The 110156-nt window shown below is 61.3% G+C and carries 112 protein-coding genes, 4 tRNA genes, 3 other RNA genes and 1 pseudogene (1 of these 120 only partly in view); 41 read left to right on the forward strand and 79 right to left on the reverse strand.

What is annotated here, in order from left to right:
• The first annotated feature begins 4 nt into the window (after nt 1–4).
• From ACVDHI_RS00235 to ACVDHI_RS00255, 5 genes are all read left to right on the forward strand, one after another.
• A complete protein-coding gene (locus ACVDHI_RS00235; protein ID WP_039041207.1) occupies nt 5–943 on the forward strand; it encodes a DUF2157 domain-containing protein in 939 nt (312 codons plus the stop codon).
• Nucleotides 936–1943, forward strand: a complete 1008-nt coding sequence (locus ACVDHI_RS00240) for a DUF4401 domain-containing protein (RefSeq protein WP_042014995.1) — start codon at nt 936–938, stop codon at nt 1941–1943. Before ACVDHI_RS00235 ends, ACVDHI_RS00240 begins: the two co-directional genes overlap by 8 nt.
• Nucleotides 1940–2434, forward strand: a complete 495-nt coding sequence (locus ACVDHI_RS00245) for a GDYXXLXY domain-containing protein (protein WP_239053776.1) — start codon at nt 1940–1942, stop codon at nt 2432–2434. The genes ACVDHI_RS00240 and ACVDHI_RS00245 overlap by 4 nt, the downstream gene beginning before the upstream one ends.
• Nucleotides 2435–2625: 191 nt before the next feature.
• Entirely contained in the window at nt 2626–3348 is a 723-nt protein-coding gene (locus tag ACVDHI_RS00250; RefSeq protein WP_323918305.1) for a substrate-binding periplasmic protein, read from the forward strand.
• Between the two features lie 280 nt (nt 3349–3628).
• Complete coding sequence (locus ACVDHI_RS00255; RefSeq protein ID WP_029314742.1) at nt 3629–3907, forward strand: hypothetical protein; 279 nt, start codon at nt 3629–3631, stop codon at nt 3905–3907.
• 102 nt (nt 3908–4009) lie between these two features.
• Here the strand turns inward: ACVDHI_RS00255 and ACVDHI_RS00260 are convergent, their stop codons facing one another.
• Together ACVDHI_RS00260 and ACVDHI_RS00265 are read right to left on the reverse strand one after the other, a co-directional pair.
• Complete coding sequence (locus ACVDHI_RS00260) at nt 4010–4297, reverse strand: hypothetical protein (RefSeq protein WP_447211548.1); 288 nt, start codon at nt 4295–4297, stop codon at nt 4010–4012.
• Nucleotides 4298–4383: 86 nt separating this feature from the next.
• Nucleotides 4384–5442 (reverse strand): GGDEF domain-containing protein, encoded by a 1059-nt coding sequence (locus ACVDHI_RS00265; protein WP_447211549.1) that lies wholly within the window; start codon nt 5440–5442, stop codon nt 4384–4386.
• A 1779-nt stretch (nt 5443–7221) separates the two neighbouring features.
• Between ACVDHI_RS00265 and ACVDHI_RS00270 the strand changes: the two genes are divergently transcribed.
• Complete coding sequence (locus tag ACVDHI_RS00270) at nt 7222–10107, forward strand: SIR2 family protein (protein ID WP_182951667.1); 2886 nt, start codon at nt 7222–7224, stop codon at nt 10105–10107.
• Nucleotides 10108–10352: 245 nt separating this feature from the next.
• On the opposite strand, the gene cysS is transcribed toward ACVDHI_RS00270, so the two are convergent.
• Complete coding sequence (cysS, locus tag ACVDHI_RS00275; protein ID WP_447211550.1) at nt 10353–11729, reverse strand: cysteine--tRNA ligase; 1377 nt, start codon at nt 11727–11729, stop codon at nt 10353–10355.
• 191 nt (nt 11730–11920) lie between these two features.
• Here cysS and ACVDHI_RS00280 point away from each other — a divergent pair, with 191 nt between their 5' ends.
• From ACVDHI_RS00280 to ACVDHI_RS00310, 7 genes are all read left to right on the forward strand, one after another.
• Complete coding sequence (locus ACVDHI_RS00280) at nt 11921–12418, forward strand: peptidylprolyl isomerase (protein WP_010675220.1); 498 nt, start codon at nt 11921–11923, stop codon at nt 12416–12418.
• Complete coding sequence (locus tag ACVDHI_RS00285) at nt 12408–13094, forward strand: DUF4269 domain-containing protein (protein WP_447211551.1); 687 nt, start codon at nt 12408–12410, stop codon at nt 13092–13094. The genes ACVDHI_RS00280 and ACVDHI_RS00285 overlap by 11 nt, the downstream gene beginning before the upstream one ends.
• Nucleotides 13095–13107: 13 nt before the next feature.
• Nucleotides 13108–13833 (forward strand): UDP-2,3-diacylglucosamine diphosphatase, encoded by a 726-nt coding sequence (lpxH, locus tag ACVDHI_RS00290; RefSeq protein WP_039041197.1) that lies wholly within the window; start codon nt 13108–13110, stop codon nt 13831–13833.
• A gap of 128 nt (nt 13834–13961) precedes the next feature.
• A complete protein-coding gene (locus tag ACVDHI_RS00295) occupies nt 13962–14210 on the forward strand; it encodes a GlsB/YeaQ/YmgE family stress response membrane protein (RefSeq protein ID WP_010675223.1) in 249 nt (82 codons plus the stop codon).
• 157 nt (nt 14211–14367) lie between these two features.
• The gene (gene acuR / locus ACVDHI_RS00300) at nt 14368–15003 is read left to right on the forward strand and encodes an acrylate utilization transcriptional regulator AcuR (protein ID WP_331402771.1); all 636 of its coding nucleotides are present in this window, start codon (nt 14368–14370) and stop codon (nt 15001–15003) included.
• A 52-nt stretch (nt 15004–15055) separates the two neighbouring features.
• A complete protein-coding gene (gene acuI / locus ACVDHI_RS00305; RefSeq protein WP_323912178.1) occupies nt 15056–16039 on the forward strand; it encodes an acrylyl-CoA reductase (NADPH) in 984 nt (327 codons plus the stop codon).
• A 561-nt stretch (nt 16040–16600) separates the two neighbouring features.
• Nucleotides 16601–17890, forward strand: a complete 1290-nt coding sequence (locus tag ACVDHI_RS00310) for a methyl-accepting chemotaxis protein (RefSeq protein WP_447211552.1) — start codon at nt 16601–16603, stop codon at nt 17888–17890.
• Between the two features lie 190 nt (nt 17891–18080).
• On the opposite strand, the gene ACVDHI_RS00315 is transcribed toward ACVDHI_RS00310, so the two are convergent.
• The 20 genes from ACVDHI_RS00315 to ACVDHI_RS00410 form a co-directional block, all read right to left on the reverse strand.
• Nucleotides 18081–18167, reverse strand: a tRNA-Leu gene (locus ACVDHI_RS00315).
• A gap of 41 nt (nt 18168–18208) precedes the next feature.
• Nucleotides 18209–18282: transfer RNA gene (locus ACVDHI_RS00320), tRNA-Cys, on the reverse strand.
• 34 nt (nt 18283–18316) lie between these two features.
• Nucleotides 18317–18392: transfer RNA gene (locus tag ACVDHI_RS00325), tRNA-Gly, on the reverse strand.
• Between the two features lie 179 nt (nt 18393–18571).
• On the reverse strand, nt 18572–19126 hold the full coding sequence (gene pgsA / locus ACVDHI_RS00330; RefSeq protein ID WP_010675229.1) for a CDP-diacylglycerol--glycerol-3-phosphate 3-phosphatidyltransferase: 555 nt from the start codon (nt 19124–19126) through the stop codon (nt 18572–18574).
• A 213-nt stretch (nt 19127–19339) separates the two neighbouring features.
• Entirely contained in the window at nt 19340–21193 is a 1854-nt protein-coding gene (gene uvrC, locus ACVDHI_RS00335) for an excinuclease ABC subunit UvrC (protein WP_039040279.1), read from the reverse strand.
• Between the two features lie 110 nt (nt 21194–21303).
• Complete coding sequence (uvrY, locus tag ACVDHI_RS00340) at nt 21304–21948, reverse strand: UvrY/SirA/GacA family response regulator transcription factor (protein WP_010675231.1); 645 nt, start codon at nt 21946–21948, stop codon at nt 21304–21306.
• A gap of 210 nt (nt 21949–22158) precedes the next feature.
• Nucleotides 22159–22920 carry a 3-deoxy-manno-octulosonate cytidylyltransferase gene (gene kdsB / locus ACVDHI_RS00345; RefSeq protein WP_039040278.1) on the reverse strand — a complete coding sequence of 254 codons (762 nt, stop codon included), beginning with the start codon at nt 22918–22920 and terminating at the stop codon, nt 22159–22161.
• On the reverse strand, nt 22917–23114 hold the full coding sequence (locus tag ACVDHI_RS00350; protein ID WP_010675233.1) for a Trm112 family protein: 198 nt from the start codon (nt 23112–23114) through the stop codon (nt 22917–22919). The genes kdsB and ACVDHI_RS00350 overlap by 4 nt, the downstream gene beginning before the upstream one ends.
• Before the next feature lie 111 nt (nt 23115–23225).
• The gene (gene lpxK, locus ACVDHI_RS00355; protein WP_447211553.1) at nt 23226–24224 is read right to left on the reverse strand and encodes a tetraacyldisaccharide 4'-kinase; all 999 of its coding nucleotides are present in this window, start codon (nt 24222–24224) and stop codon (nt 23226–23228) included.
• Nucleotides 24224–25993, reverse strand: coding sequence for a lipid A ABC transporter ATP-binding protein/permease MsbA (gene msbA, locus ACVDHI_RS00360; RefSeq protein WP_039040276.1), 1770 nt, complete (start codon nt 25991–25993; stop codon nt 24224–24226). The genes lpxK and msbA overlap by 1 nt, the downstream gene beginning before the upstream one ends.
• Nucleotides 25994–26127: 134 nt before the next feature.
• Nucleotides 26128–28023 (reverse strand): DNA internalization-related competence protein ComEC/Rec2, encoded by a 1896-nt coding sequence (locus ACVDHI_RS00365; RefSeq protein WP_447211554.1) that lies wholly within the window; start codon nt 28021–28023, stop codon nt 26128–26130.
• Between the two features lie 151 nt (nt 28024–28174).
• Entirely contained in the window at nt 28175–28684 is a 510-nt protein-coding gene (locus ACVDHI_RS00370) for a GspH/FimT family pseudopilin (RefSeq protein WP_128297275.1), read from the reverse strand.
• Nucleotides 28685–28762: 78 nt separating this feature from the next.
• The gene (locus ACVDHI_RS00375) at nt 28763–28987 is read right to left on the reverse strand and encodes a hypothetical protein (RefSeq protein WP_202014209.1); all 225 of its coding nucleotides are present in this window, start codon (nt 28985–28987) and stop codon (nt 28763–28765) included.
• Nucleotides 28984–30933 carry a hypothetical protein gene (locus tag ACVDHI_RS00380; RefSeq protein ID WP_447211555.1) on the reverse strand — a complete coding sequence of 650 codons (1950 nt, stop codon included), beginning with the start codon at nt 30931–30933 and terminating at the stop codon, nt 28984–28986. Before ACVDHI_RS00380 ends, ACVDHI_RS00375 begins: the two co-directional genes overlap by 4 nt.
• Before the next feature lie 27 nt (nt 30934–30960).
• Nucleotides 30961–31365 (reverse strand): hypothetical protein, encoded by a 405-nt coding sequence (locus ACVDHI_RS00385; protein ID WP_447211556.1) that lies wholly within the window; start codon nt 31363–31365, stop codon nt 30961–30963.
• Nucleotides 31366–31393: 28 nt separating this feature from the next.
• Nucleotides 31394–31882, reverse strand: coding sequence for a hypothetical protein (locus ACVDHI_RS00390; protein WP_319892872.1), 489 nt, complete (start codon nt 31880–31882; stop codon nt 31394–31396).
• Nucleotides 31883–31884: 2 nt separating this feature from the next.
• A complete protein-coding gene (locus tag ACVDHI_RS00395) occupies nt 31885–33072 on the reverse strand; it encodes a hypothetical protein (protein WP_319892871.1) in 1188 nt (395 codons plus the stop codon).
• A gap of 45 nt (nt 33073–33117) precedes the next feature.
• On the reverse strand, nt 33118–36732 hold the full coding sequence (locus tag ACVDHI_RS00400) for a curculin (mannose-binding) lectin protein (protein WP_447211557.1): 3615 nt from the start codon (nt 36730–36732) through the stop codon (nt 33118–33120).
• Nucleotides 36729–37097, reverse strand: coding sequence for a hypothetical protein (locus tag ACVDHI_RS00405; protein ID WP_447211558.1), 369 nt, complete (start codon nt 37095–37097; stop codon nt 36729–36731). Before ACVDHI_RS00405 ends, ACVDHI_RS00400 begins: the two co-directional genes overlap by 4 nt.
• Nucleotides 37094–39931, reverse strand: a complete 2838-nt coding sequence (locus ACVDHI_RS00410) for a tape measure protein (RefSeq protein ID WP_447211559.1) — start codon at nt 39929–39931, stop codon at nt 37094–37096. Before ACVDHI_RS00410 ends, ACVDHI_RS00405 begins: the two co-directional genes overlap by 4 nt.
• 193 nt (nt 39932–40124) lie before the next feature.
• On the opposite strand from ACVDHI_RS00410, the gene ACVDHI_RS00415 reads away from it, so the two are divergent.
• The 3 genes from ACVDHI_RS00415 to ACVDHI_RS00425 all read left to right on the forward strand — a co-directional run bounded on the left by ACVDHI_RS00415 (nt 40125) and on the right by ACVDHI_RS00425 (nt 41586).
• Complete coding sequence (locus tag ACVDHI_RS00415; RefSeq protein WP_447211560.1) at nt 40125–40733, forward strand: hypothetical protein; 609 nt, start codon at nt 40125–40127, stop codon at nt 40731–40733.
• Between the two features lie 73 nt (nt 40734–40806).
• Entirely contained in the window at nt 40807–41112 is a 306-nt protein-coding gene (locus tag ACVDHI_RS00420; RefSeq protein ID WP_447211561.1) for a hypothetical protein, read from the forward strand.
• Between the two features lie 33 nt (nt 41113–41145).
• The gene (locus tag ACVDHI_RS00425) at nt 41146–41586 is read left to right on the forward strand and encodes a hypothetical protein (protein WP_447211562.1); all 441 of its coding nucleotides are present in this window, start codon (nt 41146–41148) and stop codon (nt 41584–41586) included.
• A gap of 47 nt (nt 41587–41633) precedes the next feature.
• Here the strand turns inward: ACVDHI_RS00425 and ACVDHI_RS00430 are convergent, their stop codons facing one another.
• The 19 genes from ACVDHI_RS00430 to ACVDHI_RS00520 form a co-directional block, all read right to left on the reverse strand.
• On the reverse strand, nt 41634–42383 hold the full coding sequence (locus ACVDHI_RS00430; RefSeq protein ID WP_447211563.1) for a phage tail tube protein: 750 nt from the start codon (nt 42381–42383) through the stop codon (nt 41634–41636).
• A complete protein-coding gene (locus ACVDHI_RS00435) occupies nt 42380–42817 on the reverse strand; it encodes a phage tail terminator protein (RefSeq protein ID WP_216987522.1) in 438 nt (145 codons plus the stop codon). Before ACVDHI_RS00435 ends, ACVDHI_RS00430 begins: the two co-directional genes overlap by 4 nt.
• Nucleotides 42814–43227 (reverse strand): gp436 family protein, encoded by a 414-nt coding sequence (locus tag ACVDHI_RS00440; RefSeq protein WP_447211564.1) that lies wholly within the window; start codon nt 43225–43227, stop codon nt 42814–42816. The genes ACVDHI_RS00435 and ACVDHI_RS00440 overlap by 4 nt, the downstream gene beginning before the upstream one ends.
• Nucleotide 43228: 1 nt before the next feature.
• Nucleotides 43229–43711 carry a Rho termination factor N-terminal domain-containing protein gene (locus tag ACVDHI_RS00445; protein WP_408765193.1) on the reverse strand — a complete coding sequence of 161 codons (483 nt, stop codon included), beginning with the start codon at nt 43709–43711 and terminating at the stop codon, nt 43229–43231.
• A 104-nt stretch (nt 43712–43815) separates the two neighbouring features.
• On the reverse strand, nt 43816–44724 hold the full coding sequence (locus ACVDHI_RS00450) for a Mu-like prophage major head subunit gpT family protein (protein WP_202014440.1): 909 nt from the start codon (nt 44722–44724) through the stop codon (nt 43816–43818).
• A 54-nt stretch (nt 44725–44778) separates the two neighbouring features.
• Entirely contained in the window at nt 44779–45924 is a 1146-nt protein-coding gene (locus ACVDHI_RS00455; protein ID WP_447211565.1) for a phage protease, read from the reverse strand.
• Nucleotides 45925–46126: 202 nt separating this feature from the next.
• The gene (locus tag ACVDHI_RS00460) at nt 46127–46573 is read right to left on the reverse strand and encodes a phage virion morphogenesis protein (RefSeq protein ID WP_447211566.1); all 447 of its coding nucleotides are present in this window, start codon (nt 46571–46573) and stop codon (nt 46127–46129) included.
• A complete protein-coding gene (locus ACVDHI_RS00465; RefSeq protein WP_128296922.1) occupies nt 46573–46773 on the reverse strand; it encodes a hypothetical protein in 201 nt (66 codons plus the stop codon). Before ACVDHI_RS00465 ends, ACVDHI_RS00460 begins: the two co-directional genes overlap by 1 nt.
• The gene (locus ACVDHI_RS00470; protein WP_447211567.1) at nt 46770–48245 is read right to left on the reverse strand and encodes a phage head morphogenesis protein; all 1476 of its coding nucleotides are present in this window, start codon (nt 48243–48245) and stop codon (nt 46770–46772) included. The genes ACVDHI_RS00465 and ACVDHI_RS00470 overlap by 4 nt, the downstream gene beginning before the upstream one ends.
• The gene (locus ACVDHI_RS00475; RefSeq protein WP_447211568.1) at nt 48245–49816 is read right to left on the reverse strand and encodes a DUF935 domain-containing protein; all 1572 of its coding nucleotides are present in this window, start codon (nt 49814–49816) and stop codon (nt 48245–48247) included. Before ACVDHI_RS00475 ends, ACVDHI_RS00470 begins: the two co-directional genes overlap by 1 nt.
• Nucleotides 49816–51360 (reverse strand): terminase large subunit domain-containing protein, encoded by a 1545-nt coding sequence (locus ACVDHI_RS00480; RefSeq protein WP_447211569.1) that lies wholly within the window; start codon nt 51358–51360, stop codon nt 49816–49818. The genes ACVDHI_RS00475 and ACVDHI_RS00480 overlap by 1 nt, the downstream gene beginning before the upstream one ends.
• Complete coding sequence (locus ACVDHI_RS00485) at nt 51360–51935, reverse strand: DUF3486 family protein (RefSeq protein ID WP_447211570.1); 576 nt, start codon at nt 51933–51935, stop codon at nt 51360–51362. The genes ACVDHI_RS00480 and ACVDHI_RS00485 overlap by 1 nt, the downstream gene beginning before the upstream one ends.
• The gene (locus ACVDHI_RS00490; protein ID WP_447211571.1) at nt 51928–52179 is read right to left on the reverse strand and encodes a hypothetical protein; all 252 of its coding nucleotides are present in this window, start codon (nt 52177–52179) and stop codon (nt 51928–51930) included. Before ACVDHI_RS00490 ends, ACVDHI_RS00485 begins: the two co-directional genes overlap by 8 nt.
• 2 nt (nt 52180–52181) lie before the next feature.
• The gene (locus ACVDHI_RS00495; RefSeq protein ID WP_104452627.1) at nt 52182–52478 is read right to left on the reverse strand and encodes a VpaChn25_0724 family phage protein; all 297 of its coding nucleotides are present in this window, start codon (nt 52476–52478) and stop codon (nt 52182–52184) included.
• Nucleotides 52475–52777, reverse strand: coding sequence for a DUF2730 family protein (locus ACVDHI_RS00500; RefSeq protein WP_081332095.1), 303 nt, complete (start codon nt 52775–52777; stop codon nt 52475–52477). Before ACVDHI_RS00500 ends, ACVDHI_RS00495 begins: the two co-directional genes overlap by 4 nt.
• Nucleotides 52758–52985, reverse strand: a complete 228-nt coding sequence (locus ACVDHI_RS00505) for a TraR/DksA C4-type zinc finger protein (RefSeq protein WP_042074576.1) — start codon at nt 52983–52985, stop codon at nt 52758–52760. Before ACVDHI_RS00505 ends, ACVDHI_RS00500 begins: the two co-directional genes overlap by 20 nt.
• A gap of 26 nt (nt 52986–53011) precedes the next feature.
• Nucleotides 53012–53233 (reverse strand): hypothetical protein, encoded by a 222-nt coding sequence (locus tag ACVDHI_RS00510; RefSeq protein WP_104452626.1) that lies wholly within the window; start codon nt 53231–53233, stop codon nt 53012–53014.
• Entirely contained in the window at nt 53226–53528 is a 303-nt protein-coding gene (locus tag ACVDHI_RS00515) for a hypothetical protein (protein WP_323883851.1), read from the reverse strand. Before ACVDHI_RS00515 ends, ACVDHI_RS00510 begins: the two co-directional genes overlap by 8 nt.
• Entirely contained in the window at nt 53525–54112 is a 588-nt protein-coding gene (locus tag ACVDHI_RS00520) for a glycoside hydrolase family 108 protein (protein WP_182953923.1), read from the reverse strand. Before ACVDHI_RS00520 ends, ACVDHI_RS00515 begins: the two co-directional genes overlap by 4 nt.
• Before the next feature lie 144 nt (nt 54113–54256).
• Here ACVDHI_RS00520 and ACVDHI_RS00525 point away from each other — a divergent pair, with 144 nt between their 5' ends.
• Entirely contained in the window at nt 54257–54916 is a 660-nt protein-coding gene (locus tag ACVDHI_RS00525) for a DUF4145 domain-containing protein (protein ID WP_447211572.1), read from the forward strand.
• Nucleotides 54917–54983: 67 nt separating this feature from the next.
• Here ACVDHI_RS00525 and ACVDHI_RS00530 read toward each other — a convergent pair whose 3' ends face one another.
• The 5 genes from ACVDHI_RS00530 to ACVDHI_RS00550 form a co-directional block, all read right to left on the reverse strand.
• On the reverse strand, nt 54984–55412 hold the full coding sequence (locus tag ACVDHI_RS00530; RefSeq protein WP_447211573.1) for a Mor transcription activator family protein: 429 nt from the start codon (nt 55410–55412) through the stop codon (nt 54984–54986).
• On the reverse strand, nt 55405–55986 hold the full coding sequence (locus tag ACVDHI_RS00535) for a gp16 family protein (RefSeq protein WP_447211574.1): 582 nt from the start codon (nt 55984–55986) through the stop codon (nt 55405–55407). The genes ACVDHI_RS00530 and ACVDHI_RS00535 overlap by 8 nt, the downstream gene beginning before the upstream one ends.
• Nucleotides 55970–56149, reverse strand: a complete 180-nt coding sequence (locus tag ACVDHI_RS00540) for a hypothetical protein (protein WP_447211575.1) — start codon at nt 56147–56149, stop codon at nt 55970–55972. The genes ACVDHI_RS00535 and ACVDHI_RS00540 overlap by 17 nt, the downstream gene beginning before the upstream one ends.
• Nucleotides 56136–56366: a hypothetical protein gene (locus ACVDHI_RS00545; protein ID WP_042074588.1), complete on the reverse strand. Its 231-nt coding sequence runs from the start codon at nt 56364–56366 to the stop codon at nt 56136–56138. The genes ACVDHI_RS00540 and ACVDHI_RS00545 overlap by 14 nt, the downstream gene beginning before the upstream one ends.
• Nucleotides 56367–56406: 40 nt before the next feature.
• Nucleotides 56407–56475: hammerhead ribozyme type II (locus ACVDHI_RS00550), an RNA gene on the reverse strand.
• Nucleotides 56476–56518: 43 nt separating this feature from the next.
• Here ACVDHI_RS00550 and ACVDHI_RS00555 point away from each other — a divergent pair.
• A complete protein-coding gene (locus ACVDHI_RS00555; protein WP_447211576.1) occupies nt 56519–56872 on the forward strand; it encodes a hypothetical protein in 354 nt (117 codons plus the stop codon).
• A gap of 98 nt (nt 56873–56970) precedes the next feature.
• Here the strand turns inward: ACVDHI_RS00555 and ACVDHI_RS00560 are convergent.
• The 10 genes from ACVDHI_RS00560 to ACVDHI_RS00605 all read right to left on the reverse strand — a co-directional run bounded on the left by ACVDHI_RS00560 (nt 56971) and on the right by ACVDHI_RS00605 (nt 62622).
• An RNA gene (locus ACVDHI_RS00560) (hammerhead ribozyme type II) lies at nt 56971–57036 on the reverse strand.
• A complete protein-coding gene (locus ACVDHI_RS00565) occupies nt 57035–57247 on the reverse strand; it encodes a hypothetical protein (protein ID WP_104452622.1) in 213 nt (70 codons plus the stop codon). The genes ACVDHI_RS00560 and ACVDHI_RS00565 overlap by 2 nt, the downstream gene beginning before the upstream one ends.
• Nucleotides 57248–57252: 5 nt before the next feature.
• Nucleotides 57253–57322: hammerhead ribozyme type II (locus ACVDHI_RS00570), an RNA gene on the reverse strand.
• Between the two features lie 2 nt (nt 57323–57324).
• A complete protein-coding gene (locus tag ACVDHI_RS00575; protein WP_042074589.1) occupies nt 57325–57522 on the reverse strand; it encodes a hypothetical protein in 198 nt (65 codons plus the stop codon).
• A 14-nt stretch (nt 57523–57536) separates the two neighbouring features.
• Complete coding sequence (locus tag ACVDHI_RS00580; RefSeq protein WP_201922494.1) at nt 57537–58157, reverse strand: DUF3164 family protein; 621 nt, start codon at nt 58155–58157, stop codon at nt 57537–57539.
• Between the two features lie 41 nt (nt 58158–58198).
• The gene (locus ACVDHI_RS00585; protein ID WP_124813042.1) at nt 58199–58429 is read right to left on the reverse strand and encodes a hypothetical protein; all 231 of its coding nucleotides are present in this window, start codon (nt 58427–58429) and stop codon (nt 58199–58201) included.
• A 55-nt stretch (nt 58430–58484) separates the two neighbouring features.
• The gene (locus ACVDHI_RS00590) at nt 58485–59048 is read right to left on the reverse strand and encodes a transcriptional regulator (RefSeq protein WP_323898023.1); all 564 of its coding nucleotides are present in this window, start codon (nt 59046–59048) and stop codon (nt 58485–58487) included.
• Nucleotides 59032–59619 carry a hypothetical protein gene (locus ACVDHI_RS00595; RefSeq protein ID WP_323898022.1) on the reverse strand — a complete coding sequence of 196 codons (588 nt, stop codon included), beginning with the start codon at nt 59617–59619 and terminating at the stop codon, nt 59032–59034. The genes ACVDHI_RS00590 and ACVDHI_RS00595 overlap by 17 nt, the downstream gene beginning before the upstream one ends.
• 35 nt (nt 59620–59654) lie before the next feature.
• Entirely contained in the window at nt 59655–60377 is a 723-nt protein-coding gene (locus ACVDHI_RS00600) for an ATP-binding protein (RefSeq protein ID WP_323898021.1), read from the reverse strand.
• A gap of 34 nt (nt 60378–60411) precedes the next feature.
• Nucleotides 60412–62622, reverse strand: a complete 2211-nt coding sequence (locus ACVDHI_RS00605) for a DNA-binding protein (protein WP_447211577.1) — start codon at nt 62620–62622, stop codon at nt 60412–60414.
• 435 nt (nt 62623–63057) lie between these two features.
• Between ACVDHI_RS00605 and ACVDHI_RS00610 the strand changes: the two genes are divergently transcribed.
• Nucleotides 63058–63831 carry a LexA family transcriptional regulator gene (locus ACVDHI_RS00610; protein ID WP_323898019.1) on the forward strand — a complete coding sequence of 258 codons (774 nt, stop codon included), beginning with the start codon at nt 63058–63060 and terminating at the stop codon, nt 63829–63831.
• A 245-nt stretch (nt 63832–64076) separates the two neighbouring features.
• Here the strand turns inward: ACVDHI_RS00610 and ACVDHI_RS00615 are convergent.
• Nucleotides 64077–64373 (reverse strand): annotated as a pseudogene (locus ACVDHI_RS00615) (DNA internalization-related competence protein ComEC/Rec2); the annotation flags it as partial.
• Nucleotides 64374–64401: 28 nt separating this feature from the next.
• Here ACVDHI_RS00615 and ACVDHI_RS00620 point away from each other — a divergent pair.
• The 3 genes from ACVDHI_RS00620 (at nt 64402) to ACVDHI_RS00630 (ending at nt 67029) form a co-directional block, all read left to right on the forward strand.
• Complete coding sequence (locus ACVDHI_RS00620; RefSeq protein ID WP_039040274.1) at nt 64402–64920, forward strand: DUF2062 domain-containing protein; 519 nt, start codon at nt 64402–64404, stop codon at nt 64918–64920.
• On the forward strand, nt 64914–65408 hold the full coding sequence (locus ACVDHI_RS00625; RefSeq protein ID WP_039040273.1) for a DUF2062 domain-containing protein: 495 nt from the start codon (nt 64914–64916) through the stop codon (nt 65406–65408). Before ACVDHI_RS00620 ends, ACVDHI_RS00625 begins: the two co-directional genes overlap by 7 nt.
• A 115-nt stretch (nt 65409–65523) precedes the next feature.
• Nucleotides 65524–67029: a helicase HerA-like domain-containing protein gene (locus tag ACVDHI_RS00630; RefSeq protein ID WP_048207959.1), complete on the forward strand. Its 1506-nt coding sequence runs from the start codon at nt 65524–65526 to the stop codon at nt 67027–67029.
• A gap of 79 nt (nt 67030–67108) precedes the next feature.
• Here ACVDHI_RS00630 and ACVDHI_RS00635 read toward each other — a convergent pair whose 3' ends face one another.
• The 3 genes from ACVDHI_RS00635 to ACVDHI_RS00645 all read right to left on the reverse strand — a co-directional run bounded on the left by ACVDHI_RS00635 (nt 67109) and on the right by ACVDHI_RS00645 (nt 70609).
• The gene (locus tag ACVDHI_RS00635) at nt 67109–68299 is read right to left on the reverse strand and encodes an amino acid aminotransferase (RefSeq protein ID WP_041213134.1); all 1191 of its coding nucleotides are present in this window, start codon (nt 68297–68299) and stop codon (nt 67109–67111) included.
• A gap of 135 nt (nt 68300–68434) precedes the next feature.
• Nucleotides 68435–69376, reverse strand: coding sequence for a hypothetical protein (locus ACVDHI_RS00640; RefSeq protein WP_447211578.1), 942 nt, complete (start codon nt 69374–69376; stop codon nt 68435–68437).
• Nucleotides 69377–69571: 195 nt separating this feature from the next.
• Nucleotides 69572–70609, reverse strand: coding sequence for a porin (locus ACVDHI_RS00645; RefSeq protein WP_041214891.1), 1038 nt, complete (start codon nt 70607–70609; stop codon nt 69572–69574).
• Nucleotides 70610–70991: 382 nt separating this feature from the next.
• Between ACVDHI_RS00645 and dinG the strand changes: the two genes are divergently transcribed.
• From dinG to ACVDHI_RS00660, 3 genes are all read left to right on the forward strand, one after another.
• Nucleotides 70992–73064, forward strand: a complete 2073-nt coding sequence (gene dinG, locus ACVDHI_RS00650) for an ATP-dependent DNA helicase DinG (protein ID WP_201925875.1) — start codon at nt 70992–70994, stop codon at nt 73062–73064.
• Nucleotides 73065–73277: 213 nt separating this feature from the next.
• On the forward strand, nt 73278–73937 hold the full coding sequence (locus tag ACVDHI_RS00655) for a YccT family protein (protein WP_039040268.1): 660 nt from the start codon (nt 73278–73280) through the stop codon (nt 73935–73937).
• 70 nt (nt 73938–74007) lie between these two features.
• The gene (locus ACVDHI_RS00660; RefSeq protein WP_447211579.1) at nt 74008–74904 is read left to right on the forward strand and encodes a histone deacetylase family protein; all 897 of its coding nucleotides are present in this window, start codon (nt 74008–74010) and stop codon (nt 74902–74904) included.
• Between the two features lie 89 nt (nt 74905–74993).
• Here the strand turns inward: ACVDHI_RS00660 and ACVDHI_RS00665 are convergent, their stop codons facing one another.
• Both ACVDHI_RS00665 and ylqF read right to left on the reverse strand, forming a co-directional pair.
• Nucleotides 74994–76142 (reverse strand): MFS transporter, encoded by a 1149-nt coding sequence (locus ACVDHI_RS00665; RefSeq protein WP_041214889.1) that lies wholly within the window; start codon nt 76140–76142, stop codon nt 74994–74996.
• Nucleotides 76143–76438: 296 nt separating this feature from the next.
• A complete protein-coding gene (gene ylqF / locus ACVDHI_RS00670; RefSeq protein WP_039040265.1) occupies nt 76439–77389 on the reverse strand; it encodes a ribosome biogenesis GTPase YlqF in 951 nt (316 codons plus the stop codon).
• A 341-nt stretch (nt 77390–77730) separates the two neighbouring features.
• Between ylqF and ACVDHI_RS00675 the strand changes: the two genes are divergently transcribed.
• From ACVDHI_RS00675 to rnk, 5 genes are all read left to right on the forward strand, one after another.
• Nucleotides 77731–79122 (forward strand): alkaline phosphatase, encoded by a 1392-nt coding sequence (locus ACVDHI_RS00675; RefSeq protein WP_447211580.1) that lies wholly within the window; start codon nt 77731–77733, stop codon nt 79120–79122.
• Nucleotides 79123–79146: 24 nt separating this feature from the next.
• The gene (locus ACVDHI_RS00680; protein WP_447211581.1) at nt 79147–80514 is read left to right on the forward strand and encodes an alkaline phosphatase; all 1368 of its coding nucleotides are present in this window, start codon (nt 79147–79149) and stop codon (nt 80512–80514) included.
• A 50-nt stretch (nt 80515–80564) separates the two neighbouring features.
• Nucleotides 80565–81248, forward strand: coding sequence for a hypothetical protein (locus tag ACVDHI_RS00685; RefSeq protein WP_041215862.1), 684 nt, complete (start codon nt 80565–80567; stop codon nt 81246–81248).
• Nucleotides 81249–81329: 81 nt separating this feature from the next.
• Entirely contained in the window at nt 81330–82064 is a 735-nt protein-coding gene (locus ACVDHI_RS00690; RefSeq protein WP_010675251.1) for a substrate-binding periplasmic protein, read from the forward strand.
• 233 nt (nt 82065–82297) lie between these two features.
• Nucleotides 82298–82693 (forward strand): nucleoside diphosphate kinase regulator, encoded by a 396-nt coding sequence (gene rnk, locus ACVDHI_RS00695; RefSeq protein WP_010675253.1) that lies wholly within the window; start codon nt 82298–82300, stop codon nt 82691–82693.
• Between the two features lie 108 nt (nt 82694–82801).
• Here the strand turns inward: rnk and ACVDHI_RS00700 are convergent, their stop codons facing one another.
• On the reverse strand, nt 82802–83929 hold the full coding sequence (locus ACVDHI_RS00700; protein ID WP_408770676.1) for a GGDEF domain-containing protein: 1128 nt from the start codon (nt 83927–83929) through the stop codon (nt 82802–82804).
• Between the two features lie 461 nt (nt 83930–84390).
• Here ACVDHI_RS00700 and ACVDHI_RS00705 point away from each other — a divergent pair, with 461 nt between their 5' ends.
• The 4 genes from ACVDHI_RS00705 to ACVDHI_RS00720 all read left to right on the forward strand — a co-directional run bounded on the left by ACVDHI_RS00705 (nt 84391) and on the right by ACVDHI_RS00720 (nt 87056).
• Nucleotides 84391–85179: a transporter substrate-binding domain-containing protein gene (locus ACVDHI_RS00705; RefSeq protein ID WP_010675255.1), complete on the forward strand. Its 789-nt coding sequence runs from the start codon at nt 84391–84393 to the stop codon at nt 85177–85179.
• A gap of 99 nt (nt 85180–85278) precedes the next feature.
• Nucleotides 85279–86223, forward strand: a complete 945-nt coding sequence (locus ACVDHI_RS00710) for an amino acid ABC transporter permease (protein WP_041201654.1) — start codon at nt 85279–85281, stop codon at nt 86221–86223.
• Nucleotides 86207–86329 carry a hypothetical protein gene (locus tag ACVDHI_RS00715; protein WP_268841653.1) on the forward strand — a complete coding sequence of 41 codons (123 nt, stop codon included), beginning with the start codon at nt 86207–86209 and terminating at the stop codon, nt 86327–86329. Before ACVDHI_RS00710 ends, ACVDHI_RS00715 begins: the two co-directional genes overlap by 17 nt.
• Nucleotides 86313–87056: an amino acid ABC transporter ATP-binding protein gene (locus tag ACVDHI_RS00720; RefSeq protein ID WP_010675257.1), complete on the forward strand. Its 744-nt coding sequence runs from the start codon at nt 86313–86315 to the stop codon at nt 87054–87056. Before ACVDHI_RS00715 ends, ACVDHI_RS00720 begins: the two co-directional genes overlap by 17 nt.
• 124 nt (nt 87057–87180) lie before the next feature.
• Here the strand turns inward: ACVDHI_RS00720 and ACVDHI_RS00725 are convergent, their stop codons facing one another.
• Nucleotides 87181–87552 (reverse strand): hypothetical protein, encoded by a 372-nt coding sequence (locus ACVDHI_RS00725; RefSeq protein WP_041214885.1) that lies wholly within the window; start codon nt 87550–87552, stop codon nt 87181–87183.
• Between the two features lie 178 nt (nt 87553–87730).
• Between ACVDHI_RS00725 and ACVDHI_RS00730 the strand changes: the two genes are divergently transcribed.
• On the forward strand, nt 87731–88570 hold the full coding sequence (locus tag ACVDHI_RS00730; RefSeq protein WP_447211692.1) for a sterol desaturase family protein: 840 nt from the start codon (nt 87731–87733) through the stop codon (nt 88568–88570).
• Between the two features lie 65 nt (nt 88571–88635).
• On the opposite strand, the gene ACVDHI_RS00735 is transcribed toward ACVDHI_RS00730, so the two are convergent.
• The 9 genes from ACVDHI_RS00735 to tadA form a co-directional block, all read right to left on the reverse strand.
• On the reverse strand, nt 88636–90045 hold the full coding sequence (locus ACVDHI_RS00735; RefSeq protein WP_039040258.1) for a basic amino acid/polyamine antiporter: 1410 nt from the start codon (nt 90043–90045) through the stop codon (nt 88636–88638).
• Between the two features lie 9 nt (nt 90046–90054).
• Nucleotides 90055–90957 carry a homocysteine S-methyltransferase family protein gene (locus tag ACVDHI_RS00740; RefSeq protein ID WP_039040257.1) on the reverse strand — a complete coding sequence of 301 codons (903 nt, stop codon included), beginning with the start codon at nt 90955–90957 and terminating at the stop codon, nt 90055–90057.
• A 294-nt stretch (nt 90958–91251) separates the two neighbouring features.
• Nucleotides 91252–91794 carry a hypothetical protein gene (locus tag ACVDHI_RS00745; protein ID WP_042017561.1) on the reverse strand — a complete coding sequence of 181 codons (543 nt, stop codon included), beginning with the start codon at nt 91792–91794 and terminating at the stop codon, nt 91252–91254.
• A gap of 18 nt (nt 91795–91812) precedes the next feature.
• Nucleotides 91813–93132 (reverse strand): hemolysin family protein, encoded by a 1320-nt coding sequence (locus ACVDHI_RS00750; RefSeq protein WP_041213150.1) that lies wholly within the window; start codon nt 93130–93132, stop codon nt 91813–91815.
• Between the two features lie 241 nt (nt 93133–93373).
• Entirely contained in the window at nt 93374–94084 is a 711-nt protein-coding gene (phoU, locus tag ACVDHI_RS00755) for a phosphate signaling complex protein PhoU (RefSeq protein WP_029314752.1), read from the reverse strand.
• A gap of 108 nt (nt 94085–94192) precedes the next feature.
• Entirely contained in the window at nt 94193–95011 is an 819-nt protein-coding gene (gene pstB, locus ACVDHI_RS00760; protein ID WP_010675264.1) for a phosphate ABC transporter ATP-binding protein PstB, read from the reverse strand.
• Nucleotides 95012–95115: 104 nt separating this feature from the next.
• Nucleotides 95116–96765 carry a phosphate ABC transporter permease PstA gene (gene pstA, locus ACVDHI_RS00765; protein ID WP_042017560.1) on the reverse strand — a complete coding sequence of 550 codons (1650 nt, stop codon included), beginning with the start codon at nt 96763–96765 and terminating at the stop codon, nt 95116–95118.
• A 17-nt stretch (nt 96766–96782) separates the two neighbouring features.
• Nucleotides 96783–99020, reverse strand: a complete 2238-nt coding sequence (locus ACVDHI_RS00770; RefSeq protein WP_282414356.1) for an ABC transporter permease subunit — start codon at nt 99018–99020, stop codon at nt 96783–96785.
• Between the two features lie 167 nt (nt 99021–99187).
• Nucleotides 99188–99736: a tRNA adenosine(34) deaminase TadA gene (gene tadA / locus ACVDHI_RS00775; protein ID WP_129146697.1), complete on the reverse strand. Its 549-nt coding sequence runs from the start codon at nt 99734–99736 to the stop codon at nt 99188–99190.
• Between the two features lie 378 nt (nt 99737–100114).
• On the opposite strand from tadA, the gene ACVDHI_RS00780 reads away from it, so the two are divergent.
• The 4 genes from ACVDHI_RS00780 (at nt 100115) to aceA (ending at nt 104272) form a co-directional block, all read left to right on the forward strand.
• A tRNA-Pro gene (locus ACVDHI_RS00780) sits at nt 100115–100191 on the forward strand.
• A gap of 257 nt (nt 100192–100448) precedes the next feature.
• Nucleotides 100449–100589, forward strand: a complete 141-nt coding sequence (locus ACVDHI_RS00785) for a hypothetical protein (RefSeq protein WP_010675269.1) — start codon at nt 100449–100451, stop codon at nt 100587–100589.
• Nucleotides 100590–101281: 692 nt separating this feature from the next.
• Nucleotides 101282–102889 carry a malate synthase A gene (gene aceB, locus ACVDHI_RS00790; RefSeq protein ID WP_324062175.1) on the forward strand — a complete coding sequence of 536 codons (1608 nt, stop codon included), beginning with the start codon at nt 101282–101284 and terminating at the stop codon, nt 102887–102889.
• A 69-nt stretch (nt 102890–102958) separates the two neighbouring features.
• Entirely contained in the window at nt 102959–104272 is a 1314-nt protein-coding gene (aceA, locus tag ACVDHI_RS00795) for an isocitrate lyase (protein ID WP_041213155.1), read from the forward strand.
• 206 nt (nt 104273–104478) lie between these two features.
• Here aceA and hda read toward each other — a convergent pair whose 3' ends face one another.
• From hda to upp, 3 genes are all read right to left on the reverse strand, one after another.
• Nucleotides 104479–105180 carry a DnaA inactivator Hda gene (gene hda, locus ACVDHI_RS00800; RefSeq protein WP_010675272.1) on the reverse strand — a complete coding sequence of 234 codons (702 nt, stop codon included), beginning with the start codon at nt 105178–105180 and terminating at the stop codon, nt 104479–104481.
• Between the two features lie 102 nt (nt 105181–105282).
• Entirely contained in the window at nt 105283–106311 is a 1029-nt protein-coding gene (locus tag ACVDHI_RS00805; protein WP_042017558.1) for a DUF2066 domain-containing protein, read from the reverse strand.
• Nucleotides 106312–106451: 140 nt separating this feature from the next.
• Nucleotides 106452–107078 (reverse strand): uracil phosphoribosyltransferase, encoded by a 627-nt coding sequence (gene upp, locus ACVDHI_RS00810; RefSeq protein WP_005302745.1) that lies wholly within the window; start codon nt 107076–107078, stop codon nt 106452–106454.
• Between the two features lie 176 nt (nt 107079–107254).
• Between upp and purM the strand changes: the two genes are divergently transcribed.
• Entirely contained in the window at nt 107255–108292 is a 1038-nt protein-coding gene (gene purM, locus ACVDHI_RS00815) for a phosphoribosylformylglycinamidine cyclo-ligase (protein ID WP_139736376.1), read from the forward strand.
• A 32-nt stretch (nt 108293–108324) separates the two neighbouring features.
• The gene (purN, locus tag ACVDHI_RS00820) at nt 108325–108963 is read left to right on the forward strand and encodes a phosphoribosylglycinamide formyltransferase (RefSeq protein WP_042017578.1); all 639 of its coding nucleotides are present in this window, start codon (nt 108325–108327) and stop codon (nt 108961–108963) included.
• Nucleotides 108964–109077: 114 nt separating this feature from the next.
• Here the strand turns inward: purN and ACVDHI_RS00825 are convergent, their stop codons facing one another.
• Together ACVDHI_RS00825 and ACVDHI_RS00830 are read right to left on the reverse strand one after the other, a co-directional pair.
• Nucleotides 109078–109839, reverse strand: a complete 762-nt coding sequence (locus ACVDHI_RS00825) for a Nif3-like dinuclear metal center hexameric protein (protein ID WP_042864115.1) — start codon at nt 109837–109839, stop codon at nt 109078–109080.
• A 107-nt stretch (nt 109840–109946) separates the two neighbouring features.
• Nucleotides 109947–110156, reverse strand: the end of a protein-coding gene (locus ACVDHI_RS00830; protein WP_010675277.1) for a sigma-54-dependent transcriptional regulator. Its footprint extends 1125 nt past the window's final position; the window shows 210 of its 1335 coding nt (coding positions 1126–1335); its start codon lies beyond the right edge, outside the window — the gene reads right to left on this strand; it ends in the stop codon at nt 109947–109949.

A 110156-nucleotide genomic window follows, 5' to 3' on the forward strand; every position in this document is an offset into this window, starting at 1 on the left:
CCCCATGCACCTCACCTCAAGACAGACCCTGCTCGACTGGGTCAGGCGCGGCCGCCTGCCACGGGCCTCGCTGCCTGCCGCCCTGGCCCTGTGCGATCTGCCCCCCGGCCCTGCCCGCTGGCAGTGGCTGTTCGACAGGCTGCTGCTCTGGCTCGGCTGCCTCTGCCTTGGCGCCGGCCTCGTCTTCTTCGTCGCCTTCAACTGGCAGGCCCTGGGGCGCCTCTCACGTCTCGCCCTGCTGGAGCTGCCGTTGCTCACCATGCTCCTGGTGCTCTGGCGCAAACCCATGAGTGACACCCCGCGCCAGGCCCTGCTGCTGGCCCTGGCCCTCAACCTCGGCGCCCTGCTCGCCCTGGTGGGCCAGACCTACCAGACCGGCGCCGACCCCTGGCAGCTCTTCGCCACCTGGGCCCTGATGCTGCTGCCGCTGGCGGCCCTTGGCAGAAGCCCGCTGCTCTGGACCCTGGCCTGGCTGCTCGGTCAGCTCGCCCTGGTGCTCTACTGGCGGCTCGGCCTTCTCGATCTCTTCTTCTCCTTCAACGAGGAGGCCCTCGGCTGGTGCCTGACCCTGCTCAATGCCGCCCTCTGGGGTCTGCTCATCCTGGTGCCCGCCCGCTACGCCCTGATGCCCTCCTGGCTCGCGGGGCTGGCCGCGGGGCTCGGCATCACCCTGCTTACCCTGCTGGCCCTGTTCGATGCCGCCTCTCCCTGGGTCTGGCCTGCCTGGCTCGCCTGGCTCGGCGCCGCCTACCTGCGCTGGCACCACAGGTTCATCGCCGGGCTCGCCATGGGGTGCCTGAGCCTCATCGCCGTGATCCTCGCGGCCCTTGGCAAGTGGATGGAGCCGGACATGAACGGCTTTTTGCTGCTGGCCCTCATCGCCATCGGCCTGTCGGTGATGGCCAGCCGCTGGCTGCAACAACAACGGAGGCAGCATGTCTGATCTCACCCCCTGGGAGCGCCTGCGTGCAGCCCAACTTGTGGAAGGGGATGCCCCCCGGGATGAACAGCCCCACTGGTCGGGCCGTTTTCTGCTCGGCATGGTGGGCTGGATAGCCGCCCTCTTCCTGCTCTTCTTCCTCTTCATGGCCTTCGAGCAGCTGACCCGCGACCCCAACAACGCCCTCACCATGGGGATGGTGCTGATGGCCGCCGCCCTCGGTCTCAACCGCATGGCGACCCGCAGCGACCTCTGGGATCAGTTCGTGCTGGCGCTGGCGCTGGCGGCAGATGCCTGGCTGCTCTACGGCCTGCTGGACAGGCTGGATCTGAACGTCGCGTGGCTCTGGTTCGGTCTGACCGCCTTCTCCCTCGGGGTGGCCGCCCTGTTCGAGCACTGGCTGATCAGGCTGTTCCACAGCTTCGCCGCCGCCATCCTGCTCACCCTCGCCCTCGCCTGCCTCGGCCTGCACCTGCTGGCCCTGCCGCTGGTGATGGGCGCCGTCGCCCTGTGCTGGCTGCAGGCGGAGCGCGATCCCGCCCGCCATCTGCTCTATGAATCCCTCACCCTGGGGCTGGCACTCTCCCTGCTGGTGCTGGGACGGCTGCACCACCCCCTGTGGGAGGGAGGCACCAGCGTGCTCAATGAGCTCGGCAGCTCCCGCCTGCCCCTCTGGCTCAATCCCCTGCTCTGCGCCGCCCTGCTGCTCGCGGTCATGGTTCGCCTCAGGCTGCCGCTGCGCTACGGGCTGCCGCTGGTGGTGATCAGCGCCATCATTCCCGGCATGGGGGCTGGCGCCCTGGTGCTGGTGCTCGGCTTCTACGCCGGCAGCCTGGCCCTGATGACCCTGGCAGGCCTGCTGCTGCTCGGCTTTGGCTCCCTCTATTACTACGATCTGGGGCTGACCCTGATGACCAAGTCCTGGCTGCTGCTCGCCTCGGGGGCCCTGCTGCTCGGTACCCGTCAGTGGCTCAAGCACCTTCACAACGGGAGCCCCTCATGAGACGCCTCGCCTTTTTGCTGACCGGTCTTGCCCTGCTCGCCGGCATCAACGCCGCCGTCTGGCGCTTCGAGCACGCCATGAGCCAGGGGGAGGTGGTGCTGATCGAGCTGGCACCGGTCGACCCCCGCTCCCTGATGCAGGGGGACTACATGCGCCTGAACTACGCCCTCGCCCGCCAGCTGGCGGTGCGCCAGGCCGCCGCCGGCCCCCACACCCTGGTCGTTCGCCTGGATGAACATCAGGTGGTGCACTGGGTGGAAGGGGGCAAGCCCGAGGCCCCGGGCCCGGGGGAGCGCCTGCTCAAGGTGCGCCAGCGCGACGGCCAGTGGTTTATCGGGCCTGATGCCTTCTTCTTCGAAGAGGGCACGGGAGATCAGTATGAGTCGGCCCGCTACGGCGAGTTTCGTCTGCAAGAGGATGGCAGCACCCTGCTGGTGGGGCTGAGGGACGAAGCGTTCACCCCCCTGGGTCACACCCGCCCGGCCTGGTAAAAAGAGGGCGCCGATCCGGTTGTGAGTGGCGAGAGAATGACGGCCCCCGGCGGATAACGTCTGCGCCGGGTGGCGAAACGCCGTGACTTGGCAACACTTGAAACTGGGCACTCGGCAGCAGGACGGTCAGGATGAACATAGACATTGCAGTCCCCCTTCGCAGACTGGTCGCCTGCGCCGCCCTCGCGGCCATGGTCTGGGGCACTCCCGCGACCCAGGCCAGCCCGGCGCTCGCCAGCCTGCACTACCTCACCGAAGAGTACAAACCCTACAACTTCACCGGGGAGGATGGCGCCCCGACCGGCTTTGCCATCGACCTGCTGCACCTGGTGTGGCAAAAGACCGGCACCCCTGTCCAGCCCGTCAGCATCCTACCCTGGGCCAGGGGTTACTACCTGCTGACCCAGAAACCCAATGTGGTGCTCTTCTCCACCGCCCGCACCGAGGCGCGCAATCCCCTGTTCAAGTGGGCCTGCCCCATCGGCTATGCCGAGATAGTGCTGATGGGGCTCGCCAGTCGCCCCCTGACCTTGACCAGCCTGGAAGAGGCCCAGCGCTACACCATAGGCGCCGTGCGATCCGATGTGGGGGAGCAACTGCTGCTCAACGCCGGCTTCGATGAGCAGAAGATCATGACCGCCAACCGCCTCTCCCAGGCCCTGCGCATGCTCACCTCGGGCCGGGTCGAGCTGATCTCCAGCAACAAGTCCACCCTGCTGGATCTCATCAAGACCCAGCAGCTGGATCCCGCCCAGTTCGAGGTGCGCTGGATGTTGAGCTCCGAGCAGTACTGCTTCGCCTTCAGCCACCCGGTTGACGATGCCCTGGTCAGGGAGTTCCAGATCGGCCTGACCCAGGTGCTGGCCAGCAGCGACTTCCAGCAGCTCCAGCACAAATACTTCCCCTCCCCCTGACCCCTTCCCCCGCCGGGGCCGCCAAGGCCCCGGCCCGCCTTTGAGCCAGCGCACGAAACCCGTTTAATGTTCGCCACTTGCAACGACAAAGGGTGACGCAGACCGTCCTGGGTCCGTAATATAGGGTGCAGGAGCCTGTTGGCCCCTTTTTCACGGCAAGGGGCAGGGCGCACGCTGGCAGCGACAGTCAGGGGCGGCAGCGTGCCCGCCGACCGCCTTCATCAGGCAGCGCCGCGCTCACGCCCTTCCCCGCCATCTCTCCGATCTCTTGGGAATACACATGCACAACACAGCGAAATGGTTGATGAGTCTCTCGGTCTGCGCCCTTCTGATGGCCTGCGGCGGTGACAAGACCACCGGCAAGGCCTGTCTCGGGTCAAACAACGACACCCTGGTGGAGGGGATGCAGGACAAGTGCAAGGCGGGGGACATTGTCGCCACCAAGCACCCGGCCTATTTCTGCGATTTCAACTACGCGGTCACCTTCAACAGCTACAACTCCGCGATTTGCGTCTACTCCGGCGGCCTGAAACCGGAGAGAACCACAGAAAAGTCATGACTGGCGACCCATTTTCCCCGTCTGACACGAAGAGGGCGGCAGGATATGTGGTCAATGCCCGGGCGGCGGTGCCGCTCAGGCCATCCGGGGGCGGCTTCGCCCCTATTTCACCCGCATCAGACGGTGATGCTGCCCGGCGCACTCGAGCTGGAGCACCTGGGATCGGGCCATGGCCTCCACCCTGGCCAGCATCTCGGCGCTGTAGCCCTTGCGGCGCATCCATTGCAAGGGCTCCTCGAAGCCCCCTTCGTTGACCACGAAGGTATCTGTGTAGGACTCCTTGACGATGCTGACCACCCAGATGCGCTGCTGAAACTCGCCGAGTCCGGCCACCAGGGTGGCCGCCCGCCCGGCCAGGGCGCGCACACGGCGGGCAAGAAGATGAACCATGGTATGGGCTCCGAACTGATAAAAGGGAAAACAGACTGGCACCCGGGTGGACGCGCCACCCTGTGCCCTCTCAACCCGCCCCGCTGCTATCGCGGGGCAGACACCCGACTGGAAGGGGGCGGGTTACCGCCCTCCCCTGCGGCCCGGCGCTGACGCTTGACCGCATACATGCTCGCATCGGCCCGGTTCAGCGCCTCCTCGACGCTGACTTCGGCCGGCATCACGGCCACCGCCCCCACGCTGGCACCGGGATAATGGATCACCTTGTCCCCCACCGGCAGTGACAGCACGCTGTGCTCGAACAGGCGCTGGCGAAACGCCGCCACCGCCCCGTCCAGCGTGTCGGCGTCCGGGAAAGGCCCCATGCCCACGGCCACGAACTCGTCCCCCCCAAAGCGGGCCAGCAGATCGCCGCCGCGCAGGGTCTCGCTCAGTTGCCGCGCCATGGCGGTGAGCAGCCTGTCCCCCGCCTCGTGGCCATGCTCGTCGTTGATGGCCTTGAAGCCATCGAGATCCACAAAGGCGATGAGCACCGGATGCCCCGCCCGCTCCGACAACGAGAAGAGGCGGGTGAGCTCCAGCATCAGGGCGCGGCGATTGGGGAGCCCGGTGAGGGGATCGGAGAGGGCCAGGCGCGAGAGCTCGTCGTTGGCCTGCTGCAATTGCCGCAGCAGTTGCTCCCGCTCCACCTGTTCGGCAATCAGGTGCGCGAAGAAGGCGATGAGCTGCTGCGCCCCCGCCACCGCGGGCTTTTGTTCGGTACTGGCGCCGCACAGGGTGCCATAGAGGGAGCCGGTAGAGGTGCGCACCGGGCTGCTCAGATAGGAGCGAATGCCGAGCTCGCTGGCCGCCTGGGAGTCCCCCCACAGAGCGGCGACGTCATCGGTGTAGCCAATCTCATCGTCGATGGCACGGCGACACAGGGTATCGCTCCACTCCACCGTCATCCCCTCGGGGATCTGCAGCCCGGCCGCATTGCGGGCAAACAGAACATGCTGGCTGCTTTGCCCGAGGTCAATCTCGGTGAGATAGGTCGACTCCAGCCCGGTCACCGACTCCAGCATCTCCAGCAAAGGGCGGGTCAGGCTCTCCAGATCCCGCGCCTTGATCACCTGCTCCGAGAGCGCCAGCAATAACTTGTCCATGCCTACCTCCACAACTGCGTGCATGTAATGGGCGACCACCTTAGCCAACTCGGGGCGGGCCCGACAAGCGGGAGACCGCGATTGACCGGGGGAAAGATCGATTTGTTCACATTTTGGCATAACCGGCCCCCAAGCGGCGTCGCCATGCGGAACACAGGGACACAACCCTGTCCTCGCCCCTGGGTGCCGGCTCGATTCCCGCCGCGTATTCGCCCACGGTCACCATCCCCTCTCCCCTTGGGGGAGAAGGTCAGGGTGTGGGGTCACTCGCCGTCATTGGGCATGGCTACGTCGGTAGGGTCGGTAGGGTCGATTAGCGCAGCGTAATCGTCCGCGGTAACCATTCCCTCTCCCCTTGGGGGAGAGGGTTAGGGTGAGGGGTTCGGTAACCTCATTGCCTGGTGCAATGTCGTCCCACCTGTGAATGGCATGGCTTCGCCGTGCAGGACACGAGGACTCCGTCCTCGACGGGGTTTCGCCCGCCAGCCTCGGCGACTTCGGTTTGATCCCCTCCCCCCTTGCGGGAGAGGGTTAGGGTGAGGGGTCGGTAACGTCATTGCCTGGCGAATGCCGCCCCACGCCTCAATGGCACGGCTTCGCCATGCAGGACGCGAGGACTCCGTCCTCGACGGGGTTTCGCCCGCCAGCCTCAGCGACTTCGGTTTGATCCCCTCTCCCCTTGGGGGAGAGGGTTAGGGTGAGGGTCGGTAACGTCATTGCCTGGCGAATGCCGCCCCACGCCTCAATGGCACGGCTTCGCCGTGCAGGACACGAGGGCGCGGCCCTCGACAGGGTTTCGCCCGCCCACCTCGGAGACTTCGGTTTGATCCCCTCCCCCCTTGCGGGAGAGGGCTAGGGTGAGGGGTGGGTAACGGCATTGCCGGGTGCAATGTCGTCCCACGCCTCCATGGCATGGCTTCGCCGTGCAGGACACGAGGGCGCTGCCCTCGATGGGGTTTCGCCCGCCAGCCTCGGAGACTTCGGTTTGATCCCCTCCCCCCTTGCGGGAGAGGGTTAGGGTGAGGGGGTCGGTAACGTCATTGCCTGGTGCAATGTCGTCCCACGTGTGAATGGCATGGCTTCGCCATGCAGGACGCGAGGACTCCGTCCTCGACGGGGTTTCGCCCACCAGCCTCAGCGACTTCGGTTGATCCCCTCCCCCCTTGCGGGAGAGGGCTAGGGTGAGGGTCGGTAACCTCATTACCTGGTGCAATGTCGTCCCACGTGTGAATGGCACGGCTTCGCCGCGCAGGACGCGAGGACTCCGTCCTCGATAGGGTTTCGGCTTTGTCCCCTCTCCCCTTGGGGGAGAGGGCTAGGGTGAGGGGTCGGTAACATCATTGCCTGGCGAATCCCGCCCCACGCCTCAATGGCATGGCTTCGCCATGCAGGACACGAGGGCGCGGCCCTCGACGGGGTTTCGCCGCCGCTGCGCGGCTGGGCGAGAGACTTTGGAAAGACCCGCTCTCTTTGGCAAATAACACCAAAGTTCTTCTCTCCCACTTGTTCGCCCTACTACGTCGGGTTCCCTCGGTTCACCCGTTTGTCCCACGGCACGCGCCGATGGGCTTTGACCTTCCCCTCGGCAGAGGTAAATAGTCTAACCCCGGGGAGTAAGAAGCACATCCTATTTCACTGAGCATAATGCCGTATAACGCATAACTTTTAAGGTAAATAAACACGCGCTCTAATTAACACGTTCTAGAATATGTGAGCAATGGATAACAAGCCAAGCCACTTTCGCCTCATACATCATAAATAAATATGGAATTAATAAACATGGATGCCAATATCCCATACGCACTGCAACTTGCAATTAAAAACAATAAAATACTACTATTCATTGGTGCAGGTGTATCCAAAATTTCTGGACTTCCACTTTGGAAAGAAATCATTATGGATGCACTAAGAAATCCGTCGATAGAGAAAGGGGAAAAATATCGCTTAGCTCTTGAGGAGAAACTATTCTCTGAACTGGAAGTATTAGATAAAGTCAAAAAGAAAAACATCAAAGACATTTATGAGGAGTTTGAAAAAGCAACAAAAAAGGTTATTGACAATCCACTTTATCAAAAACTTTCTATGATAAGCAGGAAAATAGTAACGACAAACTATGACTCCTTGATTGAGCACAACACCAACATTGAAGTCATTGACCCATCGAGTGATTTTAAATTATCAAAGCTAGATCACTTAGAAGAATTCATATTGAAAATACATGGCAGTTGTAATGCTATAGACCACGCAATAATATTCTCATCCGATTACAATGCGTTATATAAAGAAAGTAACGGACTAGCAAAATTCCAACTTCAAAAAATAATCTCATCACATTCATGTCTATTTATAGGTTTTAGTTTAAGTGACCCATACGTGACAGATTTATTTGACGATTTAGACAGCATGTATAATGGCATGGGATGTGAGCACTTTGTTATATCCACCGAACATATAAATCATAAATTTGTTGATACAATAAAAATTGATAACTTTGATGAGATACCTAGCCTAATAGAAAAATTAGTGGAAATAAAATCTCTAGAGTCATCAGATAGCATCTTAGATAGCGATGTTTCAAACTCTACTCAGGAAATAATAAGTTCAGATCGAGAAATAACATTGCATGGACAAGATACTCCGCCTAAAGTCGAATTTTGGGCAGGGAGATATGATGAGCTAAAAGCTCTCAACCTTCCATACAAAGTCGTTTTTATTACTGGTATCGGAGGTCAAGGGAAATCTGCTTTAGCTTCAAAGTTTTTATCTGAATCAGATAGAAGTTTGTATACTTACTGTGATTGGCGTGACTTCAAAGAGGAGGAGTTAAATCTCCAAACAAAATTATATTCACTTATAGAACTTGTCTCTAAAGGGAAGATTGAACACAACGATATAATTGGGTTAGATACCGAGTCTCTAGTAAACCATTTCTTCCAGCAACTTAATGAACAGCGTGGAATCTTTGTTTTTGATAACATAGATAAATATATAGACTTAGAAAAATTCACGCCAAGTGGAGACATGAAACTATTCTTTGAAAAAGCAATAAAAAATCAACACAATTCAAAGTTTATTTTCACTTGTCGTCCATTTATTCATTATGCAGGTGTAGGTTCACATCAAGTCAGATTAGAAGGCCTTAAAATTGATGACGTAAAAGATTTAATAAAAAAGTACCATAATCAAGTAACAAATGTAGAAATTGAAAACACAGCAATCCGCCTACATAATTGTACACAAGGTCATCCTCTATGGATGGGCTTAATACTCGCACAGTCCAGACTTAATTTCAGCAGCATTAATGATCTTCTAAGAAAAATAGAAGGGAAGGGAATATCTGAATCTGACGCTAACTTTTCAAGTATTCTGTCAGCAACAGTCCTCGAAAACTTGTGGGATTGTTTAAAGGAAAAAGAGCGCATAATATTAAGAACGCTATCAATATGTAACGTTTCAGAATCCGAAGAAGACCTGTCAAAGATAGTAGAAAGAAAAATAAATTACAATCAATATAAGAAAGCTATTCGGGCATTAAAATCTCTGAATTTAATTATATCAAAAGAGAGTGAGGGGTATATTGAACTGCACCCTCTAGTACGAGAGTTTATCAAGGGGAAATATGACAAAAAAGAACAAGAAAGCTATATGTCCTTATACGTTAATTATTTGAATGGCTTTATTTTGCTAATTAAGAAAAAATTTGGAAGAGTTCTTCCCTCTGAAGACATAGAACTTATATCAAAGAAAATTGAAGTTCTTATAAATGCAGATAGAATCAATGATTCCATAACAGAACTCCGATTGGTTTGTGAAAGCTTCTTTATCTCTGGGTATTGTGAGGAATATCTCAGACTATCTGACCTTGCCCTCGATAAAATCACATGGTCTCATCATAAAATAAATCAAATCCAAGGGTTTATGGATTTTATTGATTCATTCTTTACTCGTTCGATTGAATTCGGGAAAGATGAACTTTTTAACAAGCATATGGATAGGTTTACACAAACATTTATAACTCCTGACAAAACAATGATACTAGCAAAATCAGCACTTTGTCATAAAAATTGGATTAACGCCAACTACACAGAAGCCATTAGATATGGAAAAAGTGCATCTGATTTAATTGATGTTTTAGGCGAAAATGATGTGTGGTTTGGAAAGCATAGGTATCACTTAGCTTTACGCGACTCCAAACTAAGAGCAAATCTTGACATTGCGATTAAATTTTTTTGCGGCGATAAAAGCTTAGAGCAAATGTGTTCACGTGAGATTGATAACAACATATTACCTTCATCTTACGGTAATGTAGGAAGATGCTTGTTTTATTTAAACAAGATAGAGGAATCTGTTCATCTGTACTGCAAATCATTTAAAATGTTTTCCTCTGAAAGTCAAAGTTATTTTGGTAAACATAATTTAGGTTATGCATCAAAATGGCTTTCAGAGGTCTTACAATTCCAAAACAATGCTATAGGCTCTTTATACTTCTTATTAAATGCGAGGAATTCCTGGAAAGATGACCTCCCTGGAGAGGCAAATAAAATAGACCAAAAGATATCTGATATGTCTCTCAGTACTGCATCCCAGTCTGTTATTAGCCTGGAGACATGGCAAGTTGACAAGTATTGTTCAGATTGGGTTGACTTATATTTATCGCAACAGTGAACAAAAGATGATCACTATATATTAAAGTCTAAACATATATTTTTATGCTGAATTTATCTATATATAATCGATGAAGTATCCTTCCATTACGTCATAAGTATGACTATGTGTATGAGAATTATATTACTATTAACAACATTACAAAATAACAATAAAGATGTTTACACTACTAAATAAAAAAACCGCAGCCTCGGCTGCGGTTTTTTTATTGGCTCAACCGGTTGGCGCGAGCAGCGCCACCGGCCTTAGGCTCGGCGCCAACTGGTTTTGCCGGCGCTGTCTTCCAGCACGATACCCATCTCGGTGAGGCGGTTACGGGCGGCATCCGCCGCAGCCCAGTTCTTGTCGGCGCGGGCCTGATTGCGCTCGGCGATCAGGCGCTCGATTTCGGCGACCTCTTCATCCGCTTCGTCACCCTTGAGGAAAGCCTCGGGGTCTTGTTGCAGGATGCCGAGCACGGCGCCCAGCTCGCGCAGGCGGGCGCCCAGCGCGGCAGCAACGGCCATGTCTTCACCCTTCTGGCGGTTGATCTCGCGCACCAGATCGAACAGGGCGGAGTAGGCTTCCGGGGTGTTGAAGTCGTCGTCCATGGCATCTTTGAAGCGAGCCACCTGCTCGTCACCACCGGCAGCAGCGGCCACCGGCAGATCGCGCAGGGCGGTGTACATGCGCTCCAGGGCGGCGCGGGCTTGCTTCAGGTTGTCTTCCGAGTAGTTGAGCTGGCTGCGGTAGTGGCCAGACATCAGGAAGTAGCGCACGGTTTCGGCGTCGTAGTGGGCCAGCACATCGCGGATGGTGAAGAAGTTGCCAAGGGATTTGGACATCTTCTCTTTATCCACCATCACCATGCCGCTGTGCATCCAGGTGTTGACGTAGTCGCCGCCGTGGGCGCAGCAGGACTGGGCAATCTCGTTCTCGTGGTGCGGGAACTGCAGATCGGAGCCGCCACCGTGGATGTCGAAATGGTTGCCAAGGTGCTTGGAGTTCATGGCGGAGCACTCGATGTGCCAGCCAGGGCGACCCGGGCCCCAGGGGCTGTCCCAGGTCGGCTCGCCAGGCTTGGACATCTTCCACAGCACGAAGTCGAGCGGATTGCGCTTGGCATCCACCACGTCGACCCGGGCGCCGGCCTGTAGCTGCTCCAGATCCTGGCCCGAGAGCTTGCCGTAGTCGGCGTAGGACTCGACGATGAACATCACATCGCCGTTGTCCGCCACGTAGGCGTGCCCTTTTTCCAGCAGGGTTTCAACCAGGGCGATGATCTCGCCGATGTGCTGGGTGGCGCGGGGTTCGATGTCCGGGCGCACCATGCCGAGGGCGTCGAAATCCTGGTGCATGTCGCCGATGAGGCGCTCGGTGAGATCGTCACAGGTCACGTGCGTTTCGGCGGCGCGCTTGATGATCTTGTCGTCCACGTCGGTGACGTTGCGCACATAGGTGAGGTCGTACCCTGCATAACGCAGGTAGCGAGCGACGACGTCGAAGGCGACGAAGGTACGGCCATGGCCGATATGACAGTGATCATAGATAGTGACGCCACACACATACATGCCCACCTTGCCCGGGTGGATAGGTTTGAATTCTTCTTTTTGACGAGTGAGTGTGTTGTATATCTTCAGCATCTTATGACCACTGCCTGTGAGTAAAATGGCCTGCCATTCTAACCGCATCCGGTATAGAAAACGAGGCAGAAAAAGCCCCCTCTCCCCCCTGCCATCTATGCCGCAGGGCCTTGATGGGCTAGAATTGCCACCACTTTATGCCATACACCTGCGGGCACCTTGCTGCCCGCGTCAAAATGAAAGGACAACTCATGGTTACTCTGCACACCAACCACGGCGACATCACCCTGACCCTGAACGCGGAAAAAGCCCCGGAGACCGTGGCCAACTTCCTGCAATACTGCCGTGACGGTCACTACGACAACACCATCTTCCACCGCGTCATCGACGGCTTCATGATCCAGGGCGGCGGCTATGCCCCGGGCTTCGAAGAGAAAGAGACCCGCGCTCCCATCAAGAACGAGGCGGCCAACGGTCTGTCCAACAAGGTCGGCACCATCGCCATGGCCCGCACCATGGAGCCGCACTCCGCCAGCGCCCAGTTCTTCATCAACGTGAACAACAACGACTTCCTGGACTTCAAGTCCGCCACCACCCAGGGCTTCGGCTACTGCGTGTTCGGTGAAGTGACCGCCGGCATGGACGTGGTCAACAAGATCAAGGGCGTGAAGACCGGCAACTACGGCCGCATGCACCAGGACGTTCCGACCGAAGACGTCGTCATCACCAAGGTGACCCTTGCCGAGTAATCCCTGCCGGCCAGGCTCTGATACCACTGCGGCCCCGGCCGCAGTTTTTCCATCTGCCGCCCCCAACTGGCGCCGCCTCGACTATCTGGCCCAGGGCAACGAACGTCAGCGCTCGGCCCACGCCCTGCTGAGCGGCGGCCTGTGGGATGAGCTTGGCCCCCTGTGCAACGATCTGGCCCTGGTGAGCACGATCGCCATCGGGCTGGATAGGCCCGGCAGCGATCTCGACATCCTCTGCCAGCATCCGGATCCGGCCTTCCTTGCCGCGACACTGGCAGCACAAGGCTGGCAGGTGCGAAGCAAGGGCGAACAGGTCTGGATCGCCGAGCAGCGACGCCACGGGCCAGATGGCCAGTGCTGGCCAGTCGAGCTCTACCTCACCCCTGATCCCCTCGAGATGTGTCATGGCTGGCGCCACCTCAGCCTGATGGCCGCCCTGCTTGAGCGCTTTGGCGCCCCCTTCCACCGGGAAGTGCTGCGCCTGCGTTTTGATGAAGGGCTCAAGGGGGAAGCGGCCATGTGCCGCCTGCTGGGCCTGTCCGGCGACCCTTACGAGGCGTTGCTGACCCTGGAGGGCGTCAACCTTGCGGGGCTCTGCTGCCCTTCCCTCCCCCACCCGCTCGACGAGCAAGGTCACAGGCCTTGTCCGCACCCAGGCGGGACTCTCTTACCATGATGCCCAGGAACTCATGAGCACCCTCTTTATCAGTGACATTCACCTCAGCCAAGGCAGGCCCGACATGACGGCGGCCCTGGTGCGCTTTCTGGCCGAAGACGCGCCCGGGGCCGACGCCCTCTATGTGCTGGGGGATCTGTTCGAATTCTGGATTGGGGACGACGACCCCAACCCGCTCCACCGCAAGGTGGCCGATGCTTTTCTCGCCCTGAGCCAGCAAGGAGTGCCCCTCTACTTCATTCACGGCAACCGCGACTTCCTCTTGGGGCGTCAGTTTGCCAAACGGGCCGGCATGACCCTGCTCGGCGACCCCTGCGTCATCGAGCTGTACGGCGAGCGGGTGCTGCTGAGCCACGGGGATCTGCTCTGCACCCGGGACGAGGGCTACCAGAAGTTTCGCCGCATCACACAACTCAAATGGCTACGCTGGCTCTTCCTGCGCCTGCCGCTCTCGCGCCGCCAGGCCATCGCCCACAAGATGCGCGGCCAGAGCCAGATGGAGAATGCCCACAAGAGCCAGATCATCATGGACGTGACTCCGGAGGCGGTGGACGACATGCTGCGCCAGCACGGCTGCCGCCTGATGATCCACGGCCACACCCACAGGCCCGCCATCCACGACTTCACCCTGGATGGGCGTGCGGCGCGGCGCATCGTGCTGGGAGACTGGTTCGAGCAGGGGTCGGTGCTGGTGTGCTCCCCCGCCGGGCAGCGCCTCGACACCCGCGCGCTCGGCTGAACTCCTCTGCCTGCCATGGTCATGAGCGAGTCTCATATGACCGTTTCTGACTCACGCCGTGCTGCGGCGGGATACAAGCAGGATCCCTGCATATACTCTGGTTCTCTGCACACAACGAGGAGATGACCATGGGATTTCTTACTTGGGTGGTACTGGGGCTGATCGTCGGCATCCTGGCCAAATGGATCATGCCGGGCAAGGATGGCGGCGGTTTCTTCATGACGGTGATCCTGGGGGTGGTCGGCGCCATGGTGGGGGGCTATGTCAGCACCCTGCTTGGGATGGGAACGGTCACCGGCTTCAACCTGCCGAGCATCATCATCGCCACCGTTGGCGCCCTGATCGTGCTGTTTGTCTACAACAAGCTGCGCAGTTGAGGCGCAGCCACCCATCGATGCGAGGGCGCCACTGGCGCCCTCGCTGTTTTCTGCCCCGCTGGCTCCAGCTTGTCTCGACTACCCGATCTCATCCACTCGTTTCGTCCGTTCGATGCCGCGCTTGCATCATTTCTAGTTGAGGCGTCTAATAAGCCCCATGCAAGCCAATGACCCCCTGCCCCGCCGCCCTCGCGGCCGCCCTGCCCAGCACGGGCACACCTATGCCGACACCCGGGATCTGTTGATCCGCCGGGGCATGGAGCTGCTGACCGAACAGGGCATCGCCGCCACCTCCATCGAGCGGGTGTTGCAGTCGACCGGGATCCCCAAGGGCTCCTTCTATCACTACTTCGCCACCAAGCACGACTTCACTCTGGCGGTCATGGATGCCTATCACCACTACTTCTGCCGCAAGCTGACGCGCTATCTGGAGGATGAGAGCCTGCCCCCCCTGGCCCGTCTTGTTGCCTTCGTCGACAGCGCCTGCCGGGGCATGACCCGGTTTGCGTTCCAGCGGGGCTGCCTCGTGGGCAACCTGGGTCAGGAGGTGGTGCAGCTGTCCCCCGAGCTGCGCCTGCGCCTCGAGCAGATCCTCCTCGACTGGGAGGCGCTGCTTGCCCGCTGCCTGAGGGACGCGGTGACGGCGGGGGAGCTGCCCCCTGATTGTGACTGCCCTGCCCTCGCCCATCAGTTCTGGATCGGCTGGGAAGGGGCCGTACTGCGCGCACGCCTGGTGGGCGATACCGAGCCCATGCTCTCTTTTCTCAATTTTTTCATGACGTTAGCAAAGTGATTTTTTTACGAAGATTAATAGTCAGTCAGTCCAATTAATGGGAGTAGACAAGATGTTCAACGGTATTCTGATCGAGAAAGACGAGGCGGGTTATCGCGCCAGCTACCAGAGCCTCTCCGAGGAGATATTGCCTGCTGGGGATGTGACCGTGGCGGTAGAGTGGTCTTCCCTCAACTACAAGGATGGCCTGGCCCTCACCGGCGCCTCCCCCGTGGTACGCCGCTTCCCTCTGATCCCCGGTATCGACTTTGCCGGTACCGTGCTGGAGAGCCAGCATCCCGACTGGCACCCCGGCGACAAGGTGGTGCTCAACGGATGGGGCGTGGGCGAGACCCACAGCGGCGGGCTGGCAGAGCGGGCACGGGTCCGGGGCGACTGGCTGGTCGCCCTGCCTGAGCGCTTCCAGCCCCGGGACGCCATGGCCATCGGCACCGCAGGGTACACCGCCATGCTCTGCGTGATGGCGTTGGAGAAGCACGGCATCACCCCCGGTGACGGTGACATTCTGGTGACGGGCGCCAACGGCGGCGTGGGCAGCGTGGCGATCACCCTCCTGGCCAAGCTGGGTTATCGAGTGGTGGCCGCCACCGGGCGGCTGAACGAGGCCGACTATCTGACGTCCCTCGGCGCCGCCGAGGTGATCGATCGCGCCGAACTGGCCACGCCGGGACGCCCGCTGGGCAAGGAACGCTGGGCCGGCGTCATCGACACCGTCGGCAGCCACACCCTGGCCAATGCCTGCGCCACTACCCGCTACGGCGGCGCCGTGGCTGCCTGCGGTCTCGCGGGAGGGATGGACTTCCCCTCCACCGTCATGCCCTTCATCCTGCGCGGCGTCACCCTCTATGGCATCGACAGCGTGATGGCACCGCGCCCGCTGCGCCAGCAGGCCTGGGCCCGACTGGCCGAGGATCTCGACCTGACCCGCCTCCATCTCCTCACCCGGGAAGTGCCCCTCTCCCAGGTCGTGACCCTGGGGGATGCCTTCCTGGCAGGCCAGGTGCGCGGCCGGATCCTGGTTAATGTCCAGGGGTGATGACTGACGCGATATGAGCCGGCTCGCCTGACCACGTCAGGCGAGCCTCTCCAGGGCATTTCGCAGCTACACGGAATGTCACCCCTCCTTCCCATCGTCCATGACAATGGACAACAGATGCGTTCAAACACTCAAGTGCAGGTTTCCCGGACAGAGGGACCGAGACATCTCTATAGGCAGTACCTTCCCGCTGCACGCCCTCCCCCATCGATGCAGACAACCGTCACACCTCACCGACAAGCCCCTGCCCTGGATACCCGTATTCGCCGAAATGAGGCCCTGTTCGCCCACGACTGCGAACCATTGTCTTGCCCATTGACAGACCCCCGTTAAACAATCGATGCATCGAACAAATAATTCAGAATAGGAATACGTTTTATTTATCACCGCATATAAAAAGGGCGCATCATCTTGTATTAAACCTGTTTTTTGTATGGAAAAGCCCGAATCAAATGACAGGGGTGCATTACACTCAAAACGACGCTTCATACCCAGAAAGTGTGAAGGGTTCGTCAACGAAGAGATGTCGGATGATTCTATTTTCTTGGCTGGGGTGTGCTTATGTTCGACTCGAAACTTAAAAAAGAGCTGGCAGCAGAACGAGAGAGGGCCTTGAAAAGCGAGGCACTGGATCATGCCATGCACGATCATCTTCCCATGATTGAATTCACTATCGATGGTTATATTCTCGATGCCAGCCCGCTTTTTCTTCATTCCGTCGGCTACTCCCTCAATGAGATCGTGCAGCAGCATCACGCCATGTTCTGCATGAAAGAAGATACCGACTCTCCCTCCTATCGGGAATTCTGGCGAGATCTGGCAAATGGGCACAGCCAGCATGGCACCTTCCACCGGGTTGGCAAACAAGGCAAGGAAATATGGCTGGAGGCCACCTATTTCCCCGTCAGCCAGGGCGGAAAAATAATCAAGATCATCAAAATAGCGTCAGATGTGACGGTGCAACATGATCTGCTCATGACTCAAAAAGCAATATTTGAGGCGCTGGATCGCTCCCTCGCTGTCATCGAGTTTGAACCGACTGGTGTTGTTATTTCCGCCAACCGTAATTTCCTGGATACCATGGGCTATCGACTTGATGAAATTAAAGGCCATCAACATCGCATGTTTTGTGATGAGCTGTTTTATCGGGAACATCCCGATTTCTGGCAGGAGCTGGCTCAGGGGACGTTCAAATCGGGACGCTTTCAGCGATTTGATAAAAAAGGCCATGAAGTCTGGCTGGAGGCAACCTACAACGCTGTGCGGGGCAGCCATGGCAAGGTGATCAAGGTCATCAAGTTTGCCTCCAATATCACCCCGCAGATCAGCAAAGATCAGGCCGTACAACATGTGGCCAAGGTGGCAAATGAAACATCTGTCACAACCAAATCCTCCGCCATCAAAGGAGAGGAGATGTTGACCACCGTCGTCTCCACTTCGGACAATATTGTCAGACAGATGGAACATGCCAGCACCTTGATGAGCAAGCTCCACGCTCAATCCCAGAATATCACCGCCATCGTATCCACCATCAGCAGCATTGCAGACCAGACCAACCTGCTCGCGCTCAATGCCGCCATCGAAGCGGCGAGAGCCGGCGAACAAGGCAGAGGCTTTGCCGTCGTGGCCGATGAAGTTCGTCAACTGGCGGCAAGAACCTCCCTATCGACCAACGAAATAGCCAATGTCGTCAGCCAGAATCAGCAGCTCACCAGGCAGGTCAGCGAGCAGCTCCAGTCCGCGGCAGACGGCGCCATCCACGGGCAAAAGCAGATCGATGACGTTGCAAAAGTGATGGAGGAGATAAGACACGGAGCAGAAGAGGTATCGACCATCATCTCGGAACTCTAGAGAATTCTGGGAAGCACTCAGGAGCCTGCCATCGAGCAGGCTCTTTGATGTTCACACCAGGGGTCGTAGCTTGGCACGTGCAGATTCAAGAGATGAACCGACTCTTCAGGTCGCTGCCATTCTGGCAGTCAATTGACTAGAAACAAAAAGGCCACTATTGCTAGTGGCCTTAGTAACTTTTTGATTTTAATGGTGCCCGAGGCCGGAATCGAACCGGCACGACGCGAACGTCGAGGGATTTTAAATCCCTTGTGTCTACCGATTTCACCACTCGGGCACCGCAATCGGTATCAAGCTCGCGTGGCGGGCTTGTCAATATGGAGGCACGTTCCGGAGTCGAACCGGACTAAACGGATTTGCAATCCGCTGCATAACCGCTTTGCTAACGCGCCATGCAAAAGAGAGGAACTCTCTATTGTCTGAATTTGGAGCGGGAAACGAGACTCGAACTCGCGACCCCGACCTTGGCAAGGTCGTGCTCTACCAACTGAGCTATTCCCGCATCGGTCTGGCTGACTGCCTGACTGTGAGAACGCATTCTAGCGATGTTCCCCGCCCAGTCAACCAAAAACATTTAATACGCTGATCGTTCGGGTGTTTTTTACCCTTGTCCCACACTTTTGGCGCTCATGGCCGTTTCTCGGCGCCAGTGGCAGAGAAACGGCCATCTTCCCGTCGGGACTAGAACCGGGAGTGGTAGCTGAGATCGCCCCAGGCGGCCTTCATGTACTGGAACATGGACCAGAAGGTGAGCACGGTGGCCACGTAGAGCAGCACATAGGCGAGCCACACCATCCAGATGTCGTATTGCCAGATGAGGCCGGTGAGCGACACCATCTGGATCATGGTCTTCCATTTGCCAATCCAGCTGACGGCCACCGAGGAGCGCTTGCCAAGCTCGGCCATCCATTCACGCAGGGCGGAGATGATGATCTCCCGGCCAATCATGGTCATGGCGGGGATGGTGACCCAGACGGTGTTGTAGTGCTCGACGATGACCACCAGGGCCGCCGCCACCATGATCTTGTCGGCCACCGGATCGAGGAAGGCGCCAAAGGCGGTGGACTGGTTCAGCTTGCGGGCAAGATAGCCGTCAAACCAGTCGGTTGCGGCCGCCAGGATAAAGACGATGGCCGCCGCCATGTAGGACCACTGATAGGGAAGGTAGAACAGGATGACGAAGACGGGGATGAGCAAAATCCGAAAGAACGTCAGCAGGTTAGGAATATTTGTCATTATTTTCAGCCACTTCTTGTATGCCGCTACATGGTAGCCCCAAGCCGATCGCGGATGCAACCGAACTGGCGCCCGCCTTGGTCCATTAATCCATCAATAACCTCAGGATGCCGGTCATTATGGCATTTGGGAGCCCCCTGCGTCACGGCTCTTGTGCGCAGGCGGCACGCCCTGATGCCCCCTGGCGTGACCTCCTTCACACCAAAGGCAGCGCTAGAGCGAGTGCAATGCGTCGTGGATGGACTGGGCCAGCTCCTGGCTGATGCCGGGCACCTTGGCGAGCTCGTCCACCCCGGCTTTTTTCACCTCCTGCAAACCCCCCAGGTATTTGAGCAGCGCCTGCCGCCGTTTCGGCCCCACCCCGGGAATCTCTTCCAGGGTACTGGTGGTGCGGGCCTTTGCCCGCCTGGCCCGGTGGCCCGTGATGGCAAAGCGGTGGGATTCGTCGCGAATGTGCTGGATGAGGTGCAAGGCGGGCATGTCCGCCGGCAGGTGCAGCTCTTCGTGGCTGTCCCCCAGGATCAGGGTCTCCAACCCCGCCTTGCGGGTCACCCCCTTGGCGATGCCCACCAGCAGCGGATATTTGCCGCCGAGAAACTCCAGCTGGCGCGCCAGGATCTCCTCCGCGCGGCGCAACTGGCCGAGACCGCCGTCGATGAACAGCACATCCGGCACCTTGTCCGGCTCCTGCTGCTTGCCAAAGCGGCGCTCCAGCGCCTGCTCCATGGCGGCGTAGTCATCCCCGCCGGTGATACCGTCGATGTTGAAGCGGCGGTATTCCGAGGAGAGCGGCCCCTCCCGGTTGAACACCACGCAGGAGGCCACGGTGCGCTCCCCCATGGTGTGGGAGATATCGAAGCACTCCATGCGGGCGATGGGGCTCTCGAGCTCCAGCAGCTCCTCCAGCTGATCGTAACGGGCGGTGATGGTGCTCTTGTGGGCGAGGCGCGAGCGCAGCGCGGTCTGGGCGTTGATGGAGGCAAGCTTGATGAAGCGGGCCCGTTCGCTGCGCGTCCGGCTCACCACCCGCACCTTGTAGCCGGCGGTCTGGCTCAGGGTGTCGGCGATGACGCTCTCATCCTCCAGCGCCACGTCCAGCAGCACCTCGCTCGGGATCTGCCGTCCCCCCTGCCCCGACAGATAGAACTGCAGCAGGAAGGATTGCACCACCTCGTCAAGCGGGGTATCGGCCGGCACTTTCGGGAAGTAGCTGCGCGATCCCAGCACCTTGCCCTGGCGGATGAAGAGCACGTGGATGCAGGCGGTCCCCTGCTCGAAGGCCACCCCCACCACGTCGAGCTCGTCCAGCACGTTGCCGCTCACCGACTGCTGCTCGGTGACCCGGCGCAGGGCCTGGATCTGATCCCGGTAGCGGGCCGCCTCCTCGAAGCGCAGATCGCCGCTGGCGGACTCCATCTTGCCCACCAGTTCGCCGATCACCTGCTGGTTCTTGCCCGCGAGGAACAGCTTGGCCAGCGCCACCTGCTGGGCATACTCGGCCTCGCTCACCAGCCCCGCCACGCAGGGGCCGGCGCAGCGCTTGAGCTGGTAGAGCAGGCAGGGGCGGGTACGGTTGGCATAGACGGCATCCTCGCACTGACGCACCGGGAAGATCTTCTGCATCAGGTGCAGGCTCTCGCGTACCGCGCCACCGGAGGGGTAAGGGCCGAAATACTCCCCCTTCACCTTGCGGGCGCCGCGATGGACGCCGATGCGCGGGTGCCGATGGTCGGTAATGATGATCCAGGGGTAGGACTTGTCATCCCGCAGCAGCACGTTGTAGCGGGGTTGGTACTGCTTGATGAGGTTGTGCTCGAGGATCAGCGCCTCGGTCTCGGTGTGGGTGACCGTTACCTGCACATCGGCAATCTGGCGCACCAGGGTGCGGGTCTTGATGCTGTCGACGTTGGCCCGAAAGTAGGAGGCGAGCCGTTTCTTGAGATCCTTGGCCTTGCCCACGTAGATGACGGTGCCGCCGCTGTCGTACATGCGGTAGACACCGCTCTGGTGGGTGACGGCGCTCAGAAATGCCTTGCTGTCAAAATGGGGCTCGGGGGAGAGGGTCATCGGCAACTCGACTCAACGGATGAATGCAAAAAGACGGGGAGAGCATACTGCCCACAGCCAGCAAAAAGCAAAAGGCGGCCGGTGCCGCCTTTGGTGTCCACACGCCCCCGTTACAGGGTGTCGGCATCCAGCATGCCATAACGAATGGCCAGATGGGTCAGCTCCACGTCACCGTTGATCCCCAGCTTGCTGAACAGGCGGTAGCGGTAGCTGTTGACCGTCTTCGGGCTCAGGTTGAGCTGCTCGGAGATGTCGGTCACCTTCTGCCCCTTGGTGATCATCATCATGATCTGCAGCTCCCGCTCGGAGAGGGACTTGAAGGGGTTCTCGTCGGCGGAGGCGAACTGGCTCAGGGCCATCTGCTGGGCGATCTCCGGGGAGATGTAGCGCTGACCGGAGTGAACCAGGCGAATGGCGTGGATCATCTCGTCCGGCGCGGCCCCCTTGGTGAGGTACCCGGCGGCGCCCGCCTGCATCACCTTGGTGGGGAACGGATTTTCTGAATGAATGGTCAGCACTATGATGCGTACATCGGGGCGGATCCGCAGGATCTTGCGGGTCGCTTCCAGACCGCCGATGCCCGGCATGTTCATGTCCATCAGGATCACATCGGGGTGATGTTGCCGACAGAAGGCCACCGCGGTTTCCCCGCTCTGCGCCTCGCCCACCACCTTGATCCCGCGGACGTCTTCCAAAATGCGTCTTATCCCTGTACGCACCAACTCATGATCATCGACCAGGAATACATTAATCACCCAAACACCCCGTTTTTTATCTCGTTATATGCCAGTTAGGGTTAACACGGCGTCTTGCATCATAACCAAACTCGATGATTTGGCAAACCATGGGCGGGAAAAGTTTGAAATTGCTCGTAAAATCCGTTTTAAATCAAATTATTATACAAAGAATCAATTAAAAAACGGCGCCCTGGGGCGCCGTATTGCATCAAAGCCGTTCCGCCAGCCTCAACCGGCCAGCAGCGCTCGCACCTTGTCGAGATCGGCCTGGGTGTCCACCCCCACCGGCGGGGCTTGCAGCGCCTGGGCCACGTGGATCTTCTCCCCGTACCAGAGTACCCGCAGCTGCTCCAGGGCTTCGACCTGCTCGAGCACGCTCGGTGCCCAGTCCACGTAACGCTGGATGAAGCCGGCGCGATAGGCGTAGATGCCGATGTGGCGTTGGTAGTGATCGCCAATCTGCTCGCGGCTCTGGGCAAAGCGGTCCCGATCCCAGGGGATGCTGGCGCGACTGAAATAGAGGGCATACCCCTCCCGGTCGGTCACCACCTTGACGGCATTGGGATTGAACGCCTCTTCGGCATCCCTGATCGGCACCGACAGCGTCGCCATGGGCGCACTGGCCGCGGCCAGGTTGTCCGCCACCTGGCGGATGATGACGGGGGGAATGAGGGGCTCGTCCCCCTGCACGTTGACGATGATGGTGTCGGCGGCAAAGCCGTAGTGACGGCACACCTCGGCCAGACGCTCGGTGCCGGACTGGTGATCCGGTGAGGTCATGCACACCTCGAACCCGGCAGCGGCGGCAAAGGGAGCCAGAGCCTGCTGCACCCGCTCGTCATCGGTGGCGACGATCACCCGATCGGCGCCCGATTGCAGGGCCTTCTCCACCACGTGCTGCACCATGGGCTTGCCGTGAATGTCGGCCAGCGGCTTGCCCGGCAGCCGGGTGGAGGCGTAACGGGCAGGAATGACGACGACGAAACTCATGGCTTCAGCTCTTCCAGCGCCAGGTGACGGGCCCGGTTCTCCAGCAACACCGGGATCCCCTCCTCCAGTGGATAGGCCAGTCTGTCGAAGCGGCAGATGAGCTCCTGAGGGCCCTCGGCGTGCGCTTGATAGTGCAGTTTCCCCTTGCAGACCGGGCAGGCGATGATGTCGAGCAGTTTAATATCCAGTGCCACAACGAAACTCCTTTAACAATTTCCCACAGGCGATCTTGCCTGGCATGTCAATGTGCAGGGCCAGCCCCCGAGTCCGGGCGCTGGCCGTCTGTTCCAATCCGGTGGCGCCCGTCAGGGCGCCTGGTGCCCGTTCCCTCTTCCGGGCTGCGGGCCCAGGGTGCGCAGCAGCGCCTCCCCCAGGGCATCGGGCAGCTCGGCGCTGACCGGCAGATACCACCAGTTGTCCGGGGCAAAGGGGCGGCACTTGACCGCATCCTTCTCGGTCATCAGCAAGGGGCGCTGGCGGAAGCGGGCCAGCAGCTCGGCGGCGTCGAACGCCTGGTGATCCCCGTAGCCGACGCTCTGCACCAGCTCGTAACCAAGGGCGGTCAGGGTGGCGAAGAAACGGGGGGGATGGCCGATGCCTGCCAGGGCATCCACCGGCCCCGAGAGGGGGGCCGTGAGAGGCGCATCATCGCACACCCGGCGCAGGGTATCCGGCACCAGGCGCATGGCGTATTCGCCACGGGCGGGTTCGCCGCCGTTGCAGATGATGGCGTCCACCCGCTTGAGGCGGGTCGTGGGCTCGCGCAGCGGCCCCATGGGCAGCAGACAGCCATTGCCAAAGCGGCGCGCCCCGTCCACCACCACCAGTTCGATGTCACGGGCCAGGGCATAGTGCTGCAGGCCGTCGTCGGTGACGATGATGTCCACCTCACCGCTTTGCTCCAGCAACCGCACAGCATCGGCCCGTCTGGGGGCCACCGCCACGGGGCAGCCGCAGCGCCTTGCGATGAGCACGGGCTCATCCCCGGCCTCGGCCGGGGTGCTGCTCTCATCCAGTCGATAGGGGTAATGGGGCGCCTTGCCGCCATAGCCGCGGCTGACCACGCCTGGGCGCCAGCCCCGGGCCTGGAGTTGTTCCACCAGCCAGACCACCACCGGGGTCTTGCCGTTGCCCCCCACCGAGAGATTGCCCACCACCACCACCGGCAGGGTGGCCCGATAGGCGCGGAACCAGCCCCGGCGATACCCCAGACGGCGGACGCCGCTGACCAGGGCAAACAGCAGGGCGAAGGGGGCCAGCCCCCAACGCCAGAGGCTGTTCCCGTACCAGAGTCTGGCCAGCATCAGCCCTGGTTACCCGTGGCTGTATTACCAAACTGAATGGCCCGCAGCTGGGCATAAGTACCATGCATGTCCATCAGGGTTTGGTGGTTGCCGCGCTCGACGATGTGTCCCTCGTCGATCACCAGGATCTCGTCCGCCTTCTCGATGGTGGAGAGGCGGTGGGCGATCACGAGGGAAGTGCGCGCCTTGCACAGCTCGTCGATGGCCGCCTGGATGTGGCGCTCGGACTCGGTGTCCAGGGCCGAGGTGGCTTCGTCCAGCAACAGCACCGGGGAGTCCCGCAGCAGGGCGCGGGCGATGGCGATGCGCTGGCGCTGGCCGCCGGAGAGGGAGGCGCCGTTCTCGCCGATGACGGTGTCATAGCCTTCCGGCATCTTGCTGACGAAGTCGTCCGCATGGGCGATGCGGGCCGCCTGCTGGATCTCGTCGCGGCTGTACTTCTCTTCCGCCGCGTAGGCGATGTTGTTGGCCACGGAGTCGTTGAACAGATGCACGTGCTGGGAGACCAGGGCGTACTGCTTGCGCAGCTCGCTCAGGCGGTATTCGCGGATGTTGACGCCATCCAGCAGAATTTCCCCCTCTTCGATGTCATAGAAGCGGGTCAGGAGGCTCGCGATGGTGCTCTTGCCGGAACCGGAACGCCCCACCAGGGCCACCGATTTGCCTGCCTCCACCTTGAAGCTGATGTTGCGCAGCGCTGGTGTCTCCTTGGTCGGGTAGGTGAAGGTGACGTTGCGAAACTCGATTTCACCTCGGGCACGTTCCAGGGTACGGGTGCCGGTGTCCTGCTCCGGGGTGGAGTCCAGCAGACCGAACAGGCTCTGGCAGGCGGTGATGCCGCGCTGGAACTGGTTGTTCACGTCGGTCAGGCTTTTCAGCGGCTTGAGCAGCATCATCATGGAAGTGACCATGACGGTGAAGGTGCCCGCGGTCAGGGTCGCCTTGACGCTGTCGATGGTGGCGACATAGAGGAAGACTGCAAGGGCCACGGAGGCCACCATCTGGACGATGGGGCTGCCGATGGCGTCGGCGGCGACCATCTTCATGGTCTGCTGGCGCATCCGGTTGCTCACCTGGTAGAAGCGCTTGTCCTCCACCTCCTGGCCCCCGAACATCAGCACCTCTTTGTGCCCCTTGAGCATCTGCTCGGTGGAGGTGGTGATGTCACCCACCGCCTGCTGGATGTGGCGGCTTATCTTGCGAAAACGTCGGCTGATGATGCTGATGAGGATCCCGACCAGGGGCCCCACCACCAGGAAGATCACCGACAACTGCCAGGAGTGCCAGAACATCAGGCCCAGCAGGCCGATGACGGTGGCCCCTTCCCGCACCAGGGAGACCAGGGTCGAGCTCGCGGCGGACGACACTTGACCGGCGTCATAGGTCACCTTGGAGAGCAGGTTGCCGGTGTTCTGGCGGTCGAAGAAGCTCATGGGCATGGCCATCAGGTGGCTGAACACCTGCTGCTGCAGGCGCATCACCACGTGGTTGCCGACCCAGGCCATGCAGTAGTTGGAGAGGAAGGCGGCGCAGCCGCGCAGAGCCACGATGCCGAGGACGAAGAAGGGCATCCACTTGAGCACGCTGCTGTCGTTGCCGTTGAGCCCCTGGTCGATGAGCGGTTTGATGGAGTAGACGAAGGTGGTATCCACGGCCGCGTAACCCAGCATGCCAATGATGCCGCCCACCAGACCCAGCTTGCGATCCCGGACATAACCGAGCAGGCGCTTGAAGACGGTCCAGCTCTCTTGTGAGGTTTCTTGTTGCATGAATAGCCGTTAATAAGGGAAATGACGGGCTATTCTAGCCAAACCTTGGAGCTACACCAAGCGCCGCTGGCGCGATGGCTACAACCCGGGTCACAAATGAAGGTCGCCCCTTGCCGGGCAGGCTCACCGGATCCTCACTCCCTTCCCCATACCTGCGGCTGCCACCAGGGGCCGCCACGCCTGTACCAGGGCCCCTGCTCCCGCTCGGCCCGGATCCTGAGTCCAGCGTCCCCCGGCTCGATCAGGATGGCGCCCGCCTCCCCCGTGACCCACTGCCGCGCCCCCTGGTATCGCGCCACCACCTCGGGGCGGGGAAAGCCCCACTGGTTCATGAAGCCTGCGCTGTGCACCACGAAGGCAGGTTTCACCGCCGCCACGAAGGGGGCCGTGGAGGAGGTGCGACTGCCATGATGCGGGCTCACCAGCAGGGTGCTGGCCAGCCCAGCTCCCTCACCCTCCTCCAGCGCCAGTGCCAGCAGGCGGCGCTCCGCCTGCTGCTCGATGTCGCCGCTCAGCAGCAGCCGATGACGCCCGTCGTCCAGCTGCACCACGCAACTGTCGTTGTTGCGCCCCGCCCCGGCAGCCAGGGGCCAGAGCACCCGCACATCCAGCCCCTGCCAGTGCCACTGCTGACCTCGGCGGCAGGCCTGGGTAGCCGGTGTAAAGGGAAAGGAGGAGAGCTCCCGGCGCACCGCCATGCTCTGCAGCAGAGCCTGCCGGTTGCCCGCGTGATCCCTGTCTCTGTGGCTGATGATCAGGGTGTCGATCACCCGGATGCCGAGCCGGTTGAGCAGGGGCAGGATGGCCGCATCCGCCATGTTGTAGCCCCCGGGGTAGCGATCCCCGGTATCAAACAGGATGGCCCGCTCGCCCCGGGTGACGAGCACCGAGAGCCCCTGCCCCACGTCCAGCACCCGCACCTGCCAGGAAGCGGAAGCAGGCCAGAGGGCGAGCAGCAGGGCCGCCGCCACCGGCCCCCCCAGGGCGCGCCCTCCCGGCAGATGCCATCCCGTCCACAGCAGGATCAGCAGGGCGCTGGCGGGCATCAGCCAGCCGGGCACCGGCCACCAGAGCTGCAGGCGATCCCCCAGCTGCGTGAGCCCCCACAGCACCCACTCCAGGCCGAAGGCGGAGACCCAGAGCAGGCCGTAGGCCAGCAACGTGGAGAGGGGCGCCACCAGTACGCCGACGAGCGCCAGGGGAATGATGACAAGGCAGAACAGCGGCAGTGCCAGCAGATTGAGCAGAAACGCCAGGGGCGCCATCCCCTCGAACAGCAGCAGTTGCAGGGGCAGCAATCCGAGCAGCAGCAGAAGTTGCAGCCGCACCAGGCCGGGGCGATCGTGCAACAGGCTCGCCAGCAACAGCAGGGCCACCGCCAGAAAAGAGAGCCAGAACCCCGCCGAATAGAGGGCGAAAGGGTCCCACAATGTCAGCACCACAAAGGCCCACAGCCAGATCCGGTGGCTCGGCCAGTCCCGCTTTAGCCAGCGCAGCAGGCTCCACACCAGCACCATGATGAGGGCACGCTCGGTGGCCACCGCAAACCCCGCCAGGCAGCTGTAGGTGGCCGCGAACAGGAGTGACACGCAGATAGCCCCGCGCAGCCCGAACAGCCGCCCGAGCCACCAGCCGAGTACCGCCACCAGGGCGATATGCTGGCCCGAGATGGCGATGATGTGGGTCAGGCCGCTGCCGCGAAAGAGTTCCCACTGGGCATCCGTGATCCCCCCCTGTTCCCCGAAGGTGAGGGCCGCCAGCAGGGGGGCCTGCGCCATCCCCTCCCAGGCGCGACTCGCCGCCGCCAGCCAGCGATCGCGCACACCCGGGGGCACGGCATCCAGGGCGATGACCCGGCGCAGGTTGCCGGTGGCGGTGATCCCCTTGCCAAGGAGCAGGCGTCGCCCATCCATTCCCGCTTCGTTGGCCAGGCCATGGGCCGGCTTGAGAGAGGTCACCAGGGTGACGCGGCTGCCGGCAGGCAACGGCGGCAACACCTGATAGGCATTGACCCGCACCAGGGGTGGCACGATGAGGGGGCGATCGTCCAGGGTGTCGAGGCGCAGCAGCAGGTGTAGCCCGCCGCGAAAAATGAGAAATTCTTGCGGAGAAAATGACCATCGACTGGAGCATGGTATTTATCATTCTCGGCGATGCAGATTCCGCCGAGAATGAAAGATGCTATTGGCAGATGAATGCTTGAGTTTCTTGACGGGTTCGGCCACTTGGCGGCGTCACAAGATTGACCTGTGCATTACCTGAGATACAGAGGCTGATGACATGTTCATCTTCATCATCGATATCCCGAGTACCATCCGGGCTGAAAGTGCTAGAGGTGATGCTGTTAGTTGCTGTCAGTGAGCTGGGGAAATCTGCACTTCTTACCAAAACCTGCTCTCCATTGTTCAGGACGTCATTTGCATTGTCGTCAATGAACACCAAGAAATGCGAGGGGTCTGCCGTTACGCAATTGTCGTTGGCATCAGCCAAACACGCTGTCACTACCGTCTGATTGTCAATTGCTTGGCTACGAGCGAATCTCATGTTTTTCAGTATGTTACGGGACTCGAAATGCAGAGCGTTTCCGCTGAGCAAGCTGGATAAAGCCGGGGCCCCAATACCGAGTAAAATGACGCCCAAACTGACCGCTATCATCAGTTCAAGCAATGTGAATCCTTTCACATTCTTCATAGCGATATCCTCCTTGAACAAATAAAGCCTAACCACTGATTGCCATATCGCCAGAAAAAGCCAACGTTTAACAGGGGTTTAAACCTCGATTTCATAGGTTGGTAAATCAGGCGCGGGCCCAATGATGGCGCCTCCCTGGTAAAACGCCTTCTGGCCGATGGCCACCCCTCCCCCACGCACGATCACCACGCCCCCGCCCGGGGTCTCCAGCGTGGTGCCAGTGCCCGTCGTTGCGGTGACGGTACCGACCAGCAGCGGGTCGGCACCGGGTATCAGCTCCCGGAACTGCTTGAACAGGTTCATACAAATCGCTCCACCGTCAGTTGCTGGCGCACCGTCATGGCCTTGTTCTGCAGCTCAGCAGAGACCCTGACGCCCCGGTTGTATCCCTTCCAGCCATCCACCGCGAGCAACGCCCCGGGCAGAATAAGCCCCGTATCGGCAGACAATGGCAGCTGGATGGTCTGGGTGCGCTTCGGCATAGTCTTGGCTAGCCCCACCACACCTTGGGCGCGGGCCGCCACCACATCGCACACCAGCGGGTGGGTGATGGCCGAAGCCTGCCGCTCCCCTGCTGTGCCTTGGCGCAGCACCCGGGCATTGATGCCCTGATGACCACCGCTGACATAGATGCCGTTCGCCGGCAGTCCCGGCTGGAAGTCGCTGCCCAGCGTCGTGATGATGGCGCGGGGGATGGCCACGTCGGCCAGCGCTCCATCGATCTGCCAGGGCACGGTCGGATAGCGCGGCTTGATGACCAGGTGCCGATCGCGCTGGTGCGGCAACACGAACCCACCCGCCGCCTCGGCCAGGTACTTGATCGCCTCGATGGGAGTCTGGCTATCGAGGCTGAAGAAGCCGCCAGGTACCAGCCAATCCGGCGCCTGCCAGTCCAGGGTCCAGCCGAACGGCAGCAGCGCCTCTGCGAGCTGGGCTATGGTCGCTGCACCGATCTCGCTCACAGCCTGGGGTAAGACATGGGTCGGTGACAAATAGGCCGTGCGAGAGCGCCCGGTGAGGGTCGCCGACTCACGGGCAAAGCTCTGGCTTGATTGCCAGCCATCGCACACACAATCCCACTGCTGGCCGTTGACGAAGATGCTTACCTCCTCCTCGTCCGTCATCTCGGCTGCCGCGATGCGGGGGATCTGGGCCGTGAACTGCCAGGCCCAGGAATCGGTATCGAGCTCGATGCTCAGCGAGGTGGCGGGAATGTCTGTCCCATCCCTGACCCGCACAATGCTTGCTGCGTTGCTCACCAGGTAAACCCTCCGGGTTGGAATAACGATGTGGGCCTGCCCGAACCAAACAAACTCCAGGGAGGCATCCCCCCGTTGTCGGCCAAACACCAGCGCCTTAGTGCGTTTGTCTGGCCGCTCCGGCTTGATGGGCGGCTTGGGGGGCGGACTGGTCCCCCAGGGGGGCTGCATCGCCTCCTCCCACCGCTCCAGCCAGCCCTTGTGCAGGGGCAGGCCGAGCTGCCACTGCTGGCCGCTCAGGGTGAATCCTTGCGGGGCACCCTGCTGCCAGCGGTCTGCCTGCCAGACCTTGTCCTGGCGCGGCGGGTTGCGATACCCGCTCACCTGCCAGCGGCTGACCGGCGCACCCTCGACCCAGAGCGAGCGGGTGACGGCATGGCCTGGCGGCAGGCTGTCGAATCCCTGGCCATGGCTCGCGTTAAGCGGCAGGGCCTCGTCAAACAGCCCCCGCACCGGCTCATGGTGGCACGGCAGTTGTTCACTGAGATCCACCACCACCGCCATCAGGGCCCCGGCCTCCTGCCAGTCACCTGAACAGGTCGCGGGGGTCAAGGCGGGCCGTTGCCAGTCGCTGGCCACCGCCGTGGTCACCAGGGCGGCCCTGTCCCAATCCCCGGCGCTGGTGTGGCTGGGGCCCCTGAACACGTTGATGTCATAGCCCGCTTCAAAGTCGTGCAGCACCGCCCTGGTGGTGCTGGCCAGGGTCGCCTCGATGACCACGGTGGCGCTGACGACGGGCACCGGCGCCGCCAGTTCAGCGCTCAGGTGACCTGGGTGAACCAGACCGGCCGAGGTGGCCAGCACCGGCGCGGCGCTCTGCCCTTGCAGCAGGGCGGGCAACACCAGTCCAGGCGAACAGGCCAGGCTGGGCGGCAGGCTGGTGCCCTGCAACACTGCCTCATAGCGCACCACCAAGAGCGGGTTCAGCTCCAGGGCGGCGCTGGTCTTGCGGGCCTTGCGCAGTTCAAGCCGGGCGTCTGTTCTGGCCATGCTGACCTCGGGGCTCAGGAGGAGCGATTAGGGTTCTGTGATGGTGGCGCTGTTGATGCGCACCATGGCGCCGGTGAACAGCTCGGTGGCGGGGATCTCGATGTCGGCACCGAGGCCGGGCGGCCCCACCTCCAGATCCGCCACAAAGTCGCCGTCCCGGTTGGCGATGCGTCCCCAAGCATGGATCCCGCTGGCGGTCGCCATCTGCTCGGCCAGCGGCTTAAGGGTCAGCACCCCGCCCGTCACGCTCTGGGCGCAGGGGTGGGGGAACTGCAGCGCCACCAACAGCACCTGGGTGGTGATGGCCGCCCCGGGGGCAGGTCTCGGGCCGGTGTAGATCTTGAGGGTCGCGGCGCCCGCGCTCCCCTCGTCGATGGCAGCCGCCAGCAGCTGGGCGCGGCTGGTGCGCAGGGCATCAGAGAAAACGAGCATATCAACCTCCGCAGGTCATGCAGCCCGGTCATACCAGGCCAACCCCCTCACCGGGGGCGTAGGGGGCGGCGAGCTGGTAGTCGGCCGCCACCGCGTTGTAATCGGCGGGGCCGAAGGCGGGATCGTCCTGGGCAACCAGCATGTAACGGCGGTTGAGCCAGAGCAGATCGAACCGGTACTTGCCATCACTGGCCCGGCTGTAGGTCTCCCCGATAAGGTTGCCCGCCTGGTCGAGGCAGAGCACCCGGCGCCGGACCCCCTCGCCGTCGATGGTGACCGTGCTCTCGATGTAGCCCTGCAGCACATTCTGGGTGCCGTCCCTGACCCAGTTCAGATCCTGGCCCTGACAGAGCGGGTCGGTCGTCACGTCCACGGCCGGCATGGGCCCGGCATAGACATGGCCAGGGCTGCCACGCCAAGCCACATCCTGTGGTTGGAACTGGGCACGAGTCTCTTGGTTGGCAGGTATGGCCGTGATGCGAACCACTGTCGCCGTATAGGGCAGATCATCAGCCATGATTACCTCCAGGGGCCGGTCAGATCGAACCCCGCCATGGTAGGTGCAATTGTTCCGTTGGCGGTATAAGTGGCCAGCAGGAAACGCGCTAACTTGCCATTCAAGGCAGGTAGGGCGGCAAAGTTCTTACGATGCCAATCCGTCACCGTGGCAAACGGGCATATCAAGCCGGGTAGGTATCCGCGCAGATGGTTGCCAGTCTCCATCACCATGCAAGGATCCCCGCTCATGTAAAACCCATTATCCGGCCCATTAGGGGTGTTCATCCCAGTGCCGAAGCGGGGAAACAACCCTTTTAACCAGAACCCTGAAGTCCCGAACAACTGCGAGTAAGATCGAGCAATGACTCTGAAAGTGGTGGCGTCAAAAGCCAGGCCTTCGTTGTAATAGTTGCCGTTAGAGGAAATATTATATTCCCATGAACGCGTGTCGGCATTGGCAGAGGTAGAGGCATAATGGATTAAAATGGCATGGTAACGGTCGCCTGGGCGAATGCTATTGATATATCCAAAAGCGTACAGCGCTTGACGATTCAGAATGCCGTATGCCGGTAAGAAATAGAACAACTGGGGATCACCTATCAAATCCCAGTTGCCGGTGCTATACGCTTTGGTCGCCGGCCAACGATGCTCATAAATCAGGGTGTAAGTGTTAATATCCACCACATCCTCGACCATGGCTACTTTGGCCAAGTAGCCTTTGTAGGTTGTCCCTGCCCAGCCAGAAAACGCCGTATTATCTACCCGCAGGCTCACGTTCCCCGACTCGCTGACGTTGGTTGGCCGGTAGATGGCCACCATGCCGTCACCGCTCTCGTGGGTCTGGGTCCAGCCGAGGGGAGCCACCTTCATCGACATGGTGCCGCTGCCGGCACTGCCCGGGTTGCCCCCGTCCAGTTCAAACCAGACCTCTGTGCTGCTCACCTTCTTGACCCTGTGCTCGCCGTTGTAGGCGGCAGGGCTGGCGCCGCTCACCTCGACCACCGAGTCCTGCAGGTAGGCGTGACCGCCAGAAATGGTGGCCTTGGCGGCCCCCTCGGTGGCATCCCACACCAGGGCATTGATGGTGAGGGTGCCAAACCCGGTCACCAGTACCGCCTTGAGCAGGGCCGCCAGGGCCCCGGCGCTGGTGTCCCCCAGGCTGGGCGCCCCTTGCATCGCATTGCTATACCATTTCACCGGAAAAGCCATGGTGTTCTCCTGATTGGTTGGAGCGGGGCAGATTGCCCCACCCGGTTAACGGTTGACGTTGCCGCGCAGCTGTAGCTCGAACTTGTCGGTCTCTTGCGCCGCCACCGACTGCAGGATGGTGCGGATCACCCAGAGCGGGTACGCCGCCGCCTGGGTGGTGAAGCGCAGCACGTTGCCACTCGACCAGCCCGCCCCCCAGCCACGGTGATCCAGCCGGAAATAGGGCTGGCCGTTGTTGGGGTTGATGGGGGCCAAGTCCGTGTTCACGTCCCCCACCGCTATCTGGCCCACATGCTCCCCGACCAGCACGAAGTTGGTTGGGGAGTTGAAGATGATGGCCCAGCGCTCCTGCAGGGTGGCGCGGTTGGTGACCTGGATCGGGTAGTCGGTGTCGTTGTACTGCGCGGTGGACTGGTCGCCGATGAGGTAATCAGACCAGACATTGGTCCAACTCTTCTGATCGAACAGCCCGGTATAGCGCGCCCACAAGTCGCCGATGATGAGCGCACTGGACACTAGGGTGTCGGCGGCGTCATAGGCGTGAGACAGCGGTCTGGCCAGGGTGAGCCTACCCGAGATCTCCACGTCGCTGACCAGGCTCATGTCCTCGATGCGGTGCACCACGTAGAGGGGTTCGGTATAACCGGTCAGGTTCAGGGGGCTGGCCAGGGTCACCACGCCGCTGTCCAGGTTGACGCTGTAGAGCGCCGGGGCGAGTTGCTTGCCGTCCTTGTCCTCCACATGGGCATGAGCCAACCGTTCGCGGCCGGTGTTGAGCTGCTGCCCGGCACTGACCCCCATGGGGAATGCCGACTTGCGGGTGCTGTGCACCACCACGATGTTGCCGGTGCGGATGAAGGGCACCCGGCCATCGGACGGCAACCGCACCGGATCCAGACCTATGATGTCGGCATCGAGCGGCAGATAGCTGAACACCACGCAGTTAAAGCGGATGGTGTCGGCCACCACGCTGAGCGGGCGCCAGATCTTGCCATCCTCCCCCACCGCCTCGGCGTCATACCAGGGTTGGGCCTCGTTGCCGGCGGCCGTGACCTTGCGGCCAAAGCGCACCCACACCACCCCGGTCTGGTAGTTCACCCGCCCGTCCATGTCGGTGGTGGTGAAATAGCCGTCCCCGTCCGCCGTCGCCTCGATGCGGCGCCCGCTCGCGGTGTTGGCCGCGAGATAGAGGCTGCCCGGGGCCACCGGGGCGCCCGGGGTGCGGAAGGTGACCGCATCCACCGACTGGGCGCTGAACGAGGTGGCAAGGGACTGCAGCGCCGGCTGGGCCGCCTGCCCCGCCGCCCAGTCGGCCAGCACCGCCAGCCCGTTGCTGTAGTCGATGGTGCCCGCCTGAATGCCGGCGCCGGTCTCCGGGTCCGGGTTGCGATAGAGCAGCCCCTGGCGGTCAACGTAGGTGCTCCCCCCTAAGGTGAAGCGCATCGAGCCCTCCAGGATCGCCTCGGCAAAGCCGGGGGTCACGTCGATACGCAGCGCCTGGGCAGTCAGGGTCGCGTTTTGCGCCTGGGCGCTGTTGTTGTTGCGGTAGGTGACATCGACCCAGCCCCCCTCGCCATCGGGGAAGGTGTAGGCGGTGTTGTGGTACTGGATCCCGGTCATGGTCCAGCGCTGCACCGCGATCTGGTTGTTGCCCTCCCAACGGGTGCCCACGGTCACCCAGGCGTAGGTCGGCTTGGGCAAGGGCGCGCTGCCGTCCGGCATAAAGTGCAGGGTGCCGGCGCTGTAGTTGATGGCCCCCAAGACGTTGCCGCTGGCGTCGATGAGCTGGCCCTGGCCGTTATCGCGCAGGGTGATGATGGGGTCGCGGGTCTCGATCACCAGCTGCTGATCGTCCACATCAAACTTGTGGTAGAGCGCGTTGAACTTGACGTGCACCGAGCCTGGGGTCAGGTTGGTGGCCCCGCCCCCCGCCCCATCCAGGGTGATGGAGAGGTGCCCCACCTGACCAGGGGTAGAAAGGCGCCCCGGCTCAACGTGGCGCTCGGTCACCGGTTCGCCGTACTGGTACTGGGCCACGTACTCCTGGCCCAGCGCCGGCAGGGTGATGTGATCGAGGATGATCACCCCCTCGGCATAGTTGATGGTGCCGGTGATGTCGCCCCGGATCCGCCCATCCCCCACCGCATCGTTGGCGGTCTTGCCCGCGCCCCAGGTCAATATCAGGCTCTTGGGGGTGATGCCGGTGTGGGGCAGCTGCCAGGCGCTCTTGCTGATGCTGATGGGCTGGTTGCTGCGGTTGGTGTAGTTGACCGGGGTGGCCCAGCTGAACAGGATGGAGGTGTCCACGTCCGGCAGCGCCCCCAGGGTCAGCATGACCGAGCCGGTGGCCAGGTTGACCACACCGGACCCATAGGATCTGTCCGCCCCGAACAACTCGCCCTTGCCGTTGTCCTTCAAGTCGTACCATTTCCCTTGCGCCATGAACGACACCGTCAGGGTGCCCGGCGCCGGGGTCGGCATCAGGGTGATGGTGTAGGCATAGCCCCGGTTGTTGGCCTTGATCTCGATCTGGGCCGTGTCGGCGATGCGCGACGGCCTGGCTGCAGGCCAGAAACTGACGCTCTTGCTGGCGCCGCCGTAGTTCGGGCACTGGGCGTTGAACTCCAGCTGGCCACGGCCATAGTCGATGGAGCCGATGACCGAGCCCGCCACCACCAACTCGCCGCCCTTGTCGGTGATGGTGGCGGCGCCGATGGTGATGGTCAGGCTGCCCGGCTTGGCGCCGCTGCCGAGGAACAGGCCCCGGCTCGGGGCTATGCTGGCCACGGTCGAGAAGCTGACCAGACCCTGGCCGGAATCCACCAGGCTGGCCAGCTCGCCGGCCGCCGTCAGATCCACCGCCGGGGTTTCGCTCCTGGCCGCCGGCACCAGCTGGGTGAAGATGGTCTTGGCCTTCACCTGCATGGCCCCAAAGGCCGCATTTTCCGCCAGCTTGGTGGTGGCGAAGTAGTTGGACGCATCGGCCACCACGGTTTCGCGCAGGGCGGTCTTGGCGTTGGTCACCACGTCATAGGGGGTCGGTTGCTCCCCCTCGAAGGTGTAGCGCAGCGGATCCGCCAGCTTGCAGGTCACCACGTTGCGGGTGAACTCGGGCACCCCGGGGATCTGGAACTTGGCCAGTTGCTGGGTCACCTCCAGCACCCGCACATACTGCTCAAACTCGCCGGCCTTGCCCTCGTTGCCGACCAGCACCAGGGTCTCCCCCACCTCCGGCAGGCGCACTTCGACGCGCTGGAAGAAGCGGATCGCCCGCTGCCCTTCCAGCTGGGTGTCGTACAGGAAGCCGCGCCACTTGGGCCCACGGGCCAGGTAGCGCTCCAGCACGTCGCGGGCAGCGTCCCGGGTGTCGTGGTGGTCTTTGGTGCTCATCAGGCACAGGCCCACGTTGGGGTCGCTCGGCGGCAACAGCACGGTGGTGTTGGCACCGTAATAGGTGTCGGTGTCGTCGGTCTGTACTGCCAGAAACGCCTTGCGCAGGTTGACCACCCCATAGGCGCGGTCGAGATCGCTGACATCGGGAAACAGACTGTTGTGCTCGCCGCTGACGATTTCGTGGCCGGTTACCCGGCCGCCACCATCGGGGGTATCCGTCAGCCGCTGGCTGCCCAGCAGCTTGATGTCGCCGGAAAGAATGGTCATCGGATCACCTCGGTGAAGTTAAGAGTCAGGGCATAGGGCTCACCCGCCTCGGGGTCAGCCATCTCGATCAGGGGGGTGGCCACGATGCCGGGCCGACGCCAGACCACCTCACGCTGCTTCCCATCGAGCAAAGTGAGGGTCATCAGCTGGGCCACCTGGGCCTCCAGCGCTTTAAGCAAGAGCACCGTGGCGCGGGGGGCATGGCCCACTAGGGTGATGGGGCGTCCCTCCGGCGTGGCCGTTTCCTCGACCAGAAGAGCACCAGAGAGTGTCGGCGTGACAACCTGCTCGACGGGCGACCAATCGAACTCGTCGCGCCAAACGAGATCATCGGGCAGGAACAGCCCGTTTAAGGTGACGTTCATGAGCGCAATCCTTGCTGTTTAAGGAGGTTGATAAGGGCGGCAGCATTGGCCTCATCGGCCTGAATTTCGGCCCGGGCGGTGCCTGATCTCAGCTCGATGATGATCCGCTGGGGCTGCCCCTGGGTGAACGAGGTTTGGGAAGATGGCCCGGCTTGACTGGCAGCCGAGGTGGTGGTCTGCGCTTTCTCTGCTTCCTTGGCCTGGGCTTTGCTCAGTTCCTGCTGGAGCTTGGTGCGCATGGCCTCCATCTCCTTCTGGAACTTCTCTGCGTACCACTTGCTCCACTCGCTATAGGCAGGGATGTCCCTGACCTTCTGGCTGTAGCGGGCCAGCTCCTCTTCCACGCCTGCGAGGGTGTTGGCCAGGGCATCGGCATTGCCGCGCAGGTTGTTGATGTCCACGGTCTTGTAGAAGAACGAGCCGGCGCCCACGGTGCGGGTCACGTCCCCTCGGCCCCCACCGGCACCGCCCCCACCACCTGCAGAGGCCACAGCATTACCGGTCTGCTCCGCCTCTTTCTGTACGCCGCGAAGGCCGGAGCGCATGGCATCGGTGGCACTCTTGGCCTTGGCGGCCGCCGTGTCGAAACCATCGCCGATCGCCGCCACCGCCTGTTTGGCATCGCCGCTGCCCCCCTTCACCTTGCTCATGGCGTCGGCAGCGATGGCCATCGAGCGGGTGATGCCATCCCCGGTGAGCTGGCCCTGCTTGGCCATTGCCTGCATACGCTCGATCACCGCATCGATCTCGGCCTTGTTCTTCGCCTGGTTGAACGCCGCCGCCAGGGCTTCTTCACAGGCTGCCGAACTGGATCCGGTGTATTGCACCAGGGTATCCAGGGCGCCGAGCGTATTCTGGAAACTGGCGCCGATACGACCATTAGCCCGCTCGAAGTCCAGCCCCAGCTCATCAAATGCCCTGGCCAGCTTTGCCGGACCATCCGCCGCCGTCTGCTTGGCCACCGTGTTGATTTCGGCAAGATAGTCGCGGGTCTGCTTGGCTTCATCGCCCAACGCCTTAACGGCGGCTGCCCCTGCTCGCCAGCTGCCGGTGGCCTCGTCGTAATGCACCTTGCCTTCGGCGACCAGGCGATCGAGGTCTGCCACGCTGGTGATGGCCAACCCCAGCTCGGCAGAGAGGGCTGCCAGTTGGCCATTGAGCTGGGCCTGGGTTTGCGAGCGCTGGGCCTGCGCCTCTCGCAGCGCCAACTCCGCCAGCACCAGCTGGCGCAGTGCGTTGGCGAACTGGGTGATCTGGATGATGGATTCCACCGTCACGGCAGCCAGCACAGCCCTGATGGCCATGCCCAGCGCCCACACGCCGATCGCCGCCCCGGCCGCTGCCGTGCCTGCCGTGGTCATTCCCCCTGCTGCCGTGGCCGTCGCCGCAGGCAGGGCGATGAACTGGCCGTAGAGGCCGCGCAGATCGGCAATCCAGCCCGCGATTTTCAGGCCATACCAGGCCTGAGCCATCACCAGCAAAGCATCGCGCCAGGCATAGACGGTCTGGATGAAGGCCTTGATGGACTCCCCAAGCCCGACGATGCCGTCGGAGAGGCGCTGGGCCCACGCCTGCAGGCGGCCATCCTGGGCCATCTGGTCGAACTCACGGTTGAGGCTGGCCAGTTGGTTCTTGAGCCAGGTCAGCGCCCCGTTCTCCGCCACCATGCGGTAGAACTTGGCCAGGTTGTCCTGGGCGTTGGAGATAAGCCCCGAGAGCAGGCTCATGTTGTTGGCCGCTGCCCCGCTCGACTGGGCGGCGATCTCGTTCATCAGGGCCTGGATGGTGTCCCGGCCGAGTTTTCCCGCTTCCGAGAGCTTCTGCAGTTCGGCGGTATTCTTGCCGGTGACCTGCTCCAGCAGTTGCCACACCGGCACACCGCGCTCGATAAGCTGCAGGATCTCCTCCCCCTGCAGCTTCTGCTTGGCCCAGGCTTGGCCCAGCGCCAGGGAGATACCCTGCACCTCCTCAAAGCCGCCGCCGAGCTTGTAGGCCTGATCGACGATGCCCTGCATGGCGCCGTTCATGGGGTCGATGCCAAAGGCCTTGAGGCGCACGAAGACCTGGGTCACCTCGTCGAGCTGCAGCGGGGTGTTCTTGGCGAAGTCCTGTATCCAGGCAGAGGCCTCTTTGCCGCCGGCAATCGACCCCATCACCGCCTTGAGCTGTACATTGAGCCGCTCGGCCTGATCGCCGGTCTGGAACATGGCCATCAGTTGGGTGGTGAGGGTCTGGATACCGAACCAGGTACCGGCCATGGCCACCAGGCGGCCGGTCAGGCTACCGATGGCCCCCTGGAAGCCGCCAGCGCCTTGCGCTCCCTGCACCAGGGAGCGCCCCAGCCGCTCGGTCTGGGCCGCGCTGCCCCGCAGCTCCCGCTGCAGTCTGTTCTGTTCTTGGGCAAGGTTGCGGGTATCGATCCCAGCTTGGGAGAGACCTGCATGCAGGCGACTATGGCTGGCCGCCTGGGCGACCAGTTGGCGCTCCAGTTGCTTGACCTCGGAGGCCAGCAGTCGCTCCTGGTCGGTGAGTTGGCGGGCGCTACCTGCCGCCCCCTGCTGCTCGCGGCGCAATTCGGCCAACTTATCCCGGGAGAGTATGGTGGCCAGTTCGAGCTGGGTCAGGGCGCGGCCGCTGGCCTCGAACTGATTGATCAGCTCCTGCTGCTGAGTCAGGGTTTCAAGCGTCTGCGCCAACCGTTCGGTCTCGGCGGCCGTCTCATCTGAGATAGGGCCCAGCTCCTGCACCTGCCCCGCCAACGCGGCCAGGTCCTCGCGGCCGGTGACCTTGGCCGCCAGCTCCAGGGCGAGTTTGAGAGTGGAAGAGGTGGGCATGGGGCATTCCGATCAGATTCAGATATGCCCCATGGTAAAGAGATGGCAAGATGGGAGGGTTTATGGCGAATTACAGAGGCATGTCACAGGAAGACCATGAACGTTCGATTACGCTGCGCAAATTGAACTGAAGGCCCTGTGGCCCGACTACAAACACTGTATGAGAAATGGTTAGATTCGAGCGAGCGACTCCATGCCTAAAAAGGTTGAACCAATACGTTCAAGTAGTGGCACATTCTCTGCCCGTAATGCTGCAAAATACTTACGGGAGATGATCGTTGAGGGTCGTGACCCTTTACAAGTACTACCTCCTTACTACATAGCAGCCGTATGTGCGCATATGGAAGGACTGTTGAACAACTGCTTTGTTGAGTACTTACACCGAAGACTTGGAACAGACTACTCTCAACGCTTAAAACCATTTCTCTTTATGAGAGTAGAAGAAAGGATGGAACTAGCACCGCTGCTTCTTTCTGATTTTAAATACAAGCTGAATAGTAAGCATCAATTTGTGAAGGATGCTCTTCGGATTTTTGATATGAGAAATCACTTTCTTCATGTTAAGGACCTATGGCATTACGCAAATGTTGACTATGGTGACAATGGCAAAATAATTGGTTTTGAATATTTAGTAAAAAACCACCCAGATCCATATCGTGAAATCGATGGCGAAAACATTGATATTGATGAGATAGAAGTAATTTCTGGACGTTTTTTAAAACGCTTTCGGTCAATGCCAAACACTATCAACAGAAAGAACTTCAAGCCTGATCCTTGGCTTATCGAGGTCAAGCGTCCCTAACTATTATGGCATAAGAGCCGTAGGTTCAATTTGGACTCGATACTCTAATCTATGACCTCACAAGGAACTTTATATGAACGACCCCAAAATATTAGCAGTGCGCTTAAAGGAATTAGCTAAACTGGCCTCACAGGCAGATACCGGTTTTGAAAAAGCAGCTGTGTATGCTGCGACAAAATCAATCCAAGCAGAGTTTGATGCTGTCGAAGAGGAATTTGATGGCTACACCCTAGAAAAGGTTTCCCAAGCTTGCTGGCACATCTGTGCAGCTATTGATTATGACACGACAAACGGCCATGAAAGCGACCAACATATTGTCTGGGCATATGGGAGCATATCATCTCTAGAAACTCAACTTGAGTCACGCTCTGGGAAGTAATCACACTACCAACTAATAATTAAGGATGAAATAATGTTGACTGAAGACGAACTGCGTACTGCACTGATAACTACATCTAGACAACATATTACTCTGACTGCCAAGTATTCCGAGTTTGCTGAAAATCTTGAGCATGCTTTTGGATCACCAAACTCAGAAATGAAAGGACTTTCGGTAAGACGCATTCCTGACACCTCTACTATTGAAATAAATTTCGTTGGTATCTCACTACGGCTTATTTTTTCAACAGTAATTAGAAAGGAAGAACCGAACAGAAATATTGGTATAGTCCGCTGCTATTCATTAGAAACATACCCCGAGGAAAAATCTGTTGAGGTCGGTGGCTTCACGTTTAAACCAAATGGTGATTCTGACTTGATAGATCCTGCAGAGGATGAGCCTTTCAATATCACTCATCATCGCTCGGCGTGGCATATTGGTATGCATCTAATTCACCAAGCATTGATCAAATAAGCAATGCTCATGTAGGGCGGCGGGTCTCCCCGCCGTTCTCATATCTGTCACACCGTCTCCGGCCGATCCACATAGAAAGGCGCATCCTCGCCGTCCAGCGCCAGCAGCTCCCCTTCCAGCTCGATCTCGATGGGCTTGTCGCTCAGGAAGTCCACCGCCTTCTTGGGGGACAAGCTGGCGCGAGGTACCGTCAGCAGGATGGATTCCCCACTGATGACACTGCGCCCATCCAGGGTCAGCTTCGCCTTCACCTCCGGTTGCACGTTGCCGGCGATGCGGGTGCCGGTGATGGCGTTATAGCTGGCACTGACGGTCACGGGCCCACCGTCTGCCACCGCCCCCGCCTTGGTGGCCCGAAGCAGCCCCAGGGCATAGTTGATCTCAAAATCGGTACCGAGCACCAAAGAGGTGGTCCCCTCCTTCACCACCAGGCCGGTGGCCGAGAGGTTGGTCTTGCCCAGGCTCACCCATTTGGGGTGCGCCAACAGGGTCACCGGCACCTCGGTCAGCGTCCCCGCCCCCTGGTTGATGGGGCTCTCCAGCCCCATAAAGGCGGCGGCCAGCAGCACAGGCGGGATCTCGCTGGTCTTGATATTGACCGTAGCAGGCTTGGCCACGAAGTAGCTCTCCCGCGCCTGGCCCAGCTTGTGCTTGCGCTTGCTCGGGATACTGATCTTCTCGCTGTCCGGTTTGACTTCCAGGCTGTTGACGTCCACCGGGCCGATCACCCCGTTCGAGACGTTGTTGGTGAAGGTCTCGATATAGAGATCCCCTTCCAGGTGCAGTGTTTCGCTCATGACCGTTCTCCCTTGAATTTCACTGTCGTCTTGAAGGCAAGGGGCAGATAGACCACCCCACCCTTGTAACTCGGCTTGACCGGTGCGCTTTCACGCCGAAAGGTACTGTCACCGCAGGCCCGACCGGCCACGGCCTGCAACATGCGTCCCAGCCACACCCCGGCGCTGGCTTCCTTGGGGGTGGCTCTATGCACCAACACCAGCAGCCAAACCTGATCGAACGCGCTTTGCCGCCCGCTTTGGCTGGTCTCGCTCTCTCGCTCTCCCTGGTAAATCACATGGATGGCCGGGGTGTGCTGCCCCAGGTTGGCCACCGCCTCCAGGTCGGTGGCCACAAACACCTCCTTGAGCCCCCGGGTCTTCAAAGGCAGCAGCAGCTCGCGCAGCCGCTCCCCCGCAGCCAGGTAGTCGAGTTCAGGCGTGGGGGCACTCATAGGAAGCCCCCAGTTCCCCGGCCAAAGACCCGGCCATCGGACTGCAACTGAGCCAGGTTCAGGCTCTCCACCTGCTCGCCGTCGGCCGCCAGCCCCAGCGCCAGCTCCCCCTTGCCCACCGACTTGAGGAAGGCCAGGGCCGCCTCATTGCGTTTGGCAATCTGCTCCGGCGCCTGCTCGCCATAGAGGCGGTGGCGGGCAATGTCGGCGCAGATGGGGACCAGGGCGCTCGGGACATGGGCCAGCGGCAACGGGTAGCGTCCCGCCAGGTAGCCATCGATCAGGGCGCTGGCGTCCTGCAGGGCGACGGTGATCGCCGCTTCATCCAGCTCGCCGGCCGGGGTCATGGCGAGGCGCAATAGCTCCGCCTCGCCAAAGCGGGTCACCATGTCGCTGACGCTGGCGTACATCTCAGGCGCCCTCGGTTACGGGATCGGCAGGCGGCTCGGTGGTAGTGCCAGCCTCGTCCTTGACCGGGTATTGCACCTCGGTCGCCGCAATGGCAGCCGCCAGCTCGGCCTTCTTCATGCTGGCGGCGCCCGGGATCGCCATCTCCACGGCCAGTTCGCGCAGCTCATCGACCTTCATCTCGACCAACGGGATGACCTTGCCATCCAGCGTGGCGACGCCCGCCAGATAGCCCGAGCCAGTCAGGCCGCCCACTGCTGCGTCCAGATCCCGGCCCGTCTGCGGTGCATCAGCCGTCGCAGGGGCGACGTCTTGACCCAGGCGGGTGACCACCAGGCGCGGATCGGCCTCCAGGGTCTCGCACTGCACAGGCGACACAGCCAGCTCAGACTTGCCAGGTGCAATCGCCAGGCCCGCGCGAAAATAGACCTGACGAACCGTTGATGTGATGCCAACGCGAATAGCCTGTTCCATCTCGTGTTCCATCTCATGTTTCCCTCTGTCTCGTTCAATCCAGGATCCGGTTTAAACGGGGGTTAAACGCCCACACTGCGCTCGCTTCACCCCGCCGTTAAACAGCTCGGTGTCGCTTACAGGTAGTCAGCCACCACCAGTTCCAGCTTGCCCTTGAGCTCGTTGCTGGAGCTGCTTTCCAGCTCGCGCTCCAGCATCTTGGTCGCCAACTTCTCCAGGGCGGGCGGCACCACCAACAGGGTCGGCTTGATGCCGAGCTTGCGGCCGCCATCGGCCTGGAATTCCCGCATCCGGCTGTAGGCATCCCACAGGTTGTCGGGGGTCAGCGCCCGTTTGTTGGCGAACGCCAACTGCCAGAAGCCGAAACCGGCGGCATCACGGCAGTCCACCCCGTAGCGGAACTCCTTGCGGGTGAACACCGCCTCGTCGTCGATCTTGGTCATGGCGATGAGCTCGGGGGACTTGCGATCCTGGAAGATGATCGGCTTGAGGGCGCGGCTGGTATCGAGCAGGAACCAGGGCTCGCCGGTATAGGCGCCATCCACCACCAGGTTGGCCACCAGCGCCGGGGTGCCGGTGCCATCGACCTTGGGATAGACAGGGTGATCGGTATCGAAGAAATACTGGGCGTCGTAGCAGGGTGTGGTGAAACCGGCGCCTAGGAGGCCGAAGCAGAGCTCGTCGGGATGTACCCCGGCCGAGCGCCCCATCTCGGCGAACAGCGGGGCATAGATGCCCAGCTCGTCATCCGCGATATCGTTGCGATCGACGGCCACGGTGGCTTCGAAGTCTTCGTTGACGATCTGGTAACCGTGGGTCTTCATCGACTCGATCACCCGATCCCCGACCCACTTGCGCAAGCTCGGGAACTTGCCGAGCCAGCCATAGGTGTTGGACTTGGTGGTCGATTTGATCACGGTGGCGATCTTGGTGTACTGGGTCGGCGCCTCGCTCTTGGCGTCTTCAAAGTTCTTCTTGAAGCCGGTGAAGAGGGACTGCAGCAGCGCGGGGGTAATCATGGCCATGGTCTATTCCTTCTCTGGTTAAACGGAACTGCCTTCGCGTGAAGCGGGGCTTGCTCAGGCCTTGGCCTTGGCAAAGTCCTCGTGGCTGATGCCGAGCTGGTCGGCGGCGTACTTGTCTTCGGCCGAGAGCACGGCCTCCCCCTTTTTCTCCGGCAGGGTGACGGCGGCGGTCTGGCTCGCCGTGAGCGCGGCGATGGCCGGGCGCGGCTCCAGCAGGGCCTTGAGGGCGGCCACCCCCTTCTGGGCGGCGTAGGCGGTCAGGTACTCCTCTTCGGCCGCCACCACCTTGCCTGCGGTGCGGGCCTCCTTGATGAGGGTCGCGGCATCGGTGGTGTCCACCTGGGCGGTCAGGGCCGCCACCTGGGTGACTAGGGCGTTGTAGGTCGCCACCGGCACGAATTGCGCCAGGTCAACCTGGGCTCCTTGTTGTACTGACGTCATCTGTGCCTTGAGGGCGGCCAGAGCGGTTTTCTCGGCCGAGAGCGCGGCCTCCAGCTCCGGCGCCTTCTTGGCGCTGGCCTGCAGGCTATCGAGCTCGGTGAGCGCCTTCTGCAGTTGCTCGTCGGTCGGGTCACCGGTCAGCTCGATACCGAGCTTGGCCAGCAGCTTTTTCAGCAGTTCATTCATGGAGTTCTCCTTGGTGAAGGTGGCCGGCTGGCCGGGTTGAATCAGTTGGGCACTCAAGGCCGCCAGCGCCTGCATACCCACCACCCCGGGATCGTTGGTGATGGCGGTCATGCGCAGCTCCAGGGGGCGGCCCTGGGCGTCATAGGGGAAGACGGCAGAGAGGAAGCGATACTCTTTGGCAGCAACCAGGGCGGCGGCCCGCTCGGTCCAGCGGGGTTTGATAAAGAGTCCCTCCCCCTCGCGCCACTCGATTTCGTCGCCGTTGTACCAACCGGCCGCCGGGGCTTCCTTGCCCGTCTTTTCGACATTGAGGGTCTGGTGGTCGTAGTCGATGAGGATGTCTTGGCCGAGTGCCTTGGCCCGGTTGATCAGGGTAGTGGCGATGGTCTTGTCGAGCTGCCAGTGACCACCAGGCACATCGAAGGGGCGGCCATCCCTGGCCTTGAACGGGCCGACCGGCAGCAGTTGATACCAACCGTCATCCTGCTGGGTAAGCTGCGCATCGAGCACGGCCAGCCCCAGGGTGGTGGGTCTGGCATTCAAGATGGCCACGGCAATCGCAGATGGGGGCATCACTCTCACTCCGGCTGGTCACAGCAAAAATCACTGGTGCCAGTGTCAGGGAGGTGAGCGAGGGGTGGGGTTTATGGTGGGTTACTGCAACAGCAGGGGGTGCCGGTACTGTTTAAGGGTGTTTAAACACCGTTTTGCTGGGCGAAGAGCGGACGGGCCATGCCATCGCACTGGCCCTGTCCCCGCAAACGCGCCCAGAGGCTTAGAGCGCGTCCGCTGTCAGATAGCCTTCCAGCGTCTCCAGCACGCTCTGTTGGTCTACTTCCGACAACCCCAGATAGGGGCGCTCGGGCAGGTTGATCTCTGGGCGGCCGAACTGGTGGGCGGCACCGTATTCGAGCGGAGTGCCGAAGTAGAGGGTCTGGGGATCGGCCTGATAGTTGAGGGTGTCGCGCAGATCGTCATTGAGGCGCAGCACCTCGTCGGCATGGCGTGGCTTGCGGGCGCGGTACTTGTCCGAGAGGGGGGCCCAGGGCTCCCCTTCCGGGGTCTCCTGCACATCCCAGCGATCCCGGTGGGAGAGCGCCAGCCCCTCGCCGATATCCGCCAGAGGCTCGCTCAAGTCGCCGGTGCGCTCATAGAGCCGGGCCAGCAACTCATGGGCATCGGCCACCCCGTGGTGACTGATGGCGATAAAGCTGCCCGCCATCAGGCCTCATCCTCGAAGGTGGTCATAAAGTGCAGGGCCTCCTCATCGGCCGCAGCCATGGCGGCAGCCCAGAGATCCCCCAGCAGGTCGGCCTCTTCACCTTCGGCTTGTTCGCACAAAGCATCCAGCGCCTTGGCTTGTGCCAGGGTAAAGGGGCCATCTTCTGCCAGCAGGGCGCTGGCTTGCTCCAACAGGGTCATCCTTTCTCTCCTTTGCGGCTGGCGGTCGTGGCCTGGGCCAGCATGGCCTCCACCCGTTTGGCCAGTTCGGGGAAGTGCGCCACCATGGCATCCCTCGCCAAGACCCAGGCGGCAAACGCCTCGGCGGCGGCTTCCATCCTGGTCTTGCTGGCATATTCCGTCAGCAGCCCCACTCCCGTCAGGTCAGGCTCCCCGGCCCAGAAGTGAACCTGGTGGCCCAGCTCATGCAACCAAGTAGAGAGCCGCTGGGCTGATTCCCCCTGCTTGCCGCCGACGTTGGCGGAGATGCTCCAGTGACGACGCAGTGACTCGCCGCTGGTGCCCCTTGGCTGCCACTGACGGGGCCCGGTGTTGGCATGGGCATCAATCACCACCTCGGCCGCCGCCGCTTGCACCGCCTGCATATCCACTGCTTTGAGTGTATCACCCGCCTTGACCTTGATAACCAGATGGCCCCAGCTTTTGGCCGTAAAGCCGTTGGTCGCGCTGGCCCGGCGCGTGTAATAGAGGGAGCGTACCAGGTAAGGGTCTGTGCTCAGGTACTCGGCAATGGCCGACGCAACCTTGAGCCCTGCCGCTCCCTTGCCCATCTCGGTCTGCTTGATAAACAGGGTCTTGATTGGGTGCGCCTTGAGGAAGGCCGCCAAGGGCCCCTGCTGGGGGGCGGGTAGCTGGGCCAGCAAATCGCTGACCCCCTGCGCCGTCACCCCCTTGGCCGTCGAGAAGGCGCTCTCTACCAGGCGTTCCGGCAGACGCTCGGCCAGCGCGGGTTTCGCCGCCTCCCGCTTGGCCATCGCCTCGGTCAGGGCGGCGGGCGTCTTTGGCCGGTAATCAAAACCCGGATCGATGCCACGGGGGATCCTGTGTATCTCCCCGGTCGCCTTGTCCACCCACTCATAATCGTCGTCATCCGGTGCCTGGCCCACCGTCAACCCCCGGCGCTTGAGATCCGCCTCGGAGAGCAGGAACTTCTTGCACTTGCAGCCATAGCCGTTGCTGGGGCTGTGGGTCTCCCACCAGGGATGGTCCACCGGCAGCACCAGGTTGTTCCACTTGAGGTGCAGCTCCCTGGGGTGCTCGGAGTCGCCGTGGCGATAGAGCGCATAGGGGCGCTTGTGCTTGATGCGCTCTATCTGGTCATCACGCCCGGCGTTGTAGCTCTGGCGCAGGTTGGTCTCGAAGATGACACGAGAGCGCCAGGACGCCGGGCCGGTATGCTCCCAACCGTGGCGAGCCACAATCTCCTTGAACGCTTTCTGGAACGCACCGAGGGATTGCCCTTCGCTTATCGCCTTGTCCACCGCCCCGCGCAGGTCCGCCAGCAAGTCAGTCTTGGTGGCCCCCGCCACCATAAAGGCGCGGTTATGGGCGTCCCGCCACACATCGGCCCAGCGCTCGCTCGGCATATTCAGTTTCTGGCGAAAGAAGGCGATCGCCTCCTCGAACGGCAGACTGCCGTAACGAACGGGCATCAGTTGCCCTCCTCCATCTCCAGCATGCCGAGCAGTTCGCTGGCTGCAATGGCCTGGGCCAGCAGCGCCCCCAGCTCGTCATGACTGAGGTTGGGCTCCAGCGCCAGCAAGCCATCCCGGATCTCCTCCAGGGTGGTGGACTGCATCACCAGTGCCTGGACGGCGTCGGTCATGCTGGCAAGCAAGGGGGCGACCTCCGCTTGCAGGCGGGCCAGCTGGGCGTCGTTGTTATCACCCTGGACAGGGTGCTTGGCCGCCAGCGCCGCCAATCCCTGCGCCCTGAGAGCCGCCTCCCCGGCCCCTGCCTGCTTGTCGACGATGACCAGCACCTCTTCCCCTTCCTTGGGTGCCGGGATCTGCAGCTTGTCCCGCACCCACTGCGCCGGGATCTGCATCCCCATGCCCACCAGGGCCCGCAGCGGATAGGCCAGATCGCGCATGTCCTCCGGCTCGGTCACGTCGAATTCCAGGCGCGGGCAGCGGCGCGGCCCCTGGAAGCTCTTGCCGTTCAGGGCAAACAGCGGATAGACCAGATCCCGGGTCAGGGTGGCGGCGAGCTGGCGCAGGTCTGCATCCCGCACCTCCTGGCGCACCTCGTTGTGGACGTTGCCGAGCGCATTGGTCGAGCTCTTGCCGTCGGCCTGGCTGGTCAGGGTGCCCCCCAGGACTGCCTTGCTGATGGATCGCTCGCACCAGTCCATCATCACCACGAAGGGATCGGCCTGGCCGCTGGCCGCATTCTGGAACTCGATCTCCATTCCCCGGGGGATGATGCCGCCAGCGTTATGGCCGATGGAGAGCACCGCCTGCAGCAGGGTCGCCTTCTCCTTCTCGGTGGCCCCTTCCGGGTACTTGCCCAGACGCACCGGCAGGCCGTAGATCTCCAGAAACTCGGCGAGATCCCGCACGCTGTAGTTCTTGAACAGGAAGGGCCAGACCAGGGTGCGGATAAGGCCGGTGCGGGCGAGATACCCCGACTTCGACTTGGCCTTGTGGACCAGCCAGCCGAACGGGTTGAGGGCCGCCCCCTCCCGGCTGCCGTCCCGCAGCCGCAACTGGTTCCAGTCATCCGGGTGGGTCTGGAACCAGGCGGGATCACGCCAGACGATGCCGGTGGGGAGCTGCAGCCCCTCTACCATCTCCCAGCCGCTGAACTCCTGGGCACTGAACCCCTTGAGCACCGCATCAGTGGCGTCAAAGATGGCGTCATCCAACCAGGTGAAGTCCTCCAAGAGTTCCCGGATCATCTCGCAGTCGCGCTGCTCGGCGGGGGTCGCATTGCGGGGCGGCTCTATGGTCCAGCTCACCCCGAGCAGGGAGCGGCGCCGCTTGCCAAGCTCGCTCTGCAGATGGGCGTCCTTCTCTTCCATGTCTTCGGCCAGTTCGCACTGGGCGATGAGGCTCCCCTCCTCCGCCTCTTTGAGCGCAGCGGCCGCCTTGCCCGGGGTGAGCCCCACCGTGGGGTGTTCGCTGTAGTGGCGGCGCAGCTGTGCCAGCTTGGCATCGTTTTCGGTTTGCGGCTCTTTCTGCAGGCGCAGCGAGTTGCCATGAATGTCGATGAGTCCGGTCATTACCAACCCCCTCTCTCATATCGGTGATAGTCGTCGTTGCGCTCTGAATCGCGTTTACCTGGTAAGGGGGTGAACTCGATGGCGCCCCCCTCCATCCAACTCGCCCGCACGGCCATGGCCAACGCCACCGCAAAGTCGCCGTGGCGCTGCTGGCCGCCCTGGCCGGTGTTCTTGCCCTTGTCGATCTTGGGCACCCCGTTGATGACCTGGATTTTGCCCAGATCGTCCTGCACGTCCGCATGGCGCGGGATCACCAGGTTGTCGTCCTCGAACTCTGCCTTGAGCTTGGGCATCCACTCCCGATACCAAGGGTCATTGAGCATCACGCACTCGATCATGCTGGCGCCCCAGCGCAGCCGAGCAGCTTCTGCCAGATAGCCGCCGTTGCCGGTGGCATCGAAGGCGGCCGCCGTGAAGCGGTGCAGTCCCTGCAGCAGGTAGAACAGGATTTGGCGCTGGGTCTCATAGGGGGCGTTGACCAACTCCACAGCGAAGGGCACCCGTTTGCGCAGGTTGGGGGCGATGGCGAGCGGGACGAACACCGAGAGATCCCCCTTGCGGGCGAAGTCCTCCCCCAGTACATGACGGCAATTGCGATCGAGCGCCTCCAGGCAGGGCTTGAGGTTCTCCTCACACCAGATCTCCGCCACCGCCTTGCGGGTCTCCTCGCTTTGCAGCTCGAAGTCCGCAGGGGCGGTGAAGCGCAGGATGGGGATCTCTGGCTGCATGGCCCGCTCGATCAGGGTGCGCTTGATATAGACGCCGCTACTCTGCTTGGGCACGCAGAAATACTCTTCCAGCGCGTCTTCCTCGGTGGCGGTGGCCTTGAGGAGGCCCGCCTTCCAGCTATCCTCTGCCTCCGGCGTCCAGGGCGTGCCCTTGACCTGGCAGATGCGGCGATACAGCCCCTGGCGGCAGGCGTCGTCCAGGCTGATGGTATGGATGGAATAGTCTTTACGACCCGCCCGGCTGTCGTTTATCAGCTGGTTAAACAGGTTATCGACGCCGTTGTGGGTGCTGATAAGCCGCACCTTGGCCCCCCACATGGTCAGCGCCATCGCAGCCTTGAGTACCTCAGCCAGCCGGTCGTGGAACGCCGCCTCGTCGATGGTCACATTGCCCTGCATCCCCCGCAGGTTGGAGGGGTTGCTGGAGAGGGCCTGTACCTTGAAGCCCGAGGCGAAATAGACCACGAAGGTGAGGATCGCCTTGTCCTCGTCGTCGGTGAACACCTCCTCCTGGATCTCGCCGGCTGCCTTGTTGTACGCCTTGGCCCACATGGCCACGGCATCGATAAACTCTCGCGCCATCTCCTTGTTGCTGCCTACATAGAAGTGGTGGCAGCCCCCGGCCGTCTTGGTCTTGGAGGCCGTCAGGGCGGCGTCGGCCGCCTCCGCCCAGGTGATCCCGGTGCGGCGGCTCTTCTCGGCGATCTTGAGCGGGCTCTCGTCGGCAATCCAGATGCGCTGGTAGGGCAGCAGCACCTCGTCGGGGTTGTATTCGGTACCGAGGGTCAGGGCAAGTTGTTGGGCGATCGTGGTCATCAGGCAATCCCCAGGATTTCGCGGCGAATGGCGGCTGCCGCGTCTCCGCTCAGGCCCGCCTGGGTGACGATGGCCTCGGTCTTGGCAGCCACCTCCTCGGCAAAGGCCTGGCGGATCTCTTTCTCCCGCTTGTGGCTCTGCATGGCGGTGGATTCGAGTCGCTGGGCCGCTAACATGGCGTTTTTCAGCATGTCGATATCCACCGCCTCCTCCGGGTTCTGCACCTGGGCCAGCATCGCCTTGAACAACTGGGAGCGGCCGAGTTCCAGGATGAGCTTGGTGGTCTCCCCCATCGGCTTGTCACCGAGCTGGGATGTGAGCGCCGCCGTGGTCTCCCGCAAATCCCGCAGGTGCTGGCCCACCTGCTCCACCTGGCTCGCGTGGCGGCTGAGCCCTGAGCGGGAGAGCTTGAGATCGTCGGGTAGCCCAGCACCCTCGATAAGGCCATTGATCTCGTCCAGGATGGCAGCTTGGCTGTTCGCCTTGTCGCGCAACATCTCGTTGAGGGCGTTGCGGATAGCTTCGGGCAGCAGCCACACCTTGCTGGCCCGGCCCCGGGTCGGTTTATCATTCATGGCTGGCACCCTCACGTTTCTGGCGCTCAAGGGTCTGCAAAATATCGCTTTGGCCTTTTTTCAACTGGTGGGTGAATGCCTTCTCAACCTGCGCCGCTACCGGATTCCCCCGTCGCATCGCATCTGCGAAACCCGCCATATGCGGCACCGATTTCTCGATGGTGGTCGCGTTAACAATCAGTCCCAGTTGATAGAGCAACTCACGCTCGCGGGCGGTTAACGGTTTGGGTTTTGGCTTAGCCATGGTCAATCCTCCGCCCTGGGCTTCTTGACGCCAGGCACGCTGGATCGCCCCTCGGCCACGTCCTGACCCCGGCCGGTCAGGTGAGCCACCTGCACCTGCGCAAGGCGTTCGATGCGCACCAGCCCCTGCTCATCCAGCCAGGCCAGCAGGGTCTTGACCCGATCCCGAGACACCCGGCCGGTACCCAGCTGGTCGAGGCAGTCATTGAGGATCGACTCGTTGGCGGCCCCGCCGATATCGAGCAAGGATCGCAAGATCACCAGGCGTTGCTGGGCGTCCAATATTCCTTGAATGCTCATGGTCTCTCCTTGAGTTCATTTTCCAGCAGCAGGTCTGCCAGGCGGCGAGCCTGGCGCAGCTCCGGCGCCAGTGCCCGCAGCTCGCCACGCAATTCGCTTATCTCCAGTTGCAGGGTGTGCAACTCCTTCTCGGTCGGCAGATCCGAAAGTTGCTGCTCGACCCTGGCCACCCTGGCGGCCAGGCCGGTGACATCCTCTCGCTTGGCATAGGTCTTGGAGAGCAGGATGATGACAATCAACCCCACCAGACTGGCCAGGGCGTACAGGGGCCCCCAGTTCTTAACGATGAAATCCCACACGGATTGCCTCCTTGCGCTCGAATAGGGTCTGGCACTCGATGCAGCGCGGCGCATCGGGTTCGGCATGCAGCCGCGCAATTGGGATGGGCTCATCACAATCGCAACAGATGCCATCGCCACGGGGTTTGGGCCTTGCCCGGTGGGCGTCAATAAGTCGCCCAGTCCGCTCGGCGTCGAGCTGCTGGGCGCGGTCTATGGGGTCGCTCAAGGGTGTCTCCTGCCCTACTTGATGGCTTATTTGATGACGTGGGTCGCCTTGAGGCGCCCCCAGATGGCCAGCAGGCCGCCGATGGCACTGGCCAGATCCACGGCGGTGGAGACCAGGCTGGCTTGGGTTCCGGTATCGATCGGCACGCCGAACAGGCCGGCGATACCGGCCCCCACGGCGATGACGCCCCCGATGACGGCGCGGCTCCTGAGCGCAGGCTTTGCTTGGGGTAACAGGGAATCAGGCATGATGGGCTTCCTTAGGTTGGGTTGGGGTAAGACGGGCACGGGCCCGCAGGCGATCAAGCTCCCCTACCGACCGCCAGCCCTGCTCGTACAGGGATTGGCGAGTGGCGTGATGGCTGTAGAGCGGGATGGCCTCCAGATCCGCACCGGCCAGGGCGGCCTTGAGATGGGCGCGGCGCCCATCCTTGAAGCAGGCGAGGTAACGGGGGTTCTTGAGTTCGGGGATGCCGAAATAGCCAGCGGCCTGGATCCCCTGCAACGCCTGGCGGCGCTTGTTGATGAGGCTAGGTTTGCTCATGCCGCCCCCTCCCCGAACCGGGTCGAGAGCAGGTAGCTTTGCAGGCGCAGCAGGCGGTTACTCCAGCCGTGGGCATTGGCCCACTGGCTCGGGTCTTTGCGCACGATGCCGAGCATGAAGCCGGCGCGGATCTCAAGCAGCGTGAGCAGCAGGGCCCGACCACCGTCCCGCCCCGTCTTGGCGGCCAGCACCCGCAAGGTTTGCGAGCCCAGCACCCCATCGACCATGACACCGAGCGCCTGCTGCAACTGGCGCACCGAGCGACCAGGGCCGTGATGCACGGCGCCGTCGAACAGGGCGATGGCAATCAGCGGGCAGACGCTATCAACCCGGTCGCAACGGGCGGGCAACCAGTAGTTCGCTCGGTAAAACAACTGGGCATGGGCAGGGGTCGCATCGCCGACGGCAATGTCTGGCCAGCCATCGCGATCGAGATCGAGCATGCCGTCTTTCTTGCCGTCGGCGGCATCGGCCATGCCGAACTTGGTGTGGCCGCCACGGTCGGCCGGGTGGTTGACCTCGCCCCCTTCCACATCGGGACGGAGCAACCAGGCAAGCGCTATGGGATAGGTATCAGGCAACATAAAAGGCCCCTCGATTAACTGCGTTATCGCAGCGTACCGAGGGGCCTTTATGAGGCGGGTTTATGGTAGATTACATGAAGACCCTATGTCGCAAAATCACATGGTGATAATGTTGATGACATTGTTTCTCTGGAGCTTATTTCGATGATTTGTCCACATTGCAATATTGCCATTCATAAAAACTACCATGAAGTCAAATTAGGGCGTTGCGGTAGTAATAACGTAGGTGGGCAGTATTACTGGTTTGCTGGTCTTCAGGAATGTCCCTCATGCTCTCAAACAATTATAAATTTGAGGTCATCTCTTCTACAGAATGGAGGGTTTGTTCAAAAACATGATTTTATTGCATTCCCTCAAACTCTCGGCTCTCGGGCAGCGGCGCCAATGGAAGTCCCTCTAGCTATTGCGGCTGATTACAATGAGTCAGCTCTAGTGCTTAGCCTTAGCGCGCAAGCTTCTGCTGCCCTCAGTCGTCGTTGCCTGCAACATCTTCTTGCTGACACAGGACTTTCCACAAACAGTAATCTTGATCGTGCAATAACTGAGGCCAAAGGAAAGGGGCTACCTAGTCATATTGCTGATCATTTGGATGCAGTGCGAGCCATAGGTAACTTCGCAGCACATACACAGAAAAGTGTAAATACTGGTGAAATTCTCCCCGTTGAGCCCCACGAAGCAGAATGGAACCTTGAAGTACTTGATATGCTGTTTGACTTTTGCTATGTACAACCAGCTAAGAATGCAGCTAGGCGAGCGGCATTGGATGCCAAGTTAGCCGAAGCGGGCAAACCCTTACTCAAGTAATTTCTGAGTATTCTCACTAATGCAAACCCCGCCAATGCGGGGTTTGTTCGTAACGTGAGGGCCATCGCTATTGATACCCGAACAAGTCAGGCTGATGGCGGCGCCGTGTCAGCTCCCGCTGCTCCGCCACCACCGCATAGGTCTGGGGCACCGAGAGCCCGTGCTTGCGGGCAAGCTGGTCGATATTGCGGCCGTTAAACTCATCCCAGATGGCTCGGTCCCGCAGTGCGGCCTTGAGGTGATCACCGGTCGGGATGTAGTAGGCACGGCCCCCCATATAGTGGGCCTGCACCAGTGCCAGCTTGCGGGCCTGGGCCAAGGCCGTATCCGCCGCCATCCCGCCGCGCCCCAGCTCACAGGCGAGCACATCGACCAACTCGGCCAGTGCCTTGGGCCACTTGGCGGTCAACTCGGCCGCCGGGATCTGATCCAACCGGTCCACCAACTGACCCAGCGACTCATGATCGTCGGCAAACAAGTCCAGGTTCTTATCCATACTGTATCTCCTCAAACGCCCCAAGAACGGCCTGATAGCCTGCCACCCGCCCGGTCTTCTCATTGATGGGGACAGTTTTCTTGGCCGCCTGCAGCGCCTTGACCATCTCCCGCTTATGCCAGTGCTTGAGGGACTCCAACACCGGATAAGCCAGCGCCTCGCTGAGCCAGGCCACCTCGGCCACACCCACCCCGTTGTTGAGCCGCACCGTCTGACGCTCCACATAGTGATTGAGCGCAGTCTCGCTGCCATCACGCAGCAGGCCATGGCGGTGCATGGTGATCCAGATGGCCCGAATCACCCCTATCTCAGCAGTCCGAACCGGGGTGCCTCTGGCCGGGCTTAAACGCTTTGGTTTGCCTTCGTTTACGGCACGTTTAACGGTCGGTTTAAACCCCGCCCCCTTCATGGCCAGAAGCACTTTGTCCAACTCCTGGAGCGTCAGCTCTGCCGCCGAGCGCTTGCCACTCTGCTGGGCCAGTAGCTCTCGATAGGTTTCCTCATCCAGTCCCAGGGAGCGGCGGCCCACCTGCACCAGCCGGATCAAGCGGGTGCGTTCATTGCTTGCTGTCATGACTTCTCCCCACTTTTGCCACCCAGATTTGACCGGCAGGCACATCGTTTCCATTGCGCCACTCAGGGCAATAACTATCGAGCCACTGCTCGGCACCTTGCTGGTTCAAAGGGCCAAACTTCATCACATAGGCCAGCAGGGCCTGCCAATTAGACGCCGCCATGACTGACCTCTGCTGCTCTGGCTTGCTGCAGTTCCGCTACCAGTTGCCAGCGCATCTGGCTGGCCTCCCCTGCCAGGGCAAACAGCCCTTGGGCACGAGCCTCTCTATCAAACTGCTTGAGCTGTCTGCACACAGCCCGTTTATCAGGGGTCGCCTGTGCAATGGCGGCCGCGCTGAATATCTTGGTAAGCCGAATATCCATCTCTGTTTTGGTCATCGCCGTGCTCCTTGTTCGAGGCGGTGAAGACCTGGGCCCAGGTCGGCTGCTCATCAGTGCCCGGCCACCACGCCGGGCAGACAGAGGGGCTACCCCCACTGTTTCGCATGATCAATACTCAATCTCCTTATCCAAACGAGAATGGAGTGCCTATGAAGCCGTTGACCGCTCATGAGGTCCTGTTACCTATCTACAACTTCACCCAACTGATGGTTGGCCATAACCCCAAGCAGCTGCACATCTCGATCAAAACGCAGGAGTGGCTCTTCACAAGGTTGTCCACCGCCCCCTTTCCCATCAAAGAAGCGATCGAATTGGAACCATCAAAGCGATCCGCGTTTTATGAGCTGCTTACGCAATACGTCATGTTTTTGACGATGAACTCTGACCTTAAATTTCCTCCTGATTTCCTGGCTGGGACGTCAGAGGTGGCACTTGGCAAGTCTCTACTTGCATACATGCAGGAACATCGCTGGCCATACCCTCAATTAGTGCCCGTTCAATAGTCGAGCGCAGGGCGGCCAAATCCTGCAATGGGATTGTCTTTGCGGCTGCATGTGCTGCGTCGTGGCTTTCGGTTAAGGCTGCTGTCATCTAGAAACTCCTCCGGCTGCTCATCAGTGCCTGGCCACCACGCCAGGCAGACGGGGGAAAGCCCCCCGTTTCACTTACTTGACCAGGCGCTTTCGTGCCTTGCTCACAATGGTGGCCAGCATGGCCATCCTGGACTTCTGATTGATGGCCTGACCGTACTGATTGATGAAATCAACGGCCAGTTGCGCATCGTCCAGAGCCTGCTGCGGATTGCTCATCAGCAGGCACTCCAGGGAGCTTTTCGCATCGGCCACGCTGGTGTTCAGAAGTGCTTTCACGTTATCCATCCGTCCTCCGGCTGCTCATCAGTGCCCGGCCACCACGCCGGGCAGACAGGGCGGCGTGGCCGCCCTGTTTCGCACTGTCACTGCTCGAACTGCAGCGGCATCAGATCCTGGTACTCCTCTTCGCTCAGCGGCGCCGGACCCAACCCCAGCACCCATAACAACGCGGCCTTGATACCATCCTCATAGGTGTCGTCGGGGTAGCAGGTGCCCTCGGTCTCGCTGATCTGCTCACAGAGCTGCAGTTGCTCTTCGGCTTGTTCTACGTTGATATCCATCGCGCACTCCTCCCTTACAACTTCGCCAGATCCAGGCTCATCTGAACGTAACGGCCCTGGCCGTCCCGCTCGTAGAGGCGCAGATATTGGCTGGTACCGGTCACCTGGATGGCATCGGCGATCGCCTGCATGGCCTGCTCCCAGTCGGCGTCGTCGATATTGAGCTGACGCAGAGAGAGCACCTGGTTGACGTCGATGTGCCCCGCCTTGGAAACCCGAAAGGCGTGGTCCACCAGGGCGCGGATCTCGGGGCTGGCACCATCGCTCCAGCGGGCGATGCACTGGTCGATCAGTACCTTGGCCGCCTGGATCCGTTCATCAAATTTGCGGTGCTCCCCTACCGCCCGGATCAGCTTGTAACGACCGTCGAAACTGAGCAGGGTCACATTGCCCTTGGTGCCACCCCAAGCCACCCCGTATCGCTCGGCCGAGAGGTCCACAAAATCGGCGATCTGTTGCATGGCGCCGATCTTGAAAGCAGCCAGGCGTGAGCGCTCTTCCTTGGCAGCAGCGATGATGCCCATCACCACCTCATCGCGCAGCTTGTCGGCCGGGGCGATCAGGTTCTCCGGTACCCAGTGACCCTGGGCGTTTTGCCGCATCGGCGTCGTGTCTTTGGTCTGTGCTTCTTGCATAAGGCTCTCCTTGATTTATCCCGTTGTTGCTCGGTGGTCTCTTACTGGCGCCAGTGCAGCAGGCAACCGCCAAAGCGCACGATGGCGACATCCCGCACCACACCCGCGAGGCACTCTCGCCCCCACACTGCTCGCTTGGTCATCGCCTCGGGCAGCGGACCGGTCACCGCCAACAAGGGGGTGTGGCATACACGGCTGGTGCTCACCTTGCACCCTTTCGCCGTCAGCCAGACCCGCAACTGCTCGGCGGTCTTCTGCAGATTTCTGTTCATCCCGTTCTCCTTGTGATGTCTCACTGGGCCCACAGCACACCCCGAGCCCGCTGGTTTACTGGTTGTTCTTACTGGCCTTTACGAGCAGCCGGTTGAATTTGATACCCAGGATCTTGATCTCCTCTTCCAGCAGCGCTATCAGAGCCAGATTCTGGCGGCTGAGGTTGTCACCACCATCGGTCCTGGCCTGGCGACGTAACCGGCCCAGCACTGCATCGGCGTCGTACAGAGTGACAGTCACAGGTTCCGAGTCGATGATCTTGACCGGTAGCCGCATCGGGCGACGCAACTGCTCCTCCTCGCTTAGCTGGCTGTTTGGGCAACCGCTGCGACACGCTTTATAGAGCCGGATTTCGTTGGGGGTGCTGCCCACATCACCAGCCTTACGCCGCTGATGAGCCATACACTCATGCTGGGGAATGCGCCCCAAGATCGGGCACTCCACCGTATGTCCCATCAGAACCGACTCCACCAATCCCTGGATCCGGCCCATATCACCGGGATACCTCTCGTTACACACCTGGCTGATGGTGGTGCGGCTAACGCCCAGCCGCTCAGCCATCACCGCCAAGCTGCTCGACGCTACCGCCTGGCGCAGCACCTTAAGCCACGCGTCCATGATCACTCTCCTCTGTCAGGAAGGGGTAAAGCCGCTGCTCGTTCTGATCCCAGCAACCGTTGGGGCGGATGATGGGAGCGAGACGACCGGTATCGCGCACCAACTGATAGTGCGAAAGCTCGCGTTCATTGAAAGGCAAGTGATTACCCCTGCGATGGAGAACCTTGACGTAGCCAGCCCGCACCAGCCTCTCGACGTAGGTGTAGGATTTTGAGAGCTGGGAATCACAAGTCAGCATCAGATCGGCCAATCCGAAACTGCGGTTGATCAGCATGGTGTTCCACATCTTCTGCTGCTGGGTCTTGCGCCACATACGGCGACGCACATAGCTACTCTGTCGCATGCTACCCCTGCCAACTTTGGGGGGGGATTGGGGGTCCACAACCCGATAGATGACTGGTCGCTGCGAGCCAGAGATACGCTCAACGACTCCCGTTTTGACCCAATCGGCGATGACTACATTGCTGTATCGCTTAGTCATTTCGGCCGCTTGCTGCAATTGCTTGCTGGAGAAAGAGGGCTGCTGACAACACCATTGCCATGCCACCCTGGTTTTGGTTTCCGTGCTCAATCTGAACTCCTTGTTATTGTTCTGATGGGGGCAGGTCAGCGCACGCGGCGCACGTCATGGGTCAATTGGCTGGTGTCGATATCTTCCAGGCCAATACGATCCACCCCACTGGCAAGCACAATCTTCTCGACCTTGTCCAGCGCCTTGATGATGTCCCGTACCACTCCGTTGGAACGTTTGCGGATAAGGTCCAGCAGGGCCTCGTCGATCTCCACATCTACCTCCATCAGCTCCTTGGCGAACAAGTTGACGTCCTCCAGATCGGCTGCCTTGAATTCAACCCACTGGGAGATACGGTTAAACATCTGCTTGCGCTGGCTGATCCGACGGGCAATCTCCTCCATACCCACCAGGATCAGTGGCTGTTCGGTGGCGTCATAGATATCCCGCAAGGTTTCCATGATCCGGGCACTGCCCACCACATGGTCCGCCTCGTCGATAAACAGGGTCAGCTCCTCCTTGCGGATCGCCTCGACAATACCGTCCACCGTGCCCCGAAGGTTGTGGCGAACCGGCACCGCTAACTGGCGGGAGATGCTTTCGAGCAAACTGGTCAGGGTGTCGGATTTGTAACAACGGACAAAAATCCCGTTCACCGAATCCTGGTTAAACAGCCAGGTTGTCGCGGTGGTCTTGCCAAAACCGCTCTCACCATGAATCAGGCCGATCCCTGGCACGATGGAACTGCGATTGAGCAAGTTGTCGAGTAGTTGCTCGGTCTTGATCATGTTTTTCACTTCAACCACTTTGTTTTTCATCGTGTTGATCCTTGTTTAAACATGGGGTTAATCGTCACTCTGCCGCGCTGGCACGCTTCTGCTGCAGGATGATGAGGTCTTTTTCGAGACGCTTTGCCATCAGCTGATGGCTGTGCAGATAGCGCTTGAGCCACTGCGCATCCCGCTCGTCGAGGGGGGCCTGTAACTGGCGTTCAGCCATATCCAGTGCAATCTGGTATTCGGTCTTGATCTGCGGCCGGGCCTTCTTGGCCTCGGCGGCCTGCCGGGAGGCTCGGGCTTCTCGCTGCTGCTCGATGGCAGCCAATTCGGCGGCACTGAAACACCGCTCAACCGGTTGACCTACCACGCCGGTCAGGGCCGCCAGGGCAGCGTTGTCGAGCGGGGTGTAGCCCTGCTGGAACTGGGCCACATCACGGGCCTGGTCAACGAAGTGACGCACCACATCCTGATGTAGCTCGTTGACACCGAAGGTCTTGGCTAGACTGCGCATCTCACGGCGAAAGCTGGCCAGCGCCTTGGCATCTGCACGCTTGGCCGCACGGAAGGCATCCGGGCTGACGCCATTGCCCAGCAGGTCGAGGTTCACGGCCTCAATCCGCTCGTTCCAGTCGCCTGTGCGGTACAAGATGGCCCGGCCCACATCACTCGGGTCGAGGAACACGCTGACCCGCTGGCTCTTCCAGCTGTTCTCCAGCAGCTCCGGGGCGCTGTACTTGAGGCCGCCGGCCTTGATGAAGCCCTTGGAGACCGTGGCCTCACCGATATGGTTGAGCAGCAGATCCAGCGCCGATTCATCGACGATGGCGCGGCGCTGGTAACGGGCGCTCTGGTACTTCTCGTTGGGGGTCATCCCGAGCGAGCTGTGTTTGCGGTTGTGATAACGGGCATCCAGCCAGTCATCGAGCAGGGTCTGCAGCTCGGCCGCCGTCATGGCCAGCTCGTAGATCTCCTTCTCCGCATTCGGCTTGCGCTTCTCCTCCAACCGCTCGGCAAAACTCTTGCGAGCTTCGATCACCTGACGGTCAGCCACACAGTGCCCGACATAGGCGGGCAGCAACTCGATCAGACCGTGGGAGAGAGTGCGGAAGAAACGCTCGATATGCGGTTTCTCCCATCCCGAATAGGCGTTGGAACGGCTGACGTTCATACCGAGCAGAGTGCAGATGGACATGACCCGCTGGCTCACGTAATCGGATCCGTTATCGGTGCGCATCACCCCGTTGTCGTTGAGGGTGCCCCAGGCCAGCAGGGTCTTGCGCAGCAGCAGGCAGATCCCCTCGCTCGACGAGGTTTTGGCCACCAGCAACCGCACCCGGCGGGTGAACACATCGATCACCGCGATGATGCTGTGACGACCGTCCACCAACATGGCATCGACGGGAGTGCTGTCGAACTCCCACACGTCGTTGGGCTGGCCCATCCAGGGGTACATCTCCTCGATGGCGGTGCGGTACTTGTTGTTGTAGGCGTCGGGGTTGGTGGCATAGGTAAAGGCCACCTTGTTCTCTGCCAGCCACTTGACCAGCCAGCGTCGCAGGGAGGACTGGCTCGGGATCTGCCAGCCAAGCTGGTTCATCTCGTTGTACTGGGTCGCCAGCTCATGCAATGCCCCCCACTTGTTGGCCAGATGCGGCTTGGCAGTGATCAGTGCCGTGAGGAAGCGGGCCAGATCCGGGCTTTGCTCGACGCTGGATGGCCGCTCCCGCTGGTAGTTGCCAGCCAGCGCCGCCGGACCGGCATCCGCCAGGGTGCCTTGCCAGCGGCGCAGGGTGATCAGGCTGAACGGCTTCTGTTGCTCATAGACACTCGCCGGGAGTGACAGGCTGCGGGTACGGTATGCCTCGATAAAGGCACGACGTCCCACCTCCCCTTGCTGGCAAGCTTGGTAAGGGGTCAGGAAGATATCGGCGGCCTGCAGGATCAGCAGCCGGGCATCCACCTTCTTGCGGGCGGCAGCGCCCAGGGTCAGCAATTTACGCCCCGCATCCGGCTTCACCGGCACCTCGCGGGCAAGCAGCTTGGCCATCGCCTTGCCGCCGGCCGCATGATCGGTCACCGCTTCCCCCTGCTGGGCGACGGCCTGCTCCGCCAGATAACGTCGGGTTTCTGCGGGCAGCGAGCTGATGTGGTACTCGCAGCCTTTGCCGACTGCTCTTGGCTGAGACTTCCACATCTCTTTTTTTGCGCGAATCCGAATCGCACGATCTGTGGCAGGCAGGCCAGGTAATCCTGCCAACTTGATGGAAGTAAACCACTCACTCATGGTCTTGCTCCTCACCTGACTCAGGGCCTTGCTGGTAACCGATGAACTGATACAGTTCTTTCATGATCTTGGCGGCAAGGGACCCATCCCGCGGTAACCGGTCAGTGTCAGGCGCGTACATTTGTACATACAGTTGGACTGTCCGTGGGTTGTGGCCACGTTCAAGTGCCCACGCACGACAGCTAGAGCCTTTGGCTACTAGATGTGCACGTATGTGTTTCGCGCTTCGTATTTCCATCGGTTCATTCCGTGTTAATATCCGTCGGTTATTCGCATTGCGCATGCTTCACTTTTATACGCACTGCGAACATTCGTGATTATTGATCCGTTTTGTACGCGCGTCAATCGGGGGCAATGATAAATGCACGCTTCCGATTCGCACAAATGGACGCGCAATGGCGTGTGAAGCTAATTTATTGATTTAAAAGGGAAATGATGAAATCGGAAAACGAGAACCAGATCGGAAACACAGATCCGTTTCTCAGGAGAGGGATCGGATCCTTCCCTGAGCGTTTAACTGAGGTCATAGGAACCCAAAGCGTTCGCTCATTCTCAGACGAGATCGGACTCTCAGAGGGGGCTGTCAGAGCATTCTTAAAAGGGCGAATTCCCAGGGCTGATGACGCCTTAGCAATATCACGGGCAAGAGGTGTGGATCTGGTTTGGCTATTGACAGGAGAGTCAGCCAATGGGGAGGTTATTTCATTACAAGAACCATCTAGAAAAGCACTAATTATCAATGAAGTATCGGAGCCACTTGCCGATTATCAATGGCCAGAATTCGATGAAGAATATGCGCTGATCGATGGCTACCACATCGCAGTTAGTGCGGGGCACGGAACGTTCAATGACCAGCATGAGGTTAAACGCAAGCTGGCCTTTCGCCGCAAGTGGCTCAAGTTCCGCCAGCTCAACCCGGACAACCTGGCAGTCGTCTTCGCCAAGGGTGACAGCATGGAGCCAACGATTCATTCCGGCGATTCCATCCTGGTAGACCTGAGCCGCAACCAGATCCAGGATGGTGGCCTGTTCGTGCTGCGCTTGGGAGATGAGCTCTATGCCAAGCGGCTGCAGAAGCGGGTTGATGGTGGGGTCAACATCATCAGCGATAACAAGACGGGCTATGAGACGCTTTCCGTTCTCCCGAACGAGCTGGAGTCATTGAGCATCATCGGCAAGGTAGTCTGGCTGGGGCACGATTTTTTTTAATCTGGGCTGCTTCAAAATGGGGTTTAAACGCCGAGTTAAACCCCAAACTGCATTGCAGACCACCCGCCCTGGGTTTTCATTTTTGGCGCAACGCTCCCGAATACCGTCCATGAACTTTCATTTTGACGCCGCCCGCACCTGGCACCACCGGATCCCTCTCTAAGCCTTGCCAGCCTTGAGTTTGTCCCACGAGATCCCACTTGTTTTCGGCTGCTCCCGGTTTTTTCATTCTCAGTGGTCGGTTACAGCAGGCGCGCAAATTTATCCCCCTCTTTCTCTCCCGAAGACTCCGCACTTTGCACGTGTGCGGTTATGATGTGGCTCGTTTTTTTGCCAAGCTGATCCAGCCAGGCAAGCCGGTAGTGCAAATTCACCTGCATCCAGAGGATGCCGAGCAGCAGAAACAGCAGCCGCCAGCAACGACCACCGGCAAGGGGGAGCGCGAGCAGCAGCATCAGGCCACCCCATTCCCATGAAGGCAGCCATGGCCAAAGCAGTGAGGAGCTTGCCCCCAGGGCAAACGACAACAGACGCAGATCCATGGAGCAAGTATTTAGCAAGGTTCAGAACATGCCCAAACGAATCATACAGCGCTGGCTACCCGACCCGGCGACCCTCAAGGAACACAAACACTTGCGACTCTTTGGCAAGCTGCTGCTGGATGCCAATCTCTGGCATCTCAACCGGCGCTCCGCCGCCGGTGCCTGTGCGGTCGGCCTCTTCATGGCCTGGGTGCCCCTCCCCTGCCAGATGCTGCTGGCCGCTGGCGGCGCCATCGCCTGCCGGGTCAACCTGCCCCTCTCGGTGGCCCTGGTCTGGCTCTCCAACCCCCTGACCATGCCACCGCTGTTTTATGGCGCCTATCTGGTGGGCTGCCAGTTGCTGGGGCAACCCTCCCAGCACATCGAGATCACCTTCACCTGGGCCTGGCTGGTGTCGGTGTTCGAGACGGTGGCCCCGCCGCTCTTGTTGGGCTCCCTGGTGCTTGCCCTGCTGAGCGCCCTCGTCGGCTATCTCCTGGTTCGCGCGGGCTGGCGCCTGAGCACGGTACGCCAGTGGCAAAAACGCAAGGTGGCGCGCCCATGCTGAATCGCTGGTTGGCCCGCTTCAAGATTGACCCCGATACCCTGCGCCAACAGAAGTGGTTCGCCCTCTTTGGCGAGCGACTGCTGACCCCCGCCCTCTGGCAAGGGGGAACGCGGGCCCTCTGTGGCGCCGTGGCGGCCGGGCTGTTCGCCAGCTGGGTCCCCATGCCCATGCACTCCCTGGTGGCCGTCGCCCTGGTGCTGGCGTTCAGCTTCAACCTGCCGCTGGCCCTCTTGGCGGTCTGGTTCAACAACCCGCTGACGCTCCCCTTCATGTACCTCTACGCCTATCGTACCGGTTGTCTGGTGCTGAACGAGACGCCAGCCCCCTTCCATCTCACCTGGTCCCTGCACTGGCTGGAGCAGGAGGCAGCCACCCTGGTGCCCCCCTTCCTGCTCGGCAGCCTGCTGCTGGCGGTGCTGAGCGCCGCCGCCGGCGCCTTGCTCACCCTGCTGCTGTTACAACTGGGCAAGCTGACCCGCCCCCGCTAGGTTGCCAGCACGCCGTCCTTGTCTCGGGTGGCGTGCCTTGCCATCGTCTGCCTCTGCCACCACACTCCTTGTAACCCGTTGTTTTTCGACCCCCATTCGAAACAAGGAGCCCACCATGGCCGAACCGCTCACGCTGGCCCATGCCAATGGCCACCCCCTCTCCCTGCTACCCGCCATGGCCAATCGCCACGGCCTCATCACCGGGGCCACCGGCACCGGCAAGACAGTCACCCTGCAGGTGCTGGCGGAGGGGTTTTCCCGCCTCGGCGTGCCGGTCTTTCTGGCCGACGTGAAGGGGGATCTGAGCGGCCTGGGCGCCGCCGGTACCCCCTCTGCCAAGCTGGATGCCCGTCTGGCCCAGCTCGGCCTTCAGGCACCCGACTTTGCCGCCAGCCCCACCCTGTTCTGGGATCTCTTCGCCGAAGAGGGCCACCCGGTGCGGGCCACCGTCTCCGACATGGGGCCTCTGCTGCTTGCACGCCTGCTCGGCCTCAACGACACCCAGAGCGGGGTGCTGGAGCTGGTGTTCAAGGTGGCGGACGACGAGGGGTTGCTGCTGCTCGATCTCAAAGACCTGCGGGCCATGGTGCAGTTTGCGGGGGAGCACGCCAAGACCCTCACCACCCGCTACGGCAATGTGTCGACCGCCTCCATCGGCGCCATCCTGCGCAACCTCCTCACCCTGGAGAGCGCGGGCGGCGATCACTTCTTCGGCGAGCCCATGCTGGACATCCAGGATCTGATGCAGACCGACGAGGCGGGCCACGGCCATATCAATGTGCTGGCCGCCGGCAAGCTCACCCAGTCCAGCCGCCTCTATGCCTGCTTCCTGCTCTGGCTGCTCTCCGAGCTGTTCGAACAGTTGCCCGAGGTGGGGGATCCGGAAAAGCCCGTGCTGGTGTTCTTCTTCGACGAGGCTCACCTGCTGTTCAAGGATGCCCCCAGGGCACTGCTGGAGAAAATTGAGCTGGTGGTGCGCCTCATCCGCTCCAAGGGGGTGGGCGTCTATTTCGTGACCCAGAGCCCGGCCGACATCCCCGACAGCGTGCTGGGGCAGCTTGGCAACCGGGTGCAACACGCCCTGCGCGCCTTCACCCCGAGCGATCAGAAGGCGGTACGCATCGCCGCCAACACCCTGCGGGCCAACCCTGCCTTCGACGCCGCCGGAGCCATCACTGAACTGGGGGTCGGGGAAGCGCTCATCTCCCTGCTCGACGAGAAGGGGCGGCCCAGCGTGGTGGAGCGCGCCTTCATCGCGCCCCCGGCCAGCCGCATCGGCCCCCTGAGCGCGGCCGAGCGCCAGGCGCTTATTCAGGGCTCATTGCTCTACGGCAGATACGACACCCAGGAGGACAGGGAGTCCGCGTTCGAGCGGCTTCAGGAGGCATCGCCCGCCGCCGGTGACGAGACCGCTTCCCCACAGACCGACCAGGGCGGCGGTCTGCTGGATGCCTTGAATGGCATCCTGTTCGGTCGCACCGGCCCCCGTGGTGGCCAGCATGACGGGGTGGTGCAGACCGCCGCCAAGAGCGTCGCCCGCACCCTCGGCAACGAGGTGGGACGCCAGCTGATGCGCGGGGTGCTCGGCTCCCTGCTGGGGAGCAGCAAGCGGCGCCGCTGATGCCTGAAAATGAAAAAGCCCGCCGATACGGCGGGCTTTTTATGGCTGAAGCAAGGCGCTGGGCGCAGATGCTTCTCTCTTACAACACCTTGGCGATGGCGTCGCAGAGGGGATCAATGTTGGCGCGGGTGATGCCTGCCACGCTGATCCGGCCGGAGCCAACGATGTAGATGGCGAATTCGCTCTTGAGGCGCTCCACCTGATCCTTGGAGAGACCGGAGAAGGAGAACATGCCGTTCTGTTCGCGGATGAAACTGAAATCCTGGTTCACCCCCCGCTCGGCCAGCTTCTCCACCAGCAGCTCGCGCATCTCGCGAATGCGCACCCGCATGGCGGCCACTTCTTCCACCCACTCCGCATAGAGGGCCGGGTCGCTCACCACGGTGGTGACAACGGCGGCGCCGTGTGACGGCGGGTTGGAGTAGTTGGCACGAATGACGGTCTTCACCTGGGTGAAGGCGACGTCGGCCACCGCCTTGGTCGCGCAGACCAGGGTGAAGGCGCCGACCCGCTCGTTGTAGAGGCCGAAGTTCTTGGAGAAGGAGCTCGCCACCAGCAGCTCGTCGTGGCACTCGGCGAAGATGCGAAGGCCTTCGGCATCCTCTTCGATGCCGCGGGCAAAGCCCTGATAGGCGAAGTCAAAGAGCGGCAGCCAGCCAGCGGCAGCACTCTGACTGGCCAGGGCGCGCCACTGCTCGGTGGTGGGATCGATACCGGTCGGGTTGTGGCAGCAGCCGTGCAGCAGCACCAGATCCCCCGCCTGCGCGTCAGACAGGGAGGCCTGCATGGCGGCGAAGTCGAGTCCCTTGGTGGCGGCGTCGTAGTACTTGTACCACTTGACGGTCAAACCGGCCGCCTGGAACACGCTGACGTGGTTCGCCCAGGTGGGATCGGAGATCCAGATGGTCTTGGCGAGATTGTTGCGTACCACGAACTCGGCGGCGATGCGCAGGGCACCGGTACCGCCCGGCGCCTGCGCCGTCTTGGCGCGGCCGCTGGTCACCAGGGCGGCATCACGGCCGAACAGCAGTTGCTGCACGATGCGGCCGTATTCGATATTGCCTTCGATACCGAGGTAGTTCTTGGTCTTCTCGTCGGTCAAGAGCTTCTGCTCGGCTTGCTTGACGCAGTGAAGGATAGGAGTGGCACCGGTCTCATCCTTGTAGATACCGACCCCCAGATTGATCTTGTGGCTGCGAGTGTCGGCACGGAAGGCTTCGGTCAGGCCCAGGATCGGATCCGCTGGGGCGGCAACAACCTTTTCAAACATGGTATTCCCTGTAGTCCGTTGAGTTCGTTGGCTGGCAAAGTAGGTTGGCAAACAAAAGCGCCCGTCCAGGGAGCGCTTCGTCAGCTCTTTATACCACTGCCTTCCATAGGGGAAAACCGCTTTCTCGGCGCCGCCTCAACCAATCCCGTGCCAATCCGGTGCCAGGGCACACACCTCGACCGACAGACCCCGATTCGACTCCACCAGATCATTGCACTGCGCCAGCAGCGCACGGGGGATACGGCTCGGCTCCCAGGGCCGGCCATCCCCCAGGGGAGCCCCGTAGGCCGCCTTGATGGGCACCAGATCCCGGGGCAGCCACCAGCTCGCCGGTCTCCCCAACCGCTGGGCCAATGCCAGTACTCTGTCGACCCCGGCCGGATCCAGGGCAGTGAGGTGGCTCCAGAGGGTCTGGGGCGGCAAGGCGGCGATCAGGGGCTCCAGCGTGCCGGGATCCTCGGCGGGATACCAGACCAGCAGGGCGTCGGCGGGCAGTGGCAACTCGGCGAAGGCGCCGACGGCATCGGTCGTGATCACCCGCTGTATCTCCCCCTCTCCCCAGAGGATCTTGCCAAGCTGCACCAGGGTGCGGGCTGGCAGCGCCACCTCCCCCAGGGTCTGGAGCCAGGGGGCGGCATCCAGCAGGGTGCCGCCGCTGAGAAACAGGCTGAACGGCCGTGTGGCCCGCAGACGAAGGGGCAGATCACTGCAAAGCCGGATCCCCTTGTCTTCGAAGTCGATCTGCTCGATGGGGCTGAAATGACCCTCCCCCTTGCGATACAGGGCCGCCAGCACCCGCTCGTTGACCCTCTCCCCCAGTTGCCAGCCGTGGGATTGCAGCCACTCCTCGGGTTCCGGCGGGGCACTGGCCATTTTCGCCAGCATCAGTTCCCGGGTCAGATAGCGGTGCCCGGCAGGGGTGAGCTCATAGTGGTGATTGCCAAGGGCCAGCAGCAACTGGTTGTCCCGAAGCATGCCGATGAGCGGCTGCCATTGACGACCGCGAACAGCCTGGGGACCGCCGCTCAGCAACTGCTGTGCCAGCGCGCGCCACTCGGGGTGGGTGAAATCGATCAAAGGCATCCTTCCCTGTCGGCCAATCTGCTTCAACAAATTGAATAATCTAGCGATTTACCAGAGGAGAACCAAGGGGGCAAGGAAGACAACGTGATATGGCGCAGGGCCAGAGGGCGAAAAGTAGTGAAGGGGCCAAAAAACAGAACGGCCAAGCAAGCTTGGCCGTTCATCAACTAAATCAGCGCAGAGGCTAGATTAGAAGTTGTATTGCAGGGCAACAGTGAACTCGTCGTCCTTGTCGTTGATACCCTGGATTTTGTACTCGGTGTACGCCTTGAACTTGGAAGTGAAGTTGTACTGCACGCCCAGCAGGGTTTCGTCGACGATGTCTTCGTAAGAAGAACCGGCGGAGTTGGACAGTACCTTGCCTTCGGCGAAGTTGTAACCGGCCAGGAAGGTCCAGGCGTCAACGTTGTAGGAAGCAGCCAGCTCGTAGCCACGGCCCTTGTCCTTGTTGTTGCCTTGGGTGGTGTTGTCGTAGCTCAGGTCACCCTGGGTGTACATACCGGCGAAGTAGAAACCGTTGATGGCGTAGTGTGCGCCCAGGGCCCACTCTTTCTTGTCGCCAGAAGCGGTGCTGACGGTGCTTTCCAGGTCGGAGTAAGCGTAACCGGCGTTCAGGCCCAGACCGAAGTCGAAGTCGTAGCCAGCAGCAGCGGCGTAGCCGTAGTTGCGCTTGACGTTCGGACCGTAGACGTCGGTTTCCTTGATGCCTTGACCGATGTCAGTAACCTTGACAGCTACGTCATCGTTGGTCTGGTAGGACACTTTGCCCTTGAAGCCACCGAAGGTGTTGGAGTAGATGATCTGGCCTTCTTGACGACCGTCGTAGAAGTTACCTACGTCACCCCATTCGTTGAAGATATCGGTCGGCTCCAGCACGTCGTAGAACGCGGTGTCGGTCTGGCCGAAGATGATCTTGCCGTACTGGGTACCGTCCAGGCCGACATAGATGTGACGGGAGTTGAACTTGTTGTCAGAGTTTTCGGCGGATACTTGCCACTCGGTCTTGGCGATACCGGACCAGGTGTTGTTCAGGCCGACTTTGCCGGACCAGCCCAGACGGGAGGAACCAACCAGTTCAGCGTCGGTGTCGTCGTGGTCTGCGTACATGTTGGCTTGTACACGGCCGTAGATATCAAAGGAGGTGCCGTCTTTGTCGTAAACGACAGCAGCGTTGGCTGCGGATGCGAACAGAGCCGGGATAGCAATAGCCAGAATTGTCTTTTTCATAGTTTCCAATGCCTACTGTAATTAAACACTAAGTCCTTGTTATTCCCTGTGTTAGCGATGTTCTTTGCATCACTATGGCGCCGAGACTATCACCGGGTTTTCGAATCCGCAATGAAAAAACTTGGAACTTTTTATGAAAACCATAGTCACAGGGAAAAATTTGTGAGCTGAATCTCACAATGTTTGCCCCATCAGGGAAAACGTTTACAGCGATACTCTCTGCCTGAATCCCTCTTTTTTGGTGGTTTATTGCAACCCCCTGTTCCCTCATAACATATGTGCAAAGCCGGGGCTGACCCGACTGCTTCTCCCCTGCCTCGACCCGGGCCGCCTGTTGCGGGTATCCTGTTGCCATCCACACCGACACGGCCACACCTTCTTTATGCTATCGACTCGCCTCAAAGCCACCATCCGCAATACCTATCGCCAGATTGCCGATGGTTTACCCGGTTTTGTGCCGCGCAAGGAGCAGAATTTCCTGGTTGCCGAAATCGCCAAGACCCTGACGGGAGAATATGACAGGAGTCGCCGCATCCTGGTGGCCGAGGCGGGCACCGGCATCGGCAAGTCCCTCTCCTATGCCCAGGGGGCCATACCAGTGGCACGGCTGACCCAGAAGAAGCTGGTGATCTCCACCGCCACCGTGGCCCTGCAGGAGCAGCTCATCCACAAGGATCTCCCCTTTTATCACCGTCACAGCGAGCTGCCGTTTCGTTTCATGCTGGTCAAGGGGCGCCAGCGCTACTGCTGCGAGCACCTGCTGGAGCAGGCGGCAAACGGCAGCGAGATGGCCAATTTCGAACTCGACTTCGGCGCATTGAGCAAACACAAGCCATCGGATGCTGACAAAGCGTGCTACCAGGGGCTGTGGCAGGCCTACACAGAAGGCAAGTGGGACGGGGATCGGGACAACTGGCCCAAACCCATTCCGGACCCTTGCTGGGATCGCATCGCCGCCGACCGCCACACCTGCAACAAGGCCCTGAGCCACCATCAGCACTGCCCCTTCCATCGGGCACGCAACGACATGGACGCGGCAGACGTGCTGGTGGTCAACCACGCCCTGCTGCTCTCCGACCTCACCATGGGGGGCGGCATCATATTGCCGCCGCCGGACGAGTGCATCTATGTGCTGGACGAAGCCCATCACCTGCCCACCATCGCCCGGGATCACGGCGCCGCCAGCGCCAGTATCAAGGGATCCCGCCGCTGGCTGGAAAAGCTGGTGCAAAGCGCTGGCAAACTGGCCAGGACGCTGAACAAGGAGAGCCTGCTCGACCCCCAGCTCAAACTGCAGGATGCCCTGGCCTCTCTCCAGCCGGATCTCAAGGCCCTCGAGCAGTGGCTCACCAGCAATGATCACCTCTTTGGCGGCGAACCCCACCACAGATTCGCCGATGGGGTGCTGCCGGATCCCCTGCCCATGCTGGCGGAAAACCTCAAGGAGGCGAGCAAGAAGGCGTTGCGGGCGCTGGACAGAATGCAGGGGGCCATCGGCGAGGCGCTCAAGGATGGCGAGATTCGTCGCAAGGAGGCCGAGCCTCTGCTGGCGGAGAGCGGTTTTCACTTGCAACGGCTCGAGAGCTTCTACGCCCTCTGGGAGATGCTGAGCCGCCATGTTCCCACCGGCAAGACCCCCCTCGCCCGCTGGATGGCCAGAAGCGAGGACGGGGACATCTGGCTGCACGCCTCCCCCATCGAGGTGGGGTATCTGCTGGAGGAGTGGCTCTGGTCCCGCTGTCTCGGGGCCGTGCTGGTGTCGGCGACCCTCACCGCCCTCTCCTCCTTCAGTTATTTTCGCCACCAGGTGGGGCTCAAGGAGCATGACGGCACCCGCTATCTGCGGCTGCGCTCCCCCTTCGACTACCACAAGGCCGAACTCTATCTGCCCAAGATGGCCCATGAACCCAGTGCCCCCGCCTTCACCCAGGAGTTGATCGATACCCTGCCCCGCCTGCTGGCAGGCAAGGAGGCCAGCCTGGTGCTCTTCTCCTCCTATCGCCAGATGAACGAGGTGGCGGTGGGGCTGCGGGCCAAGGGGATGTCGCTCCTGGTACAGGGGGAAGCGTCCCGCAGTGCTCTGCTCCTCTTGCACAAACAGAAGTGCGACGGCGGCCAGCCCAGCATCCTCTTTGGCACCGGCAGCTTCTCGGAAGGGCTGGATCTGCCCGGCCACTACCTCACCAACCTGGTGATCACCAAGCTCCCCTTCGCGGTGCCCAACTCCCCCGTGGAAGAGGCGACCGCCGAGTGGATAGAGCAGCGCGGCGGCAACCCCTTCCTGCAACTAACGGTGCCGGAGGCGTCGCGCAAGCTCATCCAGGCCTGTGGCCGCCTCATCCGAAAAGAGGCGGATCGGGGGCGGGTCACCATCCTGGACCGGCGCCTGCTGACCAAGCGCTACGGCAAGGGGCTGCTGGACGCCCTCCCCCCCTTCACCCGACGCATCGAGTGACACGGCTGACGACCGCCATGCGTTCCCCTGTCCCTCATGTCAGGAGGGGGCAGGAAGATAGAAGAGCACGCTGCCCGCAGGGCTCGGGGCAGCGGGATCCACACCCCGCACACCGGAAGGCGCCATAAACGGCTATTGCCGCTGTGGGGCAAACCTGTAAAAATGACCCCCTATTTTTCAGTGGGCAATTGCCTGACTGTTCAAGGAGATGAAATGAAACTGACTGTTCTGGTACCGGCCCTGGCTGGTCTGTTGTGGGCAGGTAGCGCCCTGGCCGCTAGCCAACTGGAAATTACGAATCCCTATGTCATCCAGCTGCTCGATGGCGAACCCGTCAACCCCCAGCTGCTCGATAAAGCCACCGTCTTCTCCCTGGAGCCCGGCAGGCACCAGGTCGTGGTCGCCTTCGAGGGCAACTACTCCAGCCGCAGTGAAACCAAGCTGGTCACCGCCGAGCCCCTGGTGATCAACTTCACCGCCGCCGACAACCAGCAACTCTTCCTCGACTTCAAGAAGCCCCGCAAGGAAGAAGAAGCCAAGCGTTTCGTCAAGGAACAGAACGTCGTTCTGAAAGACAAATCCACCGGCCAGGTCCTGAAATCCGAGCAGTTCGTCATGCCGACCGTGGGTGGCTTCCAGCTGACACGTGACTATCAGCAGGAGCTGCTGAAGATGGGCAAGGCCTTCAACCAGCCCAAGACCGTTTCCGTCTCCACCGCCGCCGTGATGGCTGCCGCCAGCGCACCGGTGGAAGTGGCCCCGAGCAAGGCCATGAGCAACCCGGAAGCCCTGACCCAGCTGCAAAGCTGGTACAACAAGGCCGATGCGGAGACCCGCAAAGCCTTCCAGATCTGGGTGATCCAGCAGCAGTAAGGCGCATCGCACGCCTGCATCGAGGGGAGCCTGGCTCCCCTTTTTCATACCCGTTCATGGCCGATGCTTCATGTCACTGCGCATCTTCTATCACCCCCACTACTCCGCCCTGACGCTGCCCGAGCGTCACCGCTTCCCCCTGGCCAAGTACCAGGCGCTGTTTGAACGCCTCGTCGCCCTCGACTATCCGCTGGCACAGGCCGCCCCTGCCAGCCGTGAGCAGATAGAGAAGGTGCACGATGCGGCCTATGTACAGGCCGCCCTCGCCGGCACCCTCAATGAAGGGGCCATTCGCCGGCTCGGCTTTCCCTGGTCTCCCCTGCTGATTGAACGTACCCTGCACTCGGTCGGCGCCACCCTGGCCGCCAGCCACCACGCCCTTGCACAGGGCTGCGGACTGCAGATCTCCGGCGGCTACCACCACGCCCACCGGGGGTTTGGCAGCGGCTTCTGCCTCTTCAACGATCTGGTGATCGCGGCACGAACTTGCCTGGACGAGGGACTCTGCGAGCGAGTATTGATTGTGGATCTCGATGTCCATCAGGGAGATGGCAGCGCCGCCCTGTGCACGGGCAGCCGTGACATCATCACCCTCTCCCTGCACGGGGAACACAACTTCCCCCGCCACAAGCCGGCCTCCCATCTGGACTTTCCCCTGCCAAGCGGCATGGAGGACGACGCCTATCTCGAGACCCTGGACCAGGCCCTCGCCCTGGCTCATCGCCTCTACGCCCCCGACTTCATCCTCTATCAGGCCGGGGTGGATGTGCACCGGGACGACGAGCTAGGCTACCTCTCCCTGAGCGACTCCGGCGTGCGCCAGCGCGATGCCATGGTCTTTGACTCTGCGCTTCGCCACGGGCTGCCCATCACCGCCGTACCGGGAGGGGGTTACCGGCGAGACTGGCAGAAGTTGATCCCGCTGCACCTCTCGCTCTTTGAAGTAGCAAGGCACCGGTTTGGTTGAGCGGCACCACCCGGCCCATGATGAAAAAAGGCGACCCTTGGGTCGCCTCTTCTATATCCAGTGCGCAGGGATGATGACGCCGTCTGCCCTCAGGCATGGGCCATCGGCGTCGGGTGCTCGCCCATCTTGCGCAGCAGCATCAGCAGATAGACAAGGGAGACCCCGGCAATCACCATGAACAGCAGATGATCCGAGTAGTGCTGCATCAGGAGCGCCGTCAGGGTCGGCCCGAGCAGGCTGCCGATGGTGTAACTCAGCAGCAGCGCCTGGTTCATGGCCACCAGTTGATGCTGCTCGACCTTCTCGCAGGCCCAGGCCATGGCCACCGGATAGAGCGTGAAGCCCGCGGCCCCCAGAATGAACAGCGTCGGTCCCATGGCCGCGTTGCCGAGCATCGCCATGGCCCCCAGGATCACCACCAGCACCTGTACCCGCAGCACCGGCAGGCGCCCGAAACGATCCGCCAGACGCCCCACCGGCCATTGCCCCAGGATGCCGGCGCTCACCATCACCGCCATCCAGTAGCCGATGGCCCCGTCGCTCACCCCCTGGTGGTTCAGATAGAGCGGCATCAGACCATAAAGCACCCCCAGCACGATGCCGGAGAGGATGCAGCCGTTCACCCCCAGACGCGCCTGACGCAGGCGCAGCATCGGCCAGACCGGAGTCCTGGCCTGGTGGTTGCCTGACGGACTGGCGATGCGGGTGAACAAGAGCGGCAGCATGGCCGTCAACACCAGGGCGGTCACCCAGGGCAGCACCGCCATCAGCGACGTCGGCACCTTGCTCACCAGCAGTTGCCCAAGCACAGTGCCCACGTAATAGACCATCATGTAGGCGGCCAGCAGGCGCCCTCGATTGCGGGCGTTGCCGCTGCACATCAGCGCGCTCTCCACCACCACCCAGATCATGGCGCAGCCTACCCCGGCGATGAATCGCCAGGCGAGCCAGCTCCAGAAAGCCACGGTAATGCCGAGCCCGACGCAGCCTGCGGCAAAGAGCGCACTGGCCAGGTAGTAACTGCGATTGAAGCCGCAGCGGGCGATGAGTCTGCCCGCCAGCAGGGTTCCCAGCAGGTTGCCGGTGAAATAGGAGGAGCCGACCATGCCGACCTGCCAGGTGGGCAGATGCTCATGGGCGAGCCAGAGCGGCACCAGGGTATTCAATACCGCGATGGCCAGGGTCAGCAACAGCAGGCCACAGAGCAGGAGCAGCACCGGGCGGGAGTATGTGGTCATGGATAGAACCGTGGGGAGAGGCAAAATGCGAGCGCATCATGCCACCGCCTGTGCCTTTGTCAATCGGCACTGAGGCCGGGTCGCAAGGTTTTTCTGCCCACCGTGATGGCAACGCGGCACGGCCCTCCCCTGACGGGAGCCTCATCCCCTTGATTGGCCGACACCTTGGTCATGATGAGGGGAAGCGGGCCGTTGAACATCGACCCTCACGCCAGAGGCCGAGGCCATGACAAGAAGAGGCGACCCAGGGCCGCCTCTTCTTTCTAACAAGCACAACCTATCGTGCACAACGCCGGTCAGCGCTGACGCTTCTTGGCGTACTTGCGACGAGCCCGGGCCTGGCGCTCCTCTTCCCGCTCCGCCTTCTCCCTGGCTTTCTGCTCAGCCTCGGCCTGGGCTTCCACTATCTCGACGCTCACCATCTCTGGCGTCTCCAGGGAGATCCGCCCCAGCATGCCGGACCGGAATTCATTGACCAGGATTTCCGAGGCCTTGTGCAGATCCGCAAGCCCCCCCTTGCGCATGAAGCCGCGCTGACGGGCAATGAGATCCAGCAGCTCGATCTCGGTCTCCGGCAGCTCGCTCAGCTGGTAGCGTGCCTTGATGCGCTCCGGATAGGCCTTGATGAAGTAGTCGGCGGCAAACATGGCGATGTCGGCGTAATCGAAGACGGTATCCTTGATGGCCGCCGTGATCGCCAGTCGATAACCGCAGGAGGGCGGATTGAGCTTGGGCCACAGGAAGCCAGGGGTGTCCGTCAGGATGACGTGGTTGTCGAGCTTGATCCGCTGCTGGGACTTGGTCACCCCCGCCTCGTTGCCGGTCTTGGCGATGATGCGCCCCGCCAGGGTGTTGATCAGGGTGGACTTGCCCACGTTGGGGATGCCCATGATCATGGCGCGCACCCCGCGCAGCTCGAAGTTGCGCTCCGGCAGCATCTCGTGGCACAGGGTCAGCAGTTGCTTGATCATCGTAGGCTCCTGCTGGGTCAGGGGCAGAGCCTTGATCCCCTTCTCCTGCTCCATGTGGGCCACCCACAGCGCGGTGATCTCGGGGTCGGCAAGGTCTGCCTTGTTGAGCACCTTGATCACCGGCGTCTCCCCGCGCAGCTCCGGCACCAGGGGGTTCTCGCTGGAGAAGGGGATGCGGGCGTCGAGCATCTCGATGATGACATCGACCTGGGGCATGACCTCTGCAATCTCTTTGCGGGCCTTGTGCATGTGGCCGGGGAACCAGTTGATGGACATATCCGTTACTCTCTCATTGGCATGCGGTCCCCTCTCGGGGCTGCGGGCGCTCGGGGTTGCGGGTGCGTGGTGATGCGCCAGACCGCTGGCACTCATCGCAAGGGGGCGCATTTTACCTGCTGCGGCCCCGATTTGACAGGCTATTCTGGCCGGGTGTTGTCACCCGGGTGGCCGGATGCCCGCCACGCCACCGGGAGGTGAGTGGCAGAACACAATCAACATAACCCATTGATATAAGATAACATTTACAAGGCGCTTTCACCGCATTGTCATCTCTCTTCACTAAAAGTGTCATCTGCCCCCTCTAGGCTGCGCTCAGGTTTCACAAGGAGCGAACCCCAATGAGAAAGATGGCAGGACTTGCAGTGATGATAGGCGCCGCCCTGGCCGCCGGCTGCAACTCCAACAACGACAGCAACACCCCGGAACCCAGCGCCAAGAACGTGATCTTCTTCCTCGGCGACGGCATGGGTCTCAACACCCTGACCGCCTCCCGGATCTATGGCGTCGGCGAAGAGGGCAGCCTCACCATCGACACCCTGCCGGAAACGGCCTTCATCAAGACCTTCTCCCACGATGCCCAGGTGACCGACTCAGCCCCCTCCATGGCGGCCTACATGACCGGGGTCAAGAGCAACAACGGCGTCATCAGCATGGACAGCGACGCCACCCAGGAGAACGATTGCAGCCAGAGCGGCGGCAAAGCGGTGACCACCCTGCTGGAGCTGGCCAAGGCCGATGGCCGTGGCACCGGCGTGGTCACCACCACCCGGGTCACCCACGCTACCCCGGCCGCCACCTATGCCCATATCTGCAACCGGGATCTGGAGGCTGATATCGCCGTCCAGATGGTGCCGGGGGGCAGCGGTTACAACAGCGCCCTGAAGGAGGGGCTGGACGTGGTGCTCGGGGGCGGCAGCGGCTTCTTCCTGCCCAGCGCCGACAAGGGCAAGCGGACCGATGGTCGCAACCTCATCGACGAGATGAAGGCGAAGGGCTATCAGTTTGCCGCCACCCTGGACGAGCTGAACCAGGCCGATGCGAGCAAGCCGCTGCTGGGCCTGTTTGGCTCAAGCCACATGAAATATGACCTGGACCGGCCCGCCAGCGAGCCGTCACTGGCCCAGATGACCCTGGCTGCCATCAAGCAGCTCAAGGGCAAAGAGAAGGGCTACTTCCTGATGGTGGAAGGGGGGCGTATCGACCACGCCCTGCACGACACCAACGCCAAGCGCGCCCTGCAGGATACCCTCGCCTTCGACAACGCCATCCTGGCCGCCATCAATGAAGTGAAGAAAACCGATCCCGAGCTGAAAAACACCCTGATCGTGGTCACCGCCGACCATGACCACACGCTAGTCCTGAATGGTTATGCCAAGCGCACCGGCAAGACCACCGCAGGCAATGCGGGCGTGCTCGGGCTGGTGAAGAACTACGAGACCGGCGAGCCGAGCAAGGATAGCGATGGCATGCCCTACACCATCATCGGCTTTGGCAACGGCTACAACCGGGTGGACGGCCCGCGCAGCAGCGTGGCGGCCCTCGACGACGCCACCGCCTCCGCCGACGACTATCACCAGGAGGTGGTGGTCAAGGTGGGCGAGATAGGCAACGAGACCCACGGCGGTACCGACGTTTTCCTCGGCGCCATCGGCCAGGGAGCGGAGCGCTTCCACGGCTCTCTCGACAACACCGCCGTGTTCGGCAAGATCAAGGCTGCGGCCAAGCTGTAAGGGATTATCAGGATGAACATCACCATGAAAAAGACGCTGGTCTGCACCGCCCTGCTCGGCACGCTTGGCGGCCTCTCCCAGGCGCACGCCGCCGATGCCAAGAACGTCATCCTCTTTATCGGTGACGGCATGGGTCCCACCGTGCTCACCGCCACCCGCCTGTTCAAGGTGGGGGAAGAGGGGGATCTCGAGATGATGAAGCTGCCCCAGAGCGCGCGCATCAAGACCTTCTCCCACGATGCCCAGACCACGGACTCCGCCCCCTCCATGGCGGCCTACACCACCGGCGTCAAGATGAACAACGAGGTGATCGCCATGAGCAGCGACACCAGGGCCGTGGCACCGTCCAAGGATGCCAACGGCAACAAGGGCATCAACAACTGCACCAGCGACAACGGGAGCCCGGTGCCCACCCTTCTCGAGCTGGCCAAGGCGGCGGGCAAGTCGGTGGGTGCTGTCACGACCACGGAGCTCACCCATGCCACCCCGGCCGCGACCTATTCCCATATCTGCCACCGGGATGCGGCCTACGCCATCGCCGAGCAGGCGGTACCGGGCGGAGCCGGCTTCAATCAGGCGCTGGGGGATGGGGTCGATGTGCTGATGGGGGGCGGCGCCAACCACTGGACGCCCTACAGCGCCAGCAACAAGGGCGGCCGGGCCGACGGCCGGGATCTCACCGCCGAGCTGACCGCCCGGGGCTACCGCTATGTCACCACCAAGGATGAGCTCTCTGCCGTCAACTCGGGCAAGGTGCTGGGGCTGTTCAGCACCAAGTCCCACCTCGACTACGAACTGGACCGCGTCGCCAAGGGGGCGGCCAGTACCCAGCCGTCCCTCTCCGAGATGACCGCCAAGGCGATCGATCTGCTCAGCCAGAACAGCCAGGGCTACTTCCTGATGGTGGAGGGGGGGCGTATCGACCACGCCCTGCACGCCACCAACGCCAAGCGATCCCTGACCGATGCGGTGGCGCTGGACGAGGCGGTCAAGACGGCCCTCGGCAAAGTGGATTTGAGCGATACCCTGATCGTGGTTACCGCCGACCACGACCACACCATGACCATCAACGGCTATTCCGCCAAGGGCAACAAGGTGCTGGATCTGGTCAAGAACGCCGATGGCTCGACCCAGAACGACGCGGACGGCAAGCCGTTCACTACTCTGGTGTTCGGCAACGGCCCCAACCGCCAGGACCAGCGCCCCATCCTCACCAGCGATGAGGTGATGGCGGATGACTACCTGCAGGAGACCGGGGTCAAGCTCGGCTCCGAGACTCACGGCGGCGGCGATGTGATGCTGTTCGCGGGCGGCGCAGGCAGCAGCCAGTTCAAGGGCACCCTCGACAACACCCGGGTGTTCGGCAAGCTCAGGGAGGCCCTCGGCCTGTGATAAAGGTGCCCGGCACCGCGCCGGGCACCTTTTCCGTCGAGCGAGAGACGATGATGAAATATCTGCTTTCTTTATGGCTGCTGGGCAGCGCCCTCTCCTTCCCCCTCCTGGCCGACGAGGTGCCCGATCTGGCCGCCCGCATCCGCTACGTGGACAGGGTGACCGGCAGCGACGGCATCACCCGGGAGAGCCAGTGGCAGGAGAAGTGGCTGCGGGTCGGTGACCAGGTGTGGAGCCAGCGGCTCATTCCCGTTCCCCTGGCCCGTGCCTATCACGCCACCCACGATGCCCGCCCCGGCCACAAGCACTTCACTCACCAGATGGCGGCGCGCTGGGTGACCCGCAGCGAGGGAGACGCACTCCAGTTGCGCTACGCCGATGCCTGGCACAACCAGCTGGTGGAGGTGCCGCAGGAGGAGTACGGCCAGGTGGCCTTCAAGCCGGAGTGGGCGCGGATCCGCCACCTCATCAACCCTTCCCTGTTGGAGGGAATGACACCGCTGGATGAGGCCGCCCCCGACCAGGCGAACTGGTATGAGACCCGCGAAGGTCGCCAGCGTACCCGCATCCTCTGGTCGAGCCGCTGGCAGTTGCCCCTGGTGGTGGAGTCGGCAAGCCTCGACGGTTATCGCAGCTACCGGATGGAGGTGACGCTCAAGACGCTGCCAAAGACCCTCCCCTGGCAGCAACTGGCAGGGTACCAGACCCTGGATCTGCGGGATTTCTTCGACTGATCCCCCCAGGCGGCAATCGCCTGGCTGACATGACGTAACGGGATGTTACACTCTCTGTACTCATCCCGGACCCGAACATCCATGCGCCTTGTTACTCTGCTTCTGCTGCTCTCCCCTCTGATCGTCTGCGCCTTTTCGGCCCGTGCCGTGGTCGTCGTGGCCGCGGACATTCCCCCCTATGTGATCCGCGCCCAACAGGGTGCGCCGAGCGGCATGGCCATCGAGGTGCTGGAGGAGGCTGCCCGCCGCCTCGGGGAACCGCTCGAGATCGAGTTGATGCCGCTGGCTCGCGCCCTCAGCCAGGCCAGCCACCGCCCGGATGTCCTGTTGTTGCCCCCGGCCCGAAATCCCCAGCGCGAACCACTGTTTCTCTGGATTGCCCCTCTGCTGGAGGAGGCCTTCGTGCTGGTCAGCCATCGCCGTCACCATCCAGCGCCGCTCTCCATGAAGACGCTGCCAGGCCTCACCGTTGGCGTGATGCGTGGCTCCCATAGCCAGAGCCTGATCCAGCCGCTGACAGGGGTGACCCGGGAGCTGGTCACCGAGGAGGTCAGCAACGCCAGCAAGCTGGCGCGCGGCCGCATCCAGGCCTGGGCGGTGGCCTGGAACACCGCCCGTTACAACCAGCAGCGGGCGGGTCTGCCGCTCCCGGATCTGGTGCGAGGCGAGACCTTGCAGCAGAGCACCCTCTACCTGGCCGCCAGTCCCCGCTTCTCCCGCAGCGAGGCGCTGCGCTGGCGCCGGGTCATTCAGGAAATGAGGGAAGATGGCAGTCTCGCGCGCATCCTGCACCAGTACGATTACCAGGCTCCCTGATGAGAAAGTCAGCCCAATTGCCAAACCACCCCAGAATGGTTATGGTATCTCCATGAAAGCAATCATGATTTTTTCCAGTACGCTCACACCCCGCTGAGCCCCCGCCCTCGCCCCGCTGCGCGAGTCGCTCGGGGGCATCGCTTTTGCTGTCTGCTTATTACCCTTGCACCGTTTTTTGTCGACCAGTCTGCCCGTCATCCTGGTCCTTTCAGTCATTGATAAGGAAATACCCTATGAAACAGCCTCATCTCGTCATCTCCAGCCTGGATCTGGATCGCATCGAACAGCTGCTTGGCAACCACCCCCAGCACCTTGCCCTGCAAGAGGAGCTGGATCGCGCCGAGATCCGCGAACCCGCCGACATGCCGCCGGACGTGGTGACCATGAACAGCACGGTGCGCTTCAAGATGCAAAACAGTGGCAACGACTTCTGCCTGACGCTGGTCTATCCAAAGGATGTACAGGGGGACGAATCGAAGATCTCCGTGCTGGCGCCAGTGGGCAGCGCCCTGCTGGGGCTCAAGGTGGGTGACAGCATCGCCTGGCCTGGGCCGGCCGGTCGCACCATCCAGGTGGAGATCCTGGAAGTGGTCTATCAGCCGGAACGCGCGGGGGAGTTGCACCGCTGACAGGCCGCCAGGCGGCCATTCTGGTCTGATGCGACCAGGTGGCTGACTCGGTATGCCTTTGTCCGGTCGGAGCCGACGGCCACCGGCCGGGCATGACCTGACGGGGGATCAGGCCCCCTGACAGATCCGGTTCTTGCCCTCCCGCTTGGCCTGATAGAGAGCGCGATCTGCCTGGCTGAACAGGGTGTCAAAGTGCCATTCGCGGGCGCTGGGCACCCACCCCAGGCTGGCCGTCACCCGGACCCCCTTCAGCTCCAGCGTTTCTATTCCCTGGCGGATCTGCTCGCAGCGCGCCTGCTGGGCCAGGGGGTCCCACTCGGGCAACAGCAGCACAAACTCTTCCCCGCCGAAGCGGCTGGCCACCAGATCCCGCTGGCCGGCAAGATAGCGACCCACCGCCTCCAGCACCCTGTCCCCGGTCTCGTGACCGTGGCGATCGTTGATCTGCTTGAAGTCGTCGAGATCCAGCACCACCAGCGCCCCCTGCCTTGCCATCGTCACGCAGTGATCCATGAAGCCGCGCCGGTTCAGGAGGCCGGTCAGGGGATCCTGGCTGGCCTGTCGCCGCAGGGCCAGGGCCCGGTACTGGGTACAGAGCAGCAGCACCCCGAAGGTCGACAGATAGTTGCCCATCAGCATGGAAAGGAAGGGGAGCACATTGACCGCATGCTGATCCATCAGGACCCGCACCTCGCCGCCGAGCAGGGCCCCCATGCGCACCAGATTGAAACCGTAGAGCAGGATGTTGACCACGGTGAACACCAGCACAGCGGGCAGATAGTCAGGGTAGCCATGGCGCCAGATGAGCCAGACAATCACCGCCCCCACCATCATGTAGCTCAGGCAGGCCAGCAGCACCCGGGGGGCCATCTTGTCGTTGAAGATGACGCTCCAGCAGAGGATCAGCAGGTAGACCAGCATGAAGAGGGTGAATGCCCGCCAGTTTGGCGGCTCCCCGAAGAAGCGCTGGATGGCGAGTGGCATCAGGGCGAGGCAGAAGGTGATGAGCAGGTTGGCCAGCCAGATCCCCGCGATATGGGGGGCAAATGCCTGCATGAAGAAGAGCGATTGCGCCGCCAGGGCACAGAGGCTGGACCACCACCAGAGCCCGAGACCGGGTATTTCCCTGTGGGTCGACCAGATGATGGAGAGGGTGATGAATCCCAGGCTGTAGCCCCCGAGGGCCATCAACATCAGGGTAAATACGTCCAGATTGAGCAGAATTGAGGCGTCCATTCCCGAACCTTCCAATGGGGATGGCTGAGTATATGGGAAGCCCATGACAAGACACAGAGGGAGCCTATGGGCCGGGCAAAAATATTTGACCGGCTCGCACGCCCCATTCCCCGTGAAGCGTGCCGGACAACGCCCTGTCTGTGCCCGGATTTTCCACCGAGACGGCCGCCGGATATTTTGCACTTGAACCGGCGCCATTAGATAGATATGTTGTTTTCATGTGGTTTTATGAGTCACCACGAGGGATAAAAGTCTCCATAACTTATTGAGTCTTCTGGCACAAACAGGTTTTGGTACATTTTTCATCCAACGAACCATTCATAGAATCTCATATGGGGCTTTTGCCCCGACCAAGACAATAATCCTGTCTTGCCTGCTGCCGGATGCAGCAGTCTCTTGTGCCATGGAGTCGCACGGGAGCAGGTTCAAGGCCGACCACATTTACGACAGAGACGTCATTTATGATCAAAAAACTCATTCTTTCTACCCTGCTGCTGTGCGGGCTGGCCAACGCCGCGCCCACTTCCACCCTGGATGCCGTGCTGGAGCGCGGTGTGCTGCGGGTCGGCTTCGATGCCGGCTATCAACCCTTCGAGATGACCAACAAGCAGGGCCAGTACATCGGCTTTGACGTGGATCTCGCCAAGATGGTCGCCAAGGAGATGGGCGTGAAGGTGGAGTTCGTCAACACCGCCTGGGACGGCATCATCCCCGCGCTCTTGACCGACAAGTTCGACGTCATCATGGGCGGCATGACCGTCACTCCCCAGCGCAACCTGCGCGTGAACTTTGCCGATCCCTACATCGTCGTCGGCCAGACCATCGTGCTTCGCAAGGACAAGGCGGGCGAAATCAAATCCTTCCAGGACCTCAACGATCCCAAATACAAGATCGCGGTCAAACTCGGCACCACCGGCGAGCAAGCGGTCAAGCGCATGATCCCCAAGGCCACCCTGCTGCAGTTTGAAACCCAGGATGACGCCAAACTGGAAGTGATCAACGGCAAGGTGGATGCCTTCGTCTACGACCTGCCCTACAACGCCATCTTCGCGTCCCAGAACCAGGGCGCCGTGGTGCACCTCGACAAGCCGTTCACCTTCGAGCCGCTGGCCTGGGCCATCCGCAAGGGGGATCAGGACACCCTCAACTGGTTCAACAACTACCTGCGCCAGATCAAGGGCGACGGCAGCTACGACCGTCTCTACAAGAAGTGGTTTGAATCCACCGCCTGGCTGAACCAGCTCAAATAACCTCTCAAAGGGGCGGCATGCCGCCCCTTCACGCAGACTCCCCACACGATAACGACAAAAGAGGTTGTGACAGTGATCAACCCCAAACTCACAAGACAGATGGAAAAACAGCCCAATCAGCTGCTCTGGCACGGGATCTTCCTGCTGCTGGTGCTGGCCGCCATTTTCGGCATCTACAAGGCCGTGCAGGCAGTGGATTACACCTGGCGCTGGGAACGCATTCCCCAGTACATCGCCTATCAGGCAGAACAGAAACACTATGCCGAGTTTGACGGCACCGTGGTCGCGGACAAGGGACAGCTCTTCCTGCAAGACGATCTCGACCCCAGCCGCCGTCAGGCCATCGCTCCCAAGGGCTCCCAGCTGGCTGAAGGGGATACCGTCTTCCTCGGCGATACCCTGGATGTGCAACTGAGCTGGACCGCCGGCCCCATCGCCTGGGGCGTCTGGGTCACGGTCAAGCTCTCCCTGGTGGCGGGCATCTTCGCCATCCTGCTTGGCACCCTGGCCGGGCTCGCCCGCCTTTCCCCCAATCCGGCCCTGCGCAACCTGGCCGTGACCTATGTGGAACTCATCCGTGGCACCCCGTTGCTGGTGCAGATCTTCATCGTCTATTTCTTTATCGGCACCGTGCTGAACCTCGACCGATTCACCGCTGGTGTGGCGGCGCTCGCGGTCTTCACCGGCGCCTACGTGGCGGAAATCGTGCGCGCCGGTATCAGCTCCATTCACAAGGGGCAGATGGAAGCGGGCAGAAGCCTTGGCATGACCTCGGCCCAGACCATGCGCTACGTCATCCTGCCCCAGGCCTTCAAACGGGTGCTGCCACCGCTCGCGGGCCAGTTCATCAACCTCATCAAGGACTCCTCTCTGGTCTCCGTCATCTCCATCACGGATCTCACCAAGGCAGGGCGCGAAGTGGTCAGCTCCACCTTCAGCCCGTTCGAGGTGTGGTTCACCGTGGCCCTGCTCTATCTGGTGCTGACCGGCACTCTCTCCTTCCTGGTGCGTCGTCTGGAGGTGAAATATGCGCGCAGCAACTGATCCCGTTATCAAGGCGCCATCGGTGTCGAAACGTTCTGCCATCACCGGCACTCCCTGCCCCTTACCGGTGCGTCGTCTGGAGGTGAACTATGCGCGCAGCAACTGATCCCATCATCAAGGCGACCGGTGTAGAGAAGTTCTACGGCACCGAGGTGCACGCCCTGAAAAACGTCAGCACCCAGGTGGCCGAAGGGGAAGTGGTGGTGATCGTGGGGCCGAGCGGCTCGGGCAAGTCCACCTTCCTGCGCACCCTCAACCAGCTGGAGACCATCAACGATGGCAATATCGTGGTCGACGGCATCAGCCTCACCGAACCCGGGGATGTCAACAAGCTGCGGGAAGAGGTGGGCATGGTGTTCCAGTCCTTCAATCTCTTCCCTCACCTGACGGTGCTGGACAACATCACCCTGGCCCCCCAGAAGGTGAGAGGACTCTCTCGCCAGGAGGCTGAGGAGCGGGCCAAGGCCCTGCTGCTCAAGGTCGGTCTCTCCAACAAGGCCCAGAGCTACCCCTCCCAGCTCTCCGGCGGCCAGCAGCAGCGGGTGGCCATCGCCCGGGCGCTCGCCATGCAGCCGCGCATCATGCTGTTTGACGAACCCACCAGCGCCCTCGACCCCGAAATGGTGGGAGAGGTGCTGGACGTCATGAAGGGGTTGGCCCGCGAAGGGATGACCATGGTGGTGGTGACCCACGAGATGGGCTTTGCCCGGGAAGTGGCGGACAGAGTGCTCTTCATGGAGAGCGGCGAGCTGCTGGTAGACGAGAAACCCGCCGACTTCTTCGACAATCCCCCCTCCCCGCGCCTGCGCCAGTTCCTGAGCCAGGTACTCTGACGAGCGCACCGATATTGGCAATCCGGTAAAGGGGCAAACCCGGGCTCGATCAACCGCGCAGCGGTGTCATGCAAATCAAGAAGAGGGAGCCCAGGCTCCCTTTTTTGTTCCAGGTGGCTCGCACCTAGAATCGATACATGCCCGTCAGGCCGGCGAAGTGCTGCTCGGGCAGCACCACGGGTGCCAGCAGCCAGCGATCCGTCCCGTAGGCACCGGCGGCGGCCCCCAGCGCATTGGCCCCCGCATCCAGGGCGGAGAAGGGCCCCTGACCACTGGCCCGCTCGATCAGCTCTGCGGCGATGCCGATGCCGGTCGAGATGCCAAAACCAATCCAGCCCCTGTGCTCCCGATAGCCATAGTGATCCGCGATGGCCGTAAAGCCCGCCCCCATGGCCGCACCACCGACAACATGGCTCAACTCGCTGTTGAAACTGTCATTGGCCATCGCACTCGCACTGAGCAGGCCGAGCATGAGACAAACAGGCGTCCCGTTCATTTTCTCTCCCTCCCAAGGTACTGCCGCTTGCGGTAGATGCCGCGCGCGCTCCTTCTTCAGTGTAAACAGGGAGGGCAAGGCCGGGCCGCGTCAGACAGGAGGATCACCATCAAATGTTAATGAGTTTTTAACATCATCCGGTATGCTGACATCCAACTGGTCCAACCGGATGGCTCACATGGATGTGCAACTGCTCCTGCTCTACCTCTCGCCCCTCTTTCTGGTCTTCATCGGCTGGGAGATGCTCTACCTGCGAAAACACGGCGCCGCCTATCCCACGGCGGGCTACCAGTGGAAGGATCTCTTCGCCAATGCCACCCTGGCACTGATGCATCAGGGGGGCGATGCCCTGGCCGCCATTGCCATCGCCTATCTCTATGACACCCTCTGGGGCTGGCGACTATTCGATATCGAACTGAACCTCTGGAGCCTCTTGCTGCTCTTTCTGTTGCAGGATCTCTGCTACTGGCTGTTCCACTTCGCGAGCCACCATGTGCGCTGGCTCTGGGCCTCCCACGTGGTGCACCACAGCTCGGAGCGGCTCAACCTCTCCACCGCCTTTCGCCAGAGCCTGATGTACCCGGTCTCCGGCATGTGGCTGTTCTGGATCCCCATGATCCTCATCGGCTTTCCCCCCGAGGCGGTGGTGGCCACCGTGCTCTTGAGCCTGGGTTTTCAGTTCTTCGTCCACACCCAGGTGGTGGGCAAGCTGGGCAAACTTGAATGGATCTTCAACACCCCCTCCCACCACAGGGTGCACCACGCCAGCAACGCCAGATACATCGATCGCAACTTCGCCGGCGTGCTCATCATCTGGGACCGGCTGTTTGGCACCTTCGTGGAAGAAGACTTGGGCGAGCCGTGCCGTTTCGGCATCACCAAGCCAATCCACAGCTTCAACCCCCTCACCCTCACCTTCCACGAGTGGCGCGACATGCTGCAAGAGGCCCGGGGCCTCCCCTGGCGGCAAAAGCTCGCCGTGCTGTTTGGCAAACCGGCGGGCCCCACCAACAGTTGACCCACCGACCAGGATAAAAAGAGCGCCCAGGGGCGCTCTTTTTCATGACAGGAACACCCCCCGGGTCAGACGTGAACGAAGGACCAGACGGCGGGGATCAGGCTCAGCAGCGTCACCCCGGCCAGCAGCCGTTCACGCCCGCTGAGCCGCTGTTCGGCGCCGAGCTGGCGACGGCTGTAGAGAAACAGCAGCAGACCCGGCCCGTAGAGCAGAAGCGACAGCAGCAGGTACTCCACCCCGGCGGCGTAGAGCAGCCAGAAACCATAACCGCTCGACACCAGCGCCACCACCCGCATCAGACCGCGGCCCTGCCCCCCCTTGCCACTGAAGACCAGCTTGAGCAGGAAGAGGCCGATGAGCAGGTAGGGCACCAGGATCATGGAGGTGGAGATGAGCAGCAGATTGGTGTACCCCTTGCCAAGCAACCACACCAGCAGCAAGCAACCCTGCACGGTCAGGCTGGTGAGCCAGAGCGAGGCGATGGGGGTGCCGTTGCGGTTCTCGCGCCGGAAGATGGCCGGGAAGGCCCCGTGACGCGCCGCGCTGAACGGCACCTCGGCCGAGAAGAGGGTCCAGCTCACGTAGGAGGCGAGCACCGACACGATGAGGCCGGCGCTGATGAGCAACTTGCCCCAGGAACCCGTCATCTGGGCCATCAATCCCGCCATGGAGGGGTTGGGCAGGGCCGCAAGCTCCGGGCGGCTCAATATTCCGAGCGCCAGCACCGAGATGAGCACATAGAGCAGCAGCGCCAGCACCACGCCGAGCACGGTGGCGGTGCCCACATCCCGCTTGTTTCTCGCCCGGGCCGAGAGCACCGCTGCCCCTTCGATGCCGGTGAAGACCCAGAGGGTGATGAGCATGGTGTTGCGCACCTGCTCGGAGACCGGTACCGCCAGGGTGCTACCCTCCTGATCCGTCGCAAAGGTGACCGGATCGAACCAGTAGCAGGCGAACAGGATGAACAGCAGCAGCGGCAGGCTCTTGGCCAGGGTCGCCACCAGATTGAACAGGGCCGCCTGCTGCACGCCGCGGGCCACCAGCAGGTGCACCGCCCAGAGGATGCAGGACTCGCCGACAAAAGCTGCCAATGTGTTGCCCTCGCCAAACCAGACCCGCTCCGGCGTGTCGACGAAGCTGCCCAGCGCCGCGAAGGCGATCACCAGATAACCCACCACGCCGATGGTGGCACAGAGCCAGTATCCCCAGGCGGAGAAGAACCCCACCAGCTCGCCAAAGCCGGCTCGGGCATAGCTGTAGATGCCGCCGTCGAGCTCGGGTTTGAGCCGCGACAGGTAGAGGAAGCTCATGGCCAGCGCCAGTATGCCGACCCCGGTGACGGCCCAGCCGATCAGCACGGCGCGGGCGCCCGCCACATCGGCCATGTTCTGGGGCAGGCTGAAGATGCCGGCCCCCACCATGGAGCTGAACACCAGCGCAGTGAGGGACCAGAGCCCGATCTTGCTCTCTTTCATGGGCGCTCCTTAACGCAGCCGGCTGGCCAGCGCCTCGATGTGTTCCGGACCGATGCCGCAGCAGCCGCCGATGAGGTTTGCCCCGGCTCTGCGCCAGCGCTCGGCCCAGCCGAGGTAATCCAGCGGCCCCAGATCGCCGCGGATCTCGTCCAGACCGTCATTGGCAGTCGCCTCCTTGGGCTGGGGCGGGAAGGCGTTGGCATAGGCGCCGAGGCGAACGTCGGTGCGCCCCTGAACCTGCAACGCGGCGACGGCCACCTTGAGCGCCCCTTCAATCACCTCGGGCTGGCAGCAGTTGAACAGGATGGCATCCACCCCGGCCGACGCCAACGCGGTCACGGCATCCGCCACCCGCTCGCCGGAGCGCAGGGTGGGCTCGCTGCCCGGCGCCTCGTCTTCCAGAGTAAAGGAGACCCAGAACGGCTTGCCGTCCTCGGGCAGCAGGGCCTTGAGGGCCAGGGGTTCGGCGATGAGGCTCATGGTCTCCGCCAGCCAGAGATCCACATGGGGTGACAGGGCACGGATAAGCGGTGTCGCCAGCTCGCTCACCCGCTCGGCCTGATAGAGGTCCGCACGATAGGAGCCAAAGAGCGGCGGCAAGGAACCGGCCACCTTGACGGCTCCCCCCTGCTCGTCGGCCACGTCTCGGGCCAGTTGCCCGGCCAGAGCCGCAAGTGCCTCCCCTTGGGCGGCAAAGCGTGCCTCGCCGATATGGAAGGGCACCAGGGCATAGCTGTTGGTGGTGATCACCCGGGCACCGCTCGTCGCATAGGCCTGGTGTACCTCGCGCACCGTCTCGGGCGCTTCCATCAACGCCAGTGCCGACCACTCCGGTTGACGGAACGGCGCACCACGCCGCGCCAGTTCACGACCCATACCGCCATCGAGTACCCACAAATCCTGCTTGTCCATCTCTGTCTCTCTGCGTCTCCCCGCCATGACGGGTGTTTATTGTGTGAAACCATATTAAGCCATCAAAACATCTAGACGGCTAGAAATCCCAAATATCATGACCCAAAGTAGAACAAGAGGCAATCGGGGGCTACGAACAAATCCGGGCAAGCTCAGGATGATGGCGGCAAAGGGAGGTCTCCCCGGCACAGGCATCACCTGGCCAGGCACTGAAACGACAAGAGGCCACCCCGGGGGGTGACCTCTTGTGAAACAGGGGATCAAGGCGGGCACAGCCGCCGATAACCAGGGGGCTCAGCGCCCGGCCAGCACCCGCTTGGTCTGCTTGACCCAGTCGGAGACCCGGCCCTGCTGGGGATAGCCCTGCCAGATCTGCTCCCACTGGGCGGGGCTGAGCGGACGGCCCAGCCGACGCTGCACCCCGGCATAGAGGTAGTCGTGGGCCGTGGTGCGTGCCTGGGCGGAGGTGAGGAACTTGGCCACCGGGTCGGTCAGGCGCACATCCCGCATGCCGAGCAGCGGGTAGTCGCTGTGCACCGCCGCCAGCATGGTCTCGCGCATGGCGGATTCGATGTAACCCCGGGCAAACAGGGCGGTGACCGATTCAAGCGACCCTTGATCCGGGCCGTGATACTCCTCGTCGAACACCGGGCTGGGCTCTGCCACGGCGCTTTGCACCACCGCATCGGGATCCTGCTGCGGGACCACCACGGCAGGCTCGGGGGTAACGGGTTTGGCAGGCGTCACCGGCTTGCGCGGTGCGCTCTGGCTGCAGGCACCCAGTGCCAGGGCGAGCGCCACACAGGCCAGCGCACGGGAATGAGTCTTCATCTTCATGATTGCTAACGAACTCCTTTAGGATTCCTGAGCGGGCTTCTCATTGCTCGCAGGTTCTACCCGGGTGACCAGCAACTGGTCAATCTTGTAACTGTCGATGTCCACCACTTCGAACTTGTAACCGGCATATTTGACCGAGTCGGTGCGCTTGGGGATCTTGCGCAGCATGTACATGATGAAACCGGCGATGGTCTCGTAGTTCTGGTTTTCCGGGAACTCCTCGATGTCGAAGGCGCGCATCACGTCGGAGATGGGGGTCACCCCGTCCACCAGCCAGGAGTTCTCGTCCCGCTGGACGATCTGCTCTTCCACCACGTGGGTGGCCCACTCCCCCATGACGGTACTCATCAGGTCATTCATGGTGACAATGCCCACCACCAGGGCGTATTCGTTCATCACCACCGCAAAATCGCCACGATGGTTCTTGAAGTACTCCATCGCCTCGTAGAGGTTGAGGGTGTCGGGAATAATGATGACGTTCTGAACCAGGGAGCCGCTGTTGAGATCGATGCTCTGGCCGCTGATGACGCGGATCAGCAGCTCCTTGGCATCCACGAACCCCTTGATGCTGTCGAGGTTGTGGTCGCACACCAGGAACTTGTTGTGGGGGTGCTCGGCGATCTTCGCCTTGATGCTCTCCTCCCCCTCTTGCAGGGTGAAGTAGATGAGGCTCTCCCGCGCCGTCATGGCGGAAGTGACACCCAAGGACTGGAGCTCGAACACGTTCTCGATGAGCTGGTGCTCTTCGCGCTGGATGACACCGGCTTCGGCACCTGCATCCATCACCGCATAAATATCGTCGGAGGTGATCTCGTCGTTGCGCACCATGGAGATGCGCATCAGCCGGAACAGGCCGTTGGCCATGCCGTTGAACAGCCACACCAGCGGCATCAGCAAGGTGACGCACAGCATCATGGGACGCACCACCACCACGGCGATCCGCTCGGGCATGGTCATGGCGAGGCGCTTGGGCATCAGGTCCGCTATCAGGATGAACATGCCGGTGACGAAGACGAACGAGGCCGCAGAGCTGATCTGGCCGAGCCAGGGCCCCTGATAGAAGCCAGCAATCAGCTCTCTGATGGCGGGATTGAGGGCGGATTCCCCCAGGATACCGCCGAGGATGGCGACGGTATTGAGGCCTATCTGCACCACGGTAAAGAAGTTGCCCGGCTGGGCCTGCAATGCCAGCACCTTTTCGGCGTGGCGGTTGCCCTCGTCGGCCATCACCTGCAACTTGATCTTGCGGGAGGCAGCAAGGGAGATCTCGGAGAGAGAGAAGAACACGCTGCCGGCGACCAGCAGCATCAGAAAGAACAAACTATCGGCAAAACTCATGATTAACCTATTGCTACAGCCGCCTTAGCACAAGACGGCAAACTGGGCCCGGGAAACCGGACCGTGACTCCATCCGGGACTCACACAGGGGCCATATTCTAGCAGAAAAGCGCCCGCTGGGTGGCGTTATCTTGAACTGCCGTGCCATGCAATGAAAAAGGCGCTCAAAGCGCCTTTTTATTCAATCAGGGTTGGATTCCCGTCGTGCAGCCGCGACGGAGTCTCCACTCAAGGCGCCCGATCAGCCCTTGCCCAGCAGGTCGCTCAGGTCATCGGCCTTGGTGTGGCGCACATCCTTGCCCTTGACGTAGTAGACGATGTACTCGCAGATGTGCTGGCAGCGATCACCGACCCGCTCGATGGCCCGTGCCGCCCACAAGACGTTCAGCACCTGCGGTATAGTGCGCGGATCTTCCATCATGTAGGTCATCAGCTCGCGGATGATGGACTCGTACTCCCGGTCCACCTTGTCATCTTCCTTGTAGACCGCCAGGGCCGCGTCCAGATCCATGCGGGCGAAGGCGTCGAGCACGTCGTGCAGCATCTTGATGGTGCGGCGACCCATGTTCTCCAGCGACACCAGCGGCGGCTGCGGCTTGTTGGCGTTGTCGGTCAGCATGCGGGCAATCTTGTCCGCCACGTCGCCGATGCGCTCCAGATCCGTAATGGTCTTGATGATGGCCATCACCAGCCGCAGGTCGGACGCGGTGGGCTGACGCTTGGCGATGATGCGGGTGCACTCCTCGTCGATCGCCACTTCCATGGCGTTGACCTTGTGGTCGTTGGCGACGATCTTGCGCGCCGCATCCAGATCCTGGCCATGGATGGCGGCGATGGCGTCGGTGAGTTGCTTCTCCACCAGCCCCCCCATCACCAGTACCTGGTTGCGCACGCTCTCAAGCTCGGCATTGAACTGACCGGAGATGTGTTTGTTGAGGTTCATATTGTCCATACCAGTAATCCTTGTTGCTCCGATTATGCCTTAGCCGTTGAACTGACTGCCAATCTGTTTGTTGATGCTCATCTTGCTCATCTTGCTCATCTCAATCAGCGGCATCCCTTAGCCGTAACGACCGGTAATGTAGTCTTCGGTCTTCTTCTTGGCCGGGGTGGTGAAGATGGTGTTGGTATTCGAGTACTCGATGAGTTCCCCCATGTACATGAACGCGGTCTGATCCGAGACCCGCGCCGCCTGCTGCATGTTGTGGGTCACGATCACCACGGTGAACTGGCTCTTGAGCTCGTTGATGAGCTCCTCGATGGTGAGGGTGGAGATGGGGTCCAGCGCCGAGGTCGGTTCATCGAGCAGCAGCACTTCCGGCTCGATGGCGATGGCACGGGCAATCACCAGACGCTGCTGCTGACCGCCGGAGAGACCAAAGGCGTTGTCATGCAGACGATCCTTCACTTCCTCCCACAGGGCAGCACCGCGCAGGGAACGCTCGGCGGCCTCGTCCAGGGTACGGCGGTCATTGATGCCCTGCAGGCGCAGGCCGTAGACCACGTTCTCGTAGATGGACTTGGGGAAGGGGTTGGGGCGCTGGAACACCATGCCCACCTGACGGCGAAGGGCGGAGACATCCACGCTCTTGTCGTAGATGTTGTGGCCGTGGAGCTGGATCTCCCCCTCGATGCGGCAGATCTCCACCAGATCGTTCATCCGGTTGATGCAGCGCAGCAAAGTGGACTTGCCGCAACCGGACGGGCCGATGAAGGCGGTGACCTGACCCTTGGGGATCTTCATGTTGACGTTGAACAGCGCCTGCTTGTTGCCGTAGTACAGGTTGAGATCCTTCACCTCCAGCGCAGTCTGCTCCGGGGTCAGGTTGAGCAGGTCGGTGGCGGTGTGCGGGGCCGAACTCGGTGTTACGTTGATCATCTGTTTACCTCAAATTCTCTTGGTGGCAGCGGGCAAACGTCTTGCCCGCTGCCGGAATATCTGGTTGGCAGGGAAGGTCCCTGCCCGTCTCTGTAATGGCTGGATTAATGTTCCAGCGACCGGAATTTCTCGCGCAGGTGGTTACGAATACCGATCGCCGTCAGGTTGAGGCCGACGATCACCGTCACCAGCAGGAAGGAGGTGGCGTAGACCAGAGGACGCGCCGCCTCGACGTTCGGGCTCTGGAAGCCCACGTCATAGATGTGGAAGCCCAGGTGCATGAACTTGCGCTCCACGTGCAGGTACGGGAAGTTGCCGTCCATCGGCAACGTGGGAGCAAGCTTCACCACCCCCACCAGCATCAGCGGCGCCACCTCGCCCGCCGCACGGGCGATGGCCAGGATAAGGCCGGTCATGATGGCCGGGCTGGCCATGGGCAGCACGATGCGCCACAGGGTCTCGGCCTGGGTGGCACCCAGCGCCAGCGAACCCTGGCGAATGGTGCTCGGGATCCGGGCCAGCCCCTCTTCGGTGGAGACGATCACCACCGGCAGGGTCAGAATGGCCAGGGTCAGGGCTGACCAGATGACTCCGGGGGAACCGAAGGTCGGGCTCGGCAGCGCTTCCGGGTAGAAGAGGCGGTCGATGCTGCCCCCCAGGGTGTAGACGAAGAAGCCCAGACCAAACACGCCGTAGACGATGGAGGGCACCCCCGCCAGATTGATCACCGCGATACGGATGATCTTGGTCAGGCTGTTTTTGCCCGCGTACTCGTGCAGGTAGACCGCCGCCACCACCCCGAGCGGGGTCACGATGATGGCCATCAGGATCACCATGAAGACGGTGCCGAAGATGGCCGGGAAGACGCCGCCCTCGGTGTTCGCCTCCCGGGGGTCATCGGAGACGAACTTGCCAATCTGGTGGAACCAGTGACCCACCTTGGCCATCAGGCTCATGTCGTTGGGCCAGACCACATCCAGCACCCGGGACATGGGCATGGTCACCAGCTCGCCGCGCATGTCCTTGACGGTGATGCTGTCTCTGTCCGCCTGGGTACGCAGGGAGAAGAGCTCTTTCTCCAGCACCTGATAACGGTCGTTGAGCGCCTGACGCTCGCTCGCCAGCTCGGCTTTAAGCTGATCGGTCAGCTTGTCATCCAGCTCGGCCTTGCGCTCTTTCAGGCGCAGGCGCTCCAGCTGATAGTTGATGCTGCCGATGGCCCCTTTTTGCAGGTCGTTGGCTTGGCTTGAGAGGCCGTTGGCACGGGCCAGCACCCGCTGCAAGGCGGGATGCAGATCCGTGGTCAGCTCCTGGCCATCTTCCTTCACCGAGGTGATGTAACCATAGAAGTTGCCGTTGGTGGCGCGTTCCACCATGGCGAGCTCCGCCGGCTGGGTGCGCGACTTGATATCGGTCTCCAGCACCCAGCGAAAATCGAGGTCGACGAACTCCCGGTTGCCGGTCTTGACCAGATAACGGGTAATCTCTTCGCGATCCTCCCCTTCCAGCGCCTGGCCGGCGGCGCGCAGGCGCTCCACCGGCACCAGCTCCCGGTCGTTGATCTCGCCAATCAGGACGCTCTTGTTGCCGCTTGCATCTTCAAGCTGCCACTCATAGATGGGATGGGGCCAGAAATAGACCAGACCACGCCAGCCAATCAGCAACAACAGACCCAGTACGGCCACCAGACTCAGGCTGACGGCGCCCCCCGTCATCCAGATCCAGGGGGCCCCCGATTTAAACCACTTACCCATTGTCGATTCCTTAGTCCTTACAGAGAGCTGTACTTTTCACGCAACCGCTGGCGGACGAATTCGGCCAGGGTATTGAACAAGAAGGTGAACACAAACAGCACGAAGGCGGCGAGGAAGAGCACCCGGTAGTGGGAGCTGCCCACTTCCGATTCCGGCATCTCCACCGCGATGTTCGCCGCCAGGGTCCGCAGCCCCTGGAACATGGAAAAGTCCATGATGGGGGTGTTGCCTGTGGCCATCAGCACGATCATGGTCTCGCCCACGGCGCGGCCAAGGCCCATCATCACCGCCGAGAAGATGCCCGGGCTCGCGGTGAGGATCACCACCCGGCTCAGGGTCTGCCACGGGGTCGCCCCCAGCGCAAGCGAGCCCTGGGTCAGGTGCTTGGGCACCGAGAAGACCGCGTCTTCGGCGATGGAGAAGATGGTGGGGATGACCGCAAAGCCCATGGCGATACCGACCACCAGGGAGTTGCGCTGGTCAAACTTGATGCCCATGTCGTGGGTCAGCCAGATGCGCGAATCACCGTGCATGAAGGCGTTCTCGATGATGGGGCTCAAGGCGAAGGCGCCCCATCCGATGAACAGCAGCACAGGGATGAGCAGGATGGCGTGCCAGCCTTCCGGCAGCCAGGTGCGGCCGCGCTCCGGCAGATAGTTCCACACCAGGGCGGTGAGCAGCATGCCCATGGGCAGCAGGATCAGCAGCAGGATCACCCCGGGCAGGGCCCCTTCGATGATGGGCGCGAGCCACAGACCCGCCAGGAAGCCGAGGATGACGGTCGGCAGCGCCGCCATGATCTCCACCGTCGGCTTGACGTATTTGCGCAGCCCCGCCGACATGAAGTAGGCGGTATAGATGGCGCCGGCGACGCCGAGCGGCACCGCGAACACCATGGCATAGAAGGAGGCTTTCAGGGTACCGAACACCAGGGGCACCAGGCTCAGCTTGGCTTCGAAGTCGTTGCTGGCGGAGGTGGACTGCCACACGTACTGGGGCTCGGGATAGCCTTCATACCACACCTGTTGCCAGAGGGCAGACCAGGTTACCTCGGGGTGATCGTTCTCGACGTCAAAGACCTTGAAGTCATCCCCCTGCTGGGTCAACAGCAGGTTGTGGCGAGGAGAGATGGCAACGGCAGCCAGGTTGCCCCCGTCAATCTTCTCGCCAAGCAGCTTGGCTTCGCCGGTGGCATGGAAGAAGTTGATGGTGCCGTCGCTGCCTGCGCTGATGAAGCCCTTGCGAAAGTGCTCGGGGGTCAGCAGGGCGACCGGCGCGTCACTCTTGAAGTCACGGATCTGGGTGAACTGGCGCTTGCCATCCTTTGCCACCTCGAACCACTGGGAGATGACGCCGTTATCGTTGCCCACCAGCAGGGAAGACGCACCGGAGAGCAGGGCCACCTGGGTCACGCTGGCATTGGGGGCGTTGATCTCCATGACATTGCGCAGGGAAATGTCGCTCAGGTTGTGGATGTCATAGACCGACAGGCGGTTGCCCTCGCGCACGAACAACAGGCGCAGGTTCGGGGTCAGCAGCATCTGGTCAACATGGCGTGGCAGGGACGGAATGGTGTAGGTCTGGTTGCTCCACTCGATTTCGCCGGAGAGGAAGTTCTCCTCGCCGCTCATCACCATCAGCACACCACGACCATCTTCGGTCACGGCCGCGGTGGCCATCTTGTCCTTGGTCGCCTCGAAGACCATTCGCGTCAGCGCCTTGCCCTGGGGATCGATCACCACGGGGGTCTCGCCGAAGGGATATTGCAGGCTGGGCTCAATGACGCGCACGTCATTGGGATAGGAGATCTTGAAATAGGGTTGCACCACCTGAGCCTTGCCGTCGGCAAACCCATAGGCGATGAGTTTCTGGCCCGGCGCAGGCGGCGCGACCGCCGTGATCTCGCCGTTCACCTGCGCCTCGCCAATCACCTGTCCGGTCTTGATCTTGCCATCCGGTTGCACGGCAAAGAACTTGACCTTCCCCTGGTCGCTGAAGCGGTAACCTATCTCGTTTTGCTCCTCGACCCCGAGCCAGGCGGTCTTGCCCTTGATGGGCAGGGTGAAGGAAGCGGTGCTCTCCATGCTGGCGCCATTGAAGATGGGCTTCACCACATAAAGCAGGTAGAAGAAGATAAGCAACAGCGCCACCAGCACCAGGGCTCCCCCTGTGGTGACGCCATATTTGGCCAATTTATCCTTGATCCGGCGTTTTCGACTGCCCGCCATGACCAGATTTAACGATTCCGATGACATGCAAGACCTCAATGTGAGCTAGGCTTGGCGGCATTATATGGCGGATGCATGACAGTTTTGTTACATCAACAGCGGCAAAGAGCGCAGGCTCCATCGGGGGGTGGCAGTTGGTATTCGGGGGGAAGCAGGCCGCCGGTCTGGCAGTGAAATAAAAGCAAACGGGGCCATCAGGCCCCGCTGTCATCTTGAGGAAGCGCCTCTTTCGCGGCGAGTCTGGCCGCCTTCTTCTCGGCGCGGCGCCGTTTGAAGAAATCCGACAGCTGGGCCGAGCAGGCGTCGGCGAGCACCTCCCCCGTCAGTACCACCTGGTGGTTGTGGCGGGGATCCAGCAGGATGTCGAACACAGAGCCTGCCGCCCCCGTCTTCAAATCCCGGGCACCATAGACCACCCGCTTGACCCGGCTGTGGATGAGGGCGCCGGCACACATGCAGCAGGGCTCCAGCGTCACATAGAGGGTGGTGTCGAGCAGGCGATAGTTTTCAAGCTGCTTGCCCGCTTCCCGAAGCGCCATCACCTCGGCATGGGCGCAGGCGTCGTGCTCGCTGATGGAGCGATTCCACCCCTCTGCCACTATCTCGTCCCCCAGCACCAGCACGGCGCCCACCGGGATCTCGCCTATCCCCTCTGCCCTGGCTGCCAGGGCCATGGCATGGCGCATCCAACGTTCGTCCTCCTCGCGCTGGCTGATCTGTGCTGCAACTTCAGATGGTTTCACGCCCTGATCCTCTCGTCGATATGATGTCGGCTTGCCTGGCCCCTGCACGGCATCGGCCGCGCACTCCCGGATTGCTGCGTCCCGGCCCTGGGCACACCGGGCCCCTTCCCCCTCGCGCTAGCCGGTAGCCCACGGCAGAAGATGCTGTCAATGAAAGAGAGGCCAAAGGCCCCGGCGACATAAGAACGCCCCGAGTTGGGTGTTCGCCACCCTGTGCCCGCCTAAGGGGGCGGCGATTATGCCAAAACTCCGGCCAGGGCCCAAGTTGCATCTTGGCTGAACAATAAAGAAGCAGTCGGCATCTCCCTGATAAAAAAGGAGTTGCGCCCGCCAAATCATCCGATTAGACTTCCTCCCCGTCAGCCGAGCTGACTCCGTCGGTGTGTAGCGCAGCCAGGTAGCGCATCTGCATGGGGTGTAGAGGGTCGGAGGTTCGAATCCTCTCACACCGACCAAATTCCCCGAGAATAGCCCAGTCAAACGACTGGGCTATTTTTTTGCCTGCACGCCCGACGCTTGCCTCTTTTTCCTCTCGCCTCCCCCGTTCATCAGGTCGCCGCTTTTTATTGGCATGAATTTTATACAGAACCACTTGAAGCTTTCATAAAGTGCCGCTAGGATACGCAACTTTTCCGCCGGCCATAAAAACAGGGAGGTGGACACTAGGGTGATGGAATCACCGACCGGCTTGCAATCAATGAGGCAAGCATCCATGACCCAAGCTGTTGACTCCCAGCCCGTTCAGCCCCTGATCTCCCCCACACCCTCCGAGCTCGATTCCGCAGAGCACGGGTTTGGCAGTTCAGTGCACCTCGATGTGATCGATCTCGCCGCCCCGGATGAAGATTACTGAGACGAGCCCGTACCATAGTGCGGTTCAAGACGCCGGTTTTGCTGTCCGGCATCGCCCTTGACCCCGGCCAACAGACCGCCACCGCAAATAACGACAAAATGCTGGTTTTTCTTCAAAAATCAGTTTAATTGACCATCTCCTGCGCCCCAACCTCCCTCTCCTTCATGGACACGGCTTGATACAAACCTACGTTATTGCTCGTCATTTCCCTCTCTCCTGTTCGCCTTCGCCATTTTGACTCAATTTGACATTTTAGTTTTAAACACCAGTTCACTACCCGGTCACTTCATAGCCCTCATGCAGACTGGATTGAACGAAGGCATTTCATACAGCTGTTTTTGCAAAGCTTGGAGTAATGTCGGGATTTGTTTTTGCATTTGTAATTTTATTACGTAATTAGTTACATTTTTAACCCATCCCCTCTACCGAAATCCTCCCCCCTGCCGCCCCGGCAACCCAAGAGCATAACCATCTGCAAAGAGCTTTTACACTAATCACATAAACCCATTTAAAACAGCATCTTAACTATCATCAAAAAACACCTGTTTTAAAAATCAAGTTGACGAATCCGCCATTCTTTTGCACCTTATGAATCGTGTTACCCCGCTGTTACGGGGAGTTTGAAAGAAAGGGATATAGACGTTGGTCGTAGTTAATAAATTCAAAATGTAACTTTTGGAGGAGTACCCACTATGTCGGCACCGGCCCAGACCATCAGCAGCACCCGCCTGCTCATTCAAGGCGAGATGCTTCCCGATTACGCGCAGATCCTGACGCCGGATGCGGTGGCCCTGGTGTCCGAACTGGTGGAACGTTTCGCTCCCCAACGCAATGAGCTGCTGAAGCAGCGAGTCGCACGCCAGGCCCGTATCGATGGCGGCGAGTTGCCGGACTTCCTGCCAGAGACCGCCCATATTCGCGATGGTGAGTGGACGGTGCGCGGCATCCCCGCCGATCTGCAGGACCGCCGTGTGGAGATCACCGGCCCGGTCGAGCGCAAAATGGTGATCAATGCCCTCAACGCCAACGTCAAGGTCTTCATGGCCGACTTCGAGGACTCCCTGGCCCCGGCCTGGAACAAGGTGATCGAGGGCCAGATCAACCTGCGCGATGCGGTCAACGGCACCATTGCCTACCAGAGCCCGGAGGGGAAGGCCTATACCCTGAATCCCAACCCGGCCGTGCTCATCTGCCGGGTGCGCGGTCTGCATCTGCCGGAGAAGCACGTCACCTTTGATGGTGCCCCCATTCCCGGCGGCCTGTTCGACTTCGCCCTCTATTTCCTGCACAACCACAAGGCGTTGCTGGCCAAGGGCTCCGGTCCCTACTTCTACGTACCCAAGCTGCAGAGCCATCTGGAAGGGCGCTGGTGGAGCGAGGTGTTCGCCTGGACCGAGGACAAATTCGGTCTGCCCCGCGGTACCATCAAGGCCACCGTACTCATCGAGACCCTGCCGGCGGTATTCGAGATGGACGAGCTGCTCTATCAGATGAAGGATCACATCGTTGCCCTCAACTGCGGTCGCTGGGACTACATCTTCAGCTATATCAAGACCTTGAAAAACCACCCGGATCGCGTCCTGCCGGATCGTCAGGTGGTGACCATGGACAAGCCGTTCCTCTCTGCCTACTCGCGACTCCTCATCAAGACCTGCCACAAGCGCGGCGCGCTGGCGATGGGGGGCATGGCTGCCTTTATTCCGGCCAAGGACGCGGCAGTCAACGAACAGGTGTTTGCCAAGGTGCACGCAGACAAGCAGCGCGAAGCCGACAACGGCCACGATGGCACCTGGGTCGCCCACCCCGGTCTGGCCGATACCGCCATGGCGGTGTTCAACGCCACCATTCCGGCGGGAGCCCAGAACCAGATCGGCGTGCTGCGCGAGCAGGATGCCCCCATCACGGCCGCCGACCTGCTGGCCCCCTGTGAGGGTGATCGCACCGAGGCGGGCATGCGCACCAATATCCGCGTCGCCCTGCAATACCTGGAAGCCTGGATCAACGGCAACGGCTGCGTGCCCATCTACGGACTGATGGAAGATGCCGCCACCGCCGAGATCTCCCGCACCTCCATCTGGCAGTGGATCCGCCACGGCAAGACCCTCTCCAACGGTCAGGCGGTGACCAAGGCGCTGTTCCGCCAGATGCTGGCCGAGGAGCAGGAGGTGGTCAGAGGCGAAGTGGGCGAGGCCCGCTGGCAATCGGGCCGTTTCGCCGAGGCGAGCGCCCTGATGGACGAGATCACCTGCGCCGACACACTCATCGATTTTCTGACGCTGCCCGGCTACGAGCGGCTGTGAGACCCGGGCCGGTAACGGCCCCCATAACAAGTCAATGGAAACGTGAAATCAATGAAAGAGGGAACTGATATGGCACTGACCCGTGAGCAACAGATCCAGGCTATCGAGAAAGACTGGGCAGAAAACCCCCGCTGGAAAGGGATCAAGCGCGGCTACAGCGCCGAGGACGTGGTGAACCTGCGTGGCAGCCTGCAGCCGGCACACACTCTGGCCCAACGCGGCGCCGACAAACTGTGGGAGCTGATCCACGGCGGCGCCAAGAAAGGCTATGTAAACTGCCTCGGCGCCCTGACCGGCGGCCAGGCGGTGCAACAGGCCAAGGCCGGCATCGAAGCTATCTATCTCTCCGGCTGGCAGGTGGCGGCGGACAACAACCTCTCCTCCACCATGTACCCGGATCAGTCCCTCTACCCGGCCAACTCCGTCCCCTCCGTGGTGGAGCGCATCAACAACTCCTTCGCCCGGGCCGACCAGATCCAGTGGGCCAACAAGGTTGGACCAGAGGACAAGGGCTTCATCGACTACTTCCTGCCCATAGTAGCGGATGCGGAAGCCGGTTTCGGCGGCGTGCTGAACGCCTTCGAGCTGATGAAGGGGATGATTGAAGCGGGCGCCGCCGGCGTGCACTTCGAAGATCAGCTCGCGTCCGTGAAAAAGTGCGGCCACATGGGCGGCAAGGTACTGGTCCCGACCCAGGAAGCGGTGCAAAAGCTTGTCGCAGCTCGCCTCGCGGCAGATGTCTGCGGTACCACCACCCTGGTGATCGCCCGCACCGACGCCAACGCAGCGGATCTGCTGACCACGGATGCCGACCCCTACGATGCCGGCTTCCTGACCGGTGAGCGTACCAGCGAGGGCTTCTACAAGGTGCAGGCCGGCATCGAGCAGGCCATCTCCCGCGGCCTGGCCTACGCCCCTTACGCCGACATGGTGTGGTGCGAGACTGCCAAGCCCGATCTGGACGAGGCGCGCAAATTTGCCGAGGCCATCAAGGCCCAGTACCCGGACAAGATCCTGGCCTACAACTGCTCCCCGAGCTTCAACTGGAAGAAGAACCTGGACGATGCCACCATCGCCCGCTTCCAGCAGGAGCTCTCCGACATGGGCTACAAGTACCAGTTCATCACCCTGGCGGGTATCCACAACATGTGGTTCCACATGTACGAGCTGGCCTACCAGTACGCCCGTGGCGAGGGAATGAAGCACTATGTCGAGATGGTGCAGCAGCCGGAATTCGCCGCCGCCGAGCGGGGCTACACCTTCGTGGCACACCAGCAGGAAGTCGGTACCGGTTACTTCGACAAGGTAACCACCGTCATTCAGGGCGGCCAGTCATCGGTGACCGCGCTGACCGGCTCGACCGAAGAGGATCAGTTCCACTGATAGCTGTGTAATGCTCGCAAACAAACCCCGGCCAAGTCCCGGGGTTTGTCGTTATGGGGCTTAGAACCTCTCCCAGTAGGCGTAATCGTTGAAGGCAGTTTGAACACGGACAGCGCGCAGAAACCGGAGCGTACTGTAGTACGTGAGGATTTCGAGCACTGCCCAGGTTCAAAATGGCGAATAAGATAGCCTAATGGGATAGGTTTTCAGAGCTCGAGGATCTCTTTGACGAAAGGGATGGTCAGCTTGCGCTTGGCACGGAAGGAGGCGTTGTCGAGACGATTGAGGGTGGCAAGCAGGGTGCGCATGTCGCGGGAGAGGCGGTTGAGCAGGAAACGGCCCACGTCGATGGGCAGCTTGAAACCCCGCAGCTCGGCGCGCAGTTGCAGGGCGCTGAGTTTGCCCTCGTCGTCCAGCTCGTCGAGGTGGAAGCTCACTCCCCAGTCGAGACGGGACGCGAGATCCGGCAGTTGCAGCCCCAGCTTGCGTGGCGCGCTGCAGCCGGTAACGATGAGCGTCCCCTCCCCCTTCTCCTTCCAGCGATTGTAGAAGTCGAACAGGGCCCGCTCCCACAGGGCGTTGCCGGCGATCGCCTCCAGGCTGTCGAGACAGACCAGGGGCAGGCTCTCCAAAGCATCGAGCATGCTGGGGTCAAGCTGTTCGAACTGATCGAGGGAGAGATAGGCCGCCGCCGCGTCGCGGGCGTTGACCTCGGCACAGGTAGCATGGAGCAGATGGGAGCGGCCCGACCCCTTGGCTCCCCAGAAATAGAGGAAGGGCGAGCCCTGACCAATGGCCGCATTCTTGAGGGCGGTGATCAGATGGGCGTTGTTGCCGGGATAAAAACTGACGAAGGTTTCATCATCCGGTAGTTGTACGGCTAAAGACAGTTGGGCCGGTTGCTTCACTCGTTGGGCTTTGACTGTGATATTTGCGGGCAAGTGTATCACCAGCGGGGCAGATAGAGAACCGCCCGGACCATGCCGGGCGGTCAGGATCCTTCCCCGGGATCAGGGCTGCGACCATTGATAGCGCAGGCCGCTCTCGTTGTCCTCCACCTGATGCAGCCGGCTCTCCAGTTGCAACCCCCTCACCAGCTCGGCCTTGTCCCCCTGCAGCGAGAGGTTGAAGGTCACCTTGTCCCCTTCCAGCTTGCCGATGGCCACCTTGGTGACACTGGCCATCCCCTGCAGCAGCTTCTGGATCTGGATCATGCCATCGATGTCGGACAGCCCCTCCACCACCAGGGTCTGGCTGGAGGCGACACCGGAGAGACGGGTACCGTACTGCTGCACCAGCCAACCGGCCAGGGCATCGGCAAAGCCCTTTGCCACCTCGGCCTGGGTACCTGAACCCGAGCCCTTGGTCAGCTCGGTCAGCTCTCCTGCCTGCGCCCCCGGCTTGGACCCATAAAGACCCCAGTCGATGCTCCAGGCCTCCCCCTCCGGGCTCAGTTTGCCGAGCACCACCATTTCAGCGCCGTAACGCTGGCTCGCCTTGAGCACGGGATCGGCAAAGCGGCCCCAGACATCGGTGGCATTGACCGCCATATTGTCATCCAAGTCCATCAGCGGGAGACTGACCGGCAGCCCCATGGCCTGGGTCTGGGCACGCAGCGCCTCGGACCAGCCATCGCCGGACTGATCCGGCAGAATGCGCCGCTCCCCTTCGTCGACCACCAGCCAGATGGCGACCTGCGGCCGCACCGGGCCCAGCAGGGCAAACTTGCTCTGACCGACCAGGGCGTTCACCTTGGCCACATTGAAATCCGCCTTGAGAAACTTGACCGAGCCGATGTCCTGATAGCTGTATTGCTGCACGTAATCCGCCGGCGCCGCCAGGGCCTTCACCACATCCGGCTGGGTGAGGATATCGCGCTTGCCCGTCACCTTGACGAGCACATCCCCCAGCGCCTGGGACTGGGCGGCCGTCATGTCGCCACTGGTGGGAGCCTTGCCCTGATAGAGGTCGGTTACCTGGGCGGCCGATACCACGAGTGGCAGACAGCAGCAGAGGAGAGTCGCTAAGCGTTTCAGCATAAAGAAGATTCTCGAAATGGGGGATGGTGCTTATGGTAGCGGCAAGGCGCGCATGGCAGCAAGCAAAGGGGGGAGAAACAGCGGAGCCGGCAGGGTGCCGGCTCCGTTTGCGCGCCTTGGGCGCGGCGATGGGGTAATGCTTACTTGGTGCCGAAGATCTTGTCGCCAGCATCCCCCAGACCCGGGACGATATAGCCCTTCTCGTTCAGCCCCTGGTCGATGGAGGCACAGAACAGCTCCACGTCCGGGTGAGCGGCTTCCAGCGCCTTGATGCCTTCCGGCGCGGCAACCAGCACCAGCACCTTGATGGACTGGCAACCTTTCTTCTTGAGCAGATCGATGGTGGCGATCATGGAGCCGCCGGTGGCCAGCATGGGGTCGATGACCAGGGCAAGACGCTCTTCGATATTGCTGACAATCTTCTCGAAGTAGGGGACAGGCTGCAGGGTCTCTTCATCGCGATAGATACCGACCACGCTGACGCGGGCGCTCGGCATGTGCTCCAGCACGCCGTCCATCATGCCAAGACCGGCGCGCAGGATGGGCACGACGGTGACCTTCTTGCCCTTGATCTGGTCGACTTCCACAGGGCCGTTCCAGCCATCGATGGTCACTTTTTCGGTTTCGAAGTCAGAGGTCGCTTCGTAGGTCAACAAACTGCCCACTTCCTTGGCCAGTTCACGGAAACGCTTGGTGCTGATGTCGCCTTCGCGCATCAGGCCGATCTTGTGCTTGACCAGGGGGTGTTTGACTTCAACGACTTTCATTATTATCTCCTCTAACCGGCGCCAAAAAAATCGCGGAATCATACAACAAAAGCCACGGCTTGTAGAGCTTTTCGATTCAAAAACGCGCAAACGATTTTCTTTCTGGTTTTTCGTGCCCGCTGGTAGAATACGCCCCGAATTTTACCCTCCACTTCTTTATATGACGGGGAATACGCGTGACTGACAAAACCTCACTGAGCTACAAGGATGCTGGCGTAGATATCGATGCCGGCAATGCACTGGTTGAACGTATCAAGGGCGTGTCAAAACGCACTCGTCGTCCTGAAGTCCTTGGTGGTCTTGGCGGCTTTGGGGCCCTGTGTCAAATCCCTGCTGGCTACAAGGAACCGGTACTGGTCTCCGGTACCGACGGGGTGGGCACCAAGCTGCGTCTGGCCATCGACCTGAAGAAGCACGACACCGTAGGGATCGACTTGGTCGCCATGTGCGTCAATGACCTCATCGTGCAGGGCGCCGAGCCCCTCTTCTTCCTCGACTACTATGCCACCGGCAAACTGGACGTGGACACTGCCGCTGCCGTGGTCACCGGCATCGGCGCCGGCTGCGAACAGTCCGGCTGTGCCCTGGTCGGCGGTGAAACTGCCGAAATGCCTGGCATGTATGAAGGGGAAGATTACGACATCGCCGGTTTCTGCGTCGGCGTGGTGGAAAAGAGCGAGATCATCGACGGCAGCAAGGTTGGCGAAGGGGATGCCCTGATCGCCCTGGCCGCCAGCGGTCCCCACTCCAACGGCTTCTCCCTGGTGCGCAAGATCCTGGAAGTCTCCAAGGCCGACGTGCAGCAGCCGCTGGGTGACACCACCCTGGCCAACGCCCTGCTGGAGCCGACCCGCATCTATGTGAAGCCCGTGCTCAAGCTCATCAAGGAGTGCGAGATCCACGCCCTGTCCCACATCACCGGCGGCGGCTTCTGGGAGAACATCCCGCGCGTGCTGCCCGCCAACACCCAGGCGGTCATCGACGAGCAGAGCTGGCAGTGGCCGGCGGTGTTCAGCTGGCTGCAACAGGCAGGCAACGTCACCCGCCACGAGATGTATCGCACCTTCAACTGCGGCGTCGGCATGATCATCGCCCTGCCGGCGGATCAGCTGGACAAGGCACTGGCCCTGCTCAAGGCCGAAGGCGAGAACGCCTGGCACATCGGCCACATCGCCAAGGCGGCCGATGGTGAGGAGCAGGTCATCATTCAATGAATGATCGGATCAACGGCCAGATGACCTCCCCTATGAAACGCATCCTCGTCCTCATCTCAGGCAGCGGCAGCAACCTGCAGGCCATCCTCGATGGCTGTGCCGGCGGCAAGATTGCCGGTCAGGTGGTCGGCGTCATCAGCAACAAGGCTGATGCCTATGGCCTGGTGCGTGCCAGGGAAGCCGGGGTGGCAACCGCCATCCTGGCCCAGCAGCAGTTCGCCAGCCGGGAGGAGTATGATGCCGCCCTGCTGGCCCTGATGGCGGATTATCAACCGGATCTGGTTGTGCTGGCCGGCTTTATGCGGATCCTGAGCGCCGACCTCGTGCGCCACTTCGCGGGGAGGATGATCAACATCCACCCCTCGTTGCTGCCGAAATACCAGGGTCTGCACACCCACCAGCGCGCCATCGAGGCCGGTGATGACGAGCACGGCGCCAGCGTCCACTTCGTCACCGAAGAGCTCGACGGCGGCCCGGTGATCCTCCAGGCACGGGTCCCCATCTTCGAAGGGGACAGTGCCGACGAGGTCGCCGCCCGGGTCCAGGTGCAGGAGCACAGCATCTACCCCCTGGTGGTGCAGTGGTTCTGTGAAGGGCGCTTGCAGATGCGAGAAGGGTCTGCCTTCCTCGATGGCAAGCAGCTTGGCCTGGCAGGCTATGCCAGCGAGTAACCGCTAGCAGCAGTAAGACACAACAAGGGAGGCTCAGGCCTCCCTTGTCATTTCCATCGACCAGCGCAATGGTTGTCATCACGTCCGATGACGCCGCTGCGCGGCTAATCGGCCCTACACCGGATTGTCGATATCGATAAAGGTCACCTCCAACCCGTGTACGGTGGCGAGCCACTCTCCCAGCGCCTTGACGCCGTAACGTTCGGTGGCGTGGTGGCCTGCGGCGTAGAAGTGCATGCCCATCTCGCGGGCGGTGTGAATGGTCTGCTCGGAGGCTTCGCCGGAGATGAAGGCATCGATGCCCTGCTCCGCCGCCTGGCTGATGTAGCTCTGGCCACCGCCGGTGCACCAGGCCACGGAGCGGATGAGCTCGGGGCCACTGTCACCACAATGAAGTGGCTCGCGACCGAGACGCTCGGCAATCAGCTTGGCAAAATCGCTGCCGCTCATGGGCTCCTCCAGCTTGCCCACCATGGCGACGCTCTTGCTGTTCCAGGGTTCGAGGCCGCGACGCACCTTGATGCCGAGCAACCTGGCAAGCTGGGCATTGTTCCCCACCTCGGGGTGCACGTCCAGCGGCAGGTGATAGGCAAACAGGTTGATGTCGTGGGTCAAGAGGGTCTTGAGACGACGCTGCTTCATGCCGGTGATCTGGGCCGGCTCGCCGCTCCAGAAGTAGCCGTGATGAACCAGGATGGCATCGGCCCCGGCGGCCACGGCGGCATCGATGAGGGCCTGGCTGGCAGTGACGCCAGTCACCACCTTGCGAATGCGCTCGCGCCCCTCCACCTGCAGGCCGTTGGGGCAGTAATCCTTGATGGCATGGGGTTCGAGCAGGTGGTTGAGCAGGCTTTCCAGTTTACGATGAGAGATCATGGGGGTCTCCTAGCTGGGCTCCCCACGCACTGTGCGGGGAGCCGGATTCCGATCGTCAGGGCCCATGATAATCGAGCCGGACCGGCAAGGCCATGCGCCTGTCAGGCCTAGGCGGGCAGCTCGATGCCGGCGTCACGCATCTGGGCCAGCTTGTAGCGCAGGGTGCGCGGGCTGATGCCGAGCTTGTCGGCCACCGCTTTGCGACTGCCGTTGCACTCCTGCAGGGTGTCCAGAATGATCTGGTGCTCCTGCTGCTTGAGTTCGCCGCCGAGCCCCTCCCCTGACAGCCGCTCGAGCGGGCGCACCAGGGTCTCGTC

The organism is Aeromonas sp. 25-248, assembly GCF_053005425.1.

What these genes read in the sequence shown, in the direction of transcription:
- ACVDHI_RS00235 (WP_039041207.1), top strand. Translation starts at nt 5, where the DNA reads ATGCACCTCACCTCAAGACAGACCCTGCTCGACTGGGTCAGGCGCGGC.
- ACVDHI_RS00240 (WP_042014995.1), top strand. Translation starts at nt 936, where the DNA reads ATGTCTGATCTCACCCCCTGGGAGCGCCTGCGTGCAGCCCAACTTGTG.
- ACVDHI_RS00245 (WP_239053776.1), top strand. Translation starts at nt 1,940, where the DNA reads ATGAGACGCCTCGCCTTTTTGCTGACCGGTCTTGCCCTGCTCGCCGGC.
- ACVDHI_RS00250 (WP_323918305.1), top strand. Translation starts at nt 2,626, where the DNA reads ATGGTCTGGGGCACTCCCGCGACCCAGGCCAGCCCGGCGCTCGCCAGC.
- ACVDHI_RS00255 (WP_029314742.1), top strand. Translation starts at nt 3,629, where the DNA reads ATGCACAACACAGCGAAATGGTTGATGAGTCTCTCGGTCTGCGCCCTT.
- ACVDHI_RS00260 (WP_447211548.1), bottom strand. Translation starts at nt 4,297, where the DNA reads ATGGTTCATCTTCTTGCCCGCCGTGTGCGCGCCCTGGCCGGGCGGGCG.
- ACVDHI_RS00265 (WP_447211549.1), bottom strand. Translation starts at nt 5,442, where the DNA reads ATGGACAAGTTATTGCTGGCGCTCTCGGAGCAGGTGATCAAGGCGCGG.
- ACVDHI_RS00270 (WP_182951667.1), top strand. Translation starts at nt 7,222, where the DNA reads ATGGATGCCAATATCCCATACGCACTGCAACTTGCAATTAAAAACAAT.
- cysS (WP_447211550.1), bottom strand. Translation starts at nt 11,729, where the DNA reads ATGCTGAAGATATACAACACACTCACTCGTCAAAAAGAAGAATTCAAA.
- ACVDHI_RS00280 (WP_010675220.1), top strand. Translation starts at nt 11,921, where the DNA reads ATGGTTACTCTGCACACCAACCACGGCGACATCACCCTGACCCTGAAC.
- lpxH (WP_039041197.1), top strand. Translation starts at nt 13,108, where the DNA reads ATGAGCACCCTCTTTATCAGTGACATTCACCTCAGCCAAGGCAGGCCC.
- ACVDHI_RS00295 (WP_010675223.1), top strand. Translation starts at nt 13,962, where the DNA reads ATGGGATTTCTTACTTGGGTGGTACTGGGGCTGATCGTCGGCATCCTG.
- acuR (WP_331402771.1), top strand. Translation starts at nt 14,368, where the DNA reads ATGCAAGCCAATGACCCCCTGCCCCGCCGCCCTCGCGGCCGCCCTGCC.
- acuI (WP_323912178.1), top strand. Translation starts at nt 15,056, where the DNA reads ATGTTCAACGGTATTCTGATCGAGAAAGACGAGGCGGGTTATCGCGCC.
- ACVDHI_RS00310 (WP_447211552.1), top strand. Translation starts at nt 16,601, where the DNA reads ATGTTCGACTCGAAACTTAAAAAAGAGCTGGCAGCAGAACGAGAGAGG.
- pgsA (WP_010675229.1), bottom strand. Translation starts at nt 19,126, where the DNA reads ATGACAAATATTCCTAACCTGCTGACGTTCTTTCGGATTTTGCTCATC.
- uvrC (WP_039040279.1), bottom strand. Translation starts at nt 21,193, where the DNA reads ATGACCCTCTCCCCCGAGCCCCATTTTGACAGCAAGGCATTTCTGAGC.
- kdsB (WP_039040278.1), bottom strand. Translation starts at nt 22,920, where the DNA reads ATGAGTTTCGTCGTCGTCATTCCTGCCCGTTACGCCTCCACCCGGCTG.
- lpxK (WP_447211553.1), bottom strand. Translation starts at nt 24,224, where the DNA reads ATGCTGGCCAGACTCTGGTACGGGAACAGCCTCTGGCGTTGGGGGCTG.
- msbA (WP_039040276.1), bottom strand. Translation starts at nt 25,993, where the DNA reads ATGCAACAAGAAACCTCACAAGAGAGCTGGACCGTCTTCAAGCGCCTG.
- ACVDHI_RS00370 (WP_128297275.1), bottom strand. Translation starts at nt 28,684, where the DNA reads ATGAAGAATGTGAAAGGATTCACATTGCTTGAACTGATGATAGCGGTC.
- ACVDHI_RS00375 (WP_202014209.1), bottom strand. Translation starts at nt 28,987, where the DNA reads ATGAACCTGTTCAAGCAGTTCCGGGAGCTGATACCCGGTGCCGACCCG.
- ACVDHI_RS00380 (WP_447211555.1), bottom strand. Translation starts at nt 30,933, where the DNA reads ATGGCCAGAACAGACGCCCGGCTTGAACTGCGCAAGGCCCGCAAGACC.
- ACVDHI_RS00385 (WP_447211556.1), bottom strand. Translation starts at nt 31,365, where the DNA reads ATGCTCGTTTTCTCTGATGCCCTGCGCACCAGCCGCGCCCAGCTGCTG.
- ACVDHI_RS00390 (WP_319892872.1), bottom strand. Translation starts at nt 31,882, where the DNA reads ATGGCTGATGATCTGCCCTATACGGCGACAGTGGTTCGCATCACGGCC.
- ACVDHI_RS00395 (WP_319892871.1), bottom strand. Translation starts at nt 33,072, where the DNA reads ATGGCTTTTCCGGTGAAATGGTATAGCAATGCGATGCAAGGGGCGCCC.
- ACVDHI_RS00400 (WP_447211557.1), bottom strand. Translation starts at nt 36,732, where the DNA reads ATGACCATTCTTTCCGGCGACATCAAGCTGCTGGGCAGCCAGCGGCTG.
- ACVDHI_RS00405 (WP_447211558.1), bottom strand. Translation starts at nt 37,097, where the DNA reads ATGAACGTCACCTTAAACGGGCTGTTCCTGCCCGATGATCTCGTTTGG.
- ACVDHI_RS00410 (WP_447211559.1), bottom strand. Translation starts at nt 39,931, where the DNA reads ATGCCCACCTCTTCCACTCTCAAACTCGCCCTGGAGCTGGCGGCCAAG.
- ACVDHI_RS00415 (WP_447211560.1), top strand. Translation starts at nt 40,125, where the DNA reads ATGCCTAAAAAGGTTGAACCAATACGTTCAAGTAGTGGCACATTCTCT.
- ACVDHI_RS00420 (WP_447211561.1), top strand. Translation starts at nt 40,807, where the DNA reads ATGAACGACCCCAAAATATTAGCAGTGCGCTTAAAGGAATTAGCTAAA.
- ACVDHI_RS00425 (WP_447211562.1), top strand. Translation starts at nt 41,146, where the DNA reads ATGTTGACTGAAGACGAACTGCGTACTGCACTGATAACTACATCTAGA.
- ACVDHI_RS00430 (WP_447211563.1), bottom strand. Translation starts at nt 42,383, where the DNA reads ATGAGCGAAACACTGCACCTGGAAGGGGATCTCTATATCGAGACCTTC.
- ACVDHI_RS00435 (WP_216987522.1), bottom strand. Translation starts at nt 42,817, where the DNA reads ATGAGTGCCCCCACGCCTGAACTCGACTACCTGGCTGCGGGGGAGCGG.
- ACVDHI_RS00440 (WP_447211564.1), bottom strand. Translation starts at nt 43,227, where the DNA reads ATGTACGCCAGCGTCAGCGACATGGTGACCCGCTTTGGCGAGGCGGAG.
- ACVDHI_RS00445 (WP_408765193.1), bottom strand. Translation starts at nt 43,711, where the DNA reads ATGGAACACGAGATGGAACAGGCTATTCGCGTTGGCATCACATCAACG.
- ACVDHI_RS00450 (WP_202014440.1), bottom strand. Translation starts at nt 44,724, where the DNA reads ATGGCCATGATTACCCCCGCGCTGCTGCAGTCCCTCTTCACCGGCTTC.
- ACVDHI_RS00455 (WP_447211565.1), bottom strand. Translation starts at nt 45,924, where the DNA reads ATGCCCCCATCTGCGATTGCCGTGGCCATCTTGAATGCCAGACCCACC.
- ACVDHI_RS00460 (WP_447211566.1), bottom strand. Translation starts at nt 46,573, where the DNA reads ATGGCGGGCAGCTTTATCGCCATCAGTCACCACGGGGTGGCCGATGCC.
- ACVDHI_RS00465 (WP_128296922.1), bottom strand. Translation starts at nt 46,773, where the DNA reads ATGACCCTGTTGGAGCAAGCCAGCGCCCTGCTGGCAGAAGATGGCCCC.
- ACVDHI_RS00470 (WP_447211567.1), bottom strand. Translation starts at nt 48,245, where the DNA reads ATGCCCGTTCGTTACGGCAGTCTGCCGTTCGAGGAGGCGATCGCCTTC.
- ACVDHI_RS00475 (WP_447211568.1), bottom strand. Translation starts at nt 49,816, where the DNA reads ATGACCGGACTCATCGACATTCATGGCAACTCGCTGCGCCTGCAGAAA.
- ACVDHI_RS00480 (WP_447211569.1), bottom strand. Translation starts at nt 51,360, where the DNA reads ATGACCACGATCGCCCAACAACTTGCCCTGACCCTCGGTACCGAATAC.
- ACVDHI_RS00485 (WP_447211570.1), bottom strand. Translation starts at nt 51,935, where the DNA reads ATGAATGATAAACCGACCCGGGGCCGGGCCAGCAAGGTGTGGCTGCTG.
- ACVDHI_RS00490 (WP_447211571.1), bottom strand. Translation starts at nt 52,179, where the DNA reads ATGGCTAAGCCAAAACCCAAACCGTTAACCGCCCGCGAGCGTGAGTTG.
- ACVDHI_RS00495 (WP_104452627.1), bottom strand. Translation starts at nt 52,478, where the DNA reads ATGAGCATTCAAGGAATATTGGACGCCCAGCAACGCCTGGTGATCTTG.
- ACVDHI_RS00510 (WP_104452626.1), bottom strand. Translation starts at nt 53,233, where the DNA reads ATGCCTGATTCCCTGTTACCCCAAGCAAAGCCTGCGCTCAGGAGCCGC.
- ACVDHI_RS00515 (WP_323883851.1), bottom strand. Translation starts at nt 53,528, where the DNA reads ATGAGCAAACCTAGCCTCATCAACAAGCGCCGCCAGGCGTTGCAGGGG.
- ACVDHI_RS00520 (WP_182953923.1), bottom strand. Translation starts at nt 54,112, where the DNA reads ATGTTGCCTGATACCTATCCCATAGCGCTTGCCTGGTTGCTCCGTCCC.
- ACVDHI_RS00525 (WP_447211572.1), top strand. Translation starts at nt 54,257, where the DNA reads ATGATTTGTCCACATTGCAATATTGCCATTCATAAAAACTACCATGAA.
- ACVDHI_RS00530 (WP_447211573.1), bottom strand. Translation starts at nt 55,412, where the DNA reads ATGGATAAGAACCTGGACTTGTTTGCCGACGATCATGAGTCGCTGGGT.
- ACVDHI_RS00535 (WP_447211574.1), bottom strand. Translation starts at nt 55,986, where the DNA reads ATGACAGCAAGCAATGAACGCACCCGCTTGATCCGGCTGGTGCAGGTG.
- ACVDHI_RS00540 (WP_447211575.1), bottom strand. Translation starts at nt 56,149, where the DNA reads ATGGCGGCGTCTAATTGGCAGGCCCTGCTGGCCTATGTGATGAAGTTT.
- ACVDHI_RS00545 (WP_042074588.1), bottom strand. Translation starts at nt 56,366, where the DNA reads ATGACCAAAACAGAGATGGATATTCGGCTTACCAAGATATTCAGCGCG.
- ACVDHI_RS00555 (WP_447211576.1), top strand. Translation starts at nt 56,519, where the DNA reads ATGAAGCCGTTGACCGCTCATGAGGTCCTGTTACCTATCTACAACTTC.
- ACVDHI_RS00565 (WP_104452622.1), bottom strand. Translation starts at nt 57,247, where the DNA reads ATGGATAACGTGAAAGCACTTCTGAACACCAGCGTGGCCGATGCGAAA.
- ACVDHI_RS00575 (WP_042074589.1), bottom strand. Translation starts at nt 57,522, where the DNA reads ATGGATATCAACGTAGAACAAGCCGAAGAGCAACTGCAGCTCTGTGAG.
- ACVDHI_RS00580 (WP_201922494.1), bottom strand. Translation starts at nt 58,157, where the DNA reads ATGCAAGAAGCACAGACCAAAGACACGACGCCGATGCGGCAAAACGCC.
- ACVDHI_RS00585 (WP_124813042.1), bottom strand. Translation starts at nt 58,429, where the DNA reads ATGAACAGAAATCTGCAGAAGACCGCCGAGCAGTTGCGGGTCTGGCTG.
- ACVDHI_RS00590 (WP_323898023.1), bottom strand. Translation starts at nt 59,048, where the DNA reads ATGGACGCGTGGCTTAAGGTGCTGCGCCAGGCGGTAGCGTCGAGCAGC.
- ACVDHI_RS00600 (WP_323898021.1), bottom strand. Translation starts at nt 60,377, where the DNA reads ATGAAAAACAAAGTGGTTGAAGTGAAAAACATGATCAAGACCGAGCAA.
- ACVDHI_RS00605 (WP_447211577.1), bottom strand. Translation starts at nt 62,622, where the DNA reads ATGAGTGAGTGGTTTACTTCCATCAAGTTGGCAGGATTACCTGGCCTG.
- ACVDHI_RS00610 (WP_323898019.1), top strand. Translation starts at nt 63,058, where the DNA reads ATGAAATCGGAAAACGAGAACCAGATCGGAAACACAGATCCGTTTCTC.
- ACVDHI_RS00620 (WP_039040274.1), top strand. Translation starts at nt 64,402, where the DNA reads ATGCCCAAACGAATCATACAGCGCTGGCTACCCGACCCGGCGACCCTC.
- ACVDHI_RS00625 (WP_039040273.1), top strand. Translation starts at nt 64,914, where the DNA reads ATGCTGAATCGCTGGTTGGCCCGCTTCAAGATTGACCCCGATACCCTG.
- ACVDHI_RS00630 (WP_048207959.1), top strand. Translation starts at nt 65,524, where the DNA reads ATGGCCGAACCGCTCACGCTGGCCCATGCCAATGGCCACCCCCTCTCC.
- ACVDHI_RS00635 (WP_041213134.1), bottom strand. Translation starts at nt 68,299, where the DNA reads ATGTTTGAAAAGGTTGTTGCCGCCCCAGCGGATCCGATCCTGGGCCTG.
- ACVDHI_RS00645 (WP_041214891.1), bottom strand. Translation starts at nt 70,609, where the DNA reads ATGAAAAAGACAATTCTGGCTATTGCTATCCCGGCTCTGTTCGCATCC.
- dinG (WP_201925875.1), top strand. Translation starts at nt 70,992, where the DNA reads ATGCTATCGACTCGCCTCAAAGCCACCATCCGCAATACCTATCGCCAG.
- ACVDHI_RS00655 (WP_039040268.1), top strand. Translation starts at nt 73,278, where the DNA reads ATGAAACTGACTGTTCTGGTACCGGCCCTGGCTGGTCTGTTGTGGGCA.
- ACVDHI_RS00660 (WP_447211579.1), top strand. Translation starts at nt 74,008, where the DNA reads ATGTCACTGCGCATCTTCTATCACCCCCACTACTCCGCCCTGACGCTG.
- ACVDHI_RS00665 (WP_041214889.1), bottom strand. Translation starts at nt 76,142, where the DNA reads ATGACCACATACTCCCGCCCGGTGCTGCTCCTGCTCTGTGGCCTGCTG.
- ylqF (WP_039040265.1), bottom strand. Translation starts at nt 77,389, where the DNA reads ATGTCCATCAACTGGTTCCCCGGCCACATGCACAAGGCCCGCAAAGAG.
- ACVDHI_RS00675 (WP_447211580.1), top strand. Translation starts at nt 77,731, where the DNA reads ATGAGAAAGATGGCAGGACTTGCAGTGATGATAGGCGCCGCCCTGGCC.
- ACVDHI_RS00680 (WP_447211581.1), top strand. Translation starts at nt 79,147, where the DNA reads ATGAAAAAGACGCTGGTCTGCACCGCCCTGCTCGGCACGCTTGGCGGC.
- ACVDHI_RS00685 (WP_041215862.1), top strand. Translation starts at nt 80,565, where the DNA reads ATGATGAAATATCTGCTTTCTTTATGGCTGCTGGGCAGCGCCCTCTCC.
- ACVDHI_RS00690 (WP_010675251.1), top strand. Translation starts at nt 81,330, where the DNA reads ATGCGCCTTGTTACTCTGCTTCTGCTGCTCTCCCCTCTGATCGTCTGC.
- rnk (WP_010675253.1), top strand. Translation starts at nt 82,298, where the DNA reads ATGAAACAGCCTCATCTCGTCATCTCCAGCCTGGATCTGGATCGCATC.
- ACVDHI_RS00700 (WP_408770676.1), bottom strand. Translation starts at nt 83,929, where the DNA reads ATGGACGCCTCAATTCTGCTCAATCTGGACGTATTTACCCTGATGTTG.
- ACVDHI_RS00705 (WP_010675255.1), top strand. Translation starts at nt 84,391, where the DNA reads ATGATCAAAAAACTCATTCTTTCTACCCTGCTGCTGTGCGGGCTGGCC.
- ACVDHI_RS00710 (WP_041201654.1), top strand. Translation starts at nt 85,279, where the DNA reads ATGGAAAAACAGCCCAATCAGCTGCTCTGGCACGGGATCTTCCTGCTG.
- ACVDHI_RS00715 (WP_268841653.1), top strand. Translation starts at nt 86,207, where the DNA reads ATGCGCGCAGCAACTGATCCCGTTATCAAGGCGCCATCGGTGTCGAAA.
- ACVDHI_RS00720 (WP_010675257.1), top strand. Translation starts at nt 86,313, where the DNA reads ATGCGCGCAGCAACTGATCCCATCATCAAGGCGACCGGTGTAGAGAAG.
- ACVDHI_RS00725 (WP_041214885.1), bottom strand. Translation starts at nt 87,552, where the DNA reads ATGAACGGGACGCCTGTTTGTCTCATGCTCGGCCTGCTCAGTGCGAGT.
- ACVDHI_RS00730 (WP_447211692.1), top strand. Translation starts at nt 87,731, where the DNA reads ATGGATGTGCAACTGCTCCTGCTCTACCTCTCGCCCCTCTTTCTGGTC.
- ACVDHI_RS00735 (WP_039040258.1), bottom strand. Translation starts at nt 90,045, where the DNA reads ATGAAAGAGAGCAAGATCGGGCTCTGGTCCCTCACTGCGCTGGTGTTC.
- ACVDHI_RS00740 (WP_039040257.1), bottom strand. Translation starts at nt 90,957, where the DNA reads ATGGACAAGCAGGATTTGTGGGTACTCGATGGCGGTATGGGTCGTGAA.
- ACVDHI_RS00745 (WP_042017561.1), bottom strand. Translation starts at nt 91,794, where the DNA reads ATGAAGATGAAGACTCATTCCCGTGCGCTGGCCTGTGTGGCGCTCGCC.
- ACVDHI_RS00750 (WP_041213150.1), bottom strand. Translation starts at nt 93,132, where the DNA reads ATGAGTTTTGCCGATAGTTTGTTCTTTCTGATGCTGCTGGTCGCCGGC.
- phoU (WP_029314752.1), bottom strand. Translation starts at nt 94,084, where the DNA reads ATGGACAATATGAACCTCAACAAACACATCTCCGGTCAGTTCAATGCC.
- pstB (WP_010675264.1), bottom strand. Translation starts at nt 95,011, where the DNA reads ATGATCAACGTAACACCGAGTTCGGCCCCGCACACCGCCACCGACCTG.
- pstA (WP_042017560.1), bottom strand. Translation starts at nt 96,765, where the DNA reads ATGGGTAAGTGGTTTAAATCGGGGGCCCCCTGGATCTGGATGACGGGG.
- ACVDHI_RS00770 (WP_282414356.1), bottom strand. Translation starts at nt 99,020, where the DNA reads ATGTCATCGGAATCGTTAAATCTGGTCATGGCGGGCAGTCGAAAACGC.
- ACVDHI_RS00785 (WP_010675269.1), top strand. Translation starts at nt 100,449, where the DNA reads ATGACCCAAGCTGTTGACTCCCAGCCCGTTCAGCCCCTGATCTCCCCC.
- aceB (WP_324062175.1), top strand. Translation starts at nt 101,282, where the DNA reads ATGTCGGCACCGGCCCAGACCATCAGCAGCACCCGCCTGCTCATTCAA.
- aceA (WP_041213155.1), top strand. Translation starts at nt 102,959, where the DNA reads ATGGCACTGACCCGTGAGCAACAGATCCAGGCTATCGAGAAAGACTGG.
- ACVDHI_RS00805 (WP_042017558.1), bottom strand. Translation starts at nt 106,311, where the DNA reads ATGCTGAAACGCTTAGCGACTCTCCTCTGCTGCTGTCTGCCACTCGTG.
- upp (WP_005302745.1), bottom strand. Translation starts at nt 107,078, where the DNA reads ATGAAAGTCGTTGAAGTCAAACACCCCCTGGTCAAGCACAAGATCGGC.
- purN (WP_042017578.1), top strand. Translation starts at nt 108,325, where the DNA reads ATGAAACGCATCCTCGTCCTCATCTCAGGCAGCGGCAGCAACCTGCAG.
- ACVDHI_RS00825 (WP_042864115.1), bottom strand. Translation starts at nt 109,839, where the DNA reads ATGATCTCTCATCGTAAACTGGAAAGCCTGCTCAACCACCTGCTCGAA.